Annotated in this window: 121 protein-coding genes, 1 other RNA gene, 3 pseudogenes and 1 riboswitch (2 of these 126 only partly in view); of the genes and pseudogenes, 59 read left to right on the top strand and 66 right to left on the bottom strand. The window is 34.8% G+C overall.

Annotation, left to right across the window (positions count from 1 at the left end; all coding sequences use genetic code 11):
* The 6 genes from ABC346_RS14065 to ABC346_RS14040 form a co-directional block, all read left to right on the top strand.
* Positions 1 to 1,440: the 3' portion of an acyl-CoA carboxylase subunit beta gene (locus ABC346_RS14065; protein ID WP_413235440.1), read on the top strand. 90 nt of this gene lie to the left of the window's left edge; only the last 1,440 of its 1,530 coding nucleotides appear in the window; its start codon lies beyond the left edge, outside the window; it ends in the stop codon at positions 1,438 to 1,440.
* 182 nt (positions 1,441 to 1,622) lie between these two features.
* Positions 1,623 to 5,255: a dynamin family protein gene (locus tag ABC346_RS14060; protein ID WP_413235439.1), complete on the top strand. Its 3,633-nt coding sequence runs from the start codon at positions 1,623 to 1,625 to the stop codon at positions 5,253 to 5,255.
* Positions 5,256 to 5,261: 6 nt separating this feature from the next.
* Positions 5,262 to 6,134, top strand: a complete 873-nt coding sequence (locus tag ABC346_RS14055) for a 5'-3' exonuclease (protein WP_413235438.1) — start codon at positions 5,262 to 5,264, stop codon at positions 6,132 to 6,134.
* Between the two features lie 286 nt (positions 6,135 to 6,420).
* On the top strand, positions 6,421 to 6,846 hold the full coding sequence (locus ABC346_RS14050) for a PH domain-containing protein (protein ID WP_413235437.1): 426 nt from the start codon (positions 6,421 to 6,423) through the stop codon (positions 6,844 to 6,846).
* Positions 6,847 to 6,855: 9 nt separating this feature from the next.
* Positions 6,856 to 7,779, top strand: a complete 924-nt coding sequence (gene cysK / locus ABC346_RS14045; RefSeq protein WP_413235436.1) for a cysteine synthase A — start codon at positions 6,856 to 6,858, stop codon at positions 7,777 to 7,779.
* Between the two features lie 332 nt (positions 7,780 to 8,111).
* Complete coding sequence (locus ABC346_RS14040; RefSeq protein WP_413235435.1) at positions 8,112 to 9,494, top strand: DUF2254 domain-containing protein; 1,383 nt, start codon at positions 8,112 to 8,114, stop codon at positions 9,492 to 9,494.
* Positions 9,495 to 9,635: 141 nt separating this feature from the next.
* On the opposite strand, the gene ABC346_RS14035 is transcribed toward ABC346_RS14040, so the two are convergent.
* Both ABC346_RS14035 and ABC346_RS14030 read right to left on the bottom strand, forming a co-directional pair.
* The gene (locus tag ABC346_RS14035) at positions 9,636 to 10,871 is read right to left on the bottom strand and encodes an MFS transporter (protein WP_413235434.1); all 1,236 of its coding nucleotides are present in this window, start codon (positions 10,869 to 10,871) and stop codon (positions 9,636 to 9,638) included.
* Between the two features lie 15 nt (positions 10,872 to 10,886).
* Positions 10,887 to 11,387 carry a DUF3231 family protein gene (locus ABC346_RS14030; protein ID WP_413235433.1) on the bottom strand — a complete coding sequence of 167 codons (501 nt, stop codon included), beginning with the start codon at positions 11,385 to 11,387 and terminating at the stop codon, positions 10,887 to 10,889.
* A 321-nt stretch (positions 11,388 to 11,708) separates the two neighbouring features.
* Positions 11,709 to 11,890, top strand: a riboswitch (Lysine riboswitch).
* A 104-nt stretch (positions 11,891 to 11,994) separates the two neighbouring features.
* Between ABC346_RS14030 and dapA the strand changes: the two genes are divergently transcribed.
* From dapA to ABC346_RS13940, 18 genes are all read left to right on the top strand, one after another.
* Positions 11,995 to 12,882 carry a 4-hydroxy-tetrahydrodipicolinate synthase gene (gene dapA / locus ABC346_RS14025; RefSeq protein WP_413235432.1) on the top strand — a complete coding sequence of 296 codons (888 nt, stop codon included), beginning with the start codon at positions 11,995 to 11,997 and terminating at the stop codon, positions 12,880 to 12,882.
* Between the two features lie 70 nt (positions 12,883 to 12,952).
* A complete protein-coding gene (locus ABC346_RS14020; RefSeq protein ID WP_413235431.1) occupies positions 12,953 to 13,738 on the top strand; it encodes an aminoglycoside phosphotransferase family protein in 786 nt (261 codons plus the stop codon).
* A 98-nt stretch (positions 13,739 to 13,836) separates the two neighbouring features.
* Complete coding sequence (locus ABC346_RS14015; protein WP_413235430.1) at positions 13,837 to 15,063, top strand: DUF819 family protein; 1,227 nt, start codon at positions 13,837 to 13,839, stop codon at positions 15,061 to 15,063.
* Between the two features lie 208 nt (positions 15,064 to 15,271).
* On the top strand, positions 15,272 to 16,918 hold the full coding sequence (locus tag ABC346_RS14010) for an FAD-binding dehydrogenase (RefSeq protein ID WP_413235429.1): 1,647 nt from the start codon (positions 15,272 to 15,274) through the stop codon (positions 16,916 to 16,918).
* A gap of 188 nt (positions 16,919 to 17,106) precedes the next feature.
* Complete coding sequence (locus tag ABC346_RS14005; RefSeq protein WP_413235428.1) at positions 17,107 to 18,285, top strand: amino acid deaminase/aldolase; 1,179 nt, start codon at positions 17,107 to 17,109, stop codon at positions 18,283 to 18,285.
* The gene (locus ABC346_RS14000) at positions 18,282 to 19,604 is read left to right on the top strand and encodes a D-arabinono-1,4-lactone oxidase (RefSeq protein WP_413235427.1); all 1,323 of its coding nucleotides are present in this window, start codon (positions 18,282 to 18,284) and stop codon (positions 19,602 to 19,604) included. The genes ABC346_RS14005 and ABC346_RS14000 overlap by 4 nt, the downstream gene beginning before the upstream one ends.
* Positions 19,605 to 19,619: 15 nt before the next feature.
* Positions 19,620 to 19,976: a VOC family protein gene (locus tag ABC346_RS13995; RefSeq protein ID WP_413235426.1), complete on the top strand. Its 357-nt coding sequence runs from the start codon at positions 19,620 to 19,622 to the stop codon at positions 19,974 to 19,976.
* A 14-nt stretch (positions 19,977 to 19,990) separates the two neighbouring features.
* A complete protein-coding gene (locus ABC346_RS13990; protein ID WP_413235425.1) occupies positions 19,991 to 20,278 on the top strand; it encodes a hypothetical protein in 288 nt (95 codons plus the stop codon).
* A 295-nt stretch (positions 20,279 to 20,573) separates the two neighbouring features.
* The gene (locus ABC346_RS13985) at positions 20,574 to 20,930 is read left to right on the top strand and encodes a VOC family protein (RefSeq protein ID WP_413235424.1); all 357 of its coding nucleotides are present in this window, start codon (positions 20,574 to 20,576) and stop codon (positions 20,928 to 20,930) included.
* A gap of 28 nt (positions 20,931 to 20,958) precedes the next feature.
* Positions 20,959 to 21,597, top strand: coding sequence for an HAD family hydrolase (locus ABC346_RS13980; protein WP_413235423.1), 639 nt, complete (start codon positions 20,959 to 20,961; stop codon positions 21,595 to 21,597).
* 12 nt (positions 21,598 to 21,609) lie between these two features.
* A complete protein-coding gene (locus ABC346_RS13975; protein WP_413235422.1) occupies positions 21,610 to 21,810 on the top strand; it encodes an NUDIX hydrolase N-terminal domain-containing protein in 201 nt (66 codons plus the stop codon).
* 86 nt (positions 21,811 to 21,896) lie between these two features.
* Positions 21,897 to 22,817 carry an ABC transporter ATP-binding protein gene (locus ABC346_RS13970; protein WP_413235421.1) on the top strand — a complete coding sequence of 307 codons (921 nt, stop codon included), beginning with the start codon at positions 21,897 to 21,899 and terminating at the stop codon, positions 22,815 to 22,817.
* Positions 22,810 to 23,676, top strand: a complete 867-nt coding sequence (locus ABC346_RS13965; RefSeq protein WP_413235420.1) for a DUF2705 family protein — start codon at positions 22,810 to 22,812, stop codon at positions 23,674 to 23,676. The genes ABC346_RS13970 and ABC346_RS13965 overlap by 8 nt, the downstream gene beginning before the upstream one ends.
* 123 nt (positions 23,677 to 23,799) lie before the next feature.
* Complete coding sequence (locus ABC346_RS13960) at positions 23,800 to 24,921, top strand: serine hydrolase (protein ID WP_413235419.1); 1,122 nt, start codon at positions 23,800 to 23,802, stop codon at positions 24,919 to 24,921.
* 392 nt (positions 24,922 to 25,313) lie between these two features.
* Positions 25,314 to 26,051 carry a MerR family transcriptional regulator gene (locus ABC346_RS13955; RefSeq protein WP_413235418.1) on the top strand — a complete coding sequence of 246 codons (738 nt, stop codon included), beginning with the start codon at positions 25,314 to 25,316 and terminating at the stop codon, positions 26,049 to 26,051.
* Positions 26,052 to 26,152: 101 nt separating this feature from the next.
* Positions 26,153 to 27,394 carry an MFS transporter gene (locus ABC346_RS13950; protein ID WP_413235417.1) on the top strand — a complete coding sequence of 414 codons (1,242 nt, stop codon included), beginning with the start codon at positions 26,153 to 26,155 and terminating at the stop codon, positions 27,392 to 27,394.
* A gap of 348 nt (positions 27,395 to 27,742) precedes the next feature.
* The gene (locus tag ABC346_RS13945; RefSeq protein ID WP_413235416.1) at positions 27,743 to 28,942 is read left to right on the top strand and encodes an alpha/beta hydrolase family protein; all 1,200 of its coding nucleotides are present in this window, start codon (positions 27,743 to 27,745) and stop codon (positions 28,940 to 28,942) included.
* A 135-nt stretch (positions 28,943 to 29,077) separates the two neighbouring features.
* Positions 29,078 to 29,920 carry a TraB/GumN family protein gene (locus tag ABC346_RS13940; protein WP_413235415.1) on the top strand — a complete coding sequence of 281 codons (843 nt, stop codon included), beginning with the start codon at positions 29,078 to 29,080 and terminating at the stop codon, positions 29,918 to 29,920.
* A gap of 384 nt (positions 29,921 to 30,304) precedes the next feature.
* Here the strand turns inward: ABC346_RS13940 and ABC346_RS13935 are convergent, their stop codons facing one another.
* Entirely contained in the window at positions 30,305 to 33,271 is a 2,967-nt protein-coding gene (locus ABC346_RS13935; RefSeq protein ID WP_413235414.1) for a Tn3 family transposase, read from the bottom strand.
* Positions 33,272 to 33,418: 147 nt separating this feature from the next.
* On the opposite strand from ABC346_RS13935, the gene ABC346_RS13930 reads away from it, so the two are divergent.
* Positions 33,419 to 33,994, top strand: coding sequence for a recombinase family protein (locus ABC346_RS13930; protein WP_413235413.1), 576 nt, complete (start codon positions 33,419 to 33,421; stop codon positions 33,992 to 33,994).
* A gap of 157 nt (positions 33,995 to 34,151) precedes the next feature.
* On the opposite strand, the gene ABC346_RS13925 is transcribed toward ABC346_RS13930, so the two are convergent.
* Genes ABC346_RS13925 through ABC346_RS13905 form a run of 5 tightly spaced genes read right to left on the bottom strand, consistent with a single transcriptional unit; the run spans position 34,152 to position 38,133 of the window.
* A complete protein-coding gene (locus ABC346_RS13925; protein WP_413235412.1) occupies positions 34,152 to 35,306 on the bottom strand; it encodes a pectin acetylesterase-family hydrolase in 1,155 nt (384 codons plus the stop codon).
* Between the two features lie 46 nt (positions 35,307 to 35,352).
* Positions 35,353 to 36,750 (bottom strand): alpha/beta hydrolase family protein, encoded by a 1,398-nt coding sequence (locus ABC346_RS13920; RefSeq protein ID WP_413235411.1) that lies wholly within the window; start codon positions 36,748 to 36,750, stop codon positions 35,353 to 35,355.
* Between the two features lie 13 nt (positions 36,751 to 36,763).
* Positions 36,764 to 36,898, bottom strand: coding sequence for a hypothetical protein (locus ABC346_RS13915; protein ID WP_413235410.1), 135 nt, complete (start codon positions 36,896 to 36,898; stop codon positions 36,764 to 36,766).
* A gap of 33 nt (positions 36,899 to 36,931) precedes the next feature.
* A complete protein-coding gene (locus ABC346_RS13910; RefSeq protein WP_413235409.1) occupies positions 36,932 to 37,909 on the bottom strand; it encodes an alpha/beta hydrolase in 978 nt (325 codons plus the stop codon).
* Positions 37,906 to 38,133 carry a hypothetical protein gene (locus ABC346_RS13905; RefSeq protein WP_413235408.1) on the bottom strand — a complete coding sequence of 76 codons (228 nt, stop codon included), beginning with the start codon at positions 38,131 to 38,133 and terminating at the stop codon, positions 37,906 to 37,908. The genes ABC346_RS13910 and ABC346_RS13905 overlap by 4 nt, the downstream gene beginning before the upstream one ends.
* A gap of 72 nt (positions 38,134 to 38,205) precedes the next feature.
* Here ABC346_RS13905 and ABC346_RS13900 point away from each other — a divergent pair, with 72 nt between their 5' ends.
* The 3 genes from ABC346_RS13900 (at position 38,206) to ABC346_RS13890 (ending at position 40,115) form a co-directional block, all read left to right on the top strand.
* On the top strand, positions 38,206 to 38,712 hold the full coding sequence (locus ABC346_RS13900; protein WP_413235407.1) for a TetR/AcrR family transcriptional regulator: 507 nt from the start codon (positions 38,206 to 38,208) through the stop codon (positions 38,710 to 38,712).
* Between the two features lie 394 nt (positions 38,713 to 39,106).
* Positions 39,107 to 39,292: a PH domain-containing protein gene (locus ABC346_RS13895; protein ID WP_413235406.1), complete on the top strand. Its 186-nt coding sequence runs from the start codon at positions 39,107 to 39,109 to the stop codon at positions 39,290 to 39,292.
* A 364-nt stretch (positions 39,293 to 39,656) separates the two neighbouring features.
* Entirely contained in the window at positions 39,657 to 40,115 is a 459-nt protein-coding gene (locus ABC346_RS13890; protein ID WP_413235405.1) for a GNAT family N-acetyltransferase, read from the top strand.
* Between the two features lie 136 nt (positions 40,116 to 40,251).
* On the opposite strand, the pseudogene ABC346_RS13885 reads toward ABC346_RS13890, so the two are convergent.
* Positions 40,252 to 41,454, bottom strand: a pseudogene (locus ABC346_RS13885) (IS110 family RNA-guided transposase).
* 409 nt (positions 41,455 to 41,863) lie between these two features.
* Between ABC346_RS13885 and ABC346_RS13880 the strand changes: the two are divergent.
* Positions 41,864 to 42,706 carry a tyrosine-type recombinase/integrase gene (locus tag ABC346_RS13880; protein ID WP_413235404.1) on the top strand — a complete coding sequence of 281 codons (843 nt, stop codon included), beginning with the start codon at positions 41,864 to 41,866 and terminating at the stop codon, positions 42,704 to 42,706.
* A gap of 258 nt (positions 42,707 to 42,964) precedes the next feature.
* On the opposite strand, the gene ABC346_RS13875 is transcribed toward ABC346_RS13880, so the two are convergent.
* On the bottom strand, positions 42,965 to 43,651 hold the full coding sequence (locus ABC346_RS13875) for an SDR family NAD(P)-dependent oxidoreductase (RefSeq protein ID WP_413235403.1): 687 nt from the start codon (positions 43,649 to 43,651) through the stop codon (positions 42,965 to 42,967).
* Positions 43,652 to 43,805: 154 nt separating this feature from the next.
* On the opposite strand from ABC346_RS13875, the gene ABC346_RS13870 reads away from it, so the two are divergent.
* The 5 genes from ABC346_RS13870 to ABC346_RS13850 all read left to right on the top strand — a co-directional run bounded on the left by ABC346_RS13870 (position 43,806) and on the right by ABC346_RS13850 (position 47,315).
* Complete coding sequence (locus ABC346_RS13870) at positions 43,806 to 44,381, top strand: TetR/AcrR family transcriptional regulator (RefSeq protein WP_413235402.1); 576 nt, start codon at positions 43,806 to 43,808, stop codon at positions 44,379 to 44,381.
* A gap of 424 nt (positions 44,382 to 44,805) precedes the next feature.
* Positions 44,806 to 45,471, top strand: coding sequence for a PadR family transcriptional regulator (locus ABC346_RS13865; RefSeq protein ID WP_413235401.1), 666 nt, complete (start codon positions 44,806 to 44,808; stop codon positions 45,469 to 45,471).
* 29 nt (positions 45,472 to 45,500) lie between these two features.
* A complete protein-coding gene (locus tag ABC346_RS13860; protein ID WP_413235400.1) occupies positions 45,501 to 45,875 on the top strand; it encodes a VOC family protein in 375 nt (124 codons plus the stop codon).
* A 150-nt stretch (positions 45,876 to 46,025) separates the two neighbouring features.
* Positions 46,026 to 46,532: a YfzA family protein gene (locus ABC346_RS13855; RefSeq protein ID WP_413235399.1), complete on the top strand. Its 507-nt coding sequence runs from the start codon at positions 46,026 to 46,028 to the stop codon at positions 46,530 to 46,532.
* A 132-nt stretch (positions 46,533 to 46,664) separates the two neighbouring features.
* Positions 46,665 to 47,315, top strand: a complete 651-nt coding sequence (locus ABC346_RS13850; protein WP_413235398.1) for a Type 1 glutamine amidotransferase-like domain-containing protein — start codon at positions 46,665 to 46,667, stop codon at positions 47,313 to 47,315.
* Between the two features lie 69 nt (positions 47,316 to 47,384).
* Here the strand turns inward: ABC346_RS13850 and ABC346_RS13845 are convergent, their stop codons facing one another.
* Complete coding sequence (locus ABC346_RS13845) at positions 47,385 to 47,939, bottom strand: formate/nitrite transporter family protein (protein ID WP_413235397.1); 555 nt, start codon at positions 47,937 to 47,939, stop codon at positions 47,385 to 47,387.
* A gap of 398 nt (positions 47,940 to 48,337) precedes the next feature.
* Here ABC346_RS13845 and ABC346_RS13840 point away from each other — a divergent pair, with 398 nt between their 5' ends.
* Positions 48,338 to 50,353: a copper-translocating P-type ATPase gene (locus ABC346_RS13840; protein ID WP_413235396.1), complete on the top strand. Its 2,016-nt coding sequence runs from the start codon at positions 48,338 to 48,340 to the stop codon at positions 50,351 to 50,353.
* 43 nt (positions 50,354 to 50,396) lie between these two features.
* Here ABC346_RS13840 and ABC346_RS13835 read toward each other — a convergent pair whose 3' ends face one another.
* Complete coding sequence (locus ABC346_RS13835; protein ID WP_413235395.1) at positions 50,397 to 51,269, bottom strand: SDR family oxidoreductase; 873 nt, start codon at positions 51,267 to 51,269, stop codon at positions 50,397 to 50,399.
* Positions 51,270 to 51,414: 145 nt separating this feature from the next.
* On the opposite strand from ABC346_RS13835, the gene ABC346_RS13830 reads away from it, so the two are divergent.
* The 12 genes and pseudogenes from ABC346_RS13830 (at position 51,415) to ABC346_RS13775 (ending at position 57,633) form a co-directional block, all read left to right on the top strand.
* On the top strand, positions 51,415 to 51,870 hold the full coding sequence (locus ABC346_RS13830; protein ID WP_413235394.1) for a GNAT family N-acetyltransferase: 456 nt from the start codon (positions 51,415 to 51,417) through the stop codon (positions 51,868 to 51,870).
* Positions 51,871 to 51,924: 54 nt separating this feature from the next.
* Complete coding sequence (locus ABC346_RS13825) at positions 51,925 to 52,086, top strand: hypothetical protein (protein ID WP_413235393.1); 162 nt, start codon at positions 51,925 to 51,927, stop codon at positions 52,084 to 52,086.
* Entirely contained in the window at positions 52,079 to 52,303 is a 225-nt protein-coding gene (locus ABC346_RS13820) for a hypothetical protein (RefSeq protein WP_413235392.1), read from the top strand. The genes ABC346_RS13825 and ABC346_RS13820 overlap by 8 nt, the downstream gene beginning before the upstream one ends.
* Positions 52,304 to 52,463: 160 nt before the next feature.
* Positions 52,464 to 52,994, top strand: coding sequence for a GNAT family N-acetyltransferase (locus ABC346_RS13815; protein ID WP_413235391.1), 531 nt, complete (start codon positions 52,464 to 52,466; stop codon positions 52,992 to 52,994).
* 105 nt (positions 52,995 to 53,099) lie between these two features.
* Positions 53,100 to 53,501, top strand: coding sequence for a hypothetical protein (locus ABC346_RS13810; protein ID WP_413235390.1), 402 nt, complete (start codon positions 53,100 to 53,102; stop codon positions 53,499 to 53,501).
* 32 nt (positions 53,502 to 53,533) lie between these two features.
* Positions 53,534 to 53,725, top strand: a complete 192-nt coding sequence (locus ABC346_RS13805) for a hypothetical protein (protein WP_413235389.1) — start codon at positions 53,534 to 53,536, stop codon at positions 53,723 to 53,725.
* 71 nt (positions 53,726 to 53,796) lie between these two features.
* On the top strand, positions 53,797 to 54,123 hold the full coding sequence (locus ABC346_RS13800) for a DUF3221 domain-containing protein (RefSeq protein ID WP_413235388.1): 327 nt from the start codon (positions 53,797 to 53,799) through the stop codon (positions 54,121 to 54,123).
* A gap of 23 nt (positions 54,124 to 54,146) precedes the next feature.
* The gene (locus tag ABC346_RS13795; protein WP_413235387.1) at positions 54,147 to 54,665 is read left to right on the top strand and encodes a ClbS/DfsB family four-helix bundle protein; all 519 of its coding nucleotides are present in this window, start codon (positions 54,147 to 54,149) and stop codon (positions 54,663 to 54,665) included.
* Between the two features lie 124 nt (positions 54,666 to 54,789).
* Positions 54,790 to 55,446, top strand: coding sequence for an alpha/beta fold hydrolase (locus ABC346_RS13790; protein ID WP_413235386.1), 657 nt, complete (start codon positions 54,790 to 54,792; stop codon positions 55,444 to 55,446).
* 61 nt (positions 55,447 to 55,507) lie between these two features.
* Positions 55,508 to 56,338: pseudogene (locus tag ABC346_RS13785) on the top strand (GNAT family N-acetyltransferase).
* 145 nt (positions 56,339 to 56,483) lie between these two features.
* On the top strand, positions 56,484 to 57,455 hold the full coding sequence (locus ABC346_RS13780; RefSeq protein ID WP_413235385.1) for an SDR family oxidoreductase: 972 nt from the start codon (positions 56,484 to 56,486) through the stop codon (positions 57,453 to 57,455).
* A 13-nt stretch (positions 57,456 to 57,468) separates the two neighbouring features.
* Complete coding sequence (locus ABC346_RS13775) at positions 57,469 to 57,633, top strand: hypothetical protein (RefSeq protein WP_413235384.1); 165 nt, start codon at positions 57,469 to 57,471, stop codon at positions 57,631 to 57,633.
* A gap of 402 nt (positions 57,634 to 58,035) precedes the next feature.
* Here the strand turns inward: ABC346_RS13775 and ABC346_RS13770 are convergent.
* A pseudogene (locus ABC346_RS13770) lies at positions 58,036 to 58,324 on the bottom strand (MBL fold metallo-hydrolase); the annotation flags it as partial.
* A gap of 13 nt (positions 58,325 to 58,337) precedes the next feature.
* Entirely contained in the window at positions 58,338 to 59,285 is a 948-nt protein-coding gene (locus tag ABC346_RS13765; RefSeq protein ID WP_413235383.1) for a hypothetical protein, read from the bottom strand.
* Between the two features lie 145 nt (positions 59,286 to 59,430).
* On the opposite strand from ABC346_RS13765, the gene ABC346_RS13760 reads away from it, so the two are divergent.
* From ABC346_RS13760 to ABC346_RS13750, 3 genes are all read left to right on the top strand, one after another.
* On the top strand, positions 59,431 to 59,697 hold the full coding sequence (locus ABC346_RS13760; protein ID WP_413235382.1) for a hypothetical protein: 267 nt from the start codon (positions 59,431 to 59,433) through the stop codon (positions 59,695 to 59,697).
* A 360-nt stretch (positions 59,698 to 60,057) separates the two neighbouring features.
* Positions 60,058 to 60,396 (top strand): membrane lipoprotein lipid attachment site-containing protein, encoded by a 339-nt coding sequence (locus tag ABC346_RS13755; RefSeq protein WP_413235381.1) that lies wholly within the window; start codon positions 60,058 to 60,060, stop codon positions 60,394 to 60,396.
* 478 nt (positions 60,397 to 60,874) lie between these two features.
* A complete protein-coding gene (locus tag ABC346_RS13750) occupies positions 60,875 to 61,942 on the top strand; it encodes a saccharopine dehydrogenase NADP-binding domain-containing protein (protein WP_413235380.1) in 1,068 nt (355 codons plus the stop codon).
* 468 nt (positions 61,943 to 62,410) lie between these two features.
* Here the strand turns inward: ABC346_RS13750 and ABC346_RS13745 are convergent, their stop codons facing one another.
* Together ABC346_RS13745 and ABC346_RS13740 are read right to left on the bottom strand one after the other, a co-directional pair.
* Positions 62,411 to 63,940 carry an FAD-dependent oxidoreductase gene (locus tag ABC346_RS13745; protein ID WP_413235379.1) on the bottom strand — a complete coding sequence of 510 codons (1,530 nt, stop codon included), beginning with the start codon at positions 63,938 to 63,940 and terminating at the stop codon, positions 62,411 to 62,413.
* Positions 63,941 to 64,046: 106 nt separating this feature from the next.
* Complete coding sequence (locus ABC346_RS13740) at positions 64,047 to 64,286, bottom strand: 4Fe-4S dicluster domain-containing protein (protein ID WP_011066130.1); 240 nt, start codon at positions 64,284 to 64,286, stop codon at positions 64,047 to 64,049.
* A 135-nt stretch (positions 64,287 to 64,421) separates the two neighbouring features.
* Between ABC346_RS13740 and ABC346_RS13735 the strand changes: the two genes are divergently transcribed.
* A complete protein-coding gene (locus ABC346_RS13735; RefSeq protein WP_413235378.1) occupies positions 64,422 to 65,612 on the top strand; it encodes a M14 family metallopeptidase in 1,191 nt (396 codons plus the stop codon).
* Here the strand turns inward: ABC346_RS13735 and ABC346_RS13730 are convergent.
* The 9 genes from ABC346_RS13730 to ABC346_RS13690 all read right to left on the bottom strand — a co-directional run bounded on the left by ABC346_RS13730 (position 65,603) and on the right by ABC346_RS13690 (position 71,246).
* Complete coding sequence (locus tag ABC346_RS13730; RefSeq protein WP_413235377.1) at positions 65,603 to 66,154, bottom strand: histidine phosphatase family protein; 552 nt, start codon at positions 66,152 to 66,154, stop codon at positions 65,603 to 65,605. The two genes, ABC346_RS13735 and ABC346_RS13730, sit on opposite strands and share 10 nt — an antisense overlap.
* 125 nt (positions 66,155 to 66,279) lie before the next feature.
* Positions 66,280 to 66,483 carry a DUF6501 family protein gene (locus ABC346_RS13725; protein WP_413235376.1) on the bottom strand — a complete coding sequence of 68 codons (204 nt, stop codon included), beginning with the start codon at positions 66,481 to 66,483 and terminating at the stop codon, positions 66,280 to 66,282.
* 37 nt (positions 66,484 to 66,520) lie between these two features.
* Positions 66,521 to 67,480 carry a peptide-methionine (S)-S-oxide reductase MsrA gene (msrA, locus tag ABC346_RS13720; RefSeq protein WP_413235375.1) on the bottom strand — a complete coding sequence of 320 codons (960 nt, stop codon included), beginning with the start codon at positions 67,478 to 67,480 and terminating at the stop codon, positions 66,521 to 66,523.
* 80 nt (positions 67,481 to 67,560) lie between these two features.
* Positions 67,561 to 68,079, bottom strand: coding sequence for a VrrA/YqfQ family protein (gene vrrA / locus ABC346_RS13715; protein WP_413235374.1), 519 nt, complete (start codon positions 68,077 to 68,079; stop codon positions 67,561 to 67,563).
* A gap of 219 nt (positions 68,080 to 68,298) precedes the next feature.
* A complete protein-coding gene (locus tag ABC346_RS13710; protein WP_413235373.1) occupies positions 68,299 to 68,526 on the bottom strand; it encodes a YozE family protein in 228 nt (75 codons plus the stop codon).
* A 21-nt stretch (positions 68,527 to 68,547) separates the two neighbouring features.
* On the bottom strand, positions 68,548 to 69,321 hold the full coding sequence (gene tatC / locus ABC346_RS13705; protein ID WP_413235372.1) for a twin-arginine translocase subunit TatC: 774 nt from the start codon (positions 69,319 to 69,321) through the stop codon (positions 68,548 to 68,550).
* Positions 69,322 to 69,397: 76 nt separating this feature from the next.
* Entirely contained in the window at positions 69,398 to 69,568 is a 171-nt protein-coding gene (gene tatA, locus ABC346_RS13700) for a twin-arginine translocase TatA/TatE family subunit (RefSeq protein WP_413236558.1), read from the bottom strand.
* Between the two features lie 174 nt (positions 69,569 to 69,742).
* Positions 69,743 to 70,231: a dihydrofolate reductase gene (locus ABC346_RS13695; protein ID WP_413235371.1), complete on the bottom strand. Its 489-nt coding sequence runs from the start codon at positions 70,229 to 70,231 to the stop codon at positions 69,743 to 69,745.
* A gap of 61 nt (positions 70,232 to 70,292) precedes the next feature.
* Positions 70,293 to 71,246, bottom strand: a complete 954-nt coding sequence (locus tag ABC346_RS13690; protein ID WP_413235370.1) for a thymidylate synthase — start codon at positions 71,244 to 71,246, stop codon at positions 70,293 to 70,295.
* A gap of 164 nt (positions 71,247 to 71,410) precedes the next feature.
* Here ABC346_RS13690 and ABC346_RS13685 point away from each other — a divergent pair, with 164 nt between their 5' ends.
* On the top strand, positions 71,411 to 72,442 hold the full coding sequence (locus tag ABC346_RS13685; RefSeq protein ID WP_413235369.1) for a C40 family peptidase: 1,032 nt from the start codon (positions 71,411 to 71,413) through the stop codon (positions 72,440 to 72,442).
* A 3-nt stretch (positions 72,443 to 72,445) separates the two neighbouring features.
* Here ABC346_RS13685 and ABC346_RS13680 read toward each other — a convergent pair whose 3' ends face one another.
* A complete protein-coding gene (locus ABC346_RS13680) occupies positions 72,446 to 73,048 on the bottom strand; it encodes an HD domain-containing protein (RefSeq protein ID WP_413235368.1) in 603 nt (200 codons plus the stop codon).
* A gap of 294 nt (positions 73,049 to 73,342) precedes the next feature.
* Between ABC346_RS13680 and ABC346_RS13675 the strand changes: the two genes are divergently transcribed.
* The 4 genes from ABC346_RS13675 (at position 73,343) to ABC346_RS13660 (ending at position 76,158) form a co-directional block, all read left to right on the top strand.
* A complete protein-coding gene (locus ABC346_RS13675) occupies positions 73,343 to 73,543 on the top strand; it encodes a cold-shock protein (protein WP_011066143.1) in 201 nt (66 codons plus the stop codon).
* A gap of 269 nt (positions 73,544 to 73,812) precedes the next feature.
* On the top strand, positions 73,813 to 73,947 hold the full coding sequence (locus tag ABC346_RS13670) for a cytochrome c oxidase subunit 2A (protein ID WP_413235367.1): 135 nt from the start codon (positions 73,813 to 73,815) through the stop codon (positions 73,945 to 73,947).
* Between the two features lie 19 nt (positions 73,948 to 73,966).
* Positions 73,967 to 74,470 carry a cytochrome c oxidase subunit II gene (locus ABC346_RS13665; RefSeq protein ID WP_413235366.1) on the top strand — a complete coding sequence of 168 codons (504 nt, stop codon included), beginning with the start codon at positions 73,967 to 73,969 and terminating at the stop codon, positions 74,468 to 74,470.
* Positions 74,470 to 76,158, top strand: coding sequence for a b(o/a)3-type cytochrome-c oxidase subunit 1 (locus tag ABC346_RS13660; RefSeq protein ID WP_413235365.1), 1,689 nt, complete (start codon positions 74,470 to 74,472; stop codon positions 76,156 to 76,158). Before ABC346_RS13665 ends, ABC346_RS13660 begins: the two co-directional genes overlap by 1 nt.
* Before the next feature lie 161 nt (positions 76,159 to 76,319).
* Here ABC346_RS13660 and ABC346_RS13655 read toward each other — a convergent pair whose 3' ends face one another.
* The 9 genes from ABC346_RS13655 to ABC346_RS13615 form a co-directional block, all read right to left on the bottom strand.
* Positions 76,320 to 76,835, bottom strand: a complete 516-nt coding sequence (locus ABC346_RS13655) for an isoprenylcysteine carboxyl methyltransferase family protein (protein WP_413235364.1) — start codon at positions 76,833 to 76,835, stop codon at positions 76,320 to 76,322.
* Positions 76,832 to 77,923, bottom strand: coding sequence for a type III polyketide synthase (locus ABC346_RS13650; protein WP_413235363.1), 1,092 nt, complete (start codon positions 77,921 to 77,923; stop codon positions 76,832 to 76,834). Before ABC346_RS13650 ends, ABC346_RS13655 begins: the two co-directional genes overlap by 4 nt.
* Positions 77,924 to 78,092: 169 nt before the next feature.
* Entirely contained in the window at positions 78,093 to 79,220 is a 1,128-nt protein-coding gene (locus tag ABC346_RS13645; RefSeq protein WP_413235362.1) for a THUMP domain-containing class I SAM-dependent RNA methyltransferase, read from the bottom strand.
* A 147-nt stretch (positions 79,221 to 79,367) separates the two neighbouring features.
* Positions 79,368 to 79,751: RNase P RNA component class B (gene rnpB / locus ABC346_RS13640), an RNA gene on the bottom strand.
* A 62-nt stretch (positions 79,752 to 79,813) separates the two neighbouring features.
* Positions 79,814 to 80,134 carry a cell division regulator GpsB gene (gpsB, locus tag ABC346_RS13635; protein ID WP_413235361.1) on the bottom strand — a complete coding sequence of 107 codons (321 nt, stop codon included), beginning with the start codon at positions 80,132 to 80,134 and terminating at the stop codon, positions 79,814 to 79,816.
* 183 nt (positions 80,135 to 80,317) lie between these two features.
* Positions 80,318 to 80,719: a cytidine deaminase gene (locus tag ABC346_RS13630; RefSeq protein ID WP_413235360.1), complete on the bottom strand. Its 402-nt coding sequence runs from the start codon at positions 80,717 to 80,719 to the stop codon at positions 80,318 to 80,320.
* Between the two features lie 64 nt (positions 80,720 to 80,783).
* Positions 80,784 to 81,137 carry a YppE family protein gene (locus tag ABC346_RS13625; RefSeq protein ID WP_413235359.1) on the bottom strand — a complete coding sequence of 118 codons (354 nt, stop codon included), beginning with the start codon at positions 81,135 to 81,137 and terminating at the stop codon, positions 80,784 to 80,786.
* 56 nt (positions 81,138 to 81,193) lie between these two features.
* Entirely contained in the window at positions 81,194 to 81,415 is a 222-nt protein-coding gene (locus ABC346_RS13620; RefSeq protein ID WP_413235358.1) for a hypothetical protein, read from the bottom strand.
* A gap of 473 nt (positions 81,416 to 81,888) precedes the next feature.
* Positions 81,889 to 82,836 carry a DUF2515 domain-containing protein gene (locus tag ABC346_RS13615; RefSeq protein ID WP_413235357.1) on the bottom strand — a complete coding sequence of 316 codons (948 nt, stop codon included), beginning with the start codon at positions 82,834 to 82,836 and terminating at the stop codon, positions 81,889 to 81,891.
* 87 nt (positions 82,837 to 82,923) lie between these two features.
* Here ABC346_RS13615 and recU point away from each other — a divergent pair, with 87 nt between their 5' ends.
* Together recU and ABC346_RS13605 are read left to right on the top strand one after the other, a co-directional pair.
* Positions 82,924 to 83,514, top strand: coding sequence for a Holliday junction resolvase RecU (recU, locus tag ABC346_RS13610; RefSeq protein WP_413235356.1), 591 nt, complete (start codon positions 82,924 to 82,926; stop codon positions 83,512 to 83,514).
* Positions 83,515 to 83,532: 18 nt separating this feature from the next.
* Entirely contained in the window at positions 83,533 to 86,307 is a 2,775-nt protein-coding gene (locus ABC346_RS13605; protein WP_413235355.1) for a PBP1A family penicillin-binding protein, read from the top strand.
* A gap of 73 nt (positions 86,308 to 86,380) precedes the next feature.
* Here the strand turns inward: ABC346_RS13605 and nth are convergent, their stop codons facing one another.
* The 13 genes from nth to ABC346_RS13540 form a co-directional block, all read right to left on the bottom strand.
* The gene (nth, locus tag ABC346_RS13600; protein WP_413235354.1) at positions 86,381 to 87,040 is read right to left on the bottom strand and encodes an endonuclease III; all 660 of its coding nucleotides are present in this window, start codon (positions 87,038 to 87,040) and stop codon (positions 86,381 to 86,383) included.
* 3 nt (positions 87,041 to 87,043) lie between these two features.
* The gene (locus ABC346_RS13595) at positions 87,044 to 87,721 is read right to left on the bottom strand and encodes a DnaD domain-containing protein (RefSeq protein ID WP_413235353.1); all 678 of its coding nucleotides are present in this window, start codon (positions 87,719 to 87,721) and stop codon (positions 87,044 to 87,046) included.
* Positions 87,722 to 87,811: 90 nt separating this feature from the next.
* Positions 87,812 to 89,104, bottom strand: coding sequence for an asparagine--tRNA ligase (asnS, locus tag ABC346_RS13590; protein ID WP_413235352.1), 1,293 nt, complete (start codon positions 89,102 to 89,104; stop codon positions 87,812 to 87,814).
* 13 nt (positions 89,105 to 89,117) lie between these two features.
* Positions 89,118 to 90,302, bottom strand: a complete 1,185-nt coding sequence (locus ABC346_RS13585; protein ID WP_413235351.1) for a pyridoxal phosphate-dependent aminotransferase — start codon at positions 90,300 to 90,302, stop codon at positions 89,118 to 89,120.
* Positions 90,303 to 90,318: 16 nt separating this feature from the next.
* The gene (locus ABC346_RS13580) at positions 90,319 to 90,834 is read right to left on the bottom strand and encodes a cell wall elongation regulator TseB-like domain-containing protein (protein WP_413235350.1); all 516 of its coding nucleotides are present in this window, start codon (positions 90,832 to 90,834) and stop codon (positions 90,319 to 90,321) included.
* A gap of 193 nt (positions 90,835 to 91,027) precedes the next feature.
* Positions 91,028 to 93,847 carry an ATP-dependent DNA helicase DinG gene (gene dinG, locus ABC346_RS13575; RefSeq protein WP_413235349.1) on the bottom strand — a complete coding sequence of 940 codons (2,820 nt, stop codon included), beginning with the start codon at positions 93,845 to 93,847 and terminating at the stop codon, positions 91,028 to 91,030.
* 64 nt (positions 93,848 to 93,911) lie between these two features.
* Entirely contained in the window at positions 93,912 to 94,295 is a 384-nt protein-coding gene (gene panD, locus ABC346_RS13570; protein ID WP_413235348.1) for an aspartate 1-decarboxylase, read from the bottom strand.
* 308 nt (positions 94,296 to 94,603) lie between these two features.
* Entirely contained in the window at positions 94,604 to 95,590 is a 987-nt protein-coding gene (locus ABC346_RS13565; protein WP_413235347.1) for a biotin--[acetyl-CoA-carboxylase] ligase, read from the bottom strand.
* Positions 95,566 to 96,771, bottom strand: a complete 1,206-nt coding sequence (locus ABC346_RS13560) for a CCA tRNA nucleotidyltransferase (protein ID WP_413235346.1) — start codon at positions 96,769 to 96,771, stop codon at positions 95,566 to 95,568. Before ABC346_RS13560 ends, ABC346_RS13565 begins: the two co-directional genes overlap by 25 nt.
* A gap of 10 nt (positions 96,772 to 96,781) precedes the next feature.
* Positions 96,782 to 97,909 (bottom strand): N-acetyl-alpha-D-glucosaminyl L-malate synthase BshA, encoded by a 1,128-nt coding sequence (gene bshA / locus ABC346_RS13555; protein WP_413236557.1) that lies wholly within the window; start codon positions 97,907 to 97,909, stop codon positions 96,782 to 96,784.
* A complete protein-coding gene (gene mgsA, locus ABC346_RS13550; RefSeq protein ID WP_413235345.1) occupies positions 97,906 to 98,328 on the bottom strand; it encodes a methylglyoxal synthase in 423 nt (140 codons plus the stop codon). Before mgsA ends, bshA begins: the two co-directional genes overlap by 4 nt.
* A gap of 22 nt (positions 98,329 to 98,350) precedes the next feature.
* Positions 98,351 to 99,148 carry a 4-hydroxy-tetrahydrodipicolinate reductase gene (gene dapB, locus ABC346_RS13545; protein WP_413235344.1) on the bottom strand — a complete coding sequence of 266 codons (798 nt, stop codon included), beginning with the start codon at positions 99,146 to 99,148 and terminating at the stop codon, positions 98,351 to 98,353.
* A gap of 6 nt (positions 99,149 to 99,154) precedes the next feature.
* Entirely contained in the window at positions 99,155 to 99,496 is a 342-nt protein-coding gene (locus ABC346_RS13540) for a nucleotide pyrophosphohydrolase (protein WP_413235343.1), read from the bottom strand.
* Between the two features lie 162 nt (positions 99,497 to 99,658).
* On the opposite strand from ABC346_RS13540, the gene ABC346_RS13535 reads away from it, so the two are divergent.
* On the top strand, positions 99,659 to 100,528 hold the full coding sequence (locus tag ABC346_RS13535; protein ID WP_413235342.1) for a YitT family protein: 870 nt from the start codon (positions 99,659 to 99,661) through the stop codon (positions 100,526 to 100,528).
* A gap of 60 nt (positions 100,529 to 100,588) precedes the next feature.
* Here the strand turns inward: ABC346_RS13535 and ABC346_RS13530 are convergent, their stop codons facing one another.
* From ABC346_RS13530 to hepT, 18 genes are all read right to left on the bottom strand, one after another.
* Positions 100,589 to 101,269 carry a zinc metallopeptidase gene (locus ABC346_RS13530; protein WP_413236556.1) on the bottom strand — a complete coding sequence of 227 codons (681 nt, stop codon included), beginning with the start codon at positions 101,267 to 101,269 and terminating at the stop codon, positions 100,589 to 100,591.
* 55 nt (positions 101,270 to 101,324) lie between these two features.
* Complete coding sequence (locus ABC346_RS13525; RefSeq protein ID WP_413235341.1) at positions 101,325 to 101,591, bottom strand: sporulation protein YpjB; 267 nt, start codon at positions 101,589 to 101,591, stop codon at positions 101,325 to 101,327.
* Between the two features lie 61 nt (positions 101,592 to 101,652).
* The gene (lhaT, locus tag ABC346_RS13520; RefSeq protein ID WP_413235340.1) at positions 101,653 to 102,228 is read right to left on the bottom strand and encodes a lipoprotein heptaprenylglyceryl N-acetyltransferase LhaT; all 576 of its coding nucleotides are present in this window, start codon (positions 102,226 to 102,228) and stop codon (positions 101,653 to 101,655) included.
* 71 nt (positions 102,229 to 102,299) lie between these two features.
* A complete protein-coding gene (locus ABC346_RS13515) occupies positions 102,300 to 103,073 on the bottom strand; it encodes a menaquinol-cytochrome c reductase cytochrome b/c subunit (RefSeq protein ID WP_413235339.1) in 774 nt (257 codons plus the stop codon).
* A gap of 15 nt (positions 103,074 to 103,088) precedes the next feature.
* A complete protein-coding gene (qcrB, locus tag ABC346_RS13510) occupies positions 103,089 to 103,763 on the bottom strand; it encodes a menaquinol-cytochrome c reductase cytochrome b subunit (RefSeq protein ID WP_413235338.1) in 675 nt (224 codons plus the stop codon).
* 6 nt (positions 103,764 to 103,769) lie between these two features.
* On the bottom strand, positions 103,770 to 104,282 hold the full coding sequence (locus ABC346_RS13505) for a QcrA and Rieske domain-containing protein (protein ID WP_413235337.1): 513 nt from the start codon (positions 104,280 to 104,282) through the stop codon (positions 103,770 to 103,772).
* A 157-nt stretch (positions 104,283 to 104,439) separates the two neighbouring features.
* Positions 104,440 to 104,898 (bottom strand): YpiF family protein, encoded by a 459-nt coding sequence (locus ABC346_RS13500; protein WP_413235336.1) that lies wholly within the window; start codon positions 104,896 to 104,898, stop codon positions 104,440 to 104,442.
* A gap of 145 nt (positions 104,899 to 105,043) precedes the next feature.
* Positions 105,044 to 105,598: a ReoY family proteolytic degradation factor gene (locus ABC346_RS13495; RefSeq protein WP_413235335.1), complete on the bottom strand. Its 555-nt coding sequence runs from the start codon at positions 105,596 to 105,598 to the stop codon at positions 105,044 to 105,046.
* Positions 105,599 to 105,783: 185 nt separating this feature from the next.
* The gene (locus ABC346_RS13490) at positions 105,784 to 107,046 is read right to left on the bottom strand and encodes a tetratricopeptide repeat protein (protein ID WP_413235334.1); all 1,263 of its coding nucleotides are present in this window, start codon (positions 107,044 to 107,046) and stop codon (positions 105,784 to 105,786) included.
* A 228-nt stretch (positions 107,047 to 107,274) separates the two neighbouring features.
* On the bottom strand, positions 107,275 to 108,564 hold the full coding sequence (gene aroA / locus ABC346_RS13485; protein ID WP_413235333.1) for a 3-phosphoshikimate 1-carboxyvinyltransferase: 1,290 nt from the start codon (positions 108,562 to 108,564) through the stop codon (positions 107,275 to 107,277).
* A gap of 18 nt (positions 108,565 to 108,582) precedes the next feature.
* Positions 108,583 to 109,686: a prephenate dehydrogenase gene (locus ABC346_RS13480; RefSeq protein ID WP_413235332.1), complete on the bottom strand. Its 1,104-nt coding sequence runs from the start codon at positions 109,684 to 109,686 to the stop codon at positions 108,583 to 108,585.
* Between the two features lie 8 nt (positions 109,687 to 109,694).
* On the bottom strand, positions 109,695 to 110,789 hold the full coding sequence (hisC, locus tag ABC346_RS13475; protein WP_413235331.1) for a histidinol-phosphate transaminase: 1,095 nt from the start codon (positions 110,787 to 110,789) through the stop codon (positions 109,695 to 109,697).
* Positions 110,790 to 110,791: 2 nt separating this feature from the next.
* Complete coding sequence (gene aroH, locus ABC346_RS13470; RefSeq protein WP_413235330.1) at positions 110,792 to 111,169, bottom strand: chorismate mutase; 378 nt, start codon at positions 111,167 to 111,169, stop codon at positions 110,792 to 110,794.
* Positions 111,166 to 112,245 carry a 3-dehydroquinate synthase gene (gene aroB / locus ABC346_RS13465; protein WP_413235329.1) on the bottom strand — a complete coding sequence of 360 codons (1,080 nt, stop codon included), beginning with the start codon at positions 112,243 to 112,245 and terminating at the stop codon, positions 111,166 to 111,168. The genes aroH and aroB overlap by 4 nt, the downstream gene beginning before the upstream one ends.
* Positions 112,246 to 112,247: 2 nt before the next feature.
* The gene (aroC, locus tag ABC346_RS13460; protein WP_413235328.1) at positions 112,248 to 113,417 is read right to left on the bottom strand and encodes a chorismate synthase; all 1,170 of its coding nucleotides are present in this window, start codon (positions 113,415 to 113,417) and stop codon (positions 112,248 to 112,250) included.
* Positions 113,418 to 113,516: 99 nt separating this feature from the next.
* Positions 113,517 to 114,302 (bottom strand): CheR family methyltransferase, encoded by a 786-nt coding sequence (locus ABC346_RS13455; protein WP_413235327.1) that lies wholly within the window; start codon positions 114,300 to 114,302, stop codon positions 113,517 to 113,519.
* 100 nt (positions 114,303 to 114,402) lie between these two features.
* The gene (gene ndk, locus ABC346_RS13450) at positions 114,403 to 114,849 is read right to left on the bottom strand and encodes a nucleoside-diphosphate kinase (protein WP_413235326.1); all 447 of its coding nucleotides are present in this window, start codon (positions 114,847 to 114,849) and stop codon (positions 114,403 to 114,405) included.
* Between the two features lie 77 nt (positions 114,850 to 114,926).
* A protein-coding gene (gene hepT / locus ABC346_RS13445; RefSeq protein WP_413235325.1) for a heptaprenyl diphosphate synthase component II crosses the window boundary here: on the bottom strand, positions 114,927 to 115,343 show its end. 555 nt of this gene lie beyond the right edge of the window; the window shows 417 of its 972 coding nt (coding positions 556-972); the start codon falls outside the window, past its right edge; its stop codon occupies positions 114,927 to 114,929.

Raw genomic sequence — 115,343 nt, 5'->3', positions numbered from 1 at the left:
AAATTATATGCTCGTAAACGGATCGAACTTTTATTTGATCAGGATGTTATCGTGGAAGATGCGTTATTTGCCAATCATTCAGCAGAAGATTTACCTGCTGATGGTGTTATTACCGCAATTGGAAAAATTAACGGTCAGACCGTATGTGTAATGGCGAATGATTCGACTGTAAAAGCGGGCTCTTGGGGGAAACGAACAGTAGAAAAAATATTGCGTATTCAGGAAACAGCCGAAAAAATGGAAGTTCCGATTCTCTATTTAGTAGATTCAGCTGGTGCTAGAATTACCGATCAAGTCGAAATGTTTCCAGGTCGTCGAGGAGCAGGGCGGATCTTTTATAACCAAATTAAACTTTCTGGTAGGGTACCACAAATTTGTTTATTGTTTGGTCCTTCTGCTGCAGGCGGAGCATATATACCAGCCTTTTGTGATATCGTCGTGATGGTAGATGGTAATGCTTCCATGTATTTAGGGTCACCGCGTATGGCAGAAAAAGTAATTGGTGAAAAGGTTACGCTGGAAGAAATGGGTGGAGCAAATATGCATTGCTCTGTTTCGGGTGTGGGCGATGTGCTAGTCGAGTCTGAAGAAGAGGCTATCGCTTTTGCAAGAACCTATTTAGATTATTTTCCGGCAAATTTTCGTCAAAAACCATCGCCTAAAGAAGCAAAAGCACCTAAAAAGCTAAACAAAACTATTGATGAAATTATACCAACAAATCAAAATGCTGCCTTTGATATGTATGAACTAATTAATCGTACGATTGATGAAGATAGCTTTTGCGAAATCAAGAAAAAGTTTGCACCGGAATTAATAACTGGCCTTGCAAGATTAAATGGTAAGAGCGTTGGTATTATCGCAAATCAGCCAAGAGTAAAAGGAGGAGTTCTTTTTACTGATTCAGCGGATAAAGCAGCGAAATTCATTCAACTTTGTGATGCATTTGAAATACCACTATTATTTTTAACAGATGTTCCTGGATTTATGATCGGAACAGGAGTAGAAAAGCAAGGGATAATTCGTCACGGTGCAAAAATGTTATTTGCAATGAGTGAAGTTACCGTTCCAAAAATATCGGTAATCGTGCGTAAAGCTTATGGAGCTGGACTTTACGCAATGTCAGGGCCAGCATTTGAACCGGATTGTTGCCTTGCATTTCCAAATGCACAAATCGCTGTCATGGGGCCAGAAGCTGCAGTCAATGCAGTAGAGGCGAATAAAATTGCTAAATTACCAGAAGGAGAAAGAGCGGACTATATTAAACAAAAGCAAGATGAATATAAGGAAAATATTGATGTATATCGACTTGCATCAGAGATGGTAATTGATGATATTATCAATCCAAATGAACTGCGCAAGGAATTAATTCAACGATACAGTATCTATGAAAATAAGAAAATGACATTTACAGAAAGAAAACATGGTGTTTATCCTGTTTAGGGATTATTTACACCTATTCCCGGATGAAGCGAATGACATCCGGGATATTTTTATTTTTACAGTTTGTTTACCATATCAATATTATGTAAACTAATGACGATAGATTTTTGGTGGCGAATGTCCTTATAATTACGTATAATAGGGGTAAAATGTGGGCAGGGAAAAAGGAAGGGAAGACAGTCATGGTTGTTCAACATCAGAATACGATTAATCAAAAGCAAATTGTTGCATTATACGAAAAAATGCGTGAATATGGTGATTTTATTCATGCGGATCGAATAATAGATGTTTTAGAAAAATATCAAAATCAAGAACTGATTATCGCATTAGTGGGGCATTTTTCAGCTGGAAAATCATCGATGATTAATCATTTAATGGGATCAGAATTACTTGCGAATAGCCCTATACCAACAAGTGCAAATATCGTTAAAATTACGTCTGGACAAGGGGTAGCCAACGTTTATTTTCATAACGGAGATAAAAAAGTGTATACAGAGCCATATGATTTACAAGAAATTAAGCAATATTCAACAGACAAACGACAAATTAGTAGGATTGATATCAGTACGAGCACAGCCATCTTACCAGAAGGAACGGCGATATTAGATACACCTGGAATCGATGCTGCAGATGATGCGGATCGGATGCTTACAGAATCTGCATTACACTTAGCTGATTATATGCTTTATATAACAGATTATAATCATGTCCAATCAGAAGTTAACTTGCAATTTTTACAAACAATGGAAGAGAAACAGCTTCCTTATGTTGTAATTGTTAATCAAATCGACAAACATGACGATGAGGAATTAACGTTCGACGAATTCCAGCAAAAAATTAAACAAACATTTGATCAATGGAATTTGCATCCTTCGAAGGTTTTCTACACATCTCTTAAAGAACCGCAAGCAAATTACAATCAATGGGATGAATTATCTGCATTTGTTTACCAGATGCTTCGCAATAAAAAGGACTATCTTCATACATCTACGAGCATGATGCATATTTTAGAAGATCATAAGTCTTTTGTACATAATAATACGGAAAAGAAGTTAGATTTATTTGCAACGGATACCGAATGGTCAGAAAAAGAGGAAAAATGGAATGATTTGTCGGCTCGCATACAACTACTTACACAACAAGGTGAAAATTTAAAAGAGTCGTTTACAAGAGAACTTCAGCAAACATTAAAAAATGCTTACCTAATGCCTGCTGAACTTCGAGAGAAAGCAAAGGCATATTTAGAATCACAACAAGCTGGCTTTAAAATCGGAGGTATTTTTAAATCACAGAAAAAGACGGAAGAGGCAAAACAAGAACGAGAGCAGCAATTTCTAGATGGGATAAACGAAACCACACAAACAGTTTTAAAATGGAAGATACGTGATAAATGGTATGAAGAGATAAATAAACAACAGTTACCTAGTAGTCTTCGTGAGCAAATTCTTCCTTATTTAAAATTACAATTAGATAAGCGCGATTTAGCTAAAGCTATTCGCAAAGGAGCAGAAGTGAACGGTGATTTTGTTTTACTTTATACGAATGATTTGGCAGAACAGGTAAAAGGCCAATTCAGACGTCAGATGAGATCCATGCTTGATGAAGTGTCAAAACAATTAGAGCAACTTAATGCACAAGAAATTTCTAGCGTGAATATGGAGCTAAACCATTTAAATCAATTAAAAGAAACAGCTGAAAATAAAGAATTAATTATCCAAGAGAAAAAAGAGTATCTTCGTCTTTTAGAAGAAACGTTGGTTGATCCTAAGCCTTCTAATGAATCGTTAGAAGAAATGCAGCATCAAATTCACTTTCGTAAACCAAATGGCTCGTATAACGAAGAGGACACTGCAGAGCAACAGACTGAAATGATGTCAGAGGTGCAAAAGATTGATGATCATGTGGAAGAGAATAGTACGCAGCTCTCAAAAGTTAGTACACGAGCATTACAAAAGTCAATGATTGAAGCAAGTTCAATTCTGGATTTGTCAGGTTTTGAAAGTTTTCAAAATGATTTAAATAAACGAGAGTATAGCTTAAAAAATCGTTCGTATACCATTGCTTTATTTGGTGCTTTTAGTGCGGGGAAATCATCATTTGCGAATGCGTTGATTGGTGAAGAAGTTTTACCTGTGTCACCTAATCCTACTACAGCTGCTGTAAATCGAATTCGTCCAGTTCAAGAGCCGTATGAGCATGGTCAAGTAGTGGTATCTGTAAAAAGCGAGACTGCGATGATTCAAGACGTACAACGAATAACAAAAGCCTATCGCCCCCCAGAAGGTACGTTAGAGGAATTGATTAAGTGGGTAGACAAAAAAGCAATTACAAAAGACGAAAATCTTCAGCGTATGTATCGCTCTTATTTAGCGGCGATAGAAAATGGTTATCAGCAAATGAAGGATTATCTTGGTAGTGAGATGATTATAACTTTACAGGAGTTTTCTTCTTTTGTAACAGAAGAATCGAAAGCATGCTTTATAAAAGAAATGGATCTCTACTACGATTGTGGAATTACCCAACAAGGAATAACTTTAGTAGATACTCCTGGTGCCGATTCCATAAATGCTCGCCATACAAATGTATCATTTGAATACATTAAACATGCAGACGCAATCCTTTATGTAACGTATTATAATCATGCCTTATCGCGAGCAGATAAAGATTTTCTAATGCAATTAGGAAGAGTGAAGGATGTCTTTGAATTAGATAAGATGTTTTTCATTGTGAATGCTAGTGATTTAGCTGTAGATCAAACAGAACTTGCGTTAGTGACAAATTATGTAGAAGAACAATTAATTCAGTTGGGAATTCGTCACCCACGTCTATATCCTGTTTCGAGCAAACAGTCATTACGAGAAAAAAGAGCAAAAGAACCGTTAAATGATGAAATGATGAAGTTAGAGGAATCATTTTATAGTTTTATTCATAATGATCTAACTTCCTTAACAAAACAGGCTGCTGTGAGAGATTTAGAAAGAGCATATCATGCTTTAATGGAGTACATCCGATCTTTACAAATGGATGAATCCGGAAAAGAACAACGCAAAAAAGAAATAAATGATGCTAGAAATGAAGCAATTCAATTTGTTTCAACGTTTAATGATAATTCGTATATTACTCGATTGCAGCAGAAATTAGAAAAACAAACATTTTATGTCGCACAACGTTTCGGTATTCGTTTCCATGATTTATTTAAAGAAATTTACAACCCGACAACTATTACGGAATCTGGTTCAGCAGGAAGAGATCAACTTTATCGTCAATTTGAGGAGTTGATTATTTACATTAATCAAGAATTAAAACAAGAATTACAAGCTATTGCGCTACGAATGGAGCATTTAATCCATGATTGTATGAAAGAAATTCATGAAGAAATTACTTCTTTTACTTTTCATCGTGATGGTATTTTTGAGTTATCAAGCATAGAGTTACCGGAATTGCGCACACCTGAAAAATATCCAACCATTTCAATAGAGAAAGATGCAAGTTTGAAAAAAGTAATTTCTAACTATAAAGATACAAGAAGTTTCTTCGTTAAAAATCAAAAAGAGACGATAAAAGATCAATTCTATGCTATAATTGAACCTTATGTAAAAGCTTATGTAGATGAAGGGAATACGATTTTATATAAAGACTACGAAGAGCAATGGACAGCAAAGTTTAATCAACTGAAAAGTCAGTGGCAAGCTGAAGTAGAAGAAATTGCAGAACAATATATTAATCGTATGTTTGTTTCAGTTGATATAGAAATGATTTTAGAGCGTTCCAAGCAGCTCGAAAAGCTGTTGCACGATATAAAAGGAAAGGACTGATCTTAAATGGCATCAAATAAAGTATTACTTGTAGATGGTATGGCACTATTGTTTAGAGGATTTTTTGCAACGTCATTCCGCGGTAATTTTATGTATACATCGAAAGGAGTTCCAACTAATGGCGTGTACCAGTTCTTACGCTATCTAATGGATTCCGTACAGAAATTTGAGCCTACACATGTTATCTGTTGTTGGGATATGGGGAGCAAAACTTTCCGGACTGAGTTATTTGCAGGATATAAAGCGAATCGCGATGAACCACCAAAAGAGTTGGTTCCACAATTTGATTTAGTGAAAGAAGTAGTAGAAGCTTTTAATATGCCGAATATCGGCTTAGAAAATTTTGAAGCAGATGATTGTATTGGTACTTTAGCACATGCGTATAGTGTGGAAAATGAAGTTACAGTCCTAACTGGTGATCAAGATCTTTTGCAATTAGTTAAAGAAAATATTAGAGTAGCTATTATGCGCAAAGGCCAAGGTAATTACGAGGTGTTCGACCAGGATAATTTTTATGAAAAAAAAGGATTATCACCAAAGCAAATTATTGATTTAAAAGGATTAATGGGAGATTCTTCGGACAACTACCCAGGGGTTAAAGGGATAGGTGAAAAAACTGCAATTAAACTACTACAAGAATATGAAACTATTGATGATTTGTTAAACAATATCGAAGAGTTACCAAAAGGTGTACAAGCTAAAATAAATGCCAATTTAGAAATGCTTCATCTTTCTCGGTCATTGGCAGAGATTAAATGTGATGTTCCTATCAGTTGTTCATTAGATATATCTGAATGGAATGTAAATCATGAGACTGCAACAAATAAATTGAATGAGTTAGAATTTAAAAATATAGATCGCTGGTTTGTAACATCATAAAAAAATTTAAAGAGAATTACCTTGAAAGACTGAACCGTTCTTATGGGTACAGTCTTTTTTAGTCATGTTTATAGGGGGTATCCTACATACTGTACGGGGGTATGCAGGATACCCCCGTGTCAGCTTATGGTTTCTTTGACGGAACTGTAAAGAAACTTTACAATTGTTGTTCTTTATAACGTTAGTTAATAGTTTGGTCTGTTGTAACACAGTGAAAGTTTTGCTAAAAATGCCTATACATGTCTATAATAAACTTATTGGATACAAGCAAAGAGGAGGAGCTACATTGTATTTTCGGTCAAAAAAAGACAAATGGTTAACGATTATATTGTGGGTAGTCGTATTACTAGGGGTTATTGCTCCTCTGTTAAATGGTCAATGGTTCGCTTCTGGTTTAATGATTATAATTGGACTGTTTTTACTATGGTTTTGGTTTCGTACAGGCTATCGAATTGACAATGATAAAATACTTATTTATTATGGTCCCGTTAAGCAAACTGTAAAAATCAAAGATATAGAAGTTATTTTTAAGACAAAATTTCCGTTGACTTCTCCAGCGCTTTCATTTGATCGAATGCAAATAAAGAGTGGGAAGTATGATATTGTTACAATCTCACCTGAAGAGAAAGAATCATTTTTACAGCAATTAATGGATATTAATCCGGACATATCTATTGATAAACGCTTATTAGAGAGTACTGAAAGAAAGTAGGGATATCACATGCGTGTTGTCAATGATGTAACTGAATTAATTGGACAAACACCAATGGTTAAATTAAATCGTCTTCAGCCAGAAAATGCAGCTGAAATATATGTGAAGTTAGAAATGTTTAATCCGAGTGGCAGTGTTAAAGACCGAGCTGCATCTCATATGATTCGTGTAGCAGAAGAACAAGGGTTAATAAAGAAAGGTGCCACTATTATAGAACCTACAAGTGGGAATACTGGTATTGGGTTGGCAATGGCTGCATCTGCTAAAGGATATAAAGCAATAATGATCATGCCGGATAATAGTACGATGGAACGTCGTAATATATTAAAAGCATATGGAGCAGAAGTCGTACTTACACCAAGTGAAGAAAAAATGCCAGGATCAATTCGTAAAGCGCTAGAACTTCAAGAATCCATTCCTAACAGTTTTATTCCACAACAATTTGAAAATGTAGCTAACCCAGATGTCCATCGAATTACTACAGCTTTAGAAATCTTGGAACAGATGGATAATCAATTGGATGCGTTTGTCTGTACAGCAGGTACTGGTGGTACGGTGACAGGTACAGGAGAAACATTAAAAGAAAAGTTACCCCATCTACATGTGGCGGTTGTGGAACCAGAAGGGTCACCCGTCTTATCAGGAGGAAAGCCGGGACCGCATAAACTCGTTGGCACAAGTCCGGGATTCGTACCTGATATACTTAATACGAATGTATACGATGAAATCATTCAAATTAAAGATGAACAAGCTGTCACTTTATTAAAAGACCTTGCTCAAAAAGAAGGGATTTTTCTTGGTCCATCTGGAGCAGCTGCTGTATATGCGGCAATGGAAGTAGCGAAGAAGATTGGCCCTAACAAAAAACTTGTATGTATTGCACCAGATACAGGAGAACGTTATCTATCAATGGATATATTTGATGAAGAATAAATCTCTTATCTTTAAAAGTGAGAAAGATCATAAAAACTGATCTTTCTCACTTTTTTATAGTAAGGAAAAATGAAGGTTCAGGTTGCAGGTGATGATTATTTTCATTCGTATCATAACCCAAAAAACAACATAAAAGATCGATCGAAATGTACATAGACATTGATGTGCTTAAACTCTAAACAGTATTGACAATATACGCAGAAATGGAAGAAAGGCTCATAGAATTGAGCAAAGTAACGCTAGGGTGGAGTTATAGGTGTTAGAATTCATTATTCCGGGTAAGAACTATATGAAACACACCGGTGTTAAAAACAAAATAGAGGAGAAAATATATGTTTGTAAAATTTTTACCGCCCTCAATCAGAAAGTATTTCCAAATGTCTAAGCCAGAACGTCAATATGAACTTCGTTTAACATTATGGCGGACACCATTACTTTATATTATCGCAACTTTTTTATTTGCGGCAATTACGTTATATCTTGATGTTGGTATAGGATTAGCACTATATATGCCTGATTTTTTTAAGGCAGAATTTGAAACTACCCGTTTACTTATTAGTTCGCTAATCGGAGGCGTCTTAACTTTAAGTGCTTTTACATTAAACTCTTTACTTGTAGTCCTTACAACGTTTAGTGGACAATTCTCGCCAAGGCTATTGCAAAACTTTGTAAAAGACAAACAAACGCAACATATTCTTGGAGTATTTAATGGTAGTTTTGTCTATGTTTTAATTATGTTTTTATTTATTAGCAGTAAACCAGTAGATTATTTTTCTGCTGTACCTTTTGTGACAGTTTTGATTGCTTTCATCACTGCCATTGTCTTTATTTATTTTATCAATCATGCAACATCATGGATGCAGGTTCATAATATTACCGATATGATGAAAGATGTTTCTGAAGGAATAATAAATGGTGCTTTTTCGCAAGAACTAGAGGATTTACGTAGGGAGGAACCGGGAAACTTATTAGATATTGATTATCCTCAAAGTGAAACAGTAATATCACCAAAATCTGGTTATATCCAATTAATTTTATTTAAAGATCTTATTAAAGAGGCAAGAAAGGATAATATTGTAATTAAAATAGAAGTACGTGTAGGCAGTTTTGTTTTAAATGGAAATCAACTGTTTACCTATTGGGGACCAGGTGCAAAAAATGTAGATGAATCAAAGTATGTTGAATTAATTCGAATTGGTCACAAGGAGACAGAGATTCAAGATTTAAAATTTGGATTAAATAAACTAGGAGAAATCGCAATTAAAGCTATGGGGAATGATGATCCTAAAACTGCATCAAATACCATTTTTCAAGTGACTGATTTGTTATTGACCTTAGATGAGAAAATGACGTTCTCTCCATATTTAGTCGATGAGAACAATCAGGTTCGTCTAATTTTAGAAGTAGATAATTTTGAATATCATCTGTATCAAGGCTTAGGTGTTATCAGGCATTATGCACAGAAGAATTATCCTATTATCACTGATATCATTGCTGCACTTACAAGGCTGGCAGGAGCTGCTGATAAAAAACATCATGATGTCATTTGGGGGTTTGCTAGTAATACCATTGATCATATTTATACTGAGTTTATTTTTGATATTGATCGCCGATTATTATTAAGAAACTTACACAAGCTCGCTAATATAACAAACAATATTGAACACTACCAATATATTGAGGAGCATTTTAAAGGAAAGGCACAAAATGAATAAAAAGACAGAAACTCCACAAGAATTAAATATTAATTAAGAATAAGCCAGATGCTTCTTACAACATCTGGCTTTTAGTTGTTTTATGCTAGGTCTGGTAACACTACAACTTGAAGGACATGGAGATTTTTTCTGAAGTTAATATTAGTAATAATTATACGTAATCTTCGTTCGTTTATCCCTTCCATCCATGCCGTTTACATGAAGCAGTAATAAAACTAACATTGCTACGAGAAAAGTAAAACAAGCTACCGATAAAAATAATCCTGTTCTAGACCAATCCATGAGCCAGCCAAATAGCAAAGGACCGAGGGCAACACCGATATATCTTACAGAGCCATATAGTGAAGTGATAAAGCCTCTTTTTTCTTTACCTACTGCACCGGCAATCATTGTATTGACGCAAGGCAAAACCAGGCCGGCACCTATACTGCTAAAACATAATGCAAAAATAAACCATACTAAAGGTTCTATCCATATCAGGGAGAGGTAGGAGAATGTCATAAGTAAAAATCCAATCACAGCTAGTCGTTTCATTTTTACAAAATTTTTGCCGATTTTACTACCGGTTCTATATGATGTTGTTACTAAAATAAGTAATGGAATGGCAAGGATAAGTCCTTTCCACACTCCAGTAATATGATCCTCTGTTTCTAGTTTATCGGATAAGTAAAAAAGAATACCGAAGATAGTAAGTAAACACGTTCCACCTGCTAGATAGACCGTAATTAACCATCGGCCTTCCTGTTTAAATACTAAAAATAGACCTTTAACGTATTGATAAAAAGGAGGTGGAGTCTGTCTATTTCTCTTTTCTTTAATTAAAAAGAAAACCAGGATCGCACTGAGAAAACTAATCACAGGAAATGTGAAAAATACAAAATACCATGTAATCAGTGCAAAAGCAGCGCCGATAATTGGAGATAGAACTTTGCCAAGTTCATTAGAGGCTTCGTAAATCCCTAACATTCGGCTTTGTTCACTACCTTTAAAAAGATCTCCAATTAATGCCATGGCAATTGGAAACGTCCCCGCGGCCCCGATACCTTGAATAATTCTGCCGATAAGTAACCAAATAAATGCAGATGAAAAAAATGCAGCACCTATCCCGGCCAACAATCCACCAGCACCAAAAATAACTAAGGAAGGTACGATAATCGCCTTTCTAGAAAAACGATCAGATAGATAGCCTGCAACAGGAATACAAATTGCCGCTGCTATAGAAAAAAGCGTGATGGTTAAGCTTACTTGGATATTACTTAAGCCTAATGCTTCTTTCATTTCAGGTAGTATTGGAATTAATGTAGAATTACCGAGAGTGGTAATAAACGGTATAGAACCCAGTGATAGGATCGCAGCACCTGTATGATTCTTTCCCATGCTATTTGTTCCCCTTTATTTTATATTAATTGGTGGTATGACGAGCCATCCCTTTTGTTTCATTACATGTAGTATTTTTTGTTCGTATTCCATACGTTGATTAATACATTCTGTGAATAAATCACGAATATCTTCTTTTAGAGCAACAGAGATCACCGTATTTGCAAGTATTCTTCCAGCCATTAGTTCATTTTGTACAAGGATAGCCAGTTCGTTATCATTAAACTTTGCTCCGGCCGGGATATCATGTTGATCTACATTTGGTCGATCGGGAGGTGAAGGAGGTAATCGAATTCCAGCTTCTTTCAAAATTCCTTCAATTTGTTCACTTTCTTGCGTAAAACAACTTTCTAATAAATCTTCGACTAATACGCGGAAGTCATGATCGACACTATGATTTATAAAAACTTGCAGTGTCACTAAGGATGTCTTGACTTGATATAAATAACCCCATAAATGATATACTTCACCTGAGTGGAATGGTTCATCTTTATCTTTGAAACGGTGCATGACCATATGAATTCTCCTTTATGCCATTATTAGTACAATATAGGTTTTCCTGTTTATGCGAAGTTATGCTTGAATAAATGAATAGATTTCGCACGACTAATAAATTTGCGCATAAGTTATACTAAAAAGGAAACCAATCTGTATTTTTTATAAAGGTTTTTATTTTTTCAATATCTAAAATTTAAATAGTAATTTAGCGTATCTGCAAGATTATATCCACACCTATTTAGAAAATAGTTGTGGATGAGCTTGTGTATGATAAAAAATGTTTGTCTTTCATGATGGTTCCTGCTATAATACACGTACCAAGTGAATCATAATTCATAGGTTTTGGATAGAGGTGCGGAGACCATCAGTATATACGTAGAAGGGAAATGAGCCCTGTTGAAGCGTATGGAAAGGGGAATCTGCCGAAGCGAGTGAAATACTCATTCATTAACTCGTTGGTGCTGCTATTGAACAAATACAGTGCTGTCATATAGGAGACTATATGGAGGGCTATCGAGCTGGGGAACTTATATGTTCAGCAGCAACGGGCTTCCGTTGGTGCTTTTTAGTTTGGCTTAAACCCTCTTAAGCAAATTTGTTCAAATTATAAAAAGGGTGTGTTTATATGAATTTTGGAAAAGTATTGACAGCGATGGTGACGCCTTTCGATAAACATGAAGAGATCGATTTTCAAGCATTGGACTATTTAATTGACCATCTAATTAATAATGGATCAGATGGTTTAGTAGTAGCTGGTACAACAGGTGAATCTCCAACGTTAACACATGAAGAGAGAATGAAATTATTCGAATATGTTGTAAAAAAAGTAAATGGAGCGGTACCAGTAATTGCAGGAACGGGTTCTAATTATACGAAAGCATCTATTGAACTCACTAAAGAAGTAGCAAAAACTGGTGTAGATGGAGTTATGTTGGTTGCACCTTACTATAATAAGCCTTCACAAGATAGTATGTATGAACACTTTAAAGTGATTGCACAAAGTACAGAATTACCAGTTATGTTATATAACGTTCCTGGACGAACCGGTGTGGACATGGATGTCTCCACTGTTGTACGTTTGTCCCAAATTGATAATATCGTATCCATCAAAGATGCAAGCGGGAATTTAGAAAAAATGACAAATATTATTCGCCTTACAGACGATAATTTCTCTGTATATAGCGGGGAAGACAGTTTAACTTTACCAGCTTTAGCTGTTGGTGCTGCTGGGATTGTATCTGTATCATCGCATATTATAGGGAATGATATGCAAGAAATGATTCGTCGTTTTGAACAAGGGCATGTAGCAGAAGCAGCTAATATTCATCAGAGAGTATTACCTGTCATGCAGGAAATGTTTGCAAATCCAAGTCCTGTTCCAGTTAAAACAGCATTGAATTTACAATCTGTTTCTGTTGGAAAAGTTCGTTTACCATTAATAGAGTTAAATGATGAACAGTTACAAAATTTACAATCCGTATTATCGGATTTCGAACATTCTAAAATGATATAAGTAAAAATTGGAACAGCCTATGAACAAGCAATCGTTTTATAGGCTGTTTTTTTATGAGTGGAGGGATAAGGTGAACAAGAAAGAAATACTACATGGTGGAAGAAATGGAAAGATACATAAATTAGGAGAGAAAGTAATTCGCCCATCTAATAAATGGACACAAGATGTTCATGACTTTTTAAGGTTTATTCATGCAGAAGGTGCTGATTTTGTGCCATACCCATATGGAATAACCGAAGATAATAAGGAAGTATTGTCTTTTTTACCAGGTGAAGTATTCCATTATCCTTTACCTAAACAAGCATTAACAGACGACATGCTTATATCTGCAGCTAAATTATTATGGAATTTTCATCAATATAGTAGAAGTTATGTGTCTAGACTGACCAACAAAGAACAATGGATGCTACCTATTATGTCCCCTGTAGAAGTATTGTGTCATGGAGATTTTGCGCCTTATAATGTGACGATAGAGGACCATAAAGCAACAAGTATTATTGATTTTGATACATTGCATCCAGGATCAGAAATGTGGGATATATCTTATGCTATTTACAGATGGGTGCCTTTCACTTTAGTGAATTCATCTGATGAATTTGTAGATGTATATGATCAAATAAGGAGAACCAAATTGTTTATGGATACTTATGAAGTAACGAATATAAAAAGAAAAGCATTTGTAGCGATATTAACTAGTAGATTAAAAGAGCTAATAGATTTTATGGTTTCTGAAGCAAATAATGGGAATGATGATTTTAAGTTAAATATTGAAAATGGTCATCTTGAAATCTACTTAAATGATATAGCGTATTTACAATCCAATGAATCTCTAATAAGCAAAGGCATTCAATTGTAATTTTTTTCACCTGTTTCTCAATAGTTAATTTCTCTCTAAATGAAATTGTATTTTATGATAATATAAGTAATTATAAATATTTAAAGGGGGAATTCATTTTGGAGAACACCTTAATTCAAGCAGACGATACAATTACATTATGGGGGATTATCATTGTCCTAGCTTCATTAAGTATTTTTTTAGAACAACGTTTTAATTGGGCTTCTAAAGTTACTGGAGCAATTATTGCGCTTGTCAGTGCTCTAATTTTATCTAACTTGGGAATTATCCCTACAGCTTCAAGCGTGTATGATGCTGTATGGAGTGTAATTGTGCCATTAGCAATTCCTTTACTTTTATTTCATGTGAATTTCAAGAAAATTTGGAAGGAAAGCGGTAGATTATTAACGATATTTTTACTTAGTTCGATTGGTACGGTAACAGGAGCAATAACTGCATTTTTAATTTTTAAAGATCATATCCCAATGCTTGATAAATTAGGAGCAATGTTTAGTGGTTCTTACATAGGGGGAGGAGTTAACTTTGCAGCAATGGCAGCTAAATTTGAAACTCCAGGTGAATTGGTATCCGCTGCAGTTGTTGCTGATAATCTAATGATGGCTATTTTGTTCTTACTATTAATGATGATACCTGCAATGAATTTCTTTCGAAAGAGATTTTCTACTCCGCATGTGTTAGAAGTAGAGAAGCAAAGTGCGGAAAATAAAGGTAAAACACAGGCAGAGAGTTTTTGGGAAAGAAAAGAAATTTCACTAAAAGATATTGCAATGTCTGTTGGAACAGCATTTTTATTAGTTATTATTTCTTTAAAAGTAGCTGAATTTTTTGCAGGAATTATTCCAAGTGGCGAACAAGCATCATTTTTCTTTCAATTATTACACGGTCTATTCGGAGATCACTATCTTGTGTTGACGACTATGACATTTATTGTTTTAGCGTTGTTCCCGAGTTATTTTGAAAAACTAAATGGCAGTCAAGAAATCGGAACCTTTTTAATTCATATTTTCTTTGTAGTAATTGGTATTCCAGCATCTATTTCGCTAATCTTTGAAACGGCACCGTTATTATTAATTTTTGCATTTATTATTGTAATGATCAATTTGATTATTTCTTTATTGTTCGGGAAATTATTCAAGTTTGATTTAGAAGAGATTCTGCTTGCTAGTAATGCTAATATTGGAGGGCCAACAACCGCTGCTGCATTTGCAATTGCTAAAGGCTGGAGGCAACTTATCGGTCCTATATTAATTGTCGGAACGTTAGGTTATATCATTGGTAACTATATAGGCACGTTTTTAGGAACATGGTTTGGAACGATGATGTAACGGAGTATGTTGATGAGATTGAGACATACGAATGGTTTGGTCAAAAGACGAATGATAGTTAGAATTAACGTTAGAAATATACGGAGACGCCTTTTTTCACACAGTAGAGAATGAAAATATGAAGAGACTGGAGAAACTAGTTAATTGGTCATCTTTACTTGGACAATAAGATATACTAGTTTTATGAATAATTATTAGGGGGAGTGTAATGAAAACGAATGCAATTGTTGTTGGAGCGGGGATTGCAGGTCTAGTTACTACAGTAGAGATAGCGCAATCTGGGAAAAGAGTGATTCTAATTGATCAGGAACCTGAATCGTCACTTGGTGGACAAGCTTGGTGGTCTTTTGGGGGCTTATTTTTAGTAGATTCCAAGGAACAACGAAGACTAGGAATAAAAGATTCTTTTGATCTTGCATGGAATGATTGGAAATCAACAGCGGGCTTTGATCGTGAAGAAGATGAATGGGGAAAGAAATGGGCAAAAGCGTATGTTGAATTTTCCGCTTCGGAAAAACGAGAGTGGTTACGTAGTTTTGGGATACGTTTCTTTCCAGTTGTTGGTTGGGCAGAAAGAGGTGGTAGTCTAGCTTCTGGACACGGAAATTCAGTACCTCGATTTCATATTGTATGGGGAACAGGCCCGGGTATTGTAACTCCATTTGCAGAGCGCATGCAATCCTATGTAAAGCAAGGATTAGTCACTTACTTACCGCGTCATCGTGCGGAACATCTATTGGTTCAAAATGAAATCGCTTACGGTGTGGAAGGTTCTATATTAAAAAATTCGATAGCACAACGAGGAGAAGCAAGTAACAGAATTGTAGTAGATAGCTTTACATTGAAGGCAGAAAATGTAGTGATTACATCTGGCGGAATTGGAGCAAACCATGAATTAATACGAAAAAATTGGCCGGAGCGACTTGGAAAACCACCAAAAAATATGTTGAGCGGAGTTCCTGAGCATGTTGATGGTAAGATGTTAGAAATAGCGGAACATGCGGGGGCACGAATTGTTCATCGTGATCGTATGTGGCATTATACAGAAGGAATTAAAAATTGGAATTCGGTTTGGGAAAATCATGGGATTCGTATTTTACCAGGGCCATCGTCGATTTGGTTAGATGCAGAAGGAAATAGATTCAATGCACCAAACTATCCAGGATTTGATACATTAAGCACGTTAGAAGCAATACAAAAGACAGGTTACGATTATTCATGGTTTATATTAACTCAAAAGATTATTGAGAAAGAATTTGCCTTGTCTGGTTCAGAACAAAATCCAGACTTAACCAATAAACGAATAAGTGAAGTTCTAAAAAGAGCACAATCTGGTGCACCGGGACCAGTTCAAAATTTTTTGGATCATGGTGAAGATTTTGTAATGGCTTCAAATTTGAAAGACCTCATCCAAAAAATGAATAAGCTGACGGAAAAGCCGTTATTACAGGTAGAACAAGTAACATCTCAAATTAAAGCAAGAGACCTTCAATTAGCAAATAAATTTACAAAAGATTTACAGTTAGCTGCCATGTATAACTCACGTAAATTTCTTGGAGACAAATTAATCCGTACTGCAAAACCACATCCCATTTTAAAAGCTGAAAATGGTCCATTAATAGGTGTCAAACTGCATATACTTAGTCGGAAAACCCTTGGAGGATTACAGACGGACTTATCTGGAAGAGTATTTAATCAACAAAAAGGTATTATCAAAGGGTTATATGCTGCAGGTGAAGTAGCAGGTTTCGGTGGTGGAGGTATGCATGGTTATAGAGCATTAGAAGGAACATTTGTCGGTGGCTGCTTATTTAGCGGTAGAACTGTAGGAAGGTCAATTGCAAGAGGTAAATAAATAAAATTCATTTACTTATGTTTCAATAATGTGTAATATCAGAATAAATTGTATTTATTTTAAAAAGTTATTGTCCCGTCCGAATTTAACGTTCGAATGAGGTACTGGATATTAATAATTTGATTAGAATCGCAAGCTTGTCAGTGAAGGGTATTGATAGAAATCTCTTTTATAGTGGAGGTGGAAAAATGGACTGGAAAGCAATTATTAAAAATGTACCATTACAGGCTAAACCTCAATTATTGTTAGATCAAAATGCGCTTGAATCAAATATAGTTAACATTGAAAAACAAGCAAACGGTAAAAGCATTCGTTTAGCTACCAAGTCAATTCGTTCGATCCCTGTTTTACACAAAATTTTATCATCAAGTTCAACGTTCAAAGGATTAATGTGCTTTACCGCTTCAGAGGCTTTATTCTTAGTTAAACAAGGATTTGATGATATCTTAATTGGTTATCCAACATTCGACAAGAAATCTCTCCAAGAAATCGCAACGCTTAATCTTCAAGGAAAAACAATCACATGTATGGTAGATAGGAAAGAACATATTGAATTATTAACAACGATTCAAAAAGAAGTTGGGGGTCAGTTTTACACTTGTATTGAAATGGATATGAGCAATGATTGGGCAGGATTTCATTTTGGCGTACGTCGGTCTTCACTAAAGTCTTCGAAGGAAGTTATTCAATTCGCAAAATATTTGGAATCTCAAGAAGGTGTATTTCTTAAAGGACTAATGGGATATGAGGCGCAAATTGCTGGAGTTATAGATAATAATGCGGAAGAAAAGATGAAAAGTAACGTCGTTAAGCAGTTAAAGAAAAAATCACTCCCTACTATATCTAAACGTAGAGAACAAGTGCATAAATTACTCCAGAAACACAATATTCAAATTGAATTTTTCAATGGCGGTGGAACGGGCAGTTTACAAACTACTTCACAGGAAGAAGCTATCACAGAAGTTACTGTCGGTTCAGGTTTTTATGCACCATTATTATTTGATCACTATCGAGATTTTCAATTTGAACCAGCTTTATTCTTTTCACTTCCGATTGTTAGACAACCGAAAAAGCATATTTATACCTGTTTAGGTGGGGGGTATGTCGCATCTGGTAGTATCGGAGAAGAGAAACAACCGCAACCAGTGTATCCATCTGATTCTACATTAATTTCTTTGGAAGGAGCAGGAGAAGTACAAACACCAATTCAAACAAAAGTTAAATTATCAATTGGAGATGCAGTTATTTTTCGAGCTGCAAAAGCAGGTGAAATTTGTGAACGTTTCTCTGAAATTTTAGTGATAGATAATGGTAAGTGGATGAAGACATATCCAACTTATCGTGGGGAAGGAGAATGCTTTCTATGAAACAATTACAAAATTACAAGTGGCATAATTGGTCTTCTACCTCCAATTGTTCACCGGAACGAATATATTATCCACGTTCTATTCATGATGTAATTGCAATTGTAGAAGCAGCATCAAATAATAAAAAGAAAATACGAGTAGTTGGAGCAGGACACTCTTTTACAAACTTAGTAATGACTGACGAATGGCTTCTATCTTTAGATAATTTATCTGGTGTTAAGGAAGTCGATTATAATACTCATACCGTAACAGTCTATGGAGGTACCCGTCTTTATGACTTAAGTAAAGTATTAGAAAAACTGGATTTTGCACAAGAGAATTTAGGAGATATCAATGTACAAAGTATCGCAGGAGCAATCTCAACCGGAACCCATGGTACTGGGATTAAGTTCGGGAGTATCTCTACGCAGGTGAAGGAAATAACTTTTGTTACAGCTGGTGGTAAACTTCTAACACTGAATGAGGAGAATAATCAAGAAATCTTCAAAGCAAGTCTAGTTTCACTAGGAATGTTTGGAATAATTATTGAAGTGAAAATCCGGGTAGTACCAAGCCCTGTATATCGTTATATCAGTGACCATGTTTATTACCCGAACCTCCTAAAAAACTTAGAAACGTATATTCAAGATAATCAGCATTTTGAATTTTTTATGTTCCCTTATGCCGATCAAATTCAAACAAAAACAATGAATCCTACAAACTCATCTCCAAAGAGCACAAAACTACATCAGTGGAATAACCTCATTGTGGAAAATTATATGTTTCAAGCAGTATCTCATCTATGTTTAATAACTCCTGGCTTAAGTAGATCAGTAAGTCGTCTCTCTTCAAAACTTGTCAGTAAATCTACTATCGATGCGAAGAGTTATAAATTATTTGCTACTCCTCGTATAGTTCGATTTGTTGAAATGGAATATGGAATACCGTTAAAGCACTTTAAAGAAGCTATTCAAGAAATACGAGAAACAATTGTAAAAAATCAATATACGGTTCATTTTCCGATTGAATGCCGTATAGTAAAACATGATGATATATGGCTTAGTCCGTCATACATGAGAGACTCTGCCTATATTGCATTCCATGTATATAAAGGGATGGAATACCGTACGTACTTTCGAGATATGGAAGCAATTATGAAGAAATATAATGGTCGACCTCATTGGGGGAAAATGCATCAACAAGAAACGAAAGATTTGCGCAAAATGTATCCAAAATGGGATCGATTTATCCAAATAAGGCAGCAAATTGATCCGGAGAAGATGTTCGTCAATCGTTATTTAGATGAGCTTTTTTATAGCGATGAACGAGTAAATGTATAAGTGAGGAGATAGGCAATGGCAAAAGTGATAGGATTTGAGATTAGCAGTCAAGATCCAGAAAGAGCAATCGAGTTTTACAAACTTGTATTTGGATGGGAGGTAGAAGATTCTAATTGGGATTATTGGTCGATTATTCCAGAAACCACTGGTGAATTCGATGCATTTGTTGGTGGAATAAGTAAAGGGCCAAGTGATTTCCCTCATGGAACTCGTATACAAATAGAGGTAGATTCTATTGAAGAAACGTTAAATCTAGCTATACAACATCAAGCTCTAATATTGCGAGAAAAAATGGAGTTTGACAGTTATTACTTAGCATACCTTGTCGATCCGACTGGAATTGGAATCGGCTTAATTGAACTGAAAAGATAATGAATTGCGTTGGAGTGGTAAGTAGAAAAGTGATCATTGCCTTATTTCTATTTGGTTATGTATATGCTATTGTTAGAGATATTTTATTCAATCAGCCTATTGATATTATAGCAGTAATCTTGATAGACCCATTTTTATTATTATTATCCATTGTAATTGCACATAAATTAGTAGATGCTGTATCTGGAACTGCTTCCTTTCATATTAGAAAACAATCGATTATTATCTATATCGTTTGTTTTTCGGTAAGTATTGGTTTATATGCGGTTATTTATCAATCACTTCAAACAACTTTTGGATAGTATACTGGGGGATCATAAAGATATGAAATGAACAAAAAATCCACGAAATAAACACCAAGTTTAAGAAGCGAAATGTTGATACAGACCAATTTTGGAAGTGAAAGTTTTATGATAGATAAAGAAGGATTATATATCGATGGTGAGTACTATACTGTTCCCGATAATAGTTTATACCATGGGATTCGAGTTGGAATTAATAAAGAGAATAGTAGCATTTTAGTGGAATGATAGTATTATACCTGAAATTTATAGATAAATGACAATATATACTGAATTAAATTAAGGAGGAAATTTCATGAGTCTATTTAAAGGAATTGGTGATGTATTTTTACATGTAAATGATTTACAGAAATCTGCTGAATGGTATGCGAAAATTTTAGGGGAGCCAAAGCCAGAAGTAAATACTTCTCACCCCGTACATTGGTTTGGACTCGGAAGCAGAGGCGTGTTATTAGATGATAATCGAAATAATCCGGATTATATAAGGCCTTCTTTTATGTTATTGACTAAAGATATCGACAGAGCTTATGATTGGATTAAAGATAATGATGGTATCATCGAAAAAGAGATTTCTAGAGATGATATGGTTTCGTTTTTTGTCTTCTCTGATATGGATAAAAATATGGTTATGGTCTGCGAACAGCATCAATAATAAACGAAAGCAAAGGTGAGTTATAACTATGGTGAAAACTATTCTGTTTGATTTCGATGGAACAATTGCGAATACTCTCCCATTGTGTTTTGAGGCATTTAGAACAGTATTTAAAGAGTTCGATCATATTTCTTTGACCAATGATGAGATAAAAGAGATGTTTGGACCATCTGAAACAGAAATAATTCAACTAAATGTTAAGCATCCAGATAAATTACAAGCGATTGAACGTTTTTATGAAGTATATGAAGCATTACATCAATCCTATGTTAAACCAATGATGGATCTTCACGATTTACTAGAGAAACTAGATACAAATGGTATGAATCTTGGAATTGTTACGGGTAAAGCAAAAAGAAGTTTAGATGTTTCTTTAAAACAATTAAGAATACAATCAAATTTTGATGTAGTCGTAACAGGAGATGATGTAATTAATCCCAAACCCAATGGAGAAGGTGTAATCAGGGCAATGGAAGAATTAAATGTTACTCCGGAAGAAGTATTGTTTGTTGGAGATAGTGAAGCAGATATTTTAGCTGGAAAAGAAGCCAATGTAACGACAGCTGGAGTTCATTGGAGTGAAGAAGTTCAGTCTGCTAATTTCACTACGAAACCAGATTATTATTTTACTAGAATAGAACAATTCAAAGTTGAATTATTTAAATAAAAGGAGACATCAATGAGTTATAAATGGTTACAGTGGGCAAAAAAAATACAAGCTATATCACAATCTGGTATGAGTTTTACACGAGATAAATTTGATCTAGAACGTTATGAGGAACTTATAAAACTTAGTTCAGAAATAATTGCTGAATATAGTGATTATGATATGGAAGCGGTGGAACAGTTATTTATGAAAAAACCTCTATTAACTTTTTAAGGTTGTAGAGGTTTTATTGATTTTTGAAACTTTTATTAATAGTGATACGTATGAAAAGTTGTAGAAAAATGTTAGGGGGTATCATGTTGTCAAAAGCAGCTATGGAACTAAAGAATGTTTCGAAACAAATTAAGAAAAAAGAAATCATCAAAGGGTTGAATTTTTCCATTGAAAAAGGAGAAGTTTTTGGATTTGTAGGTCCCAACGGAGCGGGTAAAACGACGACGATTCGTATGATGGTTGGTTTGATGGGTATTTCAGAAGGTGAAGTATTGATTCAAGGGAAATCAATTCAATCCGACTATAAGGAGGCAATTAAAGAAGTTGGCGCAATTGTAGAAAATCCGGAGATGTATCCATTCTTGTCTGGATGGAAGAATTTAAAACAATTTGCTCGAATGATGTCAGACGTAACGGATGAGCGAATAAAAGAAGTGATTCAATTAGTGGGCTTAGAAAAAGCGATTAACGAAAAAGCAGGACGTTATTCTTTAGGGATGCGTCAACGCTTAGGGATCGCACAAGCTTTGTTGCATCGACCATCTATTTTAATTTTAGATGAACCTACCAATGGTTTAGATCCAGCAGGTATTAGAGAAATCAGACAATACATACGTGCACTTGCGGAAAAAGAAAATGTGGCAGTCATTGTATCTAGTCATTTATTAACGGAAATTGAACTAATGTGTGATCGAATTGGTATTATTAAAAATGGAGAATTAATTGCAGTTGAATCTGTACGAGATGAGTCTAGTGAAGAAAATAAACAAGTGATGCAAATCACCACGGATAACCCAGATAAAGCGCAAGAAATTCTTGCCAGTAAAGAATCGTTATCCATTCATAAAGAAATGGACTCTATTACAGTTAATTGTGAACGAGATGAAATTCCATCTCTTTTAAAAGAACTACTTAATCAAGGAGTTCTTGTTTATGAAGTACAACAAGTAAAAGGGTCTCTAGAGGATAAATTCTTTGAACTGATTGGAGAGAATGTCATTGGGTAATTTTGTTAATCTAGTCAAAAATGAACAAATCAAAATCTATCACTTAAAATCTACATGGGCAATGTATATTCTTCTTACGTTATTTGTTGTTGGAGGGGCCTTAATTAGTAAGTTTTTTGGTCCAGAAGGTGTAGTTAGCTCGGATTTCCAACCAACTTTACATGAATATTACATGAATACACTAGGTGAAGTACCTGCATATGATGCTTGGGCCTTTCTATATGAAAATATGTTTCTTATATCAGTTATAAGTTTATTCACAATCATTATTGCATCGAGTATTATATCCAACGAATTTAAATGGGGAACGATTAAATTATTATTAATACGCCCTAGTACACGAGCAAAGATTCTATTATCTAAGTATGTTTCTGTATTTTTATTTGCTATTACGATTATGGCATTTATGATGATTTCTTCATTTATCATTGGTTTAATTATGTTTGGTGTGAATGGAGCTAATCCTACTTTAATAGTCGAATCTGGGATGAGTTTCACAGAAACTACCTATTTAGTTCAAATACAAAAGGATATGGTAATAGGTAGTGCTTCATTTATTCTCATAACTACATTAGCATTTACGATATCTACTTTGTTCCGAAGTAGTGCAATGGCAATCGGAATCTCGATCTTTTTACTTCTATCGAATCAAATGATCGCATTCTTTTTAAGCCAATATGATTGGGCGAAATACATTCTTTTCCTAAATATGGATTTAAATCAGTATACTGCAAATGGTACTCCATATATTGAAGGAATGACATTAGGTTTTTCGATTACGATGTTAATTATTTACTATATTATTTTTATAGCTATTTCGTGGTTTTCATTTACGAAAAGAGATGTTGCAGGAAATTAAAGCTACTCGCCAGTTTGATAGAACAACTTCATATTTATAGCAGTAACAGAATAATAGAATAATAGTTCAACATACAAGCGGATATGTTGGACTATTATTTTACAACAAATAAGGGGTGTGGGGATGGGACGTACATTTACAATTTTTAGTTTATTACTGTTGTTTTGGTTAATAGGTTGTTCGAAAGAAAATACGCAGCAGCCTAAAGAAGAGGAGAAGAAAGACAATAAAGAAAGTGATCCGATAATCAAGTTCATACAAGATAATAAGAAAAATGAGAATATAGCTTTTTCTTTGCACTGGAATGATCAGAATATAGTAGAGATTAATTCAAATAAAGATTTACCGTTAGCAAGTACGGCAAAAATCATCGTTGCGATTGAATATGCTAATCAAGCAGCAGAATCTCTAATTGATCCGACCGAAGAAATTGATTTAGAAGAATTGAATAAATATTATCTTCCATATACCGATGGGGGTGCTCATGAGGCTTGGTTGAGTCAATTTGAAAGTAGCACGGAATCTGTTTCATTAGAAGAGGTTGCAAAAGGAATGATTGGGTATAGCTCGAACGCGAATACAGACTATCTTATTGAAAGATTAGGTCTAGACGCCATTAATAATCGAGTTAATGAATTAAATTTATCCCACCATGAACCTTTGTATCCGTTTACTAGTACATTGTGGATTGGACATCACTTATTAAATGATGGTGTCAACGAAGAAGATTTAGTGAAATCATTGCGAAGTATGAGTGATGAAGCATACCGAAATACATCGATAGAGATCTTTGAAGAGTGGAAAAAGTCCTCTCTTACTGATCAAGAGAAGATGGAAGGTTTAGAAGTGCTAACCATGGATGTTCAACGTGTTTGGTCAGATAGATTACCAAAAGCATCTACGAACGATTATATTCAGATAATGGAAAAACTAAATGGTAAAGATTATTATTCTGAACAAGTTCACTCTTATTTAGATCCCGTCATGGAACAAATGATGAATAATCCTGTATATCAAACTGTCGCAGAGCATGCTGGTTTTAAAGGTGGTTCGACAGCATTTGTGTTTACATGGGCAATGTATGGTACAGATAACGAAGGAAATCAAATAGAAATGGCCTTCTTTTCGAATGATTTAAATTCACAGGAATTGGAACTATTAAGTGAGCACATAAGTAACTTTCAAGTGAAATTACTTACAGAAGAAGCATTCCGTGATGAAGTACAGGAACAATTTAATCGTTAGGGATTTAAAAACCCTTTTTGTATTTTGATAATAAATATAAGTATGGTTTTGATACAAGTCGAGATGGTAAATAATATTAGGTTATACAGCAATCGGGCCATATTGTTGAAGAGAAAGCTTACCAAAATAATTTTAGATAAACAATGTCTTTATTGTTGTAATCAATTTATTAATAGCGTCTAATTAACTTGCTTCTTCTAATTGCAGAGGCATTTCTTATGGAGATAAGTATTGCTAAGGACGTTGGGTCATGCTTTAAAATAATTTTGAATAACTTAGATGTATGCGGTAGGGTCAAGTGGTAAATGATATTTTGTTTAATCATTTATGCGGGATACTATTTCTCGTAAGCCTAGTATTAAATTTTAGCAATAAGATCGGAGTAGATAAGCATGAAATTAACAGTAAGTAAATTTGCTCAAATTGCTGATACAACCGTAAGGACATTAAGACATTATAGACAGCAGGGTGTTTTAGTACCAACAGAGAAAAATGAGAAACAGCAGAATGTATATACAATTAAAGAGTTTAAAAAGTTCCATAATATCCAAGTGCTGAAAAGGTTAGGACTATCACTAAGAGAGATTAAAGATTACTTTGAGGAACCTGAGTATTCTTTTGAAGAAATGATTGATATACAGGAAAAAGTATTAGTAAGGAAAAAAGAGGCGATTGACTATTCTTTGGAGATGATTGATCGAATTAAATCTATAAACGATGTAGATCGAAACAAAGAGTTGGATGTTGAGATCTCGATGTTACTTATGAATTTAATGCGGTTTGAAAAAGTTCAAAGAGATATATTCGGGGAGTATTACTCCAAAGAATTTGTCAATAAATACTTCCCAAAAGATAAATCGAAACAAAAAGAAATTGATAAACTCAATATGAACTTATTGAATATCGTTAATAATGCAGTTATCAATGATTATTCGCCTAATGAAGAATTAGTACAGGAAGAATTAAAAGAGTTGATGTTGCATAGCCCTTTAAAAGAGTTGAGTATAGAAACTGAAGAAACCAACGAAGAGTTATATGAAAAACTTGAACCATATATATCACTGTTGCCAAATGAAATGGTTAACTTTCTTGCCGGGGCGATTGAAGTTTTACTAGAAAGCCAGGAGTAAATAATCTTTAAGGTGTAAAAATAATATCAATAAATACTTGCGGAGGACGTTGCGTCTCACAGTAAAATTGAATTCATCAAGAAAAAATGAGGTGAATGACAATGACGCACGCGTCTGTATTTCGAAACCGAGCTTTTAATTTCATAATGGTTGCTGGTTTTTTGGCAATTATGGGTTATACCATGTTTTTTACGACGACCACTTGGTATGTCATATCTGAATTAGAATCGGCTGGATCATTAGGAATTGTCCTTATCGCAATTACCGTACCAAGATTAATGATGATGGCTTTTGGTGGAGTCGTCTCCGATAAATTTAAGAAAACCACGATTATGTTTAGTACGAGTCTAACACAGGGTATTTTATTATTAACAATCTTCCTGTTGAATTATTCAGATAATATGTCAATGTTTTCCTTAATCATCCTTGGGATGTTTTTTGGTACTTTAGATGCTTTCTCAGGACCAGCTAGTTCATCCTTAATCCCTAAAATTGTTCAAGAATCACAAATCCAACAGGCGAATGCCTTTTATCAAGGAGCCACCCAAATTGGTATTATTGCAGGTCCTGCTTTAGCGGGGGCTGTAATGGAAGCATCGAATGTAGCATCAAGTTATCTAGTTGCTACAATTGTAGTCTTTTTGTCGGCAGTTTTCATGTTTCCTCCGTTTCTAAAAGAAGGAGAGGTAGAAAATAAAGTTAAGCAGACACCGCTAAAAGACTTACAAGAAGGGTTCTCATATATTAAATCAAGAACCTTTCTACTAACAGGAATTTTAGTTCTGATTACATTAAACTTCTTTGCTTTTGGTGCGATACAAATAGGTATTCCAATTCTCGTCGAGTTATATGGAGGAACTCCAATAAATTTAAGTTATATAGAAGTTTCACTAGGATTAGGGATGTTATTTAGTTCAGGAATTATTGGGTCAATAAAGATTAAGCGAAGGGGACTAACATCAGTAATAGGGCTTATTATAACACTCATAGTTGCTGTTGTCTTTAGCCAAGTACCTAATCTTTATGTACTTACGGGACTCGCTTTTCTAATCGGTTTTTTCATGACCTTTGTTTCCATTCCATTCTTTTCCTCTGCTCAAGAAAGCACGGATGGACGAATTATGGGACGTGTTATGAGTGTTATCTTTTTAGCCATGAACGGTTTTGATCCGATTGCCTACGTAGGAGTGACGCTATTTGTTTCGAATGGGTTCGATATTCAAAACGTCATGTTGGCATTTTCTCTTACAGGTCTAATCATTGCTCTATTTATTTTGTGGAAAGGAAAAACCTATCGACAAGATAACACCCATTTACTAAAATCTAAGACGAAAAAACAATAAATCAGGGTTAGTAATATGAGCATCCTAAATACGCCTTAAGTTAGATTTATGAGGTGAATTGTATTAAAGCTATGCAAAGGGCGCTTTATAGAATTAAACTGGACCCTTTTTAAAATTCTTCAAAAAATGAGCTAGTAGTTCTCATTATTTTCTTGGAAAATCTAAAACAAAAAGCTTATGTTAAAGATAACTTATTAAATAAACGGGCGCTTTAGCTGAGTAAAGATGTTCATTTATTGGGCCAGATTATGGAATAACTTTTGTGTAACATGAAACATTTTGTCTTTGGGATTCGTAAGTCAATTGATGGTACTGATGAATCACTCTAAAGATATAGGAGGAGAAGCAATGAACTTAGACGGTTATTGGGAAGGGAAAATCGAGGTTCCAAACCAGCAACTCCCTATTATTGTGGAATTTGAAGAAGAGGATGGTAAGTTGAGTATTCCTGTTCAGGGATTGAATGATTGCCCGTTAAGTCATGTGAAAGTTGACGATTCTAGCGTATTTTTTGAAATGGAGATTCAAGGAGATATTCTCACTTTTGATGGTCAATTTGAAGAGGAAAAAATAAAAGGAATCTTTACTCAGCAAGGACGATCCTTTTCGTTTGAGTTGGTGAAAGGGAACTTAGACAATGCATCTGAACTTGTGGATAAAGATCTGACGGAAATAGAAGTTTCAGATGGTGTGATGAAAGGAAAAGTTGAGACTCCTGAAGGACAAGGACCTTTTCCGGTAGCGATAATCATTGCTGGTTCTGGTCCAACGGATAAAGACGGTAACTCTAAAGCATTGCCGGGGGAAAATAATAGTTTGAAAATGATCGCTGAAGATTTGGCCTCAGAAGGGATTGCAAGCATTCGTTATGACAAACGGGGAGTTGGAGATAACATGATTCTGGGAGGAAATGAAAAGGATCTACGCTTTGATGATTATATAGACGATGCTGTAGCATGGATGACATATGCTGAAAACAACGATTTGTTTTCTAGTGTGAGCGTGATTGGTCACAGTGAAGGATCATTAATTGGTATGGTGGCGTCTTATCAAGAGGATGCAGATGCATTTGTGTCGTTGGCGGGAGTAGGAAGGCAAGCCAATGATATTCTACATGAGCAATTAGAGACACAGCTTTCCGGTGACCTGTTGAAGGAAGCCAAGGAGATTTTGGATAACCTTAAACGTGGCGAAACCGTTAAAAATATCAGCTCGGAATTAAAAAGCATCTTTCGTCCTTCCGTTCAACCATATATGATGTCCTGGATGGAATATAATCCAAAGCAGGAGCTGGCCAAATTAGATTCCCCAATCCTGATTATCAATGGAACAAGAGATTTGCAGGTTCCGGTCTCTGATGCTGAGATCCTTTACAGTGCTAAGCCGAATTCCGAGTTTCTTATTATAGAGGATATGAACCATGTATTGAAAGAAGCACCTGCCGAGCAGAAGGGAAATTTAGCTACTTATTTTAATCCGGATATTCCTTTAGCAAAAGGTTTGATGAATTCAATTATTGATTTCCTGAAAGAGAACAGTAATCGTTAATTGTTCAATCAACGGGCGAGAATGGAATAAAAGTAGTTAAATGTGTAACTAAATCATTTAATGATGCAAATAGTACTAAAATTGATATTTAGGATAATTTTATTATAAAAGACTACTAACAGGAAAGGTGACGTAATGGCAAATAATTATAAGGGAAATGGTGGATTACTATGGAGGATTGTTCATAATGAGACAACTCTGTATGTTCAAGGCATCATTCATTTAGGCCATGAAGATTTCTATCCGCTTGCAACTGAAATTGAAAAGGCTTATGACAGTGCCGATGTAATTCTTCCAGAGATTAATGTGATAAAACCTGAAGTAAATGAAGAAGAAATTAATAAATTGGCTTTATTTCGTAAGGGGATGACATTGGATGAAGTTTTATCAGTGAAGTATATACAAAAACTTTCAGACATATTTTATGCGCAAGGATTGTCTCTAAAGAAATTTAATAAATATCAACCATGGTATATAGAAAGTTTATTAGGAGCATTCGTAAGAGAAAAAAGCGAGGTAGCACCAGAGTATGGGGTTGATTTATATTTCCTAAAACGAGCTTCAAACGATGGAAAAGAAATTATTGAATTAGAAACGGTTGAAGATCAATATAACGTTTTTAGTGGCTATAGTATAGATACACAAGTCCAAATGCTAGAACATACGATACAAACATATGAACAGCAAGCTGATTGGATAAACCAATTGGGATATAACTGGATACACAGCAACAGCAATAGCGGTAAAGAAGCACTAATTAAAATTGTATCTAATGACCTTGAGCGTGCTGATGGTGAGTATCAAAAAGAGATGAATGACACTCGCAATATGAATATGGTTAACAAACTTGATAAACTATTACAAAGTAATAGTGGAAAAACCTACTTCGTTATAGTCGGTTGTGGACATACGGTGATTAAGCCGAGTCTCCCAAGCGAACTTGAGGAAAAAGGATACAATGTTGAACGTGTCTATTAATACGAATAATAGATACACCAATAAAAAGCGTACTATAAATCCATTATCGGTAATCTTGAACAAAAACCTTACAAAACAATACTTTAGCACAGTATTGTTAAGGGAAGAGTTACATTTAAGTTTGGGATCTTCAATATCGAACTTCAGCAAACGAGCCGCTTTAACGGAATAAAAAAGCGTTCAAATTTGCATTATCGGGCAGTGAAAGAGGTGAGCCAAATATTTTTTGTCTCTAAGAAAGATGCTTTATACTCTGTTGTTATATGGGGAACCATAGTTTTGATTTTAAGTGTTGTTATTCGTTCTATTAGGGGTACCGTCAGGAAAAAGCGGATTTACAACGCTAAGCGCATTTTCCTGACGATTACCCCAATTTTAACAACGTTAAGACAGTTTTAGTGGTCTTAGAGAATCTAACTCAACCATTTTTTCAGAATTAAAACGGTACTCTCCTAGTAAATTTATATGCTCCCAGCCTAAAGGAGACATATGATGCAACAAATCTTCATTAAAATTACCTAAACCTTTTTGGTATTCAACTGCTTTTGTCAGATGTAGAGTATTCCAGACACTAATGGCGTTGATAATTATGTTTAAAGAACTGGCTCTTTGCAATTGATGCTGTATGGTTCCTTCTCTAAGCTCTCCTTGTTTTCCGAAGAAAATAGCTCTTGCCAGTCCATTCATGGCTTCTCCTTTATTCAATCCTTTTTGTATTTTTCTTCTTAGTGATTCATCCGAAATATAATTCAAAATAAAGATCGTTTTTTCTATTCGTCCCATCTCACGTAAGGCTGTAGCCAAGCTGTTTTGTCTTGAATAAGAACCTAGTTTCCCCATAATAAGGGATGCTGAAACTGTTCCTTCCCTTATAGAATGAGCTAATCGCAAAACATCCTCATAATTTTCTTTAATGACCTTTGTATTTATTTGTCCACGTAAAATGGCTTCTAATTTTGGATATTCACTTGCTTTATCTATTGTAAATAATTTCGAGTCTGATAAATCTCTTATTCTTGGGGCAAATTTAAATCCTAATAAATGAGTTAGTCCGAATATTTGGTCTGTGTAACCGGCTGTGTCTGTATAATGCTCTTCTATATTTAGATCCGTCTCATGGTGCAACAAACCATCCAAAACATGAATCGCATCCCTTGAATTAGTATGAATAATCTTTGTGTAGTAAGAAGAGAATTGATCACTGGTAAAACGGTAGATGGTGGCTCCTTTTCCAGTTCCATAATGTGGATTTGCATCTGCATGTAATGACGAAACACCGAGCTGCATTCTCATACCATCTGACGAAGATGTTGTGCCGTCACCCCAGTGGAAAGGCAAATGTAATTTGTGATGAAAATTTACTAATACGGCTTGTGCTTTATTCATTGCTTCTTCATACATGCGCCATTGAGATACATTGGCTAATTGCTTATATGTAATTCCGGGTGTTGCTTCAGCCATCTTGCTCATACCAATATTCATTCCCATTCCTAAAAGGGCAGCCATAATAATAATTGTTTCTTCTTTATCCGGTTTTCGATTATTGGAAGCATGAGTAAATTGCTTATGAAATCCTGTTATATAAGCAACATCCATGAGTAAATCGGTTAATTTTATTCTTGGCAGCATCTGGTAAAGGCTTGCACTAAATTTTTTTGCTTCTTCTGGAACACCCTTTTCTAAACGTGCAAGTGACAGCTTTCCTTTGTCAAGAGAAACTCCGTCCAACTTGTTGGAATTGGCAGCTAACCACTTTAACCTTTCATTAAGGCTGCTGGTTCTCTCCGTCATATAATCTTCGAATGATAAACTGACTGATAATCTCGTTTTCTCCTTCGTTTGATTCCATGTATCTTCTGAAAACAAATATTCCTCAAAATCTCTATATTGTCTGCTACCAACAATAGAAACATCTCCTGCCCGAACATGCTCCCGAAGTTCTGTTAAAACAGCCATTTCATAGTAATGACGATTAATTGTTGTACCATCCTCCTCGTATAAATGCTTTTTCCAACGTTTTGAAATAAAATCCACAGGTGAGTCATCAGGTACTTTTCGCTTTCCGGATTCATTCATTCCTCGGATAATCTCAACGGCCTGTAAAAGTGGCTCATTTGCCTTTGTAGAATGAAATTCCAATACCTTTAATAACGTTGGCGTATATTTTCTTAGTGAATAAAATCGTTTTTGCAGTAAGTCTAAATAATCATAGTCGGCAGGACGTGCAAGCTCCTGAGCTTCTTCGACCGAAGAGACAAAAGAATTCCATTCGATAACGGATTCTAAAACCTCGAAAACGTCTAATTTTTCCTTTTTTGCTTTGATTAAAGCTTGTCCGATGTTCGTAAAGTGTATAACTTTCTCATTCAGCTTTTTACCGTTTTGTTTCTGAATTTCCTCTTGAGCCTTACGGCCTTTTGATAACAGACTAAGTATTTGTCTGTCATGAATTTCAAAAGCCTTATCCGTTAACTCCTGAGTAAGATGTAATAAATAGACTGTTAATATCGAATATCGTTTATTTTCTTGAAAATCACGGAATGCATAAGGCTCATATCTTGAACCTAAACGAGATAGCTGTAACAGGCGATTGCGATGCAAATGGCTAATTTTTACCGTCTCCAATTCTATTTCCCGTATGTATTCGAGTCGTTCTATTACTTTTAGAAATGTTTCGGGTGAAGGATGACCCGGTGGTTCCTTTAACCAACCCAATATTGTTTTATTGGATTCGGATGGATGCTGCGAAGTAATGATTTCTTCAAGCTTTTCTTTTTGCTTATTTGTTAGGGATTGACTAACCATATTAAACAACTTTTTTTCAGCTATTTCTCTCGCCTCCCAAACTATTCTTTCAAGTGTAGTGATAGCAGGCAGTATGATTTTGTTTTTTCTTAGAAAATCTATGCATTCATGTAATAGATGAATGGCATCACCATTTTCCAAAGCTATTTGATGAAGATACTTAAATGTCATTCGATATTCTTTCAGAGTAAAAGTTACAAAGTCGTATTCAATTCGAATTTCTTTCAAATGATCCCAAAGTGTATTTTCTCTTTGAGGATAATGACTAAGCGAGGATGGATTGGTACCAATTTGTTTCGATATATAATGTATGACCGAATCTGGGATGCTTTTGATATGGGTGTATGGCCAACCGGGATACCGAAGAACAGCTAATTGAATAGCAAACCCTAAACGATTTTCCTCTCTCCTTCGCTTATTAATAATTTCCAAGTCCCGTTTGGAAAAAGTGTAGTAGGTTCCCATTACCCACTCATCTTCAGGAATTTGCATAAGAGCCAGTCTTTGATCTGGCGTAAGTAATTCTCTTCCTCTCGCAATTTTCATATTGTATCATCCCATCTCTGCAATTATTCAGTTTATTAGTACAATTATATACCAATAGAGTGTACTCTATTGATACAAGTCTAGTAGACTGATAAAATCATAGTTAAGAGTGTCTCATAAGACTTATCTCAAAAGTGAGGTGATATTTTGCGGAAAATCGGTTATATTCGTGTCAGTTCGACTAGCCAAAATCCTTCAAGGCAATTTCAGCAGCTGAACGAGATCGGAATGGATATTATATATGAAGAGAAAGTTTCAGGAGCAACAAAGGATCGAGAGCAACTTCAACAAATGTTAGAGAATTTACAAAAAGATGACATTATTTATGTGACAGACTTAACTCGGATCACTCGTAGTACACAGGATTTATTTGTATTAATTGATGATATAAGAGGTAAAAAGGTAAGTTTAAAATCATTAAAAGATTCATGGCTAGATTTATCAGAAGATAATCCATACAGCCAATTCTTAATTACGGTAATGGCTGGAGTTAACCAATTAGAGAGAGATCTTATTCGTATGCGACAACGTGAAGGGATTGAGTTAGCTAAAAAGGAAGGAAAGTTTAAAGGACGGTTAAAGAAGTATCATAAAAATCATGCTGGAATGAATTACGCGGTGAAGCTGTATAAAGAAGGAAGTATGACTGTAAATCAAATTTGTGAAATTACAAATGTCTCTAGAGCTTCATTATATAGAAAGCTGTCGGAAGGGAAACAATAATCGTTAATTATTCCACCATAAGAAATGTGGCTTTTTAAGTAATCGGACCGATATTGAGAAGTATTACACTTAATCTGAAAAATGCATCACCTCAGTTTTTCGTGTATAAAAAAAGGACCGGTTTCCCGATCCTTTACTCACATATCTTGTTGCATATTTAGTCTTCATCAGACGAAGGATATGTCTTGTCAACTAAATCCAGCCCGTAATCTTCCAGCTTGCCATTAACCGCATTCCATGCCCATTCGGATATAGACATATCCACATTTTCAAATTTGGTATGAAAATCAGGTGTTGCTATTATGGTATGCATTGTTAAATTTCGTGGGTCATCGTACCATGGTAACCCATCCCAAATAAACAAATATGCACCAGCTTGCTCTTTGAATTTCGGTATCGTTTCCTTTAATTTTTGCTGATATATATCTGCTCTTTCTTCATCTGTCTCCATATTTCCTGTATCAAAATAATTTTGTACCTTTGCTAAATCTCCATCTCGAGTAGATGAATCAAATAAAATATTAACCTCATCTCCCCACTTTTCATGTAATGCAGTTAAACTGTCTAACGTAATATTATTGGATACTAATCGATCAGATATATGTTTTGGTGATTTCCAAACATCTGTTGCAATACTATGCCAATCATCATTTAGAAGCAAAGATGAATCTGCCAAAACCGTCTTACTCGTTGCGTTTGGAAAATAATTGCTAAATACATCATCGGCAAGTAAAGATGCGCCAAACCCACCGGCACTGTAGCCTGTAACTAAAACCGCATCGGGATTATCGATACCGGCATGTTCCATAGCTTCCTTCATCGCACCTGTGAAATTGGTATATCCATTATGGTAGAGCGTTTTTTCATCTCCGTCTTTGTCTGTATACTTGAATTCTCCGGTTCCTGCATGAAAATCGCCTGTTGCATACGGGAACGCAATGACAGTCCAGTCTTTAAAAGGATTATCATCTGTTGCGGTTGCGATTCCGCCCATGTTCATGGTTAAATTTGCCACAGCATCTATAGAAATTCGTTTTGTATTATAAGTTTCTTCCCTTGCCATTTCTTCATTAACGCTGACTCCGCCACCTGCGAAGTAAACAATCACTTTATTTTCACTGCCTTTTTTGAACAGTGCACGATATTTGCTTCCATCTGATGATTTCATTTCATCAGTTGTAACACGATACCATTTGTCAACTTTCGGATCATCTTTTAATTCGGGATATTGCAAGACAAATAGATAGACACCCAACAAGACAATCAAAATGAAAGCCAATATAATACTCAGGATTTTCAATACTTTCTTCATAATGATACCTCCAATAATTTTACAGGCATATAGGTATCAAGTTATTCTACTCAATGCGTGCCTTAATTTCATTCCATACTTTTGTATATTGTTCCTTGTTTGTACTGATTGATAGTGCCTCCTGCATTGTAGAATCCATTTCTTCTAATGAATGATTTTCTACCCATGTACTTAGTTCATCAGCGACTTCCTTCTGGTAGATGGCAAGAGAGCCATAGACCGTATCATCGATTCCCTTGTGTGCGGGCAACTGTTTGCTGTTGCCTGCATATCTTTCCAACAACAAGAGGAGCTTCTCTGGTACTAGCTTTTCTGTATTTTTTAAAGTTTTATCCATCATATCCTTTAAGTATGGCATGGTATCATAGCCGCCAGTTGTGGTAGGTGCTGAATGACTTCCTTTTGCACTGATAGGACCGTCATCAATCACATTGATGGTCAATATTTTTTCACTATATGGCATTTTTCCCGCTACTACGTTGTTCTTAAATACATATTTATTAACGGACATTTCATTCTGGTTTGCTAATTGTTCAAGCGAAGAACTTAATATCCCAGGATAGTTGTCCTCTAAGCTGGCATTAAAACCTTTCGGCAATGTTCCGTCATTATCGTCATAGGTGTATTTATTTGTTATTTGGTCGACAGGTACCAATATGTCAGCTGTATTATGGTTTATAACAACTGGACTGCTGAAGGATTTTGCCATACTAACTGGGGATAATGCTTCCCATAAAGGGTCATTTTCTTTCGGTAGAATGTCATTAATAGGCTGAAACGATTTTGATATCATACCCTGCACCGGCATTTTAAAATTAAATAATCCGGAGTTGCGGTTAACTTCATCAGCCTTCGGAAAATAAACATGAGCATTAAAGTAAATATTTGCGATTGGTGAATTTGCAATCGAAGCAACCGTTCCCATGTGAAGTTGGCTCAGCATTAAGGTCGTGTATCCTCCTGCACTGCCTCCAACCATTGCTATTCTTTGCTTATCAATTCCATTCATATTTCTTAGCGTATATAGTGCCGCATTATTGAAAACCAAATCATCTGTAGCTAATATTCCGTTATATTCATTTTTCACATTATACGGTGAAGCTACTGCCCAACCGTTTTTTATATAAGCTACAAAATCAGCAGTATTTTTATCTACTGCATAATGCGGAACAAATATAACGGGATGATCTCCTTGCACATTTGACGGCTTGTATAAAACAATCTGCCTTGTATCGATTTCACCATTAGCTTTAATGTATTTAATATCAATGATTTCTTTTTGAAATTCATCTTCTGATAAAGTCTCGATGGCATCGTTTCCTTGTAATGTTAATGCCGCAACCAAATCTTCACCAAATATATCTTTGAATTTTGAAAATGCAGATAATCCACACACACAACAAAAAACAAACACACACAAAATAACCCATAAGAGCTTTTTCATAAAATCGCCCCCTTTATAGAAAAATGATTTTTAATAATGTTGGAACAGAGATTTGACCTAATATCCAAGCTACTGCAATAATAACTGCCAATGTTAGTATTGCTTTCTTTTTAGCCTTCAAAAACATTGTAACCTTATTCATGTTCAAGCTTGGTATCCTCCTTTAGCCTGTGCGATCTTTTTAATTTATCGGCATATAAGTATCCAGGTATTCTTCCACTGTCTGCATATACCTGACATACAGGTCATTGTCATTTTGAAGTGCATGTCCAGAATGCGGGAATTCAATGTATTCATGTATGACGTTATTTTCTTCCAACGCATTCACAAGATGCTTCACTGTATCAAACGGGGCCACTTTGTCATATACACCATGGGCGACGACAGTAGGTACCGATTTCTCATTCACCCACATATATGCTGAAATTGGTTTGATTGCCTCATCATAAGCTTCCGTGCCGAACATATCCGCCGTAATTTCCGTACCGGACATGACTGAAAACAAATTGGCTGCTGCCTCTGGGTTCTGATCAAAGCCGTATGGAGACCAGTCTTCTGGGTAGAAGCTCGACGGCCCTACAGCCTCAAATAGCATCTTCACTGGAATCGGTGATTCATCCGCATCGCGGTATGCATAGAGCATTGCTAGCGTCCCACCTGCAGATCCTCCGGATATTGCCATTGAATCAAGGTTGTATCCTAACTTCTTTGCCTCTTCGACAATAGCAGGGATACTGCTCTTAATTTCCACTGACTGTGAATAAACGCTGGCTTCAGGGTGTTCTTCATTGCGAAGGGTGTAATTGATTCCTGCTGCCACATAGCCTTTAGAAGCCAGCCACTGCAGCATGCTTGCATCATCCAATTTATCACCCGTCGTGAATCCTCCCGCATGGAGATATACGACAAGACCATAAGTTTCTTTTGTATTATCAGCAGGTACATATAAATCAAATTTATTTGCTTCACCATCTCCGTAAGCAATATCGGTATAAGTCGTCCCAATCTCCTCATTCCAGTCTACGGAATATTTCTTTAACTCCGGAGAAGTATACGTCATTTTGAAGATAGCTGATCCTGCAAAAGAAACGATAAACGCCCCTACACACAGCAGAATAAACATGCCTACTTTGTTTCTTTTCTTTTTATCTTTTCTCATAGGAAATTACCTCCGAACAATGATCCGCCGACCATCAGATTAATAAACATTCGAACTGCCAATCTTCCTAAAATTAGACCGGCAATAATCACTATACCGAGAATAATGATTCGTTTTATAGTAAGAAAATGTGTCATATGTTTCTCCTTTATCTTCGTATTTTTAAATTCTATCAATTCTACTTGACAATCTAATGCATCAAGTGTACTCTTTCGATGTATCAAATGTACCAGCCCTTATCTGTAGGTTCAATACATACAAGGAAAATGGTACAAATACGGGGGGAATGTACCATCATGAATAACGAAGAAAAAAACACGTTTGTAAAAGAACAAATCACGGAAGCTACCATAAACCTATTAATGGAATATGAACTTTCCCAAATATCCATAAGTCAAATAACCACGAAAGCGCAGGTGAGCAGAAATTCTTTCTACCGAAATTATGTAGATAAAGAGGATATCTTACTGAAATACGTAAACAATTTAATTTCGAAGTGGGATGCGGAGTATCAATTAATAAATAAGGATTCCAATGCAGAACTATTTGGCAGCTTGTTTAAACACTTAAAAGAACATAGCGATTTTTACCTTTTGCTAAAAAAACGAAAGTTATTCTATTTGTTTTTAAATGTGTTTATCGAGCTTTATGGAGCTAAAACCGAACATGACAATATGGCTGCCTATGTTACATCTTTTATAACCTACGGAACTTATGGCTGGATTGAAGAATGGATTGGACGGGGCATGCAAGAATCAGCTGAGAGCATGTCGGCACTCCTCTCAACACACGGAATGAAGTAATCAAAAAAGTTCTGCTAGCCATCAAAATCTTCGTGAAATCGAATATTAGATTCTTTAAAGAAATCACTAGCATTTATTCATTTAATAGCATTAATTTATTTTTACATAAGGCTGTTAAGGTAAGTAATTCAATATTGAATGGAACCGTTAATAAGAGGAGTCTGAAATGAAAAATCTTATAACGCAGTACAACGATACTGTTAACAAAAAAATTATATTCAACGCGCTTTAATTGAGAAATGAAAAAAGCCTAATTTCTTCACAGTCAATGAGAAAATAGGCTTTTTGATATTAAAATTTCCTTAACGTTGTAAATCCGCATTTTCCTGACGCTACCCCTATTATTACTTTTAGCGCATCTAATTTTATTGAAGGATTAGTTGGATTTATTATAGTGGTTTTACTTATTTGGGTGTGGTTTAGTACTGGTTATCAAATTGCAAACGATATTGTTAAAGTAAAGGCTGGACCATTTAAAAAAACAATAAATATACAAGAAATTAACAAAATAAGTCAGAGGAAAAGTGTGTGTACAGCAGCTGCTTTAGCTACTGATAGATTGGTAATACAGGAAATATAATTTGGATATTCTTGTGTCTCCTAGGAATGAGTGTGATTTCATTAAACTCCTTCTGAGCAAAAAAACACAAATTCAAATAGAAAAAGAGTTCCCAAAAATATAAAATCTAAGATCCACTCATTATTTTTGGAATAGTCAATCTAAAAAGGTCTAGTTGTGTAATATCGCAATAGGGCGCGATTCATTAACAATGTATGTAGCCATATAGCGTAAAAAGGCTATTGCATAAGGATTATCAGCAACGAGCAGGATTATTATTGGATAAAAATATCGAATTACTTGTATAAAAAGTCACTTTAAAATCGGAAATGCGAGAACGTCATACTAAAAGTTGGTAAATCTATATGACGAGGAGGAAAATACGATGATAATTGAAAGAGTTACATCGCTTGAACAGTATAAGTTAGATTTACTAATAGAAGATAGTTTATCTGAAGGTTATAAATTTATAAAGAGATTAGTTGATGAATATACATTAGGGAGCAACAAATTTGATAATAATGGTGAGGCACTTTATGTTGCAAGAATTAATGACGAGGTTATAGGAATTGGGGGTCTTAATATTGACCCCTATCTTAATCTTTCCGATGTTGGACGAGTAAGGCATCTTTATGTTTTGCGTAAGAAGAGAGGTATTGGTGTAGGAAAGAAACTTCTAACTACAATAATTGATAAAGCAAGGGGGAGTTTTCGGACAATAAGGTTACTTTCTACTGATAATCCAGCTGCCGTTAATTTATATATAGAATGTGGATTCTCAAAAGTAGAAGGAATTCATAAAGCTAGTCATATATTGGAAATGTCAAAAGCTGATATTGAATGATTGGTGTTAAACAATACCAGCTAATAGCTGTAAATAATTAAAGCTAAAAAACTTTAAAAAAACATGTTACACTAAAATTGAACATACTAAATAAACCTTTTGATTTAAAGGAAAAAAAATAAGAAATTAAAGCAACTTACGCTTGGTCTACAAAGACTTCTTGACGTTTTAACATCGCATGAATCCAATGAACAAGCTTGTTTGCGCAAGCAATAATTGCGACTTTATGTGGCTTGCCTTCATTTCTTTTGCGATTATAAAAAGCAGTAAGCTTTTTGTTTCGTTCCTTGGCTAAACCGCATTGCACGGCCGTGTAAAGTGTTTGTCGCAATCTCGATGAACCTCTCTTCGTGATACGATTGATGGAAGCTTTAAATTTGCCGGATTCAAACACAGAAGGATCCAATCCTGCATAGGCTACAAAGCTTTTTAGGATGATCGAACTGATTGATATCACCAATTTCGGAAAGGATTGTTGCCGCAATCTTATCTCCGATGCCGGGTATGGATTGGATTATTCTGTATTCCTTAAAGGATTTAGCTAGAATACTTATTTCTTTTAATAATTCGGATAGGTGCTTTTGATACTGGAAAGCATATGAATATACATGTTCAAACTGACAAGTTGTCCATGGCTAATTGGAGACTGATAAGGATTGCGTCTTGCAGCTTCTTTTAATTGTCGTGCTTTGTCTAGAAACCAATCATAAGAGCATCTAGCTCCAAATTGTCGCATCTCCTCAACCAGACTTTCTTCCGAGAGCGCATGAACATTTATAGCAGTAGGATAACTCAATAAAGTGTTTAATGATAATTCCCCATAAAGATCACTAAAAACCCTATGGTATTCTGGGAATACTTGATCCAATGCTACTTGAAATTGAAGTTTTATTTGTACATAGCTGTCTGTTAAAGCACTGTGCTGTCTTGTTAAGAGACGCAAATTAAGAGCTTTCTCTGTTTTCTTTTGATAGATTTCAAGGTCTTCCTTGTAATAAAGCTCTCCCAAATGGTACGCATCAGCTTTATCCGTTTTTACTTGACGTAAACTTGTCTTTCTTGCCTCAAAAGAAACGACTGGATTAACCAAAAAGTAAGCTATATCGTGATTTTCAAGAAATTGAAGTACTGGCTCGTGATAGTGACCAGTAGATTCAAAGATTACAGCCGGAGGCTGACCAGAGATCTCTTTTACTTCCTGATAAAAGCTATGAAACGTTTGAAGACCTGGTAAATCAGGTGTGATTTTAAAACTTTGCTTATACGTTTCTTTTCTTTGTAAAAAGGCTTGAATCTGACTTTCACCTTTTGCGACATCCAAGCCAATGACAGGGTCCATATAAACCACGCACCTTTTAATAGATTTGCCGGTTCGCCTCTTCAATACTTATAGTGTCATAGCTTCGCTTGTTATACGGGATCTGAGTCCCAACCAGCCTCAAACATGTTTCTATAAGTAGAGGGTGGACAGTATTGCGGACGGGATCAGTCTCCCACGGGCGCGAACGTCCTACCCCGGCTACCTTAAGCATAATACTTATAAAAAATAGGTCAACCAGAAATGACTGGCTGACCCTATAATACGATCGGGCGCTTATCTTGAATATTGATAGGCGTCTAATCTGTGTGTTTTTACCATTATTATAGGAATATATTTTATTATACATTTCGCTTGTTGAATAAAGGATGTTTAAGCAGATCATACTGGAATCAAGTTAATTGATTCATAGTATGGGAGCGTGAAAAAAATGTTGTTGTCTGAAGCATGGGACAAGTACCACTCTGATAAAAGAATTGAAGGTTATTCTTCTCTTACTCTGAAGATGTATGGTTTCCAATGTAACCTTTTAAAGCGTTATTTTGGAGATATTAGAATATGCGATATTACAACAGAAAATTTGAAACAATACTTGGTTGAAGCTGGAGAACACTTAAAACCATCTAGTTTAGGACATCGTATACGATTTATTAGGTCGTTGTTTAAATGGACCCATGAGGAAGGTTATATTTTGAAAAATCCAGCTGCGAAATTAAAAGAACCTAAGTTAGGCAAACGAATTCCAAAGTTTCTTACCAAACATGAGATTGAACACCCCCGTGAGAGATGTCATACACCGATGGAAAATGCTTTGTTTGAATTTTTTTATTCGACGGGCTGTCGGATTGGAGAAGTTGCTAAAATAAATAGAGATGATATTAATTTCACTGGAAACTCGGTGATCGTGCATGGGAAAGGCGATAAGGAAAGAGAAGTTTATTTTAATATACGTTGTGCCATTTGGCTAAAAAGGTATCTAGAGGAACGTGAAGATAATCAACCTTGTTTATTTGTCACAGAGCGTAAACCTATAAGACGTATGAGTATAGATACTTTGAGACACATAGTTAAACGTATTTCTAATCGTGCTGGAATCAAAAAAACGATTCACCCACATCAATTACGGCACAGTTTTGCCACACATTTGGTAGACAATGGTGCCCCACTTGAAATAATTCAAAGCCTCCTTGGTCATGAAAAGAGTGAAACAACAAGAATTTACGCTCATCTCAGTGGTAAATTAAGACATGATTTCTATAGCAAGTATTTTTAAAGGATGTACTTTTTTTACCAATATATTCTAAATATTACCTTTTGTGTTAAAATTAATGGGAGTTTAGTGGGAAGCATGTAATTGAACTATAAATAAGCGCTATTCATGAATAGCGCTATTTAGTTGAATAATACTTCCTAATAAAACAGAATACTCATGTTAATTTTGACAGAGAGGTAAATAGCTAAATGTTGCACTAAGTACGGGCAAAAGAGATAAGACAACTATCATTTCAATAGTTGTCTTATCTCCTTTATATTAATTTCCGCCAAGAAGTATAGTTGGGTCGAGTCCTGGAGGGAATACTTCTTCAAAATGGTCATTATTCTCATATAAGTTATACCAAGCTTCAGCAATAAGATCTGGGTCTCCTTCTGTTCCAGGTTGTATCATGGCTCCGATTGAAAGATGTCCGATAAACACCCCTTTTTCATTCAACTCATTGTGCAGGTTTAAGGCATAATTACGCATACCAGCCCCAACGATTCCGGCATTTCCCGCATATGGTAAAGGGAAAATAGTAGATACGCCTGTTGTAAATAATATGGCACCAGAACCGTTACTTATCATATCTGGTAGCACCTCATTCACGGAAAGAATGCCAGCCAACAAATAGCTGTTCATAATATCTACTACACTTTGCGGCTTCGTTTCAAGCACAGAAGTGAATATATCCTCCTTAGCATAGGGGCTAAATTCTAGTACATCAATCGAACCGAATGCTTTTTTAGCTGATTGAATAGCTTGTTTTAAGGCAGCTAAGTCCGTAACATCGGCTACAAAAGATTGTGTTTCAATATTTAGTTCCTTGAGTTCACGTTCGATAATTGCTAATTTCTCAGGATTCCTTGCAATGGTCGCTACCCTAAAACCCTTCTCTCCGAATTTTTTTGCTATAGACAATCCTAATCCAGGGCCTGCACCAACGATAGCAATAGTTTTCATTTTTTATAAACTCCAATCTGTGATATATTAAAACAACATGTGTTGCTTTAATAAAAACTATACAGCCAATAAATTAGTACAACAACCAACAATCTACTGCAGAATGTTGCTATAGCCACAATATCACGAAATTGTCGGGCGGGAGGTGAGACAATTGGCAAAAGTAAGGAACCTACGTATTACACAAACGAAACAGTTCTTAATTAATGCTTTTTACAATTTAGCTTCTCAAAAAGATTTTGAAAAGATTACAATAGCTGATATAGCAAAGGGAGCGAAGGTTAATCGGGCTACATTCTATGCACATTTTAATGATAAATACGATTTAATTGACTATATTATGGAGGATTTTGCCTCAGCATCTATCGAAAGCCATACTTCAGATGATATGAAATTCGATCAGAATAGTATAACTCAACTCATTTTTGCAGTATGTGATTTTTATCAACAACCGAACATTGAATGTCGCAGCAGCTATGGTAAATGGGCCTTACCTCAAATGAAGGAAAAAATACTAAATGAATTAAAGGTATTTTTGTCGAAAAGTTTGGACCATAAGTATTCAGATAATGAAAAGGATATGTTCGTGCCAATTTTCACACAAATAATTCACGAAGGTGGATTGCAATTGTGTCTTGGTAAACATACCATGAAAAAGGAAGAAGTAGCCAAGAAGATTGCATCATTTGTAGTTGGTGGATTTCGGTCTTTTGAAGGAGTGTTACGCTAACCAGTAACGTTAGTTCAATAAAGAAGAGACTGTCTAGATTTGTGTGCCTAGTCAGTGACTGCTTTTTTTCAAGTCCATTTAGGTGAGGATCTCGTTTGAGCATATAGTAAACAGAAATGCCAAGTCGAACATGATTCAGGGCTTATGGTATACTTTCGTTAAAATGTTGGCAGTTCCACTCTTGTAATTACATGTTAAAGTCAAAGTTACGCAACAAATAAGCGCTTATCCTTGAATAAGGATAAGCGCTTATTTTTCATTGTAGGGCCTGAATAAGAGAAGGCATTATTCTAAATAAAGCGTGTTATAGGTAAGATGAACTGAAGAAAATATATTCACCATCTTGACAGCTAACGATATATCGGTTATTCTAAAATAACGATATATCGTTATTTTAGAATAAAATCAACAGGAGGTTGTGAATATGTACAAAAGACCCGATATGCCCCAATATCCTTTTTTAAAAGGACAGAGTCATTCTTATCATCATGGTGTCTTTAAAGGCGACAGATTCGACGCGGAATTTGGGATGGAAAACGGTAACTTTGACGGGCAAGGCGGACCTCATATTTTCGCAGGCAAAGAATCTGATGGGGATAATAGTGGTGAACGTTTTTTCGGGCGTGGTGATCTCAAGATTGTCTTATTAAAATTGTTACAAGAACAATCAAGACATGGATATGGATTAATTAAAGAGCTTGAGGAAAGGTTTAAGGGGTTTTATTCGCCTAGTCCTGGTTCCGTTTATCCTATTCTACAGATGCTTGAGGATCAAGATCTAGTTAATGTAATCAAAGAGGGTCGGAAAAAAGTTTATCATCTTACAGATGAGGGGCAAGCCTTTTTGAAAAAAAACCAAGATGAAGATCCTTTCACCTCAAGGATGAATTTGCTTGAAAATGTGAATCTAGACGAAATTCAGATTTTAAGATCTGACATTCAGAGTTTATTCCATGAATTTTTCAAGGTGGGCCGTCAAGCTATAGAAAAGCCCGAAAAAAAGGAACAACTACAAAAGCTGCTCGAAAAAACACGTGCAGAGCTTTTGAAAATAGGTGATGACGAAGAGAAAAACTCAGATGGTCAATAATTCTTAAAAATATAAAAGGAGACTTTAAATTGACAATTACACTTGACCACACAGTGGTATTCGCTAAAGATAATGATAAAGCTGCACACGAATTTGCAGAGAATATGGGCCTTAAACTTGATGGTTATGAAGGGATAGACAATAAGTTTGCAGAGGTGCAAGTTAATGACGATCTTTCTGTTTTCTTTATGACAATCGAGGATGATACTCCACAACAGCATTTGGCTTTCAGTGTTGATGGACATACTTTTGACCAGATTCTTGACCGACTTTGTAAAAGGAATGTCGCCTTCGGGAACAACCCGTTTGAAACAGACAATCAACGCACAGATCACCCTTTTGCTTCCCGTGGGGTGTTTTGGACCAATTTAGATGGTTGCCTATTTGAAGTTATGACTAATTAGCCATAATCAATGTTGATAAAACGTTGGATATTGCAAATATGGACTCTTTAGTTCTGCCGTAAACGGACGCAGTTGTTGAATAAGCACTGTGCCTAAATCGGGCCATTTTATGAAACAGAGTAAATTGAAAAAGGAAGGAGAATGTGCCAAGTGACAGAAAAAATTAAAAAGAGTGGTCCTAATCGATTAAGGAGTTGGATAATTAACCTTGGTGTATTTTTTATAGTGCTATTGGTTTTCTATACCATTGATGGAACATCTTTGGAACCAATTTTAAATGATTCAAACAACATAGCTGGTAGGGCAGCAGACGGGCTTTCAGAATCAAGGATCTTTAATGAATGGATCTCTCCATTTAGTTTCCCATTGTTTAATCTGGCCACGATCCTTTTCGTAATTGCTCTATTTGGAAAGGCGGTAACGGACATCTTTTCTATCAAGGAGAAAAGCAGCACCGTGGTTAATCTAATTCAATTTGATCCTAAACATTTTAGAAAAGGAATTGCTAAGATATTATTGGATTTCATTGAAAGTCATAAAAAAGCTTTTGAAACAATAATAGTGTCAGATCTGAAAAATGCACCAGCAAATCTTCTATGGATTCTCAAAGATCGAAGAAAAAAGAGTGGCAGAAGGTCTGTTTCTAACTTCTTTTAAAAAGGATTTTTAATAAGGTTCTATTTAGCAAACGGGTGTTTATCCAGAAGAGATATTATTCAAAAATTAGGCCAGATAGAAAGTATTGTGTTGATGACAAGGAAACAGAATGAGTAATGCAGGGAGGTACTTATGAAAACTCATTATTATCTAGGTTGGTTTAACAATTTTATTCCAGAGAATTTGGCTAGGGTTTTACATGAGGATATAACTGATAGAAAATCGCTTGTTATGATTAGCTCGAATCCATTTTCTTATGAAGATGATGGAGCTGTGGAACGATCGTGGCTTTGCAAGGCTGGCATTATATTTGATGAATATCATTTAATAAATTATCGAGTACAGAAGGAAGATGCCCAAACGATAATTCAAAATGCTTCAGTGATTTTCTTATTGGGTGGTAATATTCTTAAACAAAATGGTCTTTTGATGGAATATGAATTGTCGGATTTGATTAAAAAAAGCAGAGCAGTTGTGATGGGAGCAAGCGCTGGTGCGATCAATATGTCCGCTAAATGGTTATGCTCGAAAAACTTTGGAGATGAAATAAGAGCTGTTTACGACGGAATCGGACTTGACGATTTTTCCGTTCTGTCTCATTTTGATCTTGAAAATAACACTGCATTGGTTCTAAGTGAACTGTCTCCCTTATCGGAAGAAATGAATATTTATGCGTCGAACAAAGATTGCGCCATACGTACAAAGGGAGACAAAATCGACATTTTCGGCAATGTATATTTAATTTCTCACTCAAAGATTCATAAATTGAGTGAGACGATCTAGTTGTGGTGAATAGCTATGGTTACCAGTACCTAGTAGATATGTAGATGTCAAGATAACGCTTTAATTCGATCAAATGGTACTTTTTGAAACCATACTCATAACTACACCTAACGTGACCATCCAATTACATAATATTGCTTTTACAAAAACTACAACCATGCCATTAGATCCCATATTTGCATAATCAACTGTTTTTGTTTCAGCAACTGTAATTAGTTTTTGTACTAATACATGCTCATAAGAATGACCCATATTAGTGATGTTGATAAAGGTTAGTAAAGCATAAAAGCTACCACCTATTAGATGTCCAATAAATACCCAAAGCCAGTTATGTAGCATTTCACTGATCGTAGCTTTTTTCTCAATAACAGCTAACGGGATGAGTGCAAAATTTCCTGTAACTAATTCAAAACCAAGGAGGACAATCATAACAAATCCAATTGGAAATATAATAGCTCCTAACATACCAACATTCGTTTGTAATTCAAAGATAAACGCTAATGTTGTTGCAAATCCGAGAAGTGCAGCACCCATAAAGCCACGCATTAATAATTGTGTGATTGGTAATTTAGCTTTTTTTGATCCAGCTTCAACCATATTCTCTACAACTAATGACGGACTCACATAATCAATATCAACCCACCTCCATACAATAACGTTTCTTTAAATTGACTGTTACAAATTAATATACAACTTATTAAAAAGATAGTGAATGAACTTGTTAGATAATCTAACAAAGTATTTTTCTAATTAATTTACTAAACTGATTTGTTTCGAGTAAATATGATTTTTTACAAATGAGCTATCTTCTTATAAAAGTATCAGCCTGAAACGTGAACAGTTTTGTACATGGCAGTTTCATTGCGTGATATATTGATATTGATATCAAGACGGTAAAAACTATTAAATAAGTAATGTATATAAAAATCTTTTCCTCTAAATATAAAAGGAGAAAAGAGATTTTTTTGTTTTGTTTATCAAATACCCTTATGGGGTATATTGTTAAATGAGGAGGGATAAATATGAATCATGAACATAACCATCACCACAGTACAAATGAACATAATAATTATGGATCCCATGTTCATGATGGTCACCATGAACATATGATTGCAGATTTTAAGAGACGGTTTTTTATTTCTTTAATTTTAGCAATTCCAGTCATCATTTTATCTGATATGATTCAAATGATTTTTGGATATACATTATCGTTTAATGGAGATCATTGGGTAGAATTCATTCTTGCAACAGTTATCTTTTTCTACGGTGGATGGCCATTTATTACCGGATTATTCGATGAGATAAAACAAAAATCTCCTGGGATGATGACTTTAATTGGCTTTGCTATTTCTGTTGCATACGTATATAGTGCAGCAACGGTGTTTGGTGTAGAAGGTAATGACTTATTTTGGGAACTTGCGACCTTAATTGTGATTATGCTTCTTGGACACTGGATTGAAATGAAATCTGTTAACAAAGCTTCGGAATCATTAGAGGCGCTTGCAGATTTAATGCCACATGAAGCAACAAAAATTGATGCAGAGGGTAATACAGAAATTATTTCCGTTTCTCAATTACAAACTGGTGACAACCTTTTAATTAAACCTGGTGAAAAAGTTCCAGCGGATGCTGTGATTATTAAAGGAAAGTCCTCTGTGGATGAGTCGATGCTAACAGGAGAATCTGTTCCAGTAGAAAAATCAGTAAAAGATGAAGTAATCGGGGGTTCCATTAATACGTCAGGATCCTTAACCGTTGAAGTTTCAAAAACAAATGAAGAAGGATATTTATCTCAAGTTGTTCAATTAGTCAAAGAGGCTCAAGAAAGCAAATCGAAAACACAGATGCTGTCAGATCGTGCAGCGAAATTGCTATTCTATATCGCTGTTATTGCCGGTGTTCTAACATTTATCATTTGGCTTGTATTAGGGTATGGGATTGCAGAAGCAACTACAAGAATGGTTACGGTATTAGTAATATCATGTCCGCATGCACTTGGATTGGCAATTCCTTTAGTAGTTGCACGATCAACCGTACTATCTGCTAAAAAAGGCTTGTTCATACGAAATAGAATTGGATTTGAAGATGCTAGAAATGTGGATACAGTTGTATTTGATAAGACTGGAACATTAACAAAAGGAGAATTTGGTGTTACGGATATTATTACAGAAGGGGATTTTTCAGAGAATGATTTATTGCGAATAGCAGCTTCGGTAGAATCGCAGTCTGAACACCCTATTGCAAAAGGAATTATTAATGAGGCGATAAACAGAGATATTGATATCAGTTCTCCTGAAGAATTTAATTCTATTACAGGGGCAGGGATAAAAGCGGAATTAAACAATGAATCAATTCTGGCAGTCAGCCCTGGTTATATGGAGAAAGAGAACCTATCCTTTGATAAACAGCAGTTCCAACAATTATCTGAAGCGGGAAAAACAGTTATCTTTATCCTGAAAATTGATGAGCTTATCGGTATGATTGCATTAGCTGACCAAGTGAAAGAATCGTCCAAGGAAGCTGTAAGTCGTTTGCATGAACTTGATATCGAAGCACAAATGCTTACAGGGGATAATCAGAAAGTGGCTTACAGTGTAGCAAAAGAAGTTGGTATAGACGAAGTTATTGCAGAAGTATTGCCAGATGAAAAGGCAGATAAAATAAAACAATTAAAAACTAGGAATAAACGAGTAGCAATGACGGGTGACGGGATTAATGATGCTCCTGCATTAGCAAACGCAGATTTAGGTGTAGCTGTTGGAGCGGGAACGGATGTAGCGATGGATAGTGCCGATGTCGTACTGGTTAATAGTGATCCTAAAGATGTTGTTTCAATCATTGAGCTATCTCGATTAACCTACCGTAAGATGATTCAAAACATTTGGTGGGCGGCAGGTTATAATATTATTGCAATTCCATTAGCTGCTGGTATATTGGCCCCGTGGGGTATCATATTAGATCCTGCTGTTGGAGCGGTACTCATGTCACTAAGTACGATTATTGTTGCGATCAATGCAAGAACGTTAAATATGGAATAATGAAATAAAGAGCTATCTCACAATTTGAGATAGCTCTATTCGTTTATGAAGTCACTTCTTCAGTTGCTTTTTGATCCAATCCTACTTCTTTTATGCTCCAATTCCATAGTTTTTTTGCTTCATCTTCATTGACTTTACTATATTTTGTTGGCTGTAATTTTTTCTTATAAAAGTATCTGCCTGTCAGATGATCAATTTTCGGTTCGGTTGCTAAATATATAGCAGTTTCTGCACCTTCTTCTGATGTCAGGAAGAAGGGACGAAGGAGATTGTGTACCTTTTCACCAAACCCTGTTTGTCTATCTACTCCAAGGCTTGTGGATACCGCTCCAGGGTGCAGGGCAAACGTAGATACATTCGTACCTTCTAAGTGTTTATTCAATTCAAGGGTGAAGAGTATATTACATAATTTAGACTGTCCATATCCTTTAATGACATTAAAGGAACGATGGTTAAAATGCATATCATTATAATCTATGGTTCCCGCTTTATACGCTCCGGAAGCAACATTAATAATTCGAGCTTGATCCGATTTTTTCAACACATCTAAGAGAAGATTGGTAAGCAAGAAATGACCGAGATGATTAACACCAATCATTGATTCAAATCCATCTTCTGTTTTGGTATGTTTCATTGATACAACACCTGCATTATTGATTAGCCCATCAATTTTATCAAAGTCTTCTTTTATTTGATCTGCAAATTTATATATACTTTGCTTAGAACCTAAATCACATTGATATAATGAGATGTTTGTTGAGTTGCTTTCCTCGATTACCTTTTCTTTTGCTTCGTTACCACGCTTGGTATCTCTGCATGCCATAATTACATGAATACCTTTTTTTGCAAGTTCTATCGTCGTTGCCAATCCCATTCCAGCGTTTGCACCCGTTACAATTATCGTTTTATTTTGCATATAATTCTCCTTTTTCTTAGGATAAGAGTCTATACCCGTACTATTAAAGTTTAAAAAGGGATATAAAAAATATTGGTGAACCATGTTATTATTTATTATAATAAATATGTTGAAATAATTAAAAAATTAAGGAAGTTATTTAACTATGAAAGTACATATTGAAGAGATCACAAAAGAAAACTGGAGAGAGATTGCAACTTTAACAGTTGGATCTCATCAACAACATTTCGTGGAGAGTGTATCATATTGTCTAGCGGAAAGTTTTATCGAACAATATACGATTTCTCTCGGGTTATACGATGATGATGCACCTATAGGGTATGCAATGGTAGGATTTCACTCCGAGGAAAGGCAAAGCGCATGGTTTGATCGATTTATGATTGCTGCAGAACATCAAGGAAAAGGCTATGCACATCTATATATACCGTTAATCTTGGATTATATAAAAACTACCTATCAAGTTAGAACGATAAAGTTAAGTATCATATCTACAAATTATGTTGCAAAACAATTGTACGAGAAGTATGGGTTTGTGCTAACAGGGGAGACAGATCCGGAGGGAGAACTAATTATGGAACTAAACGTTGAAGATGGTGCTTGATAAGTTAAGTGTGTTATTTGGTTGTACAAGTAAAATATGAGGAGTAACCAACTATTGAAAAAGAAAATATATATCACTTTATTTATTGTTAGTCTTTTTATTAACATTTATTTTCTAGGAAAGTGGCTGTTAATTGATCAATGGTATGTAGCAAATGAAGAAGATGAAACAATCCTTGGAGAAATGGTAGTAAAAGCTATTAATTCGAATGATTAGAGAGATCAATGAAAATGAACAGATTATTAGTATTAAAACTTCAATAGACCAAAATAAGGGAGGAGTTTTTCCTTATCATTATGATGTTTTAGTATTTACGGATAAACATACTCATTTATTTGGTTGTGAAGATGATCGTTGTACAAAAGTAGAAAAATACAGCGAAATGTATTCCGAGTACCAAGATGAAAGTCTGATATTACCATTAAGCAATTAGTTCACCATAAACATATTATGTAAACTAAAAAACAAAAAACTAATAGATGCAGTAAGGGGAGTATAAAAATGACAAATAATATGACATCGATTAATTGATTTTCTAACATTATATATTGCTTGCTTTCGTTACATTACATGCTAATAAGGAGCTGCTTTCAATGTTGTTTTACGGGGATAGAATTCGATTAAGAAAATTAGCCAGTGAAGATGTCTCTATTTATCATAAGTGGAGAAATGATATAGAGGTCATGCATTTTACAAATCCGTCTTTAGATGTCTTCACATATGCTGATACTGAAAAATTCGTCAATAGCATAATTGAAGCTGAAAATTCTAAGGGATATATGATCGAGGAAGTTGAAACTGATAAGCCTATTGGTGTTACATCGCTGATTAACATTGATTATGGAAATCGTAACGCAGAGTGTATCATTGACATTGGAGATAAAGATTATTGGAGTAAGGGATTTGGGCGTGAATCTGTTAAGCTTTTATTGGACTTTACTTTTAAAGAATTAAACTTGCATAAAGTATATCTCCGAGTGTTTTCTTTCAATGATCGAGCAATAAATTTATATAAAAAGTTGGGATTTGTAGAAGAGGGGACATTAAATGAACAGCTTTATCGGGATGGAGCCTGGCATGATATCATCTTCATGGGGCTTTTAAAAAGAAATTATAAGGAATAAGACAATAGTATTTATGTTCCGTATGTAAATAATCTTGACGTATCACTAAGGAATTACCACTTAGCTGGACACAAGATTGGTATGTAAATGAGGTGACTTAATCAAATGTTAGATGAAATAGTGTTAAGGGATGGGAAAGTATTGCATTTCCCACAAGGATGTAATAATGCGCCACGAAAAGAATTACTCGTTCAATTTTATGCCAACATATTAGAAAGTCGATCTAGTAATCTTAGTCAAGTCGTATCGCCTGCAATTACATGGAAAGAAATTCACAATACTTACGTAGAAGGAGCGGAGAACATAAATTTATGGCTGATTGAGCGACATAAAGATATAGAAGAAATGAACATAGAATCCATCATCACACATGGAAAAGAAGCTGCGGTTAAAGGAACGTATATATCAAACAATGAGTTAACCTATTTTTGTGATGTATTCGAATTTAAAAGCGCAGGAAAACAAGCTCCAATTATAGAAGTGACTTCATTTAGAATGAATGAGTAAAATATGTGTTAGAGGATGGAGATATAGGAGTAATGACGAAACAAGGTATTATAGATGTTGCTGTATTTATCATTGTTTTAGCGGTTGTTTGGTACATTATTGGTAGAGCTTTTCTGTATTTTACTTTAGGTACATTTACTAATACTACCTCAATATTTTTGTTTTTAATCCTGCCAATCATCATTAGTATATTAATTTTCGCTCTATCAAAACAATTAGATTAGACGGAATATTTCAATAAAGTGCCGATTCCAAGGGTTAGGAACACTTGTTCTTATTGGAGGGGATAGAGCGTATGACAAGAAAAATCATTCTTTTAACCGTTTTTTTCTACATAATACTATTAATTGGATGCTCTAATAATATAACGGGATATATCGTTGGGATAGAGGGCAATGATATATATTTATCTGAGGGTATGACGCAGGAAGAATATAATAAATCTCAAGATAAAACAGTTCAACAGTTAATAGATGATAATGTCTCTTTAATTGACTTAAGGTATGATGGAGACCAAGAGTTCAAACCTGGTGATTACGTAATAGTAAAATTAGACGGAGATATTATGGCATCTTATCCAGAACAAGCAATAGCAAAAGATATAACGATTATTCAAGAGTGAATAAGTAATGAGGGAGGATTACCATGTCAGCAGATAGTCCAAAAGAAGTTTTGTTAATAAATAGCGAGGAACAATTTAAAAAGTTACTTGAAATAATCGAGTCAGTACCTTACAGAAAAAGAAAAATCTCAATTGATACAGAAGAAAGAGATAAGAATTTCCGGGATGTATGCATGCATTTATACGAATGGCATGCAATGCTTGAGCGATGGTATAGAGAAGGGATGAATGATGATGTACCTTCGATGCCTGCACCTGGGTATAAATGGAGAGACATTAACCAATTAAATATACGAATTCGAGATAGTTATCAGGATGTAAAAATAAATCAGGCGATAAATAAGTTAAAACTAAGCCATAACAGAGTGATGAAATTAATTGAGCTGCATACCGACGAAGAAATTATGACAAAGAAATACTATAAATGGACGAAAACGAGTAATCTTTTAGGTTATTTTGCAGCAAACACCTCGAAACATTACCAATGGGCGATAAAAAAGTGTGAAGTTATTGCAAAGGAGATCAATGAAATTGAAGTGTAAGGCTTTTAAAGAGGAGTAGGTTATCTGAGAAATCTTATACCTCATTTTATTATCTAGGTTAACTTGAATGATTTTTTCACATTGAAATAAAAGTTAAACTTTAAATATATCTGGAGTGGATTTTATGGTATATGTATTTATTCATGGACTTGGGCAAAGCTCATCTAGTTGGGATAATGTTATTTCTTACTTACCAAGACACTACCGTGCAACGTGCCCTGATTTAGTTAGAATGGTTAATCATAAAGATGTTACTTATAACAACCTGTACAATAGTTTTGTAAAATACTGTGAAGATATGGATGAACCATTACATCTTTGTGGATTGTCATTAGGCGGAATATTAGCGTTAAATTATGTCGTTGATTTTCCAGACAAGGTAAAGTCTTTAGTATTAATCGGAGCACAATATGAGATGCCGAAACTACTACTAAAATTTCAAAATAGTATTTTTCGGTTTATGCCAAAGTCTGCTTTTGGAAAAATGGGGTTTAAAAAGGAACATTTTATTCAATTAACAAATTCAATGGTAGATTTAAATTTCAGCAAAGATTTAATCGATATTTCTTGTGATACATTAATTGTTTGTGGAGAGAAAGACCACGCAAATAGAAATGCCTCAAAAAATTTGCTAGAGCTTATTCCAAAATCAAAGATTCAGTTCATAACGAATGCTTCACATGAAATAAACGTACAAGAACCTAAAAAATTAGCAGAAATATTGGAAGTTTTTTACGAAAATTCCCGTATATATATATCTAATAGAAGTATAAATGATTAAAAGACCGCTAAAGCTCATAGACTTTTTAAAAATAATTTATTACAGAAGGATTTGGTAACATTTGATTACAGAATTAAATAATGCAGACTTTTATAAATGTAAAGGGTTGCTTAGTGAACAAAGTCAATTGGAAGCTAAAGCAATAGTCCTTGGTGTGAATCCTGGTCGCATTTTTGTGGATGATGCCGATTCTCCCACTTCGGGACTTATTTGGTTAGGTAATAATGATGGTTTTATCTTTATTGGAAATGAGAGCAACGAAAAATTCAATTCCAATATAAACTAGTTTATTGAAAAGATAATTATACCAGAAGCAATAATGGTAGGATTAGATTGGTTCGAGGCTATTGGTAATCATAATAAATGGGATGACACTATTAAAAGAGTCTTTAAAAATCGTAATCTTGGAAGCTGGAATCAGAGAGTTTATTTGTTGCAAAAAACAGATTACAAAGGAAATTATAGACTTCCTACTGAACTTGGATATAGTGTTGTTAAGATTAGTGAAATACTCTATAACAACACTGATCATTCGATTATAAATATTGAATTTCTACATTCCAAGATATTAGAGTTTTGGCCTTCACCTGATAAATTCTTTAGTGAAGGAATTGGTTACTGTATGGTGTATCAAAGTGAAATTGTAAGTGTCTGTTTCTCTGGGTTTGTAGTTGATAAGATTCACTGTATTGATATCGAAACGCTTAGAAAGCATCGTGGTAAGAAGTTAGCCCAAAGAGTAGCAATAGCTTTTGTAGAAGAATATATGGATAAACATCTCGTTCCGTATTGGGATTGTATGGAATCTAACAAGCCCTCGATGGCAGTAGCGGAGAATATTGGATTTAGGAGGGTATTGAACTATAAAGGGTATGAATTTAAGTTAGAGTAATTTCTTGAAAATAATTTGAATAAATAATTATCTTTTGATAATCAGGCTATATTTATCTATCAGTGTACATGAATATAGGTAAGTGAATAGTACAAGGAATGGTTCGCATATATTAAATAACCACTTTATTTAAAGGAGGTTAATTATGCCTGAAAGTAATCCCGAAAAAAATATAATCGAATTACAACAAAAATTTTTGGATCATCTTCGAAATGTACCTTACCCGCTATACCCACATTATGGAACAATTACTCAATTTAAAGAAATACCAATATCTAATCCTGAACAAAGACAATTGCGACAGCCTGGAGTAGAAGAATTAATGGTTCCTTTACCAATAATAGAGAATCCAAATTATAAAGGTAGTGAAAAGCTAAAAGGAAAAGTAGCGCTCATAACAGGAGGTGATAGCGGGATTGGGGCTGCTACTGCCATTGCTTTTGCTAAAGAAGGTGCAGATATAGCAATATCCTATTTAGATGAACATAATGATGCAGAAAGAACAAAAAAACGCATTGAGCAGTTGGGGCGAGCATGTTTATTGTTGCCAGGAGATTTGGAAGACAAACAGCATGCAAAAGGAATTGTTGAACAAACAGTGGAACGATTTCGTGGGATTGATATAGTCGTTAACAATGCGGGTATCCAGTTTCAACAAAATGAATTAGAAGATATATCTGATGAACAATTTGAACGCACATTCTATGTGAATTTCTTTTCGCACTTTTACACAACAAAGGCGGCGATACCTTTTTTAAAACCAGGGAGTTCAATTATTGGTACAGCATCCGTTGTAACATACTCTGGTCAGACAGATCTTATTGATTACACTGCAACCAAAGGAGCGATTGTCGGTTGGACCAGATCATTGGCATTAAATGTTGTAAAAAAAGGAATAAGAGTGAATGCAGTTGCTCCTGGGCCAGTCTGGACTCCGTTAATTCCATCTAGTTTTTCTGCTGATAATGTAGCTATATTTGGTTCAAATAATCCTATGCAGCGTGCCGCACAACCATTTGAATTGGCTCCTACTTTTGTTTATCTCGCTTCTAATGATTCCAGTTATGTAACTGGCCAGGTTCTTCATGTAGACGGGGGACAGTCTACAAATTCTTAAAAGGGGTTTTTTTATGAAATATACATTTTCAAAAGAAGTTTATTGGCTTCTAGAACCTTATTCAGAAGAAACAGTATCTGTAAAATATCTTGATACTTCATTTTATTTACCTGTAATTGGAATGCGTCCACCGTTTTATTGCTATCCAGAATATACCTTTAATTATCCTGTAGTGTAAATAAAAATAAGGGGAGGATAGCCTTTATTAAATGGTGTGCTACTTACCAATTGGTGAGTAGCACTTTACGATGAGTTGAAGGAGTACAGTCTCTGGTGTAGTTCATCGTGTCAAAATACCGCTAGAACCATTAACCATATGTATTATAAAAATTGTAACAACTAAATACTTACTTGATCTTCGACCTACCTATACGATATTTATATTAATTATTTTCAGTTGCTGATGCTACTTCATCATATCCAGTATCATTACCAGTCGAAATATTAACCAATTGATTAATTATATTTCTCCATTTGGGAGTTATACTATCCCAATCATCTCTTCAATTACCAGTTACAAATTTATAAGCTGCTTTAAGATTCCGGCGTTTCGAATTTCTGTCATATCGTCATCATTTTAAGCAAATATTTTTATTTCTTTTGACAATGCTTCTTTAGCAGCATCATCCCAGTGATCAGGATGCAGATGAGTGACAAGGACAGCATCAATATTAGATATAATATTGTCAATGGATGTCGGTAAGCTAACCAAAGGATTATTTTGGTCTTCTTTTGGTGCAGGATGTAAACCAACACTAGTTCCAAAAAGGTCTCATAGTCCCTTTTTCTGCTAACTTTGGATCAATTAGAAACTATTTTCCTGAATATTTTACAACCGCTGTTGCGTTACGAACGTGATGTTTATTCATATATATTAACTCCTTAATAAAGATGTTTATTTTTCTTGTTGTTTTCTATAATCACGTCTTGTATTTCCTTTTTATTTTTTTTCATTTTACGCCATGCTTTATACATCGCAAATAGCGAAACTATATAAAATCCCAAAAATATCGTAAACAGATTTAAAAAAGCTGGCCAAATTTCGTTTACACTTTCAGTGGAAATAAAAGTATCATGCACGTTATTATTCCGATAAATGAGTGGAATGTTTTCTTCCAAACGATATTCATTATATGTAGTTCCGGTTACTGCTTTTTTAGTTATATAATCTCTTCCTTCTCGATCTTGATAATGAAGGAATAATTCATAGGTTGTATAAGATGCACCTTTGTGTGAACGAGTCTCGTTAAAGTCGCCATCTATTACAGTAGCTGTTACTTCTGTTTGATTCCATTCATTCATTTTATTGAAAATATTTATTGCTGTCAGTATAACAAAAATCATTCCAAGTATGATGTAAGCAGTTAATAAGGAGTAGCCACTTATCTTTAGTATCCTTTTTATCTGTTCTTTGCGAGTGTGATTATTTTTAATGAATTTTATATCCTTCAATAAAAGACAGCCAAACATCATTACAGGGAAATATAAGAAAATAAAGACAGGTATTGCTAATGTTTTTTCAAATTGAATATCTTTCTCCGTTACGAAAGTATCAGCGTTTTTCATGTATCCAGAAATTTTATCTCCTACTTGGATAGCATCAAATTGTTCTTTGGAAATTTTGCTAGGTCGTTCTGAGTTTGAGACATGAACTTCAAAGCGTGGATATAAGTATAATCCTTTTTTGCTATATTTTAGTTCAACGGTTTCTTCTACAGGTTCATCATGAATGGTACTACTGAAATGGATATAAAGCAAAGTGAATCCAGCAGCCATAAAAACAAACAACGTGAAAATAAACATGTTGTTAGAAATGTTTGACGATTTCATATATCATCTTCCTTTTTCTTTTAATAACGAAATAACTTTTTTCTAGGAAATGTTGGAAACTAATTTCCGTGCTGTCAACGTAATTATATCAAACTTTCCTTAAGATAGTGAATTAGTTGTCAACATTGGTGACAAAGGAGAGATAATGCTGAAAAAAGCAACAGGTAGAATATTAGAGAATATGCCTCTTTTAAAGAAGCATTATGAAGAAGAAAACTTTAAGGCATTAAGCGAAGGGGAAAAAGTAGTATTTCTCACATTAATTTATTTCTTTGAATCACCAGAAAAGAAAGGGTTTGATTTACGACAAATTTATAACCACTTAGATAACGACTGTCTAGAATTTGCTTTAGGGTGTATTCATAATTACTTTTTAGAAGATGCGTATTTAATAACAAATCCTATGGAGTAATTAAATTAAGAGGAAATCCTGGTTCTATAATTCGTTGGTATGGATATAGAACAACAAATGGTTCTGATTTAAATCCTGAAGGTAAAGCAGTTACTGTTATTGGTTATTCATTTACTCCACCAAGTGGATCGGGGGAAACCATGTGACGGGATATTGGAACTGTTGTTGACGCAAATACAAGGACTTTAAATCACAACCCTGATACAACTGGATGCCAAGCGGATCTCCTGTTTACAGAAGTTATTCGGATACTGGGCAGACTGCGATTGGTATTCATACAGCTGGAGCGACGACACATAATATATCAACACGTATAACTAACGGTGTTTTTGATAAAATTCCATCATGGAGTGAATAAGTGTGAAGAAAATCATTTTTTTGGTGCTGTTATTCATTTTAGTAGGATGTCAACAAGATGAAGGACAAAATCAAGAGCAAAATGTAAAAGTAACCATTAGTCTAATAGATGGAGATTCTAATTCTGTTAGAGAAGCTACTATGTATGCTTTTGATATGACCCCAGGAGCACCAGAAAATGGAGTAATTGTTGAACCTGATGACAATCAGTTTGAAGTGGAATTAGAATCAGACAGAACTTATCAACTTGATTTTTATAAGAATGACGAGAAAATATATGAAGAGGAAATAAATGTTACATCAGGTGGAAATAATCAAGAATTAACAATAACGATAAAGTAAAAAAGCAGTCCTGCTTTTTCATCGGGATAGAACTAGAATCACTGAATAACTAAATATAAACAAAGGTGTATTGTTAAATTAATGACGATGATTGTACCGTCTTCTTTTTTTCAACGCTTTGAGATCACCGGACAGTTAAGCTTAATGAGATATTGTTACATCATAGGTCTTCTTTAGTAGAATGGTAAATCATCTATTTACTAGGAGAATACCATATTAATTCCGATAATGCGTTTCATTAATCTGGATAATCGTCTCCACATTGTTCTGTCGCTACGCCTTCCTACATCCATCCATTTTCAACACCAATTGTAAATTTAATGTGAATTTTTTCTTTTTCTCGTGCGCTTATTGTATTATTTAATATATTTAACGCATTTATACAATTAGACCAGATTGTTGAATAAGTTTTAAATAACACAATATAGTATAATAAACTAAAGTAATGGTATTTTTTATCGAAAGCAGGTATAAGCTTATGGTGAAGATTATGGTTGTAGGTGCTTCTGGCTCGTTAGGTCAACTAATTTGTAAAGAAATTATAAGGATATTTGATAAACCATTTGAACTAATCGTTACAGACTATAAAGAGACCCGAGGTGAATTATTTGCTTCTTCTTTGGAGCACAAATACACTTTTTTTAAGAAACTAGATATTAATAATGAAGAAGAAATACATAAAACGATAGTAAATTTAGATTTAGTTATTGTAGCCATTGAACAAAAACACCCAATGGTACAAGAAAAGTGCATAGAAAAACAAATTATGTGTATTGATGTAACTCCATATCAACCGTTCGTTGATATGGTTCTAATGTTAAATAGTAAGTGTGAAAATAATCAAGTTGCATCAATAGTAATGTCAGGTTTTTTGCCGGGGTTATCAGGATTAATGATAAAAGAGGGGATAAGAGGTTTTCAAGAAGTGGAAGAAGTAAATTTAGGATTTTTGCAGAGCACAAATGCAAAGGTAGGAGTTACGGGGATCGTTGATATGTTGTCTATCGTATCCGACCCTGTAGATTTGAACAATCAAATAATTAAAGGTTTTTCTTTTAAAAAACGTATGGAGTTTTATAAAAAAGACAAGCAAAGTAATGTGAGGTTAATTCATCATGCTGAACAGAAGCACTTGAAAGAAAACCTAAAAATAAATAATTTGAGATATTGGACAGCATGGGATCAGCCAATATTTAATAAAGCCATATCACTTTTCAATAAAACTGGCTTCATAAATTTTATTACTCAAGCTCGATACAAACATACCTTGAGTAAGTTCGTTAAACATAACCCTCGAAAAAGCGAAAACGCCTATTTAACTGTCGAAATTAAAGGAAAAAGTAATAACGTTAAACATTCCAAACTTTTGCAGTTAGTTACACCTTCAGACTACTATACTACGGCTATGATAACAGCTGCGCTTAGCAATATTTTACTCAAGCATAATTTATCGGGTGCACGCTTTCCATTTCAGATAACAAACCTCGATAACATATTAAGAACAATTAAATCAGATAAAATACAGTTAAATATTAGGGATAAATAGAGATTTTAAGGTGTTATCTAAAAATACAAGCTAGTAGCCCTAGGGTGTTCAAGAATAGGGCACGGTAATTGAATAAACGTGCTACATAGGTGTTGGTCAAGTAGGTATCTGAGAATGAGACATATAATTTTATCTTTAAAACGGCAATCGATCAGAACGATAAGCGAGAGCTGTTAAAAAGTAGAAAAAGTAATATTTGATGAAAATTACTATAAGAATCATACATACGGTACAGCAAGAGCAAAATATACAAACAAGTTAGATGAAGTAAGTATTATTGTGCAATTCGTCAGTATAGGAAGAGAGTAAGTAATAAAAGCATTAGGCTATTTAATTCTTCTAGTTTACATAATATTTATTATAGGAAGTAAATGAAAAACAATAAAATCTTGTCTCATAATCAAAGTAAACTCTGGATAGTGAGACAAGATTAAAAATTATTTATTTTAGTTTTGTTCACATTTATAATTAATCACCTAATGATATATTTTTTAACGATTGTTTCGCTGGACCTTCGATAACTTCTCCAGTGTAATTATATCTTGAACCATGACATGGACAATCCCAAGTTCGATCTTCTTGATTCCAATTTACTTCACACCCTAAATGTGTACAAGTTGTATCAACGCTATAAATATTATCTTGATTATCTTTATATACTCCAATTCTAATTCCTTTGTTGTGTGTAATCGTTGCTTCATCTTGATTTAAATCATCAATTTTTGTATTATCTGTAAAACTGAACTTTCCTTTTATAAATTCCTTCGCTGTATTTGCGTTTACGGTAAATAAATTTTTTATCATTGGATCAGCCTTAAACCTACTTGGTGATAATAATTCACGGTATCGATTATTTTCATGCTTTAATATATAACTTGCTAGCACATTTGCGGCCAATGTTCCATTTGTCATGCCCCATTTACGATATCCTGTTGCTATAAGGATACTTGGATCCCCATCAGTTATTGGACCAATATAAGGAAGTTTATCTAGAGTTGTAAGATCTTGTGCAGACCATCGATAAGCAATATGATCTATATCAAAATATTTCTTTGCGAACGATTGCAATTCTTCGTAATGCGCTATTGATGATTTCCCTTGACCAGCTCGATGGTTTTCACCAGCAATTACTATATAATCTTCATTATCAATGGTTACAGAGCGTACAGATCTTGTAGCAGATTCGACATTAATATACATGCCATTTATTTTCGAATTTGTTTTCCCAGCAATCACATAGGAACGCTCTGCGTACATACGTGTGAAATACAATCCCTCATCATCATGAAATGGAAAATGGCTTGCGGAAACTACATAATTACAAGTAATTCGATGATCATCTTTTGTAATTACTGTCGTGTGCTTATTTCGCTCTACTTCCATAGCAACCGTATGTTCATAAACTTCTAATCCGTTATTAATTGCATCATGAAGTAAGAATTGTAGATATTTTAATGGATGAAATTGAGCTTGTCCAGGCATTAATAACCCTTTTTTTATTGGTAGTTCAATCGGTAACTTATCGACTAATTCACCTTTAATATCAAGTGTATTATATGCTTTGAATTCATTTTCAATTTTATCTACATAATAATAATCATTCGTATACAAGTAAGCATCTTGTTCTTCATAGCCGCAAGATATATCAAATTGTTGTATCGTGTTTTTTATAAAATCATTCGCTTCTTTAGCAGCTTGATTGTATTTTAACGCAACTTCTTCCCCAAGGTTTTTAATCAGTTCATCATATATTAATCCATGTTGTTCTGTTATTTTTGCTGTTGTATGTCCAGTTGTTCCATTTAATATATTATCTGCGTCAATCAGTATTACCTTAACTCCCTCTTTTGCTAATAAGTAGGCTGTAGTGATCCCGGTAATTCCTCCACCGACAACACATACATCTGTTTTCACAGATTCATTTAACTTATCGAATTTTGGGAGATCTACATTCTTTCTCCATAATGGTTCTGCAGATGACAATGGTTGTTCGTTCATTATTAGGTCTCCTTATTAAAGAATTTATGTATTATCATTCCCTTCTAATTATTCTTTACTCAAAAAACACCTGTTTTCACATGGAAAACAGGTGTTTAAGTAATATTTATCGATTTTCAAAAAATAGTCGGTTTAATGATATATATTCATTTTCTTCTTCCGGAACCTCATCTTCCATGTAAATTGCCTCTACAGGGCATACAGCTTCACATGCACCGCAGTCAATACAGATATCAGGTTCAATGTAGAACATATCTTTGCCTTCTTCTATACAATCAACAGGACATACTTCAACGCACTCTCCTGCTTTTTCCGTTTTACAAGGTGACGTAATAACAAAAGCCAACGAATTTCTCCTCCTTCTTGCCAATATTGTCAGATATTCCCCTATTATAACTCATTATGTCTTAAAAATAAATGAATCATTCATTATCCATCCGTTTCATAACATGATAAAAAGGCATATGAAAGGAGTTAAAATATGCAAATTACTATTCGACCTGGAGACACTGCCTGGTATTATAGTCAATTATTTCAAATACCACTCATTCTTATTGAAACGTCAAATCCTGATGTCAACGTTGCAACTTTAACTATTGGCCAATCAATTGAGATTCCTGGGTTTATCATAAATGAATATATTGTACAAACTGGTGACAGTTATTGGTCAATTGCTAATCGTTATCAAATACCTTTAGATAGTATTGAAATTGTAAATCCAAATATTAACTCACAAAATCTTCAAGCTGGTCAAACTATACTTGTTCCAGTAAGAATACAAGATTTATTTGTAAATGATATCGATCAATATACGTATGAGAAATTTATACAGGATTTAACACTGCTACAACAAGTATATCCGTTTATCCAACAAAGAAATATTGGAAATTCCGTATTAGGAAAAGATATTATTGAATTGCAAATTGGGTCAGGTTCAAAACAAGTGCATATGAATGGCTCATTTCATGCAAACGAATGGATTACTACACCAGTATTAATGAAGTTCATAAATGAATACGTACTTGCCTTAACGAATAGCACCACCATTCGAGGATTACCGATGTTGCCTTTCTATCAACAAACGCAATTATCCATTGTTCCTATGGTGAATCCTGATGGTGTAGATCTTGTAATACTTGGAGCAGATGCTGCAGGAGAACTCCAAGAGTCTGTATTAGAAATTAATAACCAAAACATCGATTTTTCCGATTGGAAAGCAAATATTCGAGGGGTGGATTTAAATAATCAATACCCTGCCTTATGGGATGTTGAGGCAGAAAGAAATCCAACTTCACCACAGCCTAGAGATTTTCCTGGTTATGCCCCACTTACAGAGCCGGAAGCTTTAGCTATTGCGGAACTAACGGGAGATCGTGATTTTAGTAGAGTAAATGCACTTCATACCCAAGGGGAAGTAATTTTTTGGGGATTTGAAGGGCTGGAACCGCCTGAATCTTTAACAATTGTAACAGAATTCGAAAGGGTAAGTGGATATATACCGATTCAATATGTAGATAGTTATGCTGGATATAAAGATTGGTTTATACAGGAATACAGACGTCCTGGTTTTACATTAGAATTAGGCCAAGGAACCAATCCACTTCCAATTAGTCAGTTTGATGAAATTTATGAAGAAACTTTAGGAATATTGATAGCAAACCTTTATTTATAAATGGATGTTAATTTCATATCTTTACTAGAATTAATATCTAATACGTATATATCAGGGTTTCCAAGTGTTTTCCAATCTTCGAAACCAAAATTACCATTAAATTGTTGAAATAAATGAGATAATATATTGCCATGACTGACGATGATAATGGTATCTAATTTAGGATCATCAATTAATGGAGTTAAAACTGCATTTGCTCTCTGTAAAAGCGCAGATGCAGATTCACCACCAGGCAAATAAAATTCAGGATCTTCAAAGGACTGTTTTAATGCGTCCATCCAATCTTCTGTTGGCTCAGCACATAAAACTCGTTCTTTTAAACGGTCATCGATATTAATTTCTATATTAAGATAGTTTGAAAATGGTTTTATTGTGTCTATTGCTCGTAAATAAGGACTTGACCATATGCCACAGAAAGATTCATTCGTGTTTTGGAGGAATAATGATAACTCTTTTGCTTGTTGCAAACCTGCATTTGTTAAAGGAGCGTCAGGATGTTGTCCGTCTGCAGAACAGTGTCGAATGAAATATATTCTCTTCATAGCAAAGCCACCTCATTATTTATTCTAAATATTAAGTATCTTCACTAGTATATCATGAAAATAAAAGAAAGTTTACTATTAATAGAACAACTTTCCATAAAAAAACAGGGGCATGTCCCCCTGTTTTACACTTCTTTAAAATACTCTTTATGAAATCCCGCCATACGATTACTATTATCAATCACAAAATAAAACTCTTCCGTTTCATTTTTCACATCATAACGTTTACCTGGTGTTAGTTTATTATCTACAATATATTTTTTTGCATCTGCATGTACACATTCAATTTGCTTCATAGTTGGTCGGTTCTCCCAATTTAAGTGGATCATAAAAAGTCCCCCTCTTGTTTACATATTATTATTATGGTTAATCAAATATATATAAATATTTGCTATACCCTTCTTCCGCCATTTTTTCTTTTGGAATAAAACGCATCGCTGCAGAATTCATGCAATACCTTAACCCGCCTTTATCTTGAGGACCATCTTCAAAAACATGTCCTAAGTGTGAATCGGATTGCTTACTACGAATTTCTGTACGTACCATCCCATGCGTTTTATCTACTTTGTCTTCTATTTGATAAGGATCAACTGGTTTCGTGAAGCTTGGCCAACCGCACCCAGCATCATATTGATCTTTAGATGAAAATAAAACATTGCCTTTTATAATATCGACATAAATTCCCTCTTGTGTGTTGTTCCAATATTCATTGTCAAATGGACGTTCTGTTCCATTCTCCTGTGTAACATGATACTGAATCGGAGTCAGTTTCTCTTTTAAATCACTTTTATTAATTGGATTTTTCCAATTGTTTTCAATGAAATCTTGTCTGCCTGATCCTTTTTTATACAACCTGTAATGGAAACTGCGTTTTTTATAATAGTCCTGATGCTCTTCTTCTGCTTCATAAAATGGTTCAGCTGGGAGAATTGGAGTCACTATTGGCATCTTAAAGCGATCGCTCTCATCTAATGCTTTTTTTGAATCCTCAGCTACCTTTTTCTGTTCTTCCGTATGATAAAAGATAGCTGTTTGGTATGACTCTCCACGGTCATTAAATTGGCCGCCAGCATCAGTAGGGTCAATTTGTTGCCAAAAAGTTTCTACTAATTCTTTATAAGGCATGATTTCAGGGTCAAATGTAATTTGTACCGCTTCAACATGACCTGTTGTATTTGAACACACTTGTTCATAGGTTGGATTTTCTACATGCCCCCCTGTATAACCAGAACTAATATCTATAACACCTGGTCGTTGGTCAAATGGCTCTACCATACACCAGAAGCAACCTCCTGCAAATGTAGCTATTTCTGTTTGTTTAGACATGTAACTCCTCCAATCACATTTTAATATATTAGTTTAACCCTATTTTTCCCTTTTTAATGAAAAAAATCAAGCGCAAAGCATTATATATATAACTTAGGAGTAGATTTCCCTGATTTCTTTTCATTTACATGCTTTGGTGGATCGGTAATTGCGTCGGTGTCTTTATCAGTTTGACTTATATTTATACCTTCAGACTTAGATGTATCCTCTTCTGTATTATAATCTGTATTTTCAATTGATTTTTCAGAGACTTCCTCATCCTCATTGGATATCTCCTTAAATGCTTTCATCATTCTATACATACTAGGAAGATTTTTAACCATTGGACCGTATTCTTGAATCAATGGTGCTGTAGATTGTAATATTCCTAAAAATTGTTGGACGCCTCCCAAGGTTTTAGTTAACTTTTGTAAACCGCCAGAAGATACCGATCCTATTCCACCTACTGATTTGCCGCTTCCAAACGAGGATAATAAACCAGCAACTCCTCTAGAATTATCTCTACTTCTCATTTGACTATTGTTTAAAAACGGATTCCTATTTTGTTGATGGTTCATAGGTCCATAAGGTTGTTGTCGTTCGGATGGTGGAAAAACCATACTTATCCCCCCTTATCATGATGTTCTACCTATAGAATACGCGTTTACATATTAGAATGTGTAGGCTTGGTTTACGAACATTTCCCGGGAAACCGCATGAAATGGCATAATATACAAAAATCAGCACATGTAAACAAAGTATTTGTCGAAAAAATAAAAAATTAATCAAACGTTTGTTTGAATTACTGCGTGTTATTTCTACATGAAAAAAGCAGCTACTTAATGAGCTGCTTTTTTCCATTCGTATTCATTCCAAATAGAATCAAAAGTTACTATTGCACTTGGAAATGGACTATTCCATTCTAAGTAATCACTAATTTCATCATAGCTATTGGAATGTTTAGGGAAATTATGATCACGAAACGCCCACTCAGCAAGTTCAGAATTATCATCTTTTTTAATTTTGCCTCGGTAGGTCATTAAAAACTGATAGAATGTTTGCTCCATCTTTGCTCCTCTCCTCTGCTATTATGTTTCATTCATAAATTCTTCATGTTTTTGTTGTTTCTTTTTATAAACTATTTTAGATAAATAAATACTAATTTCATAAATAATCATAAGTGGAACGGCAACAACAATTTGTAAAATAAAATCCGGTGGTGTAATTAACACACCTATAATAATAAGTACAAAGTAAGCATACTTACGGTTTTTAGTCATAAATTGTGGTGTTAATATACCTAAACTAGTTAAAAACATTGCTATTAATGGTAGTTCAAATAGAAATGCAAATGGTAAAGTGATTTTCATTAAGAAGGTGAAATATCTATCAACTGTGAACATAATATTAAACATATCTTCGTTTAACGATAGCAAGAATGGAAATATTAGATGAATAAAAATAAGATATCCGAATATCAGTCCAATAATAAATAACAAGAATAATGCTGGTATATAAGATAAGGAAACCTTTTTCTCGCGAGAAGTTAGAGCTGGACTTATAAAAGCCCACACTTGGTAAGCTAAAATAGGAATTGTCCCGACTATGGCAACCAGACCAGCCATTGAGAAATAAACCCAAATAATTTCTGTTGGACTAATTGCTGTTAATTCCAAATCTATATCATTAACAAAAAACCAGTAAATATCTTTCACATTTAGAAAACCTATTATAAATAGAATAATAAATATTACCGCTGTAACAATTAATCGATTGCGTAATTCGGATAAATGTCCTACTACATTCATTTCTTTTTCTGTACTATCATTACTATTGGTATATTGATCTTCAGGTGTTGACATATACAAGCACTCCTTATGTACGACATAAAAGAAGATGTAAGGGCATTTCCCCTACACCTCCATTTCGTTGTTTATTTTATTGTTTCTTTTTATTGTGATCATTCATAATATCTTGACTAGCATTTTTAAATTCTTTTAGTGTAGTACCTAAAGCTCGTCCTATTTCAGGTAACTTTTTTGGCCCAAATACAATTAATGCTACTATTAAAATCAATATTAAGCCTGGAAAGCCGATATTACTAAACATCATGCATCACTCCACCGTCGTAGGTTTTTTAATAACATCTATTGTTTATATACATGAGTAATAAAAATGGTACTACCTATGATAAATCCATTATTATTTAGCATCTCTGTACTTTATACATATCATAGCACGATTAGAAATAATTAAACAAGTTATTCATTAAACTTCCTGAGTTTATTTTCGATCATACTGAATAAAGTAATAATCATACGGGTTTTTCTCATCTTTGTCACCTTTTATTTTAGATGATAATACCCAATTCTCTTTATCAAAGTCTGGGAAGAATGTATCTCCGGAAAATGAATCATCAATCCAGGTAATATACATCCGATCTGCAATGTCCATCACTTGTTTAAATAAGTTTGCACCGCCGATTACAAAATATTCTTCTTCTGGATTTTCTTTGCTCCATTTTTTGATTTCATCTATGTGGTGAATTATTTCTGTATTTTCATATTGTACATCTGTACGCTTAGTTAAAACAATATTTTTTCGATTTGGTAATGCCCCACCCATTGATTCGAATGTTTTTCTTCCCATAATTATAGTATTTCCTGTTGTCTTTTCTTTAAAAAAACGCAAATCCTTTGGTAAATGCCAAGGTAATTGATTATTAACTCCAATTACATGGTTACGATCCATAGCAAGTAATAACGAAATCATCTTATATCCTCACCTTCCTAAGTTAGAATCATCGTCTAGTATACATGTATCTATATTTGGACTATACAGCAATCGGTGCTTTTATACTTGGATGAGGATTATAATTTTCAATCACTAAATCATCTAAGTCCATCTCAAAAATAGATTCTTTGTCTGTGTTTATTTTTAATTGTGGAAAAACGCGGATTTCTCTTTCCAATTGTGTTTTGACTTGATCAACATGGTTAGAGTATATATGTGCATCTCCAAAAGTATGTACGAAATCGCCTACTTCTAGTCCGCATTCATGTGCAATAAGGTGCGTGAGCAAAGCATAACTGGCTATATTGAATGGTACACCAAGAAATACGTCTGCACTTCTTTGATAAAGCTGACAAGAAAGCTTTCCATTTGAAACATAAAATTGGAATAATGTATGACAAGGAGGTAAAGCCATTGTTGGAATATCTTCAGGATTCCATGCTGAAACAATATGTCTCCTTGAATTTGGATTTGTTTTAATGGAATGAATCACATCTTTTAACTGATCAATTGTTTCGTTTTGAGTAGTCTTCCAATTTCTCCATTGTTTTCCGTATACAGAACCTAAGTCCCCGTATTTGTCCGCAAAAGCATCATCTTCAAGAATACGTGTTTTGAAGAGCTCCATTTGTTCTTGATATTGTTTATTAAAGTTCTCATCTTCTTGACTACGCAAGCCAAAATTTGTCATATCAGGACCATGATAATCCGCGCTATTTATCCATTTTTCAAACGCCCACTCATTCCAAATATTATTATTATGTTTTAATAAATAACGAATATTCGTATCACCTTTTATAAACCAAAGTAGTTCACTTGCAACTAGACGGAATGGAACACGTTTTGTCGTTAGAAGAGGAAATCCCTTATTTAAATCAAATCGGATTTGGTGTCCGAATATAGAATGTGTTCCAGTATTGGTTCGATCTCCACGTTGTTCTCCATTTTCAAATATTTGTTTACACAAATCTAAGTATGCTTGTTCCCCTTGCATTGTAATCTCTCCTAACTATATTGGAAATATAGATTTATTAATTCTTAAATGACTTAATTATAACAGATACTAGTCCGCTTTTGTTACATAAACGTAAAACATAAGCTCTTAGATTCGGACATAAAACTAGAGTAAAGCTCGGTTTTTCAAAGGAGGTTCCAAATTTGAATACCACTTTAGAACAAATAATTAAAAATTCTATTGTATATACATATGTTGCTAGCCAACCATTTATTGCCATGACTGGATTACCAGTCGATATAATGGCATCTGAACAGGTGGTTCAAAACGGTGATCATTTTGAATCATCGAACGCGTTAATAAAAAAGGAAGATATTTGGTTTGGTGAAAATTGGAATACGGAACAATATAGTATTACTTCAGAACAATTAGCCTATCAAATAGATACCGAACAATTTGATGATGCACTTAGTATTACTGAATTAGAAGAAATGGAAAAAGCCAATTCACTTTCTATAATTGAAGATAAGATAAACTCTATTCAACCAGGTATGAAATCGGATAATATAAAAGAAGTCCAAAAGGCGTTAGTTACTCTGGATTATTATTCAGGTGAGATAGATGGTATTTATGGTCCTTTAACCCATGATGCCTTAGTTAGTATAGAGAAAGATTATGACTTATCATTAGTCAGTGAACAACAAGACGAAAGGATTCAAGAAATATATTATGCTGTGGAGTCATCAACTATAGAAGAATCCCAAAGTTCTAGTGTAGAAACAATTGAGAGTGATGACCTATCAACTAATGAAAATAATAATGATTCCACCGAAGAGAAAAGTCAGGACCCCTACTACTCGAAACAACTCGATGTAAGTGGAAATAAACAGCCTGTTATAAAAGCAGCTAGATCCTTAATAGGGACCCCTTATGTATATGGTGGTGATGGCCCAGAAGGTTTTGATTGTAGTGGATTCATACAGTACGTCTATGAAAGTAATGATATCGTAATCCCTCGAACGGTTAGTGAGATATGGAATTTTAGTTCTCCTGTTGATAGTCCTTCAATTGGTGATATCGTATTTTTTTCGACCACACACTCTGGACCATCTCATGCTGGTATTTACATAGGTGATGGACAGTTTATTCATGCTGGTTCCTCTAGTGGTGTAGCTATTGGTGAATTATCTAATCCTTACTGGGAAGAGAGGTACATTGGTGCGAAACGAATTTAAAGGTTACTCCCCCTCCCATTCTTTAAAGAAGTGTTGTAGGAACTTTTGCATGTATTGATGGCGTTCTATTGCTATCATTCTACCTGTATTCGTATGCATTGAATCCTTTAAAAGAAGTAATTTCTCGTAAAAATGGTGAATGGTAGAACCAGATGATTTTGTTGGATCATAAATGGCTCGCTGGTTTGAACCTCCATACGCAAAAGCTCTAGCTAATCCGATGGCGCCGAGTGCGTCTAATCGATCCGCATCTTGAATAATTTTACCTTCTATTGTTGAAGGTATAATACCTTTAGAATATGAAGTAGTATTGATAATCGTCATTATTGCTTCAATTTGAGAATGTTGTAATCCTAGTTGATGAAGAAATTGTGAAAGCTCATTTAATTCATTTTCTTGATTATTGGTTAACTTATGATCAGCTATATCATGAAGCCATGCAGCAGCTATGGTTATAAATAGATTAGCCTCCTCTTCTATAGCGATCTTAGTCGCGTTATTTACAACCCTTTCTAAATGAAAATAATCATGACCAGTAGTATCATTCGAGAACTTGTGTTTTACGTATTCAGTAATTTTTTCTAATTGGATCTCCTTCGAACTCATTATTTCCTCCAATATGAATAGATTTTAAGATTACTTTATCATTCGTTACACTATTTGTAAATTTTAGTTAATTCATCAAAAATTAAAGCCATTTTCTTGACTGATTTGTTTGAATAGGCTAATATTAGTAACAAGCAAAGAAGATGTACGGAATCATTAATTACCTAAGGCAGCTTCTATAGAAGTGGATGATTTATGATCCGTACTTCTATAGGAGCTGCCCTTTTTTAATATTCCGTTGGTCAACTTTGTAATAACACGCGTTTTACGTGGAAGTATTAGGAGGAAATTTACATGGAAAACGGAGTAGTAAAATGGTTCAATGCTGAGAAAGGTTACGGATTTATCCAACTAGAAGAAGGTAATGATGTATTCGTACACTATTCAGCAATCCAAGAAGAAGGCTTTAAATCTTTAGAAGAGGGACAAGAAGTTTCTTTTGAAATTGTTGAAGGTGAACGTGGTCCTCAAGCAGCAAACGTTGTAAAAAAATAATATCTAATATATAGCGGAAGCTTAACAAAAAGCTTTCCGCTTTTTTTGTGTTTGATTTTAATCTTCATCTCTTCTCCTTCTAATTTGTCAATAAAAGCCCCTGTTTGTTCATCAATCGTTCACAAACTTTTCTAACTTAAAAGTTTGTAAAATCTATAGAACGCCTAATTTGTGCATAATTGAACAAAGTGTGAATAGTCCGTGATGTGTACAAATAGGACCTTTGTATTGTGTATGATAAAACTATAGATACAAAAGGGGTGATGAAAATGAAAAATCTCTTTCATAAAGATAACAATGAAGCGGAGCCAAACCTAAAAGGGACATTTGCTTCGGTATTAATATTAGGTGGGCTTATTGTTGTTTGTTGGGTATCCGTATTTACACTCTTTATGACTAGATAAGAAGAAAGGATGAGAGAAAGTGCACCTGCATAAATTAGAAAAATGGTGGTTGATTCTCGGGATTAGTGCATTAATCATATTTTTAGTTGTATTAGGATTCGGTGCTTTTTACATGGGCACACATCCTCAAAGTCATGGACTGACGATTGATCCTAATAATGTTGAAGCAAATGAAGCCTTTCAACAAGAAAACCTTGGTTTAACCAAAGTGGATGAAGATCATTATATAGTTAATGTTGTTGCCAGTGCTTTTAATTATAACCTTGGAGTCGATGAAGACGGAAATTCTGTAACTCATATTAAAATCCCTAAAGGTTCTTCTGTTTTATTTCAAGTGGTTACAACAGATGTAATACACGGCTTTAATATTGCTGGAACGAATGTAAACATGATGGTTGAACCAGGTTACGTTAGCAGTATGGAAGTTCAAATGAATAAAGTTGGCGAATTTACGTTGTTATGTAATGAGTATTGCGGAGTTGGACATCATATGATGTTTACGACTGTGGAGGTGTATGAATAATGGCTCTTGCTAAGTTACATGTTTTTGAGGATATATCAGCTGAACCTATGGAGATTACAAAAAAAGATTCTAAATTATACTTATCTTTTATTTACGTAGCAATTATATCACTGTTCTTAGGTGGATTAATGGGGTTATTGCAAGTACTAGTACGAACAGGAGAATTTACACTTCCATTTGGAATTGGTTATTATCAAATTCTTACTTTCCATGGAGTTGTTCTTGCTCTAGTACTGACTACCTTTTTTATTATTGGATTTCAGTTTGCCTTATTGGGAAAAACAGTGGGAATTTCTGAAAAACAGCGTAAAGCAGCATGGCTAGCTTTTTGGGTAATGACTATTGGTACATCAATGACTGCTGTTACAATTCTAATTGGTAAAGCAAATGTGCTCTATACATTCTATGCACCATTAAAAGCACATCCCCTCTTCTATATTGGCTTAGCTCTTGTTGTCGTGGGGACTTGGATTGCGGCGGTTGTAAATTGGAGACAACTATTTGTATGGAAAAAACAAAACCCAAATCAAAAATCACCACTCCTTGCTTTTATGGTTACAATCAATATGATTATGTGGGTTATTGCATCATTAGGTGTGGCTGTTGCGGTATTAGTTCAATTTATTCCATGGTCATTAGGATATGCAGAAACCATTAATGTATTGTTAAGTAGAACATTATTTTGGTACTTCGGCCATCCTTTAGTATACTTCTGGTTATTACCAGCCTATATGGCATGGTACGCTATTATTCCAAAGATTATCGGAGGTAAATTGTTTAGTGATTCCTTAGCCAGATTATCCTTTATTTTATTTTTATTCTTTTCGATTCCGGTTGGTTTTCACCACCAATTAACGGAACCTGGTATAGATCCTACATGGAAATTCATCCAAGTTGTATTAACATTTATGGTTGTTATACCGAGTTTAATGACTGCATTCTCCATGTTTGCAACATTTGAAATTACTGGCAGAAAAAATGGATATCAAGGTTTATTCAGCTGGTTTAAAAATTTACCGTGGCGTGATGTCCGCTTCTTCGCTCCATTTGTAGGCATGCTTGCATTTATCCCAGGTGGCATTGGTGGAATAATTAATGCTTCCCACCAAATGAACACATTAGTTCATAATACAATTTGGGTAACGGGACACTTTCATTTAACTGTAGCAACAACCGTGTTACTTACATTTTTTGGAATTGCTTACTGGTTAATTCCACATTTAACTGGTCGAAAGTTAACAAGAAAAATTCATCGTTTAGGCATTTATCAAACCGTCATTTGGACAATTGGTATGACGATTATGTCTGGTTCTATGCATATCCAAGGTTTATTAGGCGGTCCGAGAAGATCTTCCTATTCAGAGTACGGTGGATCCGAGCAAGCCGTTGAATGGGGTGCATATCAGATGGCTCAAGCAGTTGGTGGTACGATACTTTTTATTGGAATTATTCTTATGGTCTATATTTTTATTCATCTTGTATTTTTTGCACCAGAGGGAGAAGAAGAATTTCCGATTGCTGAGGAAGAAGATCATGCACCAACTACACCAAAATGGATGGAGAATTGGAAATTATGGATAGGTATTACCATAGCATTAATTTTATTTGCTTATACTATCCCTGTAATTGATATTATTCAAAACTCACCACCTGGTTCACCACCATTTGATGCTATAATCGGTAATTAATTCAAAGATAAAGTATATACGAAACGAAAAATCGCTAAGGCAATATACTATAATGGTAGGAAATAAGCTTCTAGCCGCGCCCTCTCCCCTGTAAAGTATATGTGTATTACCTTAGCGATTATAATTAACCTTTATGTTAGTCAAAATTTTTAACTGGTAGATTAATCGTTTAAACTAGTGAGTGCCTTTTCCTCAGCTGGAATACGTATACTCATTAGAATGAGATGTAAAAATGGAAATATAATCGCTGTCCAATACGCACCAAACATCATCGGGATAACAAATAGTTCTATCCCTACAATTATATAATTAGGATGTTTAATATACTTATAAGGACCTCGCTTAACTAATGTACTCCCTGGCAGGATAATTATCTTGGTATTCCAGTGCTTACCTAAAGATGAAATACTCCATATTCGAAGGAACTGCGTTAATATAAACAAACTGAACCAAAGTGTAAATAATGTTGGAACAGCTGTTGATTTTGTTATAACTATTTCGATAAAGATACTCAAAAAAAACAAGCTATGTACAACAATAAACCACTTGTGCTGTTGCGGTTCTATTTCAATTCCACCTTTTGCGAGCATCCATTTTTCATTTCTCTTTGCAATAATTAATTCTGTTATTCGTTGCAAGATAATAAATACAAACAACATACTCAAAAAGACACTCATATTTTTTTCCACTCCGCAAATAGTAATTCCGAACTAAATCCAGGGCCTAACGCACTTATTATACTCCGCTCCCCTTCTTTTACACCTTTCTTCATCCAATCATGAATAACATAAAAGACTGTAGCAGATGACATATTTCCATGCTTTCTTAACACATCATAGGATGATTGAAGTTTCTCTTTAGTACATGGTATCACTTCTTCCATTGCCTCCATTACCTTTCTTCCTCCTGGGTGAGCGATAAATGAGTGGATATCTTCACTAGTATATTGAATTGTTTTTAAAAATTCATCGATATGTTTCTTCCAAAAGGAATGCACTAATGCTGGAATGCTTTTTTTGAAAATAACTTCAAAACCTGTATCCTTTACGTTCCAACCCATAATATCTTCACTGTGCTTTTTTAATAAAGAGCTTTGTTCGTACAGATGTAATTTTGTTCCTTTTAAATTGCTACAGTATTGTGAAGTTTTTCCGACAAGAAGTAAAGCACTTGCGCCGTCTCCAAATAATGCAGTACCAACCATATTGCTTTTCTTACTGTCTTGTTTTTGAAATGTCAGGCTACATAACTCACAGCAAATAATTAAGACGATCTTATCTGGATGAGCTTTTGACCAATCCATTGCATTACTTAATCCTATCGCTCCACCTGCGCAGCCTAATCCCCATAGAGGCATACGCTGTATGTTCTCTCTAAATGGTCGCTCATTTATACAACTCACATCTAATGAAGGCGTTGCAATTCCTGTACTTGAAACAAAAACAATCATATCAACTGCTTCGTAAGGAATTGGTTGATGTAAAAAATCAGAATCTGTTAAACATGCGTCTATAGCATCTAAACAATGTTTTATCGCTTCTGTTTGATAAATGTGATTTCTTTCTTCAAAGTTATGATCACCGAAAAACCAAGATGAATTAACAACAAACTGTCTTTCTTCTACTGCAGCATGATCAAAAACTGGAAGTAGTCGTTCAATTTGTTTTTCGGAATATGAAAATAATTGCTTTACAATATGTTTCACATCTTGTTGGGGAATTCTGTGAGGTGGTACGCCTAGACCAACGGAACTTATGTATGTCATTATAATCACCTTGTTTCATAGGAATTTTTCTTCAAACAGTATTCCCATTCAAGAATGATTCATACAAGCACTTACAAATGAAAAACCTCCATTAGGTCATCCCTCGATATAGGTAGAGTGAAAAAATTCTACGAATAAGGATTTGTACCATGCAGGAGGTTTACGTTATTTATTCTTTTTTCCCAAAGTATTGATAATAGTTGGTTTGAATAAACCCATTAAATAGTTTTCTTTTTTTAGTTGCTTTTTTACCATATGCTTGTTCAAATTTATCAAATGCTGTGATGGTATAAACACTCCAAGAGGTATGTTGATTCATTACCTCGCCGAGATCACGATACATTTTCTCTACCTCTGCTTTATCACTCAGTCGTTGTCCGTATGGAGGGTTTGTAATAATGTATCCATTTGGTTTTTTAATAGTCATATCTTTCACTTGCATTTGCTTCCAAGTAATTAAATCTCCTAGTCCAGCTTCTAATGCATTAGCTTTAGATGTTTCAATCATACGATGGTCAATATCACTTCCAACAATATTTAAAGGTTGATCATACTTTGCATAATCTTCTGCTTCCTGGAAGGCTTGATCCCAATGTTTTTGACGAATCCATTCCCAACCTTCAGCAGCAAATTCACGATTAAAACCTGGAGCGATATTCTGACCAATTAGAGCAGCTTCTATTAATAGCGTCCCCGATCCACAAAATGGGTCAATTAACGGAAAGTCTGGTTTCCAATTGGTTAGTTGAACAAGAGCAGCAGCTAATGTTTCTTTTAATGGAGCTTCGCCTTGTCCCACTCGATATCCTCTTTTATGTAAACCAGTTCCTGATGTATCTATAGTTAATGTTACTTTGTCTTTTAAAATAGATACTTCAGTCTTAAATAAGGATCCGGTTTCCGTTAATTTATTAATTAGACCATATTTTCGTTTTAAACGCTCTACAATTGCTTTTTTTACTATCGCTTGACAATCTGAAACACTATATAGTTTTGATTTAACTGATTTTCCAGAAACAGGAACTTGTCCATCTTCTGATATATAATTTTCCCAAGGTAACGCTTTTGTATTTTCAAACAGTTGATCAAAAGAATAGGCATCAAATTCTCCTACAATTATTTTCACCCGATCAGCTGAACGGAGCCATAAATTACAACGAGGAATCGCTTGAATAGGAGCATCGAAAAGCACTTTTCCATTTTCAACTTGCACATTATAACCTAAATTTCTAACTTCATCTGCAACAATTGATTCTAAACCCATTGCAGTAGTTGCCAATAACCTAACTTGTTTCATAAGGGATAAGTCCTTTCCGTTCAAAAGTAGTATAAGTGTAACATATTTTCATATACTCAACCAAGATAACATTATTTCATATAAAAAACCCTTGTATAAACAACTTTCATACAAGGGTGGTTTTCATATATACGTGACCATTAAATGCTCGATAAGCCATGTTCTGTACCTTTGTACTACAATCGGTGGTCAACCTTGTACGCCGGTTGTAATCATCTATCTACAGATAATCTGTCCCTTTTTCGGTTCTAATTCCCTACTAAAGGATGCCCCTACCATTAATTTGGGTTGCTCACTCGTGGGGTTTACCGCGTTCCACCTAGAATGTTTCCAATCTAGCTACGTCACTGTGGCACTTTCAAGAATGAATCCATATTATCTATATCGATAACTTAGGGTTTCATATCTGCCGTTAGCATTAGAGCTACCTTGACTTATGACTTCGTCAAGCACGAACACTACGAGCATCGCAGCTCGTGTGAGCATGGACTTTCCTCTACATCAGAAATGATGCAGCGATTACATGAGCATTTAATTGACTTAAAATATCTTATCATGGCTCTTGTATTAAATCAACATAATTTTATTTCCAATTAGGATTCTTCTTGCTCGGTATAACGCTTGCCGAACACAGCTTTTTCCAGGTTAGAAAGACGTTTTAACACATCATAATTAACTTGGGAAGTTGGTGGCTGTTGAGATCTCGTACGCGATTGCTCTGCAGCAGGTGGATTCTTTTTCAGTTTTTCGTTTTCTGCTTTTAATCGATCAATCTCCTGTTTGAAATTATCATAGTCCTGAATGATAATATCTAAAAATTCGTCTACCTCTTCTTGTGAATATCCTCTTATACCAGTTTTGAAGTCTTTTTCCAAAATATCTTTTCCACTTAGTTGAATACGATTAACACTCATATAATCACCTCTTAAATCATTACAAACATTTTTAATAGATAGCTTTTCCTTGACATTATATTTATTGATTATCTACTGAATTAGAACTTTTACTTATTATTATAACATAAAAAAAGAGAACTGTTTGCCAGTCTCCTTTTTAAAATTAAAAATTCATGATAGGAATATTACAGAGGAGTTCCGTTAATTATTCTCTAAATCATCGGGTTGAAAAGAAAAAGGTAATAATTCTTCTGTTGTCAACGTTTTAACTTCTTTATTTACATTCGTTAAATGAACCTTCATTGACGAAGTAAAGAATTCACTCATTACTTGTCGACAGGAACCACAAGGAGGAACAGGCCTATTTGTATTGGCCGCTACAGCCATTTCTGCAAATTCTGTCTCTCCTTCAGATATCGCTTTAAAGATAGCTACTCTTTCTGCACAACATGTAACAGGATATGCTGCATTTTCGATATTACAACCTGTATAAAGCTTACCTGATTTTGTTAATAATGCTGCTCCAACTGGAAAAGCCGAATACGGTACATACGCACTATCCATCGCCCCCAGAGCAGCGTCTAATAATTGATTCTTGTTCATCCACTTCATCCTTTATTAGTAGTGTTCGTTATTATAGATTATTTTTAGAAAACTGTAAAGGTTTTTACTGTTCCAGATCATCTAATAATAAGTCGAACACATATAATATCGAACGGTATAACTCCATATAACGTTTCTTTCTTGTATCCATATAGTAACTATGCATTAATAGAAGTTCCATATTTTCTCTTGTCGAAACAACTTGATTGGGGTGAACATTAGCCTTTCTTTCTTTCACAACGATAAGAGCATCCTCTTCCCAGTTCGCAATTAATTGATAAATTGGAGTGGTCTCCTCCTTTACCATTTGGAAGTAATCCCTATCTTTTCTATCTTCCGGTGGTTCAGAAGTCTGAAATCTATATTTTAGTTTTTCCAGATCTTTTTTTAATTGTATGGTAATTTCTTTTACATTCATGATATATCCCCTTACCTTTTTATCTATTCATACTCTATCATGAATGAAGGATAAACTCATCTCTTACCGTTGCTACAAATGTTTTCAATAAATGCTTTTGTATGTTCAATTTGGGTAATTTCAGATTGGAATTGTAACCAAACTTCTCTATCTACTTGTACTTTTAATTTGTGATGCATATACGATAATTGTGCTTGAAGTTCATTCATCTTTGCCTCGGTTTCATGTTTACTGTACCCTCTATTGGACATGGAATTAATATGCTTCATAGCATGCATTATCTCACACCTCTCCTTTTTATTTATAATTTAATTCTTTATTACAGGCTCTACTCCCTTCCCTATCGACAAAACTAGAAGGATTGATACAAAACTAGTGATTATACTCATCAAATAACCAAGATTAGACAAACTAATATAAAGGAGGTGTCTTTCATTGCGAAAATCGAAGAAAGAACAAAAAACTGACAAACATTTGAAAAAAGCACCACAAACAGGTGATAAAAAATTAGATGGACCAAATCGCCCATCTACTTAATTACTCAATGAAAATGAAGAGGTTGGATACAAAAAAACGTATGGATCAAAAAATGAATTGAAATATAGTTAAAATCCTGTGGAAGGAAGATCTAGGTGAGTTCCGTAAATTGATAAATAAACGGTTGCTCACCAACCTCCCACAAAGAAGTATATTTCTAAAGCGGATTTTAAAAAGTCATTCATTTAATCACATACTTTTTCCAACCTCTTTTTTAAATATGAAGTTTTCCATATAGGTATAATAATTTCCGTTTAAAGTTAAACTGGTTTTCAATAGGTGAATATTGGGAAACTGTTAATGGAGTTAACCATTTTTTGTGTACACCCTTCCTTTTTGACCAGTCTTTTCGAATAGTATCCTGATGCTGAACAATCGGATAGAGTTGCCGATATGGTTGACTAATTTCACTTGTGAATTTTCTCTTGCGAAATCTTTCATATTCAAATCGAGATCCAGTTGGCTTAATCGTTCTAATAAAATCTACAGTATTCTTATAAATTTTCGGATCGCTTAACATCGTCGCAATTCGTCTACCTGTTTTAATTCTACGATTTAAGGAGGTAAAATGATGTATAAATACTCCATAAGAAGACTGGTGCATTGCTGGAATCAATACGGCATTCATCCATAGAACATTGATTATTCGATAAGGTAGGCGATGAAAAACTTCTTTTTCGTATTTTGATTTTGTTATTAATGGATGCTCAATAACATTCTGTTCATTAATAATTAGAGCGAGCATTAACCTTTCCTTATCGTTGGTTTTCCAAAAATAATGCCACTCTTTTATCATAAATCGTGATACTTGAAAATGTACTAATAAAGGAAATAATGGCGTTTGAAACTCTTTAGATAATTCATATACTAATAATTGAGGATAAGCATCAGAGAATATAGTCCAATTTGCACGTTCATAAGTTTGGAATAAATACTCTCTCTCCTCCCTACCTAGCATTTTTTTATATGTTGGTAAAGTTAAATCTGTCATATTATATCCTGCATTTCGAGATACGACAGTTGCAATTAGTGTCCATACTATTTCAGGATGTTTTTCATAGTAGGTCTGATATGCTTTCGTTCTAGAAATGTTGTCTATATTATGTGCTGTAGTCGATTTTGTTATATAATGGATGAGGAAAGACTGTTGTAGTTTACTCATCAATTACCACATACTTTCTAAAAGAGTTATGAATTATCTTTTGCTTCTTTTCTTAAAATCATGCAAAAGAAGCGAGGAGGGATTTTATTGAATTATCCGAACGGCCAACAGAGAATGACTATTAACAATGTTGCTCGTAAACAGGATAATCGTATGTTTAGCAATAGAGGAATGTCCTTAGAGGATGATATTAATGTAACAAATGAATTTTATTTAGAAACGAACCAAGCAGTTATACACAAAAAACCAACACCCGTTCAAATTGTTAATGTACATTATCCGAAAAGAAGCGCAGCAGTAATTACTGAAGCATATTTTAAACAAGCTTCTACCACTGATTATAACGGTGTTTATAGAGGTAAACATATTGATTTTGAGGCGAAAGAAACGAAGAATAAAACATCATTTCCATTAGCTAATATACATGAACATCAAATCAATCATATGCAAAAAGTTATTGATCAACAGGGTATTTGTTTTATGTTAATTCGATTTATAGCTCATGATGAGACTTACTTATTAGATGCCAGAGCACTTTTAACATTTTGGAATCTTAAGCAAGAAGGCGGAAAGAAATCAATTCCTTATGATATGATTAAAAATCAAAGCCAGCTTATTCCATTCCATTATCAAAAACGAGTTGATTATTTAACTGCTGTAGATAAGCTTTATTTTTAATTACGGAGGTAGAAACAAATGGCAGAGAATAAAGGCCAGAGTAGAACAGCAAGAAGACAACAACAGAAGAAATCAAAAAAACCGAGAAAATCGAATAACCCAACTTGGAAAAAGGTTTTAAAAATATTTTTATTCATTATTTTAGCAATGCTTGTCATTGGTATTGGAGTTGGTGCATATTGGATTGCTACGGCTCCGGATATTGACGAAGAAAAACTTACCGTTCCATTTTCCTCTACTTTACTAGATAAGAATGGCGAACAATTTGCAGAACTGAGTGCAGAGGAACGTAGAACTCAAGTAAAATATGAGGATCTTCCAGATGTGCTAATCGATGCAGTAACAGCTACAGAAGACGCAAGATTTTTTGATCATGCTGGTGTCGACCCGCGAAGGGTTGGCGGTGCTGTACTAGCAAACTTTACCGATGGATTCGGTTCTCAAGGTGCAAGTACGATCACTCAACAGGTTGTTGAGCGAGCTTTCTTAACACCAGATAAGAAAATAAGTATCAAAGTACAAGAAATGTGGTTAGCTCTTAAGTTAGAGCGCGAATATACAAAAGAAGAAATTATGGAAATGTATTTAAATAGTATTTTCTATGGCTCGCAAGCTTATGGTGTAGCGAACGCTGCGGAAACCTATTTTGGTAAAACGGATCTTAATGATTTAACATTACCTGAAGCAGCAATTCTGGCGGGGTTACCGCAACGTCCTTCGGCTTATAATCCGTTTGAAAACCCAGAGCTAACTGAAGAGCGAATGAATACCGTACTTACATTAATGGTTCGACACGGTAAAATCACGGAGGAAGAAGCTGAAGAAGCAAGACAAGTAGAAGTTACTTCCCTATTAAGTGAATCAAAACCAGATCCGACGCCTTATGAGGCATTTATTCAACAAGTAAGAAAAGAAGTAGAAGCAAAAGTAGAAGACGCAAATATTGATACCGATGGGTTAAGAATTCATACAACAATTGATCCAGATGCTCAAGAGCATGTTGAATCACTCTTAGCGAATGATGGAAATTCGATTAATTATCCAGAAGATACACAAGGTGCTATCGTAGTGCTTGATACACAATCTGGTGCGATTGAAGCAATTGGCGGAAGAGTGGATACCGGTGACGTTAGCGGTTTTAACTATGCTACTCAAGGAAAAATGCAAATTGGATCTGTAGCTAAACCACTTCTAGCTTATGGACCGGCAATTGAGTATGATCAAATGTCTACCTACCATCAAATTAATGATGACGGACCGTTTGAAGTAGCTGGGTCTACTCCAATTCAAAACTACGGTCAATATCATGGTTGGGTATCAGCAAGATATGCAGTTCAAATGTCTCTAAATGTTCCAGCTGCTAAAACAATCGAATCTGTTGGATATGAAAATGCGCAAAACTTTGCGGAGAATTTAGGTCAAACCTTTGAAAACAATTTAGATGTAAGAGATGTAATCGGAGGTACAGGAAATAGTTCGAATCCAATGAAGATGGCTGGTGCGTACCGCGCATTCGGTAATGAAGGAATTTACAATGAACCATATGCAGTAACAAAAGTAGAGTTTCCGGATGGTCGTACCGTCGATTTAACACCTGAAGCAGAACCGGTAATGGAAGATTCCACAGCATATATGGTTACTGATATGATGCGTTCAGTAGTGGAAGATGGAACAGGGTCTTCTGTTCAAATCCCAGGACTTGATATAGCTGGTAAAACAGGAACAACTACATTAGATGGCGCTGAGGGAAGTCCAGATGCTTGGTTTGTTGGCTATACTACGGACTATACGATTGCAGCTTGGACAGGAGGTCAGCGTGTAGAGGAAGACGGAGGCGTAAGCCGAGTAGCCTTAACAGATACTAGTCTTTCTCGAGAAATGTTCCGCCAAACAATGGCACATATCTCAGAGGGTAATGATACTGCCAACTTCGAGAAGCCAGATTCCGTTGTAGAAGTAAAAGTGGAAAAAGGTTCTAATCCACCTGCTCTAGCTAGTGATTACACACCTAGTGAGCAGACATTAACGGAACTATTTGTAAAGGGCACAGAGCCAAAAAGTGTGTCAGAGAAATTTGATCAACTTGATGCAGTAAGTGGTTTGAATGCTACTTACAACGAAGATTCAAACTCGATTGATGTAACTTGGGATTACGAGTCTGATGATGATGTTAGTTTCGATGTTCGTGCAAGTGTAGATGGTGGAGATATGCAAGATCTTTCCTCTACTGAGGATACATCGATGGAGATTTCTGAAGTTGAAGCTGGCACTGAATACGTTATAGAAGTAACAGCATCCAAAGGGAACTTAACAAGTGAACCAGCTAGAACGTCGCTAACGGTTCCTGGTGAAGATGAAGAAGAAGTGGATGAACTCCCATCTGTTAGTGGGTTATCTGCTCAATATGTAGGAGATGGAGTTATCGATGTAAGCTGGAGCTATGATGGACCATCAGCTTCATTTGAGGTGATTGTTAATGGCCAGACGCAAACGGTTCAATCTCAAGGATTAGAAGTAACAGGTGCGAGTCCTGGTGAATATACCATTGAAGTGACACCGGTTAGTAACGAAGATAGTGAGATTACCGGCCCTCCTCAATCTACATCCGCTACTGTTCCAGACGAATCTGGTGGTAATGGAGAAGGTAATGGAAGTGGTGAAGATGGTAATGGTGATGAAGAAGGTAATAATGATGAGGGAAATGAAGATGAAGGTAATCCTGATCAAGGTGAAGGAAATCGTGAAGACGAAGATGGAGAACCTGGTAATGAAGACCCAGGAGATCAAAATTAACTAATATAAAAAGACGCAGCATTAATAATTGCTGCGTCTTTTTAGTATTATTAAACATTCTTATGGATAATAGTTATTCTGCAACTGCTAGTTTCTTCATTCTTTTCTTTCCTTCTCTACATAATTCAAGAAGTGGGCATTCCGGGCATTGCGGATTTCTTGCTTTGCAATGGTACCTGCCAAAAAATATCATTCGATGATGTGTTACACTCCATTCATCTCGAGGTACTTTTCTCATTAAAGTATTTTCTACTTCAAGAACACTATCTTTCCATTTACATATACCAAGACGTTTGGATACACGTTCTACATGTGTGTCTACCGCTATAGATGGCTCATTAAATGCAATTGATGCAACGACATTGGCTGTCTTTCTCCCAACGCCTGCTAATTTTACTAGCTCCTCTTTTGACGATGGAACTTTTCCATTATATTCATCTAATAACATTCGACAAAGTTTCTGTATATTTTTTGCTTTGGAGCGATATAGTCCGATAGAACGAATATCATTTTCTAGTTCGTTTAAATCGACAGATAAATAATCTTCCGGTGTTTTATATTTTTGAAAAAGATCCGCAGTTACTTTATTTACAAGTTTATCTGTACATTGGGCAGACAAAAGAACGGCAATAACCAGTTCAAAAGGATTAGAATGTTCCAATTCTCCTTTTGCATCAGGGAACATCTCTGCCATGGCATCTAAGCAATATCGTATTTGTATTTGGTTTAGCACTGTTTATTCCCCCTCTAGCCAATTATAGTAAAACGATGTATCTCTTTTTTGGTTGCTTGATGAAGCTTGTTGATTTTGATGAAATGGTTGGCTTGCTTTCCGAGCATCCTGCACGGAATGAACCCCTTTCCTCTTCCACTCTCTTAAGATCCTATCTATATATTTAAAATTAAGTTTCCCCATTAATACAGATTCTCTTAATCCTGCTTTAATTAATGATGATTCTATCTCATCTACATCTATCCAAGAGTTGATGGTCTCAATTTCAAACGGAGATAGTGGTCTACCGAATTCTTGTTCAAAAAGAATAAAAATGGTACCAATTGGATCTTCAGGTTCACTATTTTCTTGTTGTGATGTGTATAACTTTTCCCACAAGGGTTCTAGAGAATAAGATTCACTATAAGGTTCGACTTGTTCATTTTTCTCTATAGTTAATAAGCCTTGTTGAAGTAATTTACGTAAAATTTGAGCACATTGTTTTTCATCAAAACTAACAAATTGTGCCAATTCTGACGGAGTTGGAAAATCATTATTTTTTTCCGAAAATCGCAGTAATTGTAAAATCATCATTACCTCTGCTTCCTGAAGACCTAATAGATGATAATCAGTAAGAAGTTTGGCTGGAATACTAAGTTGATCTTTTAAAATTTCTTGTAATTGTATATTTGTCTTTTTCATTGGTAAGCACCTCAATAACAGTATAGCATGTACAATTAGATTAGAAAGAAAAATCCCTCGCGAAAAATGCAAGGGATCGATTCCTTAATATTAAGGATATAGACGATTTAGTAGACGTGGGAATGGGATTGTTTCACGAACATGTTCTACTCCAGATAACCAGGCTACTGTACGTTCTAATCCTAATCCAAATCCAGAATGTGGTACACTTCCGTACTTACGTAGTTCTAAGTACCATTGATACGCCGGTCCAGTTAGTCCATGTTCTTCGTAACGCTGTTCCATTAGTTTTAAATCATCAATTCGTTGGGAACCACCTATAATTTCACCATAACCTTCCGGAGCAATTAGATCCGCACATAAAACGACATCAGATCGATTAGGATCTGGCTTCATATAAAATGCTTTAATATCTTTCGGATAATTGGTTATAAATACTGGCATATCATAGCTTTCCGCAATCGCAGTTTCATGCGGTGCACCAAAGTCCTCTCCCCATTCAATATCATCGAAGCCTTTTTCTTTTAACATATCTATGGCTTCATCATAAGAAATTCTCGGAAATGGAGCTTTTATCTTTTCTAATTTAGAGAGGTCTCTTTCAAGAATGGATAGCTCCAATTTACAATTTGTTAATACAGATTGAACAATATGGCTGACATAGTTTTCTTGGATTTTCAAGCTATCTTCGTGTTCAACAAATGCCATCTCAGGTTCAATCATCCAAAATTCGATAAGATGCCTTCTTGTTTTTGATTTTTCCGCACGGAAAGTTGGACCAAATGAAAATACTTTTCCTAATGCCATTGCAGCTGCTTCCATGTATAGTTGTCCGCTTTGTGATAGGTATGCTTCTTCATCAAAATACTTCGTATGGAATAGCTCTGTAGTACCTTCTGCAGAAGATCCAGTAAGTATCGGTGGATCTACTTTTACAAATCCCTCTTCATTAAAATACTCATACGTAGAACGAATAATTTCATTTCTAATTTTCATTACAGCATGTTGCTTTTTGGAACGTAGCCATAGATGACGGTGATCCATTAAGAATTCTGTTCCATGTTCTTTAGGTGTAATTGGATAGTCATGAGCTTCATGAATCAATTCAACATTGGACACTTGCATTTCATATCCAAAGTCAGAGCGTGTATCTTCAACAATTTTACCAGTCACGTATAGGGATGATTCTTGTGTAATGTTTTTTGATGTGGTAAATACATCTTCAGATACATCACTTTTCACTACGACACCTTGCATAAACCCTGTTCCATCACGTAATTGTAAAAAAGCAATTTTACCGCTTGAGCGTTTGTTAGATAACCATGCACCAATGGTTACTTCTTTTTCTACATATTGTGGTGCCTGTGCAATTGTAATTTTCATGGTAAGTCCTCCATTATTTATGATTTAGAACGAATCGATGAATTCGATTAGCTGCTTCAGTAAGTTCTTCAGTTGATAATGCATAAGATAACCGTACATTATCTGGTGATCCAAATCCAGAACCAGGTACTAATGCAACTTTCTCTTCTTCTAAAAGTGCAGCTACCCATTCATCTACCGTTGCAAAACCATTCATTTCAGCTGCTTTTATTGCATTAGGAAACAGATAAAATGCGCCTTCTGGTTTAATGCATTCCATTCCAGGAATATCTTGAATTAATTTATAAAAAGCATCTAATCGCTCAGCGAATATTTTCTGATATTCTAAAGATATATCACCTGGATCTTTCGTATATGCCGCTAGTGCTCCATATTGTGCAATCGATGTAGGGTTTGATGTTGAATGAGAAGCAAGATTGGTCATCGCTTTAATAATCTTTTCATTACCTGCAGCATAGCCAATTCTCCAACCAGTCATTGCATGTGATTTAGAAACCCCATTTATAATTATTGTCTGATTATATAATTCGTCAGATATGGAAGCGATAGATACATGCTCTTTAGTTGTATAAATCAATTTTTCATAAATTTCGTCTGAAACAATAATGATATTATGTCTAAGACATACTTCACCAAGAGCTGCTAATTCTTCTTTAGAATACATTAGACCTGTTGGATTAGATGGTGAATTAATAATCACTGCTTTTGTTTTTGCAGTAATAGCCTCTTCTAATTGTTTTGGTGTAATTTTGAAATTATTATTCTCAGCTGCAGGTAAAATAACTGGATTTCCTTCAGCAAGTTTTACTTGTTCAGGATAACTAACCCAATATGGTGATGGAATAATCACTTCGTCTTCCTTGTTTAAGATAACTTGGAAAAGTGTATATAAAGCATGTTTTGCCCCGTTTGTCACGATAATTTGCTTGTCATTATAGGAAAGTCCGTTATCTTTTTGAAATTTGTCAATAATTGCAAGTTTTAACTCCGCAATACCACCAGCAGGAGTATACTTTGTTAGACCATTGTTCATCGCTTGCTGAGCACCAGCCATAATATATTCCGGTGTATTAAAATCTGGCTCACCTGCTCCTAAGCCAATTACATCAAATCCTTGTTTTTTTAAATCTTTTGCTTTAGCAGTTATCGCTAATGTAGATGATGGAGTTAATGTTTGAACTCTTTGTGCTAATTCCATGTTTTTTCCCCTCTCACTAATTAAACATCTTTGGATATTTATATTGTTCTTGTAAAGAACCATCTGTAATGGAATGATAATTCATCACATAATTATTTTCATTATCATGATATGTTATTTCCCAATAAGCTTCCTCCTCCATTAATGCAGGAGTTACATTTACAAGCTTACAAGAATCACATGATGACTGCCAGCTCTCAATTAATGTATCTTTTGATAACATATCTTCCATGTCAAAAACTTTTAATTGTCGCTGTTCGCCTTCCAGTGGATAAAAGACCAGTTTATCTTCACCTGCTTCATTCGTTGCTTCTAAAACATGATAACTGTTTGTTCCATGAAATGATTCAATGGAATGGATATCTACATAAGAAGTTTGTTGTAATAACTGGGTGGTTGTTGTGTCCATTTCTGATGTTCTACTATCATTAATGACTTGATATAAGTAAATGCAATAGGCAAGCAACGAAATTAAAATAATACCTATACCAACAAGCGAATAAACTAACCATTTACGTTTCGTGTTCGTCATAAATATCCATCCGATCCCATTCTAATTGAAGTATAATTTTAAAATTATACGAAGTGTAATTTTCTTTTATTTACTATACATAGCAAATAATCATCTGTAAATAATAATAACACGTCAAAAAGATGATTGCTGTTTTGATGTAAAAATTTTACCGACCAATTCGATTGTTCTTTAATTATTGTTCTGATGCCTATTAAAAGGCATCAGTTTTTTTATACCATTGTTCCGCTTTAGTGATTAGTTCTTGTGTAGAATCATAATGGATGGGAACCTTTGGTATAGATTCTGTAAAATACTTTCCGTATCTTGCATGAACAATACGAGCATCGCATACAAAGACAATTCCTCTATCGCTAGATGAACGTATTAACCTGCCAAATCCTTGTTTAAATTTAATCACTGCATTGGGCAATGAAAGTTCCATAAACGGATTTTGTTTATGTTTCTTCAAAATTGCCGATTTTGCTTCAACTACAGGATGATTTGGTGGCTGAAAAGGTAATCTAACAATGACTAAAGATGATAAATCATCTCCTGGAATATCCACACCTTCCCAAAATGAACTAGTACCTAAAAGAATCGCTTGGTCAAATGATTGAAAATTTTTCTTTAAGCGTGCTCTACTTCCACTAGTAATACCTTGTCCAATGAGCATATATTTGTCCGTTTCCATCGTTTCTTTTAAAACATAATACGCTTTTCTTAACATCTCATATGAAGTAAATAATACAAGCATCCTTCCAGATGTTATCTCGGCTAAGGATATAATTGCTTCTGCTGTCGCATAGACAAAATCATCTATATTTCCGTACTTGATGTTCGGAAAATCATTCGGTACAAACATTTGTACTTGTTGATCATAAGCAAACGGTGATTCAATTTGTTCTGTAATACACGAATGTGAAGATAGACCTAATCGTTTCTTCATAAAGGAGAATGAGTGATTCATCGTTAATGTTGCACTCGTCATTACTACACTTTCTTTTTCATTGAAAAACTCGTTTTCTAAAAGTTCTGCTACATTTGCTGGTTCACTATACAAAAATACAGAGTGATTTTGGCCTTTTTTATCTATTTCAATCCATTTAATTTGTTCTACTTCTCCATTAGAGAAAAACATTAGCTCTAATCCATCTATATACCTTTGCAACAATTCGACCATTTGTAATAATTCTTCTCTATGATTTTTTTCAGATTGATCTTCTTGGATAATTCTTTGTTCAACCATAAAAAGAATATGAATAAGATCTCGAAAGTATAAACTTAGTCGAGATGACATATCTAATATTACTTGCCACGACTCACCAGTTTCCTTCTCCGTATCCATTCGATATTGTATTCTACCTACGTCACTTAAAGCTTGATTACTTAAGTGTTGTTTGGAGACGTAATGATATATAGTTTGAAAAAGATCTTCAATCTCTTGCTTTGCACTTTTTAACGTATCATTCCAATCATGTAATGGAATCTCGACACTAGATAATTGATAAGCTTGTACATAATTACCAAATAGCTTATCTTCTTCTGATGAGCCCATTTGGTTACATGTAAATTGCATACTCATGTAGTCCATTTTTAAACCATAATGATGTGCTGCTTGTTCTTCAAAATGATGAGCTTCGTCAATAATTACCCGTTCATAAGAAGGAAGAAAAGCATAATCATTAAACATATCGGTACACAATAACGCATGGTTCGTAATTATTATATTTGCTCGTTGTGCTTTTTTTCTAGCTTGTTGATAATAAGAATATTGAAACCAAGGAGATTGAGGATTAACCGACTTTTCTGTATCCGAAGAAATTTTCCTAAAGAAAATATATCCACTGGTCGGCAATTGTACTTCATCTATATCACCGGTTTCCGTCTCTGTAATCCAAACTAATAACATTGCTTTTGTAAGTGCTACATCATAATTATCTTGACCTTGCTCATAAAGTTCAATGAAGAATTTTTCTAAGCTAATGTAATGATTTTTCCCCTTTAATAAAGCCGCTTGAAAAGGAATTTCACTTATTGTATGTATAAGTGGTATTTCCTCATCTAATAGCTGTGATTGTAGTTGCGTGGTATGGGTGCTAATAATTACCTTTTGTTTTTGTTTTACTGCATAGTATACGGCTGGAAGAAGATAAGCTAGTGATTTTCCAGTACCAGTACCTGCTTCTATCAACGCATGACTTTTAGAAGTGAAAGCGTCATAAATGGTTTCAGACATCTCTTGTTGACCTGACCGTTTTTCATACTTTGACAGATGCTGAGATAATTTACCGTTTTCTTCATAAATTGTATCTAAGTACGTACCAAAGGATGTTTCTACACTATGTAGTTCTCTCGCTTCAACTTCTTTCATTTGAAAAGCTAAACCTTGAAAGGTTTTTATAGATGGTTGCTGATCTGTAGAAAAAGCTAAATCATCCAACCTATTCATTAGTATTTCTTTGATATCAGAAATGAACGCACCTTCTAATTTTAGCCACTGTTCAATTGTTTCATATGGCAGTTGATTGATTTTATCAAGTAGTTTTTGAAATAGCTTTGCTGTTACATATGCATCAGACAAAGCTCTATGTGGATCATCATGCTGCAAATTGAAATGATCAGATAATTGACTTAATTTATATCCGGGAGCTGTCGGGAATAAAATCCTTGATAATTCTACTGTATCTAATACTAAATTATGCAGACGATCTATTCCATTTTCTTTAAGTTCCGCATTTAGAAACCCTAAATCGAAATTTACGTTATGTGCAATGATATAACTATCTTCCAGTAATGAAGTAATTGTAGAAGCTTTCTCCTTAAATAAAGGAGCGTCTGCAACATCTTCATCAGAAATACCTGTTAAATTAGTTATAAATGGTGGAATTGGCTGATCTGGATTAAAGAAAGTCGTTTTCGTATCAATAATTTCATTATCCTCGATAATAACCATACCTATTTCAATGATCTTGTCATTTTTTGAAGGGGCATGACCAGTTGTTTCTAGATCGATTACGACGAAACGATTCATTTATGCTTCACCTCCCTTTCTACCTTAGGAATAAAATAAGAAAACGAATAAGAGTTTTAAGACATTACATTACCGTCATTGGAGGTTCTTGTTCTATCATTTGCTTAATATGGTTGTTTTCGTCCATGATTGCTACCTTGGGATGAAAAGTGCTAAGTTCTTCTTGTGATAAAAGTGCATAGGCAATAATAATTACAGTATCTCCTGGTTGAACAAGTCTTGCAGCAGCACCATTTAGACAAATAGTTCCACTATTTTTTTCTCCAGCAATAACATATGTCTCTAATCGAGCACCATTATTATTATTGACGATTTGAACCTTTTCATTAGGTAGAATATCAACTTGAGCTAAAATAGCTTCATCAATAGTAATACTACCTACGTAGTTTAAATTTGCTTCTGTGACAACAGCTCGATGAATTTTACTTTTCATCATCGTACGATACATGATTCCATCTCCTTATTCTCAACGATAAAAAAAGTTATGTCCTATTACATCCCTTTAAAGGTATTGGCAGCTAGTATTTAATTACAGTGTCTTTTAAAGTATCCACGTAATGTCTCATTAAGACATGAACTATTATTTTTTGATTCAAGTATTTTTCCTCTTTTACAATGATAGCAGGATTTCAAACACCGTCAACAACGAGTTAAGTTCTTTCAATGAATTTTAGAGCAACAGAAACTTTATGCTTTCGTCCACAATAAATAGTTTTAAACAGCTTAAAACTTAAACAATCAATATATTTCTAAACGTTAATTCGATCGTGAAAACCATTTGATGTCTGCTGAATATAGCTTAATAGGCTTCCCCTCTGAAGATTCCACTAACAAAGCTCCTTCATCTGAAATTCCTAAAAACTTTCCTACCCATTGTTCATGAAATGTGGTTATATCGATTTCGGAGCCAATTTTAAACGCGTGTTCTTCCCACCGTTGTTTAATAGGGAGAAATCCTTGTTTAAGATAATCGTTATACGTACGTTCAAATTGTAATAAAATCTGTTGCAAAAGTATGTGTTTTTCAAACGTATGTCCTGTCTCTTGGTATAAAGACGTAGCTATTTTTTGTAATTCTTTGTCCCAAAGTTGACTCGATTGATTTACATTCAATCCAATTCCAATGAGGATATATTGCACTTGATCTTGTTCCGCTTGCATTTCTGTTAATATCCCACATAACTTTTTTTGATTAACTAAAATATCATTGGGCCATTTAATTAAAGGGTTAATATTTGTTATTTGCTGTATTGCATCTGTAATTGCAACTGCAGTAAGTAAGGTCAATTCTGATGCACGATTGGGAGGGATATTAGGGCGCAGAATTATTGTCATCCATAATCCATCGCCATTAGAGTCCCAATTTTTTTGAACTCTTCCTCTTCCAGCAGTTTGTTGATCTGCTATTATAATGGTCCCATGTGTTGCTCCATTCTGCGCTACTTCATGACCGACAAGTTGAGTTGAACCAACGGAGGTTTTATGAATAATTTCTTTACCTAACCAATCCGTTTCTAAGCCCCATCGTATTGTATTTGTGCTGATTTTATTCGGTGATAAGATAATACGATATCCTTTTCTTGGTTTAGCTTCAATTACATATCCGTCTTTTTCCAATTCCTTCATATGTTTCCAAACAGCGTTACGTGAAATATTTAATAGTTCAGAAAGGCGTTGCCCAGATGCATAAGCTTCACGATGATTAGATAGTATCTCGATTAATTTGGCTCTTGTTGATTGCATAATACCCATTCCTTTATTATTTTTTTCTCATTAGCTAGTTGCATCGTTACTACTAAATACTCGATCTCTTCCAAAATCTGTTTAATCCACTTTCCTTTTGACCGTTGAGGAAACCAATCTATCAAATCATTTCCGTTTACATCCAAGTCTGCTCGTTCCTTGATAGGAAGTATTGCGTCTATTTCTTCTAATTGTTCGTGTTGAATTGTAGTATGATCCATAACGAAGACAAGGCGAATCCAACCAGCCCAAAGTTTTTTTGGAAGAATATAGAGAAGCCAATTGTCTAATCCATGAGAGCGATAAAATTGAAAAGCGTTAATTAATTTTAAAGCATCGTTTTTAATATGGTTAGAGCACTTATATTTCCTTATCCAATCATGTATCTTAATGGTTGGCTCTAATTGATGGAATACTGCAATCACTTCTGAGAATGATTGCAGCGGAATAATATTTTTTTTAATTTCTTTAAAAATATCACTATTCCCCGCTTCAAAAATCGGAAGCTGCTCATCAAGGCGTAAATCAATAATATACTGAATTGCTTTAGCAACATGGTATCCCTGAAATAACTTCGTGAGCTCCGCTGTTATTCTTTCTACTGCGAGATGTTGAATTTGTGATCGAATGACATACATCGCTTGGAATGTGTCTGCTTGTATCGTACAACCTAACTGACTTGAAAAACGAACCGCACGAAGAATTCGTAATGCATCTTCTTGAAATCGCTCTTCAGCATTTCCAACTGTACGAATTAACTTCTTTTCTAAATCTTCTTTGCCATGGAATAAATCCGTTATGCGACCATTACTATCCATCGCCAATGCATTCATTGTAAAATCACGACGCCGCAAATCTTCCGCTAAATTCGTAACAAAACGTACTTCGTTTGGTCGACGGTAATCTGTATACTCGCCATCTAGTCGATAAGTAGTAACTTCATACGATTCGCCTCCCTGTCGAACAATTACCGTACCGTGCTCCATACCGACCGGAATTACTTTTGGAAACAGTGTAATAACCTCACTAGGTGTCGCAGAAGTAGCAATATCAATATCGTGAATATCTTTTTTTAAGAGAAAGTCTCTTACACATCCTCCAACAAAATATCCTTCATAGCCATTAGACGCTAGTGTATTCAATATAGAGGAAGCTTTTGTAAAAGGTTCAGATAACATCATTCCACCTCACCTATTTTTCTTGTAAAACTTTATCGTACAACGCTTCATATTGGTTTACAATCGTATTAGAAGCAAAATGCTTTTTTACATGCGCTAGTGAGTTATTAGAAAAAGCATGCCATTTTTTATTGTCATTTAGTAAATCTATCGTATATTTAGCAGCTTTACCGGTATCACCAAGTTCAACAATATATCCAGTTTCTTCATGAATGAGTACTTCTGGTATTCCTCCAATGTTAGTTCCAATCCCGGGTACGCCACATGCCATCGCTTCTAATAAGACAAGACCGAAACTTTCTTTCTCAGACATTAATAACATAATATCGGCAATAGATAAGATATCACTAATATTATTTTGTTTACCTAAAAACTGTACTTTATCTTTAAGACCTAATTCATTAACTAAACGAACCATATTTCCATATTCTGGGCCATCTCCAATAAGTAGTAGTTGGCTCTGAATGTGATCTTGTACTTGTTTAAATGTATGGATAACATCTTGAACTCTTTTTACCTGTCGGAAATTTGAAATATGAATTAACACCTTTTCATTTATTTCGATTCCGTATTGACTCTTTAATTCAAGCATATTTTTTGGATAATATTGATGTTCATTTATAAAGTTATAGATAACTTGAATTGGTTTTTCTGTATCTAACATTCCAATTGTTTGTTGAACCAGACTATCTGATACTGCAGTAACAGCATCAGATTGTTCAATACCATGTCGAATAATCGATTTAAATGCATTGTCAATTGCTAAAACAGTAATATCGGTACCGTGCAGAGTAGTAACGATCTTAACCGGATGTTTTGCGATATCTCTAGCTAGAATTGCACATATGGCATGAGGCATGGCGTAATGTACATGTAATATATCTAGTTTTTCTCGATCTATTACCTCAGCCATTTTTGCAGCTAACGTTAAATCATATGGTGGATACTGAAACACAGGATAGTGACTCATTTCTACTTGATGATAATATACTTTCGGGTAAACTTTATCTAATCGAAAAGGTACACTTGAAGTAATAAAATGAATCTCATGCCCTTGCTCAGCTAATAATTTTCCTAACTCTGTAGCGATGACACCAGATCCTCCTACAGTAGGATAACAAGTAATACCAATTTTTTTCACTGTGTACCTTCTTTCTTCTTTCTTTCTTTTATAATCTCTCTCCAATTTAAATCTCCTCGCTTAAGCCCATGAATAAAAATCTCCGCACCAGCAATATTGGTTGCTAAAGGCACCTGGTAGACATCGCATAACCGCATCAATGCACTCACATCCGGTTCATGTGGTTGAGCTGTTAGAGGGTCACGGAAAAAGATGACCAGATCCATTTCGCTATTTGCAATCATTGCACCGATTTGTTGATCGCCACCCAGTGGTCCTGATTGGAAACGATGCACTTGTAATCCGGTTGCATTTGAAATTTTTAATCCGGTTGTTCCGGTAGCATATAAATGGTGTTTAGATAACACATAGCTGTAAGCAGTAGTAAATTGAATCATGTCTTCTTTTTTTTGATCATGTGCGATTAACGCAATATTCATGACTTCATCCCCTTAATTTTACTTATAATAGATTTTCCAAACCATAAATAAGTTCTTCTAATTCCATTACTCGATGAACACATTCTTTGATTCCATCCATAAAAGAAGCACGATTCATTGAATCATGTCGTATCGTTAACGTTTGTCCTGCTCCACCAAAGATTACTTCCTGATGTGCTACTAACCCTGGAAGACGCATACTATGTACACGCATACCATCCATATCAGCTCCTCGTGCACCAGGTATTGTTTCTTCTTCGTTCGGATGGCCTTGTTTTTTACTTTCACGAACTTCTTTTATTAATTCTGCTGTTTTCTTTGCAGTACCAGATGGTGCATCTAATTTTTGATCATGATGCTTTTCTAAAATCTCTACATTAGGGAAGTACTCTGCAGCCATTTTTGAAAACTTCATCATTAACACAGCTCCGATTGCAAAATTAGGCGCAATAATACATCCTCGTTTTTGTTTTTTAGCTAGTTCATTCAGTTCAATTAATTGTTCATCTGTAAATCCAGTTGTACCTACTACAGGTCGAACTTTATGCTGCAATGCGATCTTTGTATGTTTGTATCCAACTTCTGGTGTAGTTAAATCTACAAACACATCCGCTTGATGTTCATTTAAACAAGTTTCAATATCTGTGTAGATCGGTATTTGAAGATCGTTCGAAAAATCATCTAAATCCGATAGTTTATATCCATCATATTTATGATCTAAACAAGCCAGAAGACGGAAGGATTCTTCTTTTGTAATCATTTGTACTGCCTCATGTCCCATTTTCCCTCTAGGTCCAGCTACAATTATATTTATTGACATTATTAATCATTCTCCTTTATCTATTCTTGTCCATCGATCTTTATCGCGTGTTTCAAATTTCTCTATAGATTGTTGGAAAGCATCAGACAACTGAAAATCCAGTGAATTTGCTAAGCAAGCGAGTACAAATATAATATCGCCAACCTCTTCTTCCACCGTTTTTATATTTTCTGTTGCTTTTTTTGGTTTTTCTCCATAGTAATGATTTATTTCCCTCGCAAGTTCTCCGGTTTCTTCACTTAGTCTTGCCATTAGTGCTAATGGAGAAAAATAACCTTCTTTAAATTGAGATATGTAATCATCGGTTACTGATTGAATGTCTTCAATATTATGTACACGTTTTGTCATTAGAACTCGCCTCCATCTTCCTTATTACCCTTTAATGGTAGCTAAAAGACAACGTTTTGACAAATAATAGGTTTTTTAGATTTATTGTTTGTTGATTAGATTTTGACTATAATTAGATTGGTTTGGTATTTTTCGAATAATCGGCTTTAGGAGGATAGGATTATGTTTGGATTGAAATTAAAAAATATTGGTTTTATATTACTCGGTTCAGCAATATTTTCATTTGGAGTTGTTCACTTTAACATGCAGCATAACCTTGGTGAAGGTGGATTTACAGGGATTACGTTGCTTTTATATTTCTTATGGGACGTTGATCCAGCAATCAGTAATTTAGTACTTAATATCCCCGTGTTTTTTATAGGATGGAAATTGTTAGGTAGAAATACTTTTATGTATACTGTGATTGGTACGTTTGCAGTTTCTTTCTTCCTTTGGTTATTTCAATTAAATACTTTTCCAATTCATTTGGAGAACGACATGACGTTGGTAGCTTTATTTGCTGGAGTTTTTATTGGGATAGGTCTTGGAATAATCTTCCGGTACGGTGGTACTACCGGTGGAGTAGATATTATAGCACGAATAGTAAATAAATATATCGGGTGGAGTATTGGTAAAGCAATGTTTGTTTTTGACTTCATCGTTATCGTAACATCTATTTTTGTTATTCTTGACCTGGCCCAAGGTATGTATACACTTGTAGCTGTTTACATAGGTGCTAGAGTAATTGACTTTATTCAAGAAGGTGCATATTCCGCTAGAGGTGCAATAATTATATCCAACTCTAATCAACAAATTGCTAATGAGATCATGGAGAAGATGGATAGAGGAGTTACGATCTTAAATGGCGAAGGAAGTTATTCGAAAGAAAAAAGAAATGTACTATACTGTGTTGTAGCTCGAAATGAAATTGTCCGCTTAAAATCAATTATTGAACAAACTGATCCTCATGCATTCGTATCGCTAACAACTGTACATGATGTCATGGGTGAAGGTTTTACATTAGATGAGAACAAAAAACCAATCGAAATCTAGTCGAATGCAAAAACACCCATATGGAAGATAAAAACTCCATTTGGGTGTTTAATTTATTTATTATTCACGATTTGCCGCATAGATAAGAATAAATCTTACTAATTCAGCTACAGCTACAAGTGCTGCCGCTACATATGTCATTGCTGCTGCATTTAACACTTTCTTCGTTTCACGTTCTTCATCGTTCCGTATAACACCTGCTGAAATCATTTGGGTCATTGCTCGATTAGATGCATCAAACTCAACAGGTAAAGTAACAAGTTGAAATAATACTGCTGCTGCAAAGAAAATAATTCCAAACAGTAATAAATTAGTCGCACTGAATATAATACCTGCGATAATTAAAAACATGGAAATATTTGATCCAAAGTTTGCCACTGGTACTAATGCACTTCTAAATTTTAAAAACGCATATTCCTGTTGATCTTGAATAGCGTGTCCAACCTCATGTGCAGCTACAGCAGAAGATGCCATTGAACGCCCGCTATAAATCCCTTCAGATAAATTAACGATTTTCTTACGTGGATCATAATGGTCCGTTAATGTACCTTTTACCCTGCCGATTTGGACATCGTATAATCCATTATCATCTAAGATCTTACGAGCAACATCTGCTCCGGTCATACCGGAGGATGTTGGTTTCTTTGAGAATTTTGTATAAGTGCTTTTTACCTTCGCTTGAGCAAGCATTGGTATAATCATTAACAAAGCAATGTAAATTAAATATGCTCCTAGCCCCATTTTCCATTCCTCCATTTATTATCTCTTAAGGTCAATTTTAGTCAGGTTCCTTTCTTTAGTCAACTGATTTGTCGTTTTTACGAGCTTTACTTTCACCTTTTACTTCTGCTTTATATTTTCTCCAACTTACATAAGATAATGTACCGATAATACATCCACCTACAATTATAACTCCTAAAGAAAAGGGGGAAAGTACCATACCACTATGAATTATTGAATAAGAGGATAAACTACTTGCTGCAACGGAGTGAACGTCAAAAAAGAAAATCCCTATGAACACTGTAGTCATCAATCGGACAAGTCGTCGCTTTCTGTCTCCCATAGAGATCACCTCATCCATTTTTCTTGTTATTCCAGTGTATGATGAGATGATAGTTCATATGTCAGTTCTTCGTTCTTTGATGAATCGTAAGCCAATAGGCGATACTAATGGAAAGAATGCTTAACCAAAACGTAAAATAACCTATTTCATTTGTAAATGAGGAGAGACTTCCATACATTGGCATATGCCCGAATACATAGTCTATAATATCATTATGCAATACGACAATACTTGCTAATGCCAAGTGTTTCAGCTTTATTTTATAAAACGGTGCATACAATAGTCCTTGAACTGCCATACCTAAATGAGATGCCATTAACATATATCCTGTAGGATGAAGATATCCATCTACATAAAGTGTAAGGAGATTCATCACTACTGCCCAAATACCGTATTTAAATAACGATACAATAGCTAGCGCTTCTATAAAAGGAATATTTCTCCCAAATAAGAAGAACAGTAGAAATACTGTAAAGAATAAACTCGCTGTTGGGCTATCTGGTACAAATGGAATAAAAATTGGTGGTGTTATCTCTAGTTGCCACCCATACCAATAATATCCATATATCGTTCCGAATAAATTGATAATAAACAAGGAAATTATAAATTTTTTATCTTGTAGTATGTATCGAATCATGATAATAATGCCTCTCTTTTATGTGGAAAAACACCTTTACCTATGAAAGGCAAAGGTGTTTTTCCTATAATTTATTCAGTTTCTTCATTTACTGAAATAATAAATTCAGCTAATTGATCTAACTCTTCTTCAGAGCCTTGGAACTGATCAGCAGGCATGGACCCAATACCATCAGTAGCGATTGTCATAATCTCTTCTTTAGAATAGTCAATACCAACTAGCGCTGGTCCTGCACCACCTTCAAGTTCTCCGCCATGACAAGACAAACAGCTATTTTCGTATGCAGCATAACCTGGATGTTCTGTGTCTATAGAAACCTCAGATTCGGGAACAGGTTTGTTTGCTTCTGCACGGCCTTCCCAATCTACTACAGCAGCTGACGTATACGTTAACCAAATAACAGAAGCTAATGCTAAAAGCATCATACCTACTGCAATTGGTCGTTGGTGTGGTCGTCTTCCTGGTCCTTTATCTAGGAATGGTGCAAGTAATAATGCACCAAACGCGATTCCAGGTAAAACAATGATACCCATTAATGTCCAATCTCCACTAGCAAATTCATATTTCAATAACTCGTACAAGAATAAAAAGTACCAATCTGGTAGAGGTATATATGCAGCATCAGTTGGATCAGCCACTCCTTCTAGAGGAGATGGATGCGCAAGTGTTAAACACAAGAAACCAACAAGGAATACTGCTCCAGCCAACCATTCTTTTAATAAAAAGTTGGGCCAAAACGCTTCAGTTCTACCAGGATACTCCGAATAATCTTTCGGTACATTTGGTTTTCTCTCCGCAGAAATACGAGAATCTCCTACGAATTTCATACCTTTACCCTTATGCATTGGTTGCCCTCCTTTTTATAGTGGTCCTGAAATACCTTGTCTACGGATGAGAATAAAGTGTACTGCTAATAGTGCAAATAATACACCTGGTAAGAAGAATACGTGAATCGCAAAGAATCTAGTTAATGTTTGCGCTCCAACAATCGTTGCATCTCCAGCTAGCAATGTTTTTAATTGTTCTCCAATAAACGGTACTTGTTCTGCAATTTCTAGACCAACTTGAGTTGCGAAGTATGCTTTGTTATCCCATGGTAATAAATAACCTGTAAAACCTAAACCTAACATTACAAAGAATATAAGCACTCCGACTATCCAGTTAAGTTCACGTGGCTTTTTATATGCACCTTGGAAAAATACACGTAAAGTATGTAGTAATAGCATTACGATAACAACACTGGCACCCCAATGGTGCATTCCGCGTACAATTTGTCCATGTGCAACTTCTGTTTGTAAGTAATATACAGATTTCCATGCATTCTCAATATCTGGTACATAGTACATTGTTAGGAACATGCCAGATAAGATTTGAATAACTACTACGAAGAATGTTAATCCTCCAAAACAGTAAACAAATGCGGAAAAATGATGTGCGGGATTAACATGTTCCGGCACTTCATGATCAGCGATATCGCGCCATATCGGCGTAATATCAATGCGGTCGTCAATCCAATCATAAATCTTTTGTAACATTGTTCATTACGCCTCCCCGTATGGTTTTGCTTCGCCTAGGAATAGCATGCCATCCCTTACTTCCTGCTCATAAACATCTAATGGTTGTAACGGTGGTGTACCAGGAACGTTTGTCCCATCTTTGTAGTAACGACCGTTATGGCAAGGACAGAAGAATTCATTTGGATAACTTTCATTACCTTCCCAAGAAACTACACAACCTAAATGCTTACAAACTGGGGAAAAAGCTACAATTTCATCATTATCATTTCGATATACCCATGCTGAGCGATTTACTTCTGATTCATACCAACCATCTACTTGGTCAATTGTCCAATCAATTCGTTGTGGATCAGATGTGATATCATCGACAGCTAAACCTACATTTGCCAAGTCTCCGCCTTCAGTACTTTTTAAGACTGGGTCAATTGCCATTCTTACTGGAGAAATAAGCAGTCCAGCTGCCATAAAACCCCCTACACCAGTAAGTGTATAGTTTAAAAACTGTCTTCGGGATACTTGCTGTTTTTCATCACTCATGTTATTCCCCCCTCTTTACAATAATCACGGACATCATTAGATTAAATTAGATTACTAGGACAATACCAATGATAGCGCAATCTTATAATCCGGTCAATATATAATCGAAGGCATATGCAACAATTCGTATAATATTGTGATATTTTTTGACATCCGTTTACCAGAATGATCTTATCAGTTCTACAGTTTGCCCTACCTGCTCTCGAATTATGCGTTGTATTTCATTTGAATTAGAAGAATCCAGTTGAATAGAAGGTAACCATACTACTTCTCCTTCTAAGTTTTGTGATTCTTTTCTCCAGCTAGGATCAAAAGTAATAAATATAACATGTTCAAATGGCAATTCCTTAACATGGCTTGTCCATTGATTAATACGTTGTACTTCTGCTTTTTTATCGGTCGTTTTTAGATATGTATAATTAGGAGTTAATAATACTCTCCCCATTAATTCCTTTTCCAGTTCCTTAACCATTAAGTTCATCTCTTCATATTGACTGGAAAGTTTTTTTGCTTCATTTGTGTTTACTAACTGAAATGGGCTTAACGGAATTATCAACGTATCAACAAATTCTTTCGCTCCATCATATGTATTAATATCTTCTCTTATCCATTTCATGCGACTGCCATCCCTTCTACTGCTTCCTCGTTCGTATTGTATCATTTTTTGAGATAAATTGTTATAGTTATCCAATTGATTCAATAACTAGAAAATCATTAAAATGCCGAACAAAATTTAATTTCGTTCGGCATTTTCTCTATACTTATTTTTGACGATTTGATGACAATTTTTCTAATTTTTTGGAGAGTTTGTTAAAAAGTTCTTTATCGCCATTATCTAATGCTTGATCAATATCGAAAATAATTTTGTTCCTCTTCTGTTCAAATAGTAAGTGATCAAGTAAATTATTTGCGGTTTCTTTGTCATCTGTTGTTAAGTAGTAATCCTCTGGAATGAAGGGGTTCTCTTCCAAAACAGATGCATAATAAGAATGTTGATTTGATTTTCGAAAGTTCAGCTGTACATAGAGCGGTTCGTTTTGATTTAAACGAATATCATGAAACGATTTCTCTGCATCAGTTGTCACTAAGTGATTCTTATAAAACCGAAATGGTACTTCATCAGAACAATGACTAGTCATCATAATACCTCTTGGGCAATATTTTACGTCTCTAACAAAGTGAACATTCGCCAACAAATCACTATGGTTAACTAAATAATTTAATATCCACACACTTTCCCGTTTCTTTAACCGGTAATGATTAAGAAACCATTGAATAAAACTCTTCTTATCCTTGGCAGTAACTGGCGACAGCATTCCCTCTCCCCTCTCCACAATTAAATAAAGTGAATCTCCAAATCAGCAGAAAGGCATTTTATCCCCTTCCTGTTTTCATGAACTAATCAGGGTATGAACGTCTCTTATCTCTCTCTTACCTCATTATAACTTTATTTATGTTTTGAGGTAGAAGTTTTTAGGGACGATTGGACCTTGAATAAGGTTCATTGTTCTACATCGAGTTTTAGACGCTCCGTATAAGAAACAACATCTTCATCCATTGGTTCTTCTGTAATATACTTTTCAAATACGTGGATTGCTTCCTGAATACGCCCTTCTTCTGTTAAGAAATATCCATATTCTTTTAAGAAGTCGCTATCTTGTTGTAAGCTATTATATGCTTCTTGATAGCTGTTTAATGCATCATCAAACAATTCTAATTCAACATTTGCCTTTGCATGTTCCCAATCATAGAGTGGATCATCTGCACCTGCTTGTTTAATGGATGTAATTAACTCTACAATATCCTCGTAAGCATCACGTGATTTCAATAGTTCAATCATAAATAAAATAGCTTCTTTATAGTCGGGTTCTAGCGCTATAGCTTGTCTAATATAATTTTCGCTCTCTTGATTATAGCCAAGCTGATGGGCAATATCACCTGCTGTAAAGAATAACTCTTTTTGATATTCATCTCTTTCAATACCTTTTTTCACCATTTTATATGCTTCTTCTAACATACCTTCTTCTACATATACCTTAGCGAGTTGTTCATATACAGTATGATAATCACTATCGAGTTCTAACACATGTTCCCAAGCTTTTATAGCAATATCATTTCTATCTGCTTGATGTGCTGTGATCCCATGTTTAAACAATTTATCTGGATCTGGGTTTTCTTCTTCTTTAAAATAGGTTAAAGCTTTTTCATATTCACCAACCGCTGCCAGTGCTTCACCCAATCGATCCTCAATATTAATATGACCAACACTGGTTTGTTTTGGAATTACTTTTTCATAATACGTAATTGCTTTAAGATATTCTCCTATTGAGAAGAATAGCTCACCTAAGGCAAAATCAATAATCACTTCGTTTGGAGCTAGTTGTTTTGCTTCAAATAGCTTTTGCTCAGACACTTCAAACAGGCCCTGTGCCTGATATAAATCAGCCAGTTGTACTAAAGCTTGAATATATCCAGGGTCATCATGATCAATCTCATTCAAAATCGCAATTGCTAACTCATCTTCTTGCGATTCAATGAAAATATCTGATAAAGATAATTTTAAATCTGTTTCTTCAGGATATTTTTCTAATAATTTTTCTAGTATAGTTCGTGCTTCTATTAAAAAACCCCACTGTAAATACAATTCTGATATTGTATATAGTTCATCATCACTTGCAATCTTTTCATATTCTTTTAACCTTGCAATTGCTTGTTCTGTTTCGTTGTTCTCTGCTAACTGCATTGCCTCTTGAATGGTATTCATTGGAACACCCTTTCTATCTTCATTCATATCTATCAAGTTTAATCATACAGAAAAGAACTTCATCCTTCAAATAACGCGCTTAGAGTACAATGCGCAAGCTCAAGACGTGGATGGTTCAGTTGTTTTGTTATCAAAACCAAACAAATTTTATAATTTCTTGGAATGAGAAAAACCCAGCGGAAAAGGATAAACATATCCTTTCATAGCAGGGTTAATCCATACATAATCTTATTTTAATATAGACTGTAAATCATTGACAAAGTTAGGGTATGAAATACTTATACAATCAATATTATCTACGGTTACGTTGTCTTTCGTAACTAATGATGCAATAATTCCCATCATGGCGATTCGATGATCGTCATAAGATTTGAACTTACCACCTTTTAGTTGCGCACTCCCCTTAATAATCATTCCATCTTCTGTGGGAGTTACATCCGCTCCAAGTTGTGAAAGATTTTCAGAAACCGCGAGCAATCGATCTGTCTCTTTTATTTTTAACTCTTGTGCATCTTTAATAATCGTTGTTCCTTCTGCTTGAGTCGCTAATAACGCCAGAATTGGTATCTCATCGATAAGACGAGGTATTGTGTCTCCTTCAATAGTAACACCATGTAATTGGGAACTATTTATAAGTATATCACCTATTTTTTCGCCTCCAACAATACGCTCATTTTCAATTGTAAGCTTAGCCCCCATTTGAAGAACAACATCGATGATGCCGGTTCTCGTATTGTTAAGTCCAACATCTTTTAATACTATTTCACTTCCAGGTACTATACATGCTGCAACAATGAAGAAAGCAGCTGAAGAAATATCACCAGGTACTTCTACGTGACAGCCTTGAAGTTCATCCATTTTTGAAATGGATGTTGTATGACCATCTGTATTTATATTTGCTCCAAATGCTTGTAACATTGTTTCAGTATGATTTCGAGTTGGTGTTTTTTCTCGAACTACTGTAGTATTCTCTGAATGTAATCCTGCTAAAAGCAAGGCAGACTTCACTTGAGCACTTTTGACTGGTAAGTCGTATTCAATCGAATTTAATGTTGTCCCTTTTATGGTTAGAGGTAAATAATTTCCTTGCTCTTTACCATCAATACTCGCTCCCATTAAACGAAGTGGATCAACAACTCGATTCATCGGCCTTTTAGAAAGCGATGCATCACCATATATTCTGGTATTAAATGGGAGTCCAGCTAGTAAACCTAACATTAATCGAGTCGTTGTTCCTGAGTTTCCAAAGTCTAATTCCTTTTTTGGTTCGATTAGTCCACTTATACCAGTACCTTCGATTGTAATATTAGATCCATTTTTTTGAATCGGTACACCCATTTCTTTGAAGGCATTGATCGTACGCATACAGTCTTCCCCATCTAAAAAATTGGTTACAGTTGTTGTCCCTGTTGCGATGGAACCAAAAATGATCGAACGATGAGATATCGATTTATCCCCAGGTACTTTAATTATTCCATGAAGAGAACCAGAGATTGGTTGTAATGTTATTGGATTCATCTCTACAACTCCCTTTTCTTAATTTTGTATCATTGTCTCATATCCTAAAGAAGTGAGTTTGTTCGAACTTTCTATTTGTTCTTTTTGGGTATGGAAACTTAGTCTTAACACTCCAGTTATTCCTTCACGTACTTCTAGGATTTCGATGTTCTTAATACTGAAATTTTCATCCGCTAATATTTGTACAACTTTAGCTATAGCACCAGATTGGTCATGAATATCTACATAAACATCATAAAAAGATGGAATAGCACCTTGTTCCTTTTCGGATAAACCATCTCGATATTTTTTAGCGCTATCTAAATAATCCAGTATTTCATTTTTCTCATTTGTTTCTATTAGCAATTTCAAATGACTCATCTCTTGTATCCAGTCTTCTAAAAAATAAGACATTTTTGATTGATTATGATGAAAGATATCCTGCCACATCTGAGGGTTACTCGATGCAATTCTAGTTATATCTCTAAATCCACCAGCTGCAAGATTTGGTAAGTATGCATGCGTTCGTTCCCATTTTTTTGCTTGATGAACAAGTGAAGATGCAATCAAATGTGGAAAGTGAGAGATAACTCCTGTCATCTCGTCATGCTCTTCTGGTTTTAAAACTAAGAATTTACATTTAGTTGTTTGAAGTACCGATTTAATTATTTCTATTTGTTCTAAAGCTTCATCATCTAGAGGAGACAATACATAGATCGCATTTTCAAAAAGATGCGCTTTAGAAGCTTCAATTCCTCGTTTGTGTGAACCCGCCATCGGATGCCCGCCAACAAATGTAATGTTTGGATTTTTGACTTGTTGTGCTGCTGTTAAAATTGCCCCTTTCACAGAGGCGGTATCCGTTACAATTACCTGTTTTGAAAATTCCACTTGATCTAGTTCTTCAATCATCTTAATTGTTTCTGTAATTGGTGCGGCTAAAATTATTATATCTGCGCTTTGGGCAATACTTTGTAAGTTAGTATCGTAATCTGAAATGATTCCAGTATCTTTGGCATATTTTAAAGATAGTTCGTCTACATCAAAGCCAATTAATTTATGGTCTGAATAATTTCTGATTGCTCTTGCTATAGAGCCTCCAATTAAGCCTAATCCTGCTATTAATATCGTTTGTTGTTTCATGCATACACCTATCCTAGTTCATGATCAAATTGTTCTAACGCTTTTTGTAATTCTTTCATATCGTGTTCTTTACCAATCGTTACTCGAATGGTTTTTGGTATACCTAATAGTTCACCTGGTCGAACGATAAAACCAAATCGAAGTAAATACTCATAGACGTCCATCCCGCTGGTCGGTGTTTTTACCAATAGGAAGTTAGCTTCCGAATCATAGTAACCCCAGCCTAATTCTTCTAGAAAACGTTGGAATTCTGTTAGGTTTCTATAATTCTCTTGATTGGTATGTTGAATAAACTCTTGATCTTCCAGTGCATATGAAGCTGCTTTTTGAGCTACTGAGTTCGTGTTAAATGGCCCACGAACTTTATCTAATGTTTCGATGATGTTTGCGTTAGCGATACCATAACCAATACGTAATCCAGCTAATCCATAAGCTTTTGAAAACGTGCGAAGCACAATTACATTACTATAGGTATGACGCAACTGTAATGCATCTAATTCTTTATCGGATTGCAAATATTCATAGTACGCTTCATCTAATACGACAAGCACTTCTTTTGGACATTGATCTAGGAAAGAAATAAGCGCATCTTTTGAGAACGCAGCTCCTGTCGGGTTATTGGGGGTACATAGCCAAACAATTGCAGTGTGATCATCTATCGTAGCTAGCATCTTATCCAACTGATGATAACCTTCCTCGTCTGTTGGGATTTCTTTAATTTCTCCCCCCTCAATAAGCGAGTAATGCTTATACTGTGGAAATGTTGGAGTAGCCATAACAACATTCGATCCAGGGACAATATAGGAGCGACATAATAATTGAATAATTTCCTCAGAACCACTACCAAAGATAATTTCTGTTTCATCAATGTTTAAATTTCTTGTTAAAGCAGTACGTAAATCAGAGGTGTAACCGTCAGGATAAATATGAAAATCAAAATTTTCTGCTTTTAACGCTTCAGAAACCTGTTCAGAAAATCCATATGGATTTTCGTTCGATGCCAATTTTACAATATAATCTAGTTGATAGTCTTTTTGAATATCTTTTGTTTGCTTACCTTGCTTGTAAGGACTCAACTGTTTTAAGATTTCTTTACCTTGCATATCTATTCGCCTTCCTTTTGTAGCAAATCTGGTCGAAGTTTCACAGCATTATTATGAAACACATGATGGATTTCTTGTTGTGCTTTATCCGTTCGAATAACCATCATCACTCTAATACATTTGGATAAACTATTTGGCACATCGATCTCTGTCATACACATAACAGGTACATATTTCCAACTATCATCTATTTGCCTTAATGCTTTGGCTGGAAACCCAGCTGTCACATCTTTAGTCACTGAGATAAATACATGTGACACATCGTCAGGTTTAATGTTGTTCTGTTCTACCATATCTTTAACAAGTTTTTTTGTTTGCAAGACGATTTCGTCTGCTTCGTTTTCTTGGATAGTTGTTGCTCCTCGTACACCTCTCGTCACAGTTTCTCCATCCTTTCTTGATAGGTCTGTAAATGATGTTTTATCATTGCATTTTCTAATGAGACAGTTACTGGACTTTCCACTTCTTTCAAAAGAACCATCTGTATTTTGCCGCCAATTGATTTTTTGTCTGTTTTCATAAGCTCCATTAGCTTTGTGATTTCTTCTTCAGAAATAGAAAGGATAGGATAGTTATTATCTTTTAACCACTGATACAACTGGTAAAAAGGTAGCTGCACTTGAAATTCTTGTTCACTGACATGAAGCGCAAATAAAAGACCATTTGCAACTGCTTCACCATGGGTGATGTTCCCATACCCGTGTATGGTTTCTAATGCATGACCTAATGTATGTCCTAGATTGAGAAACTTTCTTATATCTGCTTCTTTCTCATCTTGCTCTACAATCCTAGCCTTTACTTGAATTCCTGCTTTCAAATATATTTCTAGCTGATGAGGTTTGATTGATACTAATGAATGATCCAATAAAGAAAGAAACATTTTTTGATTTGCAATTAACCCTTCTTTTACAATTTCAGCATAACCACTTCTAATCTCATGAGGTGGTAGTGTTGACAAAGTTTCTACATCATAAATTACGGCAACGGGCGGAAAAAAACTTCCGATTAAATTTTTTCCCAAATGATGATTAATTGCGACTTTTCCTCCTACGCTGCTATCGTGCGCGAGAATAGTTGTCGGAACTTGAATATAATCAATACCACGCATAAACGTCGCAGCAACAAAACCAGCTAAGTCACCTACAACTCCTCCACCTAATGCAATGATTAATGACTGACGGTCTAAGCCATTCTTGAGAGCTTCCGTTTGCAAACTATAAAACTTATCGATACTTTTTGAATTTTCTCCAGAAGGAATGGTGAAATGACAGATGTTTTCATCAGTTGGAAATCCCTGTAAGACATCTTTAAGATAACGACTTCCTACGTGGTCATCCGTAATAATAAATATATTTGTATATTTTTTATTTATATATGTGCTTATTTGGTATCTTAGTCCTTGACCAATATAGATTGGATACGAGGAATGGTTTGATTTTACTGTCATTTCTTCCATTTTTAGAAACACCTAATTTCTTCTCTGTAATCATCAATTGCTTTCTTTAATTGTGGAAATCGATCACTAGAAAATTGTTCGGTAAGAGCTTTTGCTAATTCAAATGCTACTACATGTTCCATCACTACTGATGCCGCAGGAACAGCACATGCATCTGATCGTTCTACAGTTGCCTTAAAAGGTTCTTTTGTTTCGATATCGACACTTGTTAGTGGTCTTTTCATGAGTGTTGGGATTGGCTTCATGACTCCTCGTACAATAATTGGCATCCCGGTAGTCATACCACCTTCAAAGCCACCTAATCTATTCGTAGTACGGTAGTATCCACGTGTTTCATCCCACGCTATTTCATCATGAACTTCACTGCCATTTCGTTTCGCTGCCTCAAACCCGATTCCGAATTCGACACCCTTAAACGCATTAATACTAACGACACTTCCTGCTAATCTACTATCTAACTTTCGATCATAGTGAACGTAAGATCCAACTCCTGCGGGCATACCTTCAACAAATACTTCACAGACACCACCAATAGAATCTCCTTCTTTTTTAGCTTGATCAATAGCATTTGTCATTTGTTCCTCAACAGTAGCATCAAGAACCATTACTGGTGAATGATTTGCCTTATCTGCTCGCTCTTGTGCATTTAAGTCTGGTAGATCACTAGCCTCAATACCTGCTATCTCTTTTACATAGCCGGTCACTTCAATTCCAAGTTCTTTTAAGAGTATTTTAGCAACAGCACCAGCGGCAACACGCGCAGCTGTTTCTCTTGCAGAAGAACGTTCTAATACATTCCTCATATCTCTGTGCCCATATTTAAGCGCACCGTTTAAATCTGCATGTCCAGGTCTTGGTTTGGTAACTACTCGACGCATTTTTGCTGGATCTTCCATTGGTTCTTCGCCCATAATATCAGTCCAATGTTTAAAATCATCGTTGCGTATTACTAGTGAAATTGGAGATCCTAATGTATAGCCATGACGAACACCACTAACAATATCTACGGTATCTTTTTCTATTTGCATTCGCTTCCCTCTACCGTGTCCTCCTTGTCTTCTGCGTAAAGAAGCATTAATATCTTCCGCAGTAATCGGTAATTGTGAAGGAAGGCCTTCGATTATCGTTGTTAATTGTTTACCATGAGATTCACCAGATGTTATGTATCGCAATTTACATTCTCCTTCTTAAATAGTTGAAAGTTTTCTAATTACTATATCATAGATAAGAAAAGATAGGGTAGTCTTTAACATGATTTATTTTTAATTTTTTTATGAAGAAATTGATTGTTTCTTCTTATAGAAAAATGTCTCTTCTAGTTCAAAGTCATACTGCTGAGGAGTAAAGATTTGTTCTGTGCTCCCTACAAACAATATTCCATTTGGTGATAGAGCATTACTAAATCCTTGATAGATGTTGTTCTTCGCTTTATCAGTAAAATAGATTAATACATTCCTGCATACAATTAGGTCGACGTTATGAGGATAAACGTCTGCTAATAAATTATGCTGTTTAAAGGTAATATGTTGTTTCAATTCTGGATTAATCGAATATATTGTGCCTGTTATTTCAAAGTATTTATTTTTTAGTCGTTCAGGTAAATCTTTTAGAGACTGTTTTTGATACATTCCTTGTTTTGCGCTTTTTAGAGCATTTTCATCAATATCCGTAGCGATTATTTCAAAGTCTAGTTTTGGAAAATGTTCACGCAATAGAATTGCTAAGCTATAAGGTTCTTCTCCAGTAGAGCATGCGGCGCTCCAGATTTTTATTTTTGTTTTTTCGGATACCAAATCAGGAAATATATTTTTTTGTAATACTTCCCATCGTTTAGGGTTGCGATAAAATTCGGAGACATTAATTGTTAATCGATCTGTAAATTCCTTTAACAGTCGCTCATCTTTCATGCAAGCTTGAAGATATTGAATGTAGGAAGTATATCCCCGTTTGTCTCTCAAAGTTGTTATTCTTCGTTTCATCTGTGTTTCTTTATATAAAGCTAAATCCAAACTAAGAGTTTGGTGAACTTTTTCTAAAAAAGTATTATAATCATCCATTCATTTCACTCCGAATCAACAGTATGTATATAAAAACCTCCGTTTACTTTAACGGAGGTGATGTATCAAGCGAAAACAAATTTGTTTCCGCTTTCACTTATTAATAAATCCAATTGTTTGCATGTTTTTCATAGGAAACGATTTCATTTTCTGCGAAGAAAAGAGATATCTCTCTCTCAGCACTTTCTGCTGAATCAGAGCCATGAATAATATTCTTTCCTACACTAATCCCGAAATCACCACGAATTGTACTTGGGTCTGCTTCTAACGGGTTTGTTTTACCCATCATTTTTCGTGCTGTTGCAATTACGTTTTCACCTTCCCAAACCATTGCAAATACTGGTCCAGAAGTAATGAAATCAACTAATTCACCAAAGAAAGGACGATCTTTGTGCTCACTGTAATGCGTTTCAGATAATTGATTAGACACTTGCATCAACTTCGCACCAGCAAGCTTGTACCCCTTTGCTTCAAACCTTTTTACAATTTCACCAATTAAATTCCGTTGAACTCCATCTGGTTTTACCATTAAAAATGTTTTCTCCATAAAAAATCACCCCAACTTATGTATTTAAATATGCAACCTATAAAATAATATCAAATTTTCTTAAAAATAACAATTACTTAGGATCTTCTTTTACCAATATACGTTGCAATGTCTTGGAGTGTTTTTTTTGCACGAGAATCTGGTATTTCATCTAATGCAGATAAAGCTTTTGTTAAATACAAATCGCTTACAGCATAACTTCTTTTAATTGCATCTGTTCTTTTTAATTGCTGAATTAGTATTTTCATATCATTTGTCGTGACATGAGCATCTTTTGTAAATACTTCAAAAAGTGATTGTTTGAAGGTCTTATCTTCCATGGCATATAAAACCGGTAGTGTTATATTACCTTGCAATAAATCATTGCCTGCAGGCTTTCCTAGCTCTTTGGAGGTAGAAGTAAAATCTAATATATCATCAATAATTTGATAGGACATTCCTATGTAATAGCCATATTGGTAAAGCTTACTTGCCTGATAATCATTTAAACCACC

The sequence above is a fragment of the Oceanobacillus phoenicis genome, assembly GCF_047238145.1.
Lineage (GTDB): Bacteria > Bacillota > Bacilli > Bacillales > Amphibacillaceae > Oceanobacillus.
Note: the sequence above shows the minus strand (reverse complement) of the source record. Positions and strands in the feature narration are given on the sequence as shown.

Coding starts and splice junctions, on each gene's coding strand:
- ABC346_RS13840 (WP_413235396.1), top strand. CDS start 48,338: ATGAATCATGAACATAACCATCACCACAGTACAAATGAACATAATAAT.
- aroA (WP_413235333.1), bottom strand. CDS start 108,564: ATGAATCCAATAACATTACAACCAATCTCTGGTTCTCTTCATGGAATA.
- dapB (WP_413235344.1), bottom strand. CDS start 99,148: ATGTCAATAAATATAATTGTAGCTGGACCTAGAGGGAAAATGGGACAT.
- ABC346_RS13650 (WP_413235363.1), bottom strand. CDS start 77,923: ATGACATACATAAGTTCCGTTGGTCTAGGCGTACCACCTCACAGAATT.
- ABC346_RS13985 (WP_413235424.1), top strand. CDS start 20,574: ATGAGTCTATTTAAAGGAATTGGTGATGTATTTTTACATGTAAATGAT.
- ABC346_RS13765 (WP_413235383.1), bottom strand. CDS start 59,285: ATGAAATCGTCAAACATTTCTAACAACATGTTTATTTTCACGTTGTTT.
- ABC346_RS13500 (WP_413235336.1), bottom strand. CDS start 104,898: ATGAAATGGATAAGAGAAGATATTAATACATATGATGGAGCGAAAGAA.
- ABC346_RS13595 (WP_413235353.1), bottom strand. CDS start 87,721: ATGAAAAAGACAAATATACAATTACAAGAAATTTTAAAAGATCAACTT.
- ABC346_RS14030 (WP_413235433.1), bottom strand. CDS start 11,387: ATGGTCATGCACCGTTTCAAAGATAAAGATGAACCATTCCACTCAGGT.
- ABC346_RS13835 (WP_413235395.1), bottom strand. CDS start 51,269: ATGCAAAATAAAACGATAATTGTAACGGGTGCAAACGCTGGAATGGGA.
- ABC346_RS13710 (WP_413235373.1), bottom strand. CDS start 68,526: ATGGAGCAAACATTCTATCAGTTTTTAATGACCTACCGAGGCAAAATT.
- vrrA (WP_413235374.1), bottom strand. CDS start 68,079: ATGGTTTTTCCACCATCCGAACGACAACAACCTTATGGACCTATGAAC.
- ABC346_RS13480 (WP_413235332.1), bottom strand. CDS start 109,686: ATGAAACAACAAACGATATTAATAGCAGGATTAGGCTTAATTGGAGGC.
- ABC346_RS13890 (WP_413235405.1), top strand. CDS start 39,657: ATGATAATTGAAAGAGTTACATCGCTTGAACAGTATAAGTTAGATTTA.
- ABC346_RS13920 (WP_413235411.1), bottom strand. CDS start 36,750: ATGAAAAAGCTCTTATGGGTTATTTTGTGTGTGTTTGTTTTTTGTTGT.
- ABC346_RS13830 (WP_413235394.1), top strand. CDS start 51,415: ATGAAAGTACATATTGAAGAGATCACAAAAGAAAACTGGAGAGAGATT.
- ABC346_RS13725 (WP_413235376.1), bottom strand. CDS start 66,483: ATGATCCACTTAAATTGGGAGAACCGACCAACTATGAAGCAAATTGAA.
- ABC346_RS13560 (WP_413235346.1), bottom strand. CDS start 96,771: ATGATGTTATCTGAACCTTTTACAAAAGCTTCCTCTATATTGAATACA.
- ABC346_RS13580 (WP_413235350.1), bottom strand. CDS start 90,834: ATGACGAACACGAAACGTAAATGGTTAGTTTATTCGCTTGTTGGTATA.
- ABC346_RS13815 (WP_413235391.1), top strand. CDS start 52,464: ATGTTGTTTTACGGGGATAGAATTCGATTAAGAAAATTAGCCAGTGAA.
- lhaT (WP_413235340.1), bottom strand. CDS start 102,228: ATGATTCGATACATACTACAAGATAAAAAATTTATAATTTCCTTGTTT.
- ABC346_RS13655 (WP_413235364.1), bottom strand. CDS start 76,835: ATGAGTGTCTTTTTGAGTATGTTGTTTGTATTTATTATCTTGCAACGA.
- ABC346_RS13625 (WP_413235359.1), bottom strand. CDS start 81,137: ATGAATGTAAAAGAAATTACCATACAATTAAAAAAAGATCTGGAAAAA.
- ABC346_RS13790 (WP_413235386.1), top strand. CDS start 54,790: ATGGTATATGTATTTATTCATGGACTTGGGCAAAGCTCATCTAGTTGG.
- hisC (WP_413235331.1), bottom strand. CDS start 110,789: ATGCAAGGTAAAGAAATCTTAAAACAGTTGAGTCCTTACAAGCAAGGT.
- cysK (WP_413235436.1), top strand. CDS start 6,856: ATGCGTGTTGTCAATGATGTAACTGAATTAATTGGACAAACACCAATG.
- ABC346_RS13900 (WP_413235407.1), top strand. CDS start 38,206: ATGAATAACGAAGAAAAAAACACGTTTGTAAAAGAACAAATCACGGAA.
- ABC346_RS13675 (WP_011066143.1), top strand. CDS start 73,343: ATGGAAAACGGAGTAGTAAAATGGTTCAATGCTGAGAAAGGTTACGGA.
- tatA (WP_413236558.1), bottom strand. CDS start 69,568: ATGTTTAGTAATATCGGCTTTCCAGGCTTAATATTGATTTTAATAGTA.
- ABC346_RS13875 (WP_413235403.1), bottom strand. CDS start 43,651: ATGAAAACTATTGCTATCGTTGGTGCAGGCCCTGGATTAGGATTGTCT.
- ABC346_RS13940 (WP_413235415.1), top strand. CDS start 29,078: ATGGCAAATAATTATAAGGGAAATGGTGGATTACTATGGAGGATTGTT.
- ABC346_RS13810 (WP_413235390.1), top strand. CDS start 53,100: ATGTTAGATGAAATAGTGTTAAGGGATGGGAAAGTATTGCATTTCCCA.
- ABC346_RS13525 (WP_413235341.1), bottom strand. CDS start 101,591: ATGGGAGACAGAAAGCGACGACTTGTCCGATTGATGACTACAGTGTTC.
- ABC346_RS13910 (WP_413235409.1), bottom strand. CDS start 37,909: ATGAGAAAAGATAAAAAGAAAAGAAACAAAGTAGGCATGTTTATTCTG.
- ABC346_RS13695 (WP_413235371.1), bottom strand. CDS start 70,231: ATGATTTCGTTATTACTTGCTATGGATCGTAACCATGTAATTGGAGTT.
- ABC346_RS13660 (WP_413235365.1), top strand. CDS start 74,470: ATGGCTCTTGCTAAGTTACATGTTTTTGAGGATATATCAGCTGAACCT.
- ABC346_RS13630 (WP_413235360.1), bottom strand. CDS start 80,719: ATGAACAAGAATCAATTATTAGACGCTGCTCTGGGGGCGATGGATAGT.
- ABC346_RS13455 (WP_413235327.1), bottom strand. CDS start 114,302: ATGGATGATTATAATACTTTTTTAGAAAAAGTTCACCAAACTCTTAGT.
- ABC346_RS13800 (WP_413235388.1), top strand. CDS start 53,797: ATGACAAGAAAAATCATTCTTTTAACCGTTTTTTTCTACATAATACTA.
- ABC346_RS13760 (WP_413235382.1), top strand. CDS start 59,431: ATGCTGAAAAAAGCAACAGGTAGAATATTAGAGAATATGCCTCTTTTA.
- ABC346_RS13670 (WP_413235367.1), top strand. CDS start 73,813: ATGAAAAATCTCTTTCATAAAGATAACAATGAAGCGGAGCCAAACCTA.
- ABC346_RS13620 (WP_413235358.1), bottom strand. CDS start 81,415: ATGCATGCTATGAAGCATATTAATTCCATGTCCAATAGAGGGTACAGT.
- ABC346_RS13950 (WP_413235417.1), top strand. CDS start 26,153: ATGACGCACGCGTCTGTATTTCGAAACCGAGCTTTTAATTTCATAATG.
- ABC346_RS13490 (WP_413235334.1), bottom strand. CDS start 107,046: ATGAATACCATTCAAGAGGCAATGCAGTTAGCAGAGAACAACGAAACA.
- ABC346_RS13690 (WP_413235370.1), bottom strand. CDS start 71,246: ATGCAAGGGGAACAAGCATACTTAGATTTGTGTAAACAAATATTTGAA.
- ABC346_RS13865 (WP_413235401.1), top strand. CDS start 44,806: ATGTACAAAAGACCCGATATGCCCCAATATCCTTTTTTAAAAGGACAG.
- ABC346_RS14000 (WP_413235427.1), top strand. CDS start 18,282: ATGAAACAATTACAAAATTACAAGTGGCATAATTGGTCTTCTACCTCC.
- ABC346_RS14005 (WP_413235428.1), top strand. CDS start 17,107: ATGGACTGGAAAGCAATTATTAAAAATGTACCATTACAGGCTAAACCT.
- ABC346_RS13495 (WP_413235335.1), bottom strand. CDS start 105,598: ATGCTGTCGCCAGTTACTGCCAAGGATAAGAAGAGTTTTATTCAATGG.
- asnS (WP_413235352.1), bottom strand. CDS start 89,104: ATGAAAATTACAATTGCACAGGCACCACAATATGTAGAAAAAGAAGTA.
- ABC346_RS13730 (WP_413235377.1), bottom strand. CDS start 66,154: ATGAAGAGAATATATTTCATTCGACACTGTTCTGCAGACGGACAACAT.
- ABC346_RS13680 (WP_413235368.1), bottom strand. CDS start 73,048: ATGAGTTCGAAGGAGATCCAATTAGAAAAAATTACTGAATACGTAAAA.
- ABC346_RS13975 (WP_413235422.1), top strand. CDS start 21,610: ATGAGTTATAAATGGTTACAGTGGGCAAAAAAAATACAAGCTATATCA.
- ABC346_RS13605 (WP_413235355.1), top strand. CDS start 83,533: ATGGCAGAGAATAAAGGCCAGAGTAGAACAGCAAGAAGACAACAACAG.
- aroB (WP_413235329.1), bottom strand. CDS start 112,245: ATGGAAGAAATGACAGTAAAATCAAACCATTCCTCGTATCCAATCTAT.
- ndk (WP_413235326.1), bottom strand. CDS start 114,849: ATGGAGAAAACATTTTTAATGGTAAAACCAGATGGAGTTCAACGGAAT.
- ABC346_RS13530 (WP_413236556.1), bottom strand. CDS start 101,269: ATGGGGCTAGGAGCATATTTAATTTACATTGCTTTGTTAATGATTATA.
- ABC346_RS13780 (WP_413235385.1), top strand. CDS start 56,484: ATGCCTGAAAGTAATCCCGAAAAAAATATAATCGAATTACAACAAAAA.
- ABC346_RS13585 (WP_413235351.1), bottom strand. CDS start 90,302: ATGGAATTAGCACAAAGAGTTCAAACATTAACTCCATCATCTACATTA.
- ABC346_RS13820 (WP_413235392.1), top strand. CDS start 52,079: ATGATTAGAGAGATCAATGAAAATGAACAGATTATTAGTATTAAAACT.
- ABC346_RS13735 (WP_413235378.1), top strand. CDS start 64,422: ATGCAAATTACTATTCGACCTGGAGACACTGCCTGGTATTATAGTCAA.
- dinG (WP_413235349.1), bottom strand. CDS start 93,847: ATGAATCGTTTCGTCGTAATCGATCTAGAAACAACTGGTCATGCCCCT.
- ABC346_RS13850 (WP_413235398.1), top strand. CDS start 46,665: ATGAAAACTCATTATTATCTAGGTTGGTTTAACAATTTTATTCCAGAG.
- ABC346_RS13505 (WP_413235337.1), bottom strand. CDS start 104,282: ATGAGTGATGAAAAACAGCAAGTATCCCGAAGACAGTTTTTAAACTAT.
- ABC346_RS13750 (WP_413235380.1), top strand. CDS start 60,875: ATGGTGAAGATTATGGTTGTAGGTGCTTCTGGCTCGTTAGGTCAACTA.
- ABC346_RS13515 (WP_413235339.1), bottom strand. CDS start 103,073: ATGCATAAGGGTAAAGGTATGAAATTCGTAGGAGATTCTCGTATTTCT.
- ABC346_RS13945 (WP_413235416.1), top strand. CDS start 27,743: ATGAACTTAGACGGTTATTGGGAAGGGAAAATCGAGGTTCCAAACCAG.
- mgsA (WP_413235345.1), bottom strand. CDS start 98,328: ATGAATATTGCGTTAATCGCACATGATCAAAAAAAAGAAGACATGATT.
- gpsB (WP_413235361.1), bottom strand. CDS start 80,134: ATGAGTGTTAATCGTATTCAACTAAGTGGAAAAGATATTTTGGAAAAA.
- qcrB (WP_413235338.1), bottom strand. CDS start 103,763: ATGTTACAAAAGATTTATGATTGGATTGACGACCGCATTGATATTACG.
- ABC346_RS13615 (WP_413235357.1), bottom strand. CDS start 82,836: ATGAGTAAACTACAACAGTCTTTCCTCATCCATTATATAACAAAATCG.
- ABC346_RS14010 (WP_413235429.1), top strand. CDS start 15,272: ATGAAAACGAATGCAATTGTTGTTGGAGCGGGGATTGCAGGTCTAGTT.
- ABC346_RS13880 (WP_413235404.1), top strand. CDS start 41,864: ATGTTGTTGTCTGAAGCATGGGACAAGTACCACTCTGATAAAAGAATT.
- ABC346_RS14060 (WP_413235439.1), top strand. CDS start 1,623: ATGGTTGTTCAACATCAGAATACGATTAATCAAAAGCAAATTGTTGCA.
- ABC346_RS13795 (WP_413235387.1), top strand. CDS start 54,147: ATGTCAGCAGATAGTCCAAAAGAAGTTTTGTTAATAAATAGCGAGGAA.
- ABC346_RS13745 (WP_413235379.1), bottom strand. CDS start 63,940: ATGAACGAACAACCATTGTCATCTGCAGAACCATTATGGAGAAAGAAT.
- ABC346_RS13535 (WP_413235342.1), top strand. CDS start 99,659: ATGTTTGGATTGAAATTAAAAAATATTGGTTTTATATTACTCGGTTCA.
- ABC346_RS13960 (WP_413235419.1), top strand. CDS start 23,800: ATGGGACGTACATTTACAATTTTTAGTTTATTACTGTTGTTTTGGTTA.
- ABC346_RS13565 (WP_413235347.1), bottom strand. CDS start 95,590: ATGCAATCAACAAGAGCCAAATTAATCGAGATACTATCTAATCATCGT.
- ABC346_RS13995 (WP_413235426.1), top strand. CDS start 19,620: ATGGCAAAAGTGATAGGATTTGAGATTAGCAGTCAAGATCCAGAAAGA.
- ABC346_RS13645 (WP_413235362.1), bottom strand. CDS start 79,220: ATGAAACAAGTTAGGTTATTGGCAACTACTGCAATGGGTTTAGAATCA.
- ABC346_RS14040 (WP_413235435.1), top strand. CDS start 8,112: ATGTTTGTAAAATTTTTACCGCCCTCAATCAGAAAGTATTTCCAAATG.
- ABC346_RS13955 (WP_413235418.1), top strand. CDS start 25,314: ATGAAATTAACAGTAAGTAAATTTGCTCAAATTGCTGATACAACCGTA.
- msrA (WP_413235375.1), bottom strand. CDS start 67,480: ATGTCTAAACAAACAGAAATAGCTACATTTGCAGGAGGTTGCTTCTGG.
- ABC346_RS13805 (WP_413235389.1), top strand. CDS start 53,534: ATGACGAAACAAGGTATTATAGATGTTGCTGTATTTATCATTGTTTTA.
- ABC346_RS13775 (WP_413235384.1), top strand. CDS start 57,469: ATGAAATATACATTTTCAAAAGAAGTTTATTGGCTTCTAGAACCTTAT.
- ABC346_RS13935 (WP_413235414.1), bottom strand. CDS start 33,271: ATGAAAATTGCGAGAGGAAGAGAATTACTTACGCCAGATCAAAGACTG.
- tatC (WP_413235372.1), bottom strand. CDS start 69,321: ATGTCAACACCTGAAGATCAATATACCAATAGTAATGATAGTACAGAA.
- ABC346_RS14055 (WP_413235438.1), top strand. CDS start 5,262: ATGGCATCAAATAAAGTATTACTTGTAGATGGTATGGCACTATTGTTT.
- ABC346_RS13980 (WP_413235423.1), top strand. CDS start 20,959: ATGGTGAAAACTATTCTGTTTGATTTCGATGGAACAATTGCGAATACT.
- panD (WP_413235348.1), bottom strand. CDS start 94,295: ATGTATCGTACGATGATGAAAAGTAAAATTCATCGAGCTGTTGTCACA.
- ABC346_RS13925 (WP_413235412.1), bottom strand. CDS start 35,306: ATGAAGAAAGTATTGAAAATCCTGAGTATTATATTGGCTTTCATTTTG.
- dapA (WP_413235432.1), top strand. CDS start 11,995: ATGAATTTTGGAAAAGTATTGACAGCGATGGTGACGCCTTTCGATAAA.
- ABC346_RS14035 (WP_413235434.1), bottom strand. CDS start 10,871: ATGGGAAAGAATCATACAGGTGCTGCGATCCTATCACTGGGTTCTATA.
- ABC346_RS13540 (WP_413235343.1), bottom strand. CDS start 99,496: ATGACAAAACGTGTACATAATATTGAAGACATTCAATCAGTAACCGAT.